Origin of the sequence: Amycolatopsis sacchari (genome assembly GCF_900114035.1) — a bacterium.
Classification (GTDB): domain Bacteria; phylum Actinomycetota; class Actinomycetes; order Mycobacteriales; family Pseudonocardiaceae; genus Amycolatopsis_E; species Amycolatopsis_E sacchari.
The window spans coordinates 1-84755 of the sequence record NZ_FORP01000028.1 but is presented as its reverse complement, the minus strand read 5'-3'; the positions used below and the strand labels follow the sequence as shown (position 1 = coordinate 84755).

General features: G+C 72.1%; 83 protein-coding genes, 1 rRNA gene and 2 pseudogenes. 43 read left to right on the top strand and 43 right to left on the bottom strand.

Annotation, left to right across the window (positions count from 1 at the left end):
• Window positions 1–88, top strand: a 5S ribosomal RNA gene (gene rrf / locus BMZ92_RS31580); the annotation flags it as partial.
• 122 nt (window positions 89–210) lie between these two features.
• On the opposite strand, the gene BMZ92_RS31575 is transcribed toward rrf, so the two are convergent.
• Genes BMZ92_RS31575 through BMZ92_RS31565 form a run of 3 tightly spaced genes read right to left on the bottom strand, consistent with a single transcriptional unit; the run spans window position 211 to window position 4373 of the window.
• The gene (locus BMZ92_RS31575) at window positions 211–1866 is read right to left on the bottom strand and encodes a phospho-sugar mutase (protein WP_245783371.1); all 1656 of its coding nucleotides are present in this window, start codon (window positions 1864–1866) and stop codon (window positions 211–213) included.
• Window positions 1867–1882: 16 nt separating this feature from the next.
• Window positions 1883–2674, bottom strand: coding sequence for a purine-nucleoside phosphorylase (locus BMZ92_RS31570; protein WP_091515144.1), 792 nt, complete (start codon window positions 2672–2674; stop codon window positions 1883–1885).
• A 16-nt stretch (window positions 2675–2690) separates the two neighbouring features.
• Window positions 2691–4373: a serine/threonine-protein kinase gene (locus tag BMZ92_RS31565; protein ID WP_245783373.1), complete on the bottom strand. Its 1683-nt coding sequence runs from the start codon at window positions 4371–4373 to the stop codon at window positions 2691–2693.
• A 148-nt stretch (window positions 4374–4521) separates the two neighbouring features.
• Here BMZ92_RS31565 and BMZ92_RS31560 point away from each other — a divergent pair, with 148 nt between their 5' ends.
• The 5 genes from BMZ92_RS31560 (at window position 4522) to BMZ92_RS31540 (ending at window position 11347) form a co-directional block, all read left to right on the top strand.
• Window positions 4522–6366: a methylmalonyl-CoA mutase family protein gene (locus BMZ92_RS31560; protein WP_091515141.1), complete on the top strand. Its 1845-nt coding sequence runs from the start codon at window positions 4522–4524 to the stop codon at window positions 6364–6366.
• Window positions 6366–8528, top strand: coding sequence for a methylmalonyl-CoA mutase (gene scpA / locus BMZ92_RS31555; RefSeq protein WP_091515138.1), 2163 nt, complete (start codon window positions 6366–6368; stop codon window positions 8526–8528). Before BMZ92_RS31560 ends, scpA begins: the two co-directional genes overlap by 1 nt.
• Window positions 8529–9512, top strand: coding sequence for a methylmalonyl Co-A mutase-associated GTPase MeaB (gene meaB / locus BMZ92_RS31550; RefSeq protein WP_091515136.1), 984 nt, complete (start codon window positions 8529–8531; stop codon window positions 9510–9512). It abuts the gene before it with no gap.
• Window positions 9513–9565: 53 nt separating this feature from the next.
• On the top strand, window positions 9566–9871 hold the full coding sequence (locus tag BMZ92_RS31545; RefSeq protein WP_091515133.1) for a hypothetical protein: 306 nt from the start codon (window positions 9566–9568) through the stop codon (window positions 9869–9871).
• A 180-nt stretch (window positions 9872–10051) separates the two neighbouring features.
• Complete coding sequence (locus BMZ92_RS31540) at window positions 10052–11347, top strand: amidohydrolase (protein ID WP_091515130.1); 1296 nt, start codon at window positions 10052–10054, stop codon at window positions 11345–11347.
• A gap of 60 nt (window positions 11348–11407) precedes the next feature.
• On the opposite strand, the gene BMZ92_RS31535 is transcribed toward BMZ92_RS31540, so the two are convergent.
• Window positions 11408–11860 carry a gamma-glutamylcyclotransferase gene (locus BMZ92_RS31535; protein WP_218153585.1) on the bottom strand — a complete coding sequence of 151 codons (453 nt, stop codon included), beginning with the start codon at window positions 11858–11860 and terminating at the stop codon, window positions 11408–11410.
• A 260-nt stretch (window positions 11861–12120) separates the two neighbouring features.
• On the opposite strand from BMZ92_RS31535, the gene BMZ92_RS31530 reads away from it, so the two are divergent.
• Together BMZ92_RS31530 and BMZ92_RS38405 are read left to right on the top strand one after the other, a co-directional pair.
• Window positions 12121–13524 (top strand): NAD(P)H-quinone dehydrogenase, encoded by a 1404-nt coding sequence (locus BMZ92_RS31530; RefSeq protein ID WP_091515126.1) that lies wholly within the window; start codon window positions 12121–12123, stop codon window positions 13522–13524.
• Between the two features lie 421 nt (window positions 13525–13945).
• On the top strand, window positions 13946–14236 hold the full coding sequence (locus BMZ92_RS38405) for a VOC family protein (RefSeq protein ID WP_245783370.1): 291 nt from the start codon (window positions 13946–13948) through the stop codon (window positions 14234–14236).
• Between the two features lie 91 nt (window positions 14237–14327).
• Here the strand turns inward: BMZ92_RS38405 and glpK are convergent, their stop codons facing one another.
• Window positions 14328–15833 carry a glycerol kinase GlpK gene (glpK, locus tag BMZ92_RS31520; RefSeq protein WP_091515123.1) on the bottom strand — a complete coding sequence of 502 codons (1506 nt, stop codon included), beginning with the start codon at window positions 15831–15833 and terminating at the stop codon, window positions 14328–14330.
• 12 nt (window positions 15834–15845) lie between these two features.
• Window positions 15846–16595 carry an MIP/aquaporin family protein gene (locus tag BMZ92_RS31515; protein WP_091515121.1) on the bottom strand — a complete coding sequence of 250 codons (750 nt, stop codon included), beginning with the start codon at window positions 16593–16595 and terminating at the stop codon, window positions 15846–15848.
• A gap of 236 nt (window positions 16596–16831) precedes the next feature.
• Here BMZ92_RS31515 and glpD point away from each other — a divergent pair, with 236 nt between their 5' ends.
• Window positions 16832–18541 carry a glycerol-3-phosphate dehydrogenase gene (gene glpD, locus BMZ92_RS31510; protein ID WP_091515118.1) on the top strand — a complete coding sequence of 570 codons (1710 nt, stop codon included), beginning with the start codon at window positions 16832–16834 and terminating at the stop codon, window positions 18539–18541.
• 567 nt (window positions 18542–19108) lie between these two features.
• On the opposite strand, the gene BMZ92_RS38400 is transcribed toward glpD, so the two are convergent.
• From BMZ92_RS38400 to BMZ92_RS31470, 8 genes are all read right to left on the bottom strand, one after another.
• Complete coding sequence (locus BMZ92_RS38400; RefSeq protein ID WP_143249988.1) at window positions 19109–19735, bottom strand: AMP-binding protein; 627 nt, start codon at window positions 19733–19735, stop codon at window positions 19109–19111.
• Between the two features lie 95 nt (window positions 19736–19830).
• Window positions 19831–20172 carry a hypothetical protein gene (locus BMZ92_RS31500; RefSeq protein WP_091515116.1) on the bottom strand — a complete coding sequence of 114 codons (342 nt, stop codon included), beginning with the start codon at window positions 20170–20172 and terminating at the stop codon, window positions 19831–19833.
• Window positions 20169–20915 carry a hypothetical protein gene (locus tag BMZ92_RS31495; protein ID WP_143249987.1) on the bottom strand — a complete coding sequence of 249 codons (747 nt, stop codon included), beginning with the start codon at window positions 20913–20915 and terminating at the stop codon, window positions 20169–20171. Before BMZ92_RS31495 ends, BMZ92_RS31500 begins: the two co-directional genes overlap by 4 nt.
• A 159-nt stretch (window positions 20916–21074) precedes the next feature.
• Window positions 21075–22322, bottom strand: coding sequence for a hypothetical protein (locus BMZ92_RS31490; RefSeq protein WP_091515111.1), 1248 nt, complete (start codon window positions 22320–22322; stop codon window positions 21075–21077).
• The gene (locus BMZ92_RS31485) at window positions 22292–22834 is read right to left on the bottom strand and encodes a GNAT family N-acetyltransferase (RefSeq protein ID WP_091515110.1); all 543 of its coding nucleotides are present in this window, start codon (window positions 22832–22834) and stop codon (window positions 22292–22294) included. Before BMZ92_RS31485 ends, BMZ92_RS31490 begins: the two co-directional genes overlap by 31 nt.
• Before the next feature lie 3 nt (window positions 22835–22837).
• On the bottom strand, window positions 22838–23197 hold the full coding sequence (locus tag BMZ92_RS31480) for a DUF1707 SHOCT-like domain-containing protein (protein ID WP_091515158.1): 360 nt from the start codon (window positions 23195–23197) through the stop codon (window positions 22838–22840).
• A 70-nt stretch (window positions 23198–23267) separates the two neighbouring features.
• Window positions 23268–23717 (bottom strand): DUF1707 SHOCT-like domain-containing protein, encoded by a 450-nt coding sequence (locus BMZ92_RS31475; protein WP_091515107.1) that lies wholly within the window; start codon window positions 23715–23717, stop codon window positions 23268–23270.
• A 29-nt stretch (window positions 23718–23746) separates the two neighbouring features.
• Window positions 23747–25540, bottom strand: a complete 1794-nt coding sequence (locus BMZ92_RS31470) for an acetyl/propionyl/methylcrotonyl-CoA carboxylase subunit alpha (protein WP_091515106.1) — start codon at window positions 25538–25540, stop codon at window positions 23747–23749.
• A 188-nt stretch (window positions 25541–25728) separates the two neighbouring features.
• Here BMZ92_RS31470 and BMZ92_RS31465 point away from each other — a divergent pair, with 188 nt between their 5' ends.
• Window positions 25729–26355: a hypothetical protein gene (locus BMZ92_RS31465; protein ID WP_245783369.1), complete on the top strand. Its 627-nt coding sequence runs from the start codon at window positions 25729–25731 to the stop codon at window positions 26353–26355.
• Window positions 26356–26357: 2 nt separating this feature from the next.
• Here the strand turns inward: BMZ92_RS31465 and BMZ92_RS31460 are convergent, their stop codons facing one another.
• The 5 genes from BMZ92_RS31460 to BMZ92_RS31440 all read right to left on the bottom strand — a co-directional run bounded on the left by BMZ92_RS31460 (window position 26358) and on the right by BMZ92_RS31440 (window position 32015).
• Window positions 26358–27818, bottom strand: a complete 1461-nt coding sequence (locus BMZ92_RS31460; protein WP_091515101.1) for a class I adenylate-forming enzyme family protein — start codon at window positions 27816–27818, stop codon at window positions 26358–26360.
• An 81-nt stretch (window positions 27819–27899) separates the two neighbouring features.
• Window positions 27900–29228: a dicarboxylate/amino acid:cation symporter gene (locus tag BMZ92_RS31455; RefSeq protein ID WP_091515099.1), complete on the bottom strand. Its 1329-nt coding sequence runs from the start codon at window positions 29226–29228 to the stop codon at window positions 27900–27902.
• 82 nt (window positions 29229–29310) lie between these two features.
• A complete protein-coding gene (locus BMZ92_RS31450; RefSeq protein WP_091515096.1) occupies window positions 29311–29928 on the bottom strand; it encodes a Maf family protein in 618 nt (205 codons plus the stop codon).
• A gap of 22 nt (window positions 29929–29950) precedes the next feature.
• The gene (locus BMZ92_RS31445) at window positions 29951–31396 is read right to left on the bottom strand and encodes a DHA2 family efflux MFS transporter permease subunit (protein WP_091515095.1); all 1446 of its coding nucleotides are present in this window, start codon (window positions 31394–31396) and stop codon (window positions 29951–29953) included.
• Window positions 31389–32015 (bottom strand): PadR family transcriptional regulator, encoded by a 627-nt coding sequence (locus tag BMZ92_RS31440; RefSeq protein ID WP_091515093.1) that lies wholly within the window; start codon window positions 32013–32015, stop codon window positions 31389–31391. The genes BMZ92_RS31445 and BMZ92_RS31440 overlap by 8 nt, the downstream gene beginning before the upstream one ends.
• Window positions 32016–33155: 1140 nt before the next feature.
• Between BMZ92_RS31440 and BMZ92_RS31435 the strand changes: the two genes are divergently transcribed.
• Both BMZ92_RS31435 and BMZ92_RS31430 read left to right on the top strand, forming a co-directional pair.
• Window positions 33156–34016 (top strand): hypothetical protein, encoded by an 861-nt coding sequence (locus BMZ92_RS31435; protein ID WP_245783368.1) that lies wholly within the window; start codon window positions 33156–33158, stop codon window positions 34014–34016.
• Window positions 34017–34105: 89 nt separating this feature from the next.
• Window positions 34106–37150, top strand: a complete 3045-nt coding sequence (locus tag BMZ92_RS31430; RefSeq protein ID WP_091515087.1) for an NACHT domain-containing protein — start codon at window positions 34106–34108, stop codon at window positions 37148–37150.
• Here the strand turns inward: BMZ92_RS31430 and BMZ92_RS31425 are convergent.
• Both BMZ92_RS31425 and BMZ92_RS31420 read right to left on the bottom strand, forming a co-directional pair.
• Window positions 37147–37320, bottom strand: coding sequence for a hypothetical protein (locus BMZ92_RS31425; RefSeq protein WP_177228954.1), 174 nt, complete (start codon window positions 37318–37320; stop codon window positions 37147–37149). The two genes, BMZ92_RS31430 and BMZ92_RS31425, sit on opposite strands and share 4 nt — an antisense overlap.
• Window positions 37321–37381: 61 nt before the next feature.
• The gene (locus BMZ92_RS31420) at window positions 37382–38032 is read right to left on the bottom strand and encodes a GntR family transcriptional regulator (protein ID WP_091515084.1); all 651 of its coding nucleotides are present in this window, start codon (window positions 38030–38032) and stop codon (window positions 37382–37384) included.
• Window positions 38033–38091: 59 nt separating this feature from the next.
• On the opposite strand from BMZ92_RS31420, the gene BMZ92_RS31415 reads away from it, so the two are divergent.
• Window positions 38092–39342, top strand: coding sequence for an MFS transporter (locus tag BMZ92_RS31415; protein WP_245783367.1), 1251 nt, complete (start codon window positions 38092–38094; stop codon window positions 39340–39342).
• Between the two features lie 3 nt (window positions 39343–39345).
• Here BMZ92_RS31415 and BMZ92_RS31410 read toward each other — a convergent pair whose 3' ends face one another.
• From BMZ92_RS31410 to BMZ92_RS38885, 4 genes and pseudogenes are all read right to left on the bottom strand, one after another.
• Window positions 39346–39564 (bottom strand): acyl-CoA carboxylase subunit epsilon, encoded by a 219-nt coding sequence (locus tag BMZ92_RS31410; protein ID WP_091515080.1) that lies wholly within the window; start codon window positions 39562–39564, stop codon window positions 39346–39348.
• A 7-nt stretch (window positions 39565–39571) separates the two neighbouring features.
• The gene (locus tag BMZ92_RS31405) at window positions 39572–41212 is read right to left on the bottom strand and encodes an acyl-CoA carboxylase subunit beta (RefSeq protein WP_091515077.1); all 1641 of its coding nucleotides are present in this window, start codon (window positions 41210–41212) and stop codon (window positions 39572–39574) included.
• Between the two features lie 48 nt (window positions 41213–41260).
• A complete protein-coding gene (locus BMZ92_RS38395; protein WP_245783366.1) occupies window positions 41261–41740 on the bottom strand; it encodes a helix-turn-helix transcriptional regulator in 480 nt (159 codons plus the stop codon).
• Between the two features lie 62 nt (window positions 41741–41802).
• Window positions 41803–42009: pseudogene (locus BMZ92_RS38885) on the bottom strand (AraC family ligand binding domain-containing protein); the annotation flags it as partial.
• Between the two features lie 105 nt (window positions 42010–42114).
• Here BMZ92_RS38885 and BMZ92_RS31395 point away from each other — a divergent pair.
• A complete protein-coding gene (locus tag BMZ92_RS31395) occupies window positions 42115–42528 on the top strand; it encodes a DUF2000 domain-containing protein (RefSeq protein WP_091515074.1) in 414 nt (137 codons plus the stop codon).
• Here the strand turns inward: BMZ92_RS31395 and BMZ92_RS31390 are convergent.
• A complete protein-coding gene (locus BMZ92_RS31390; RefSeq protein ID WP_091515072.1) occupies window positions 42503–43120 on the bottom strand; it encodes a TetR/AcrR family transcriptional regulator C-terminal domain-containing protein in 618 nt (205 codons plus the stop codon). The two genes, BMZ92_RS31395 and BMZ92_RS31390, sit on opposite strands and share 26 nt — an antisense overlap.
• A 72-nt stretch (window positions 43121–43192) precedes the next feature.
• On the opposite strand from BMZ92_RS31390, the gene BMZ92_RS31385 reads away from it, so the two are divergent.
• Window positions 43193–43714, top strand: coding sequence for a peroxiredoxin-like family protein (locus BMZ92_RS31385; RefSeq protein ID WP_091515069.1), 522 nt, complete (start codon window positions 43193–43195; stop codon window positions 43712–43714).
• 204 nt (window positions 43715–43918) lie between these two features.
• On the opposite strand, the gene BMZ92_RS31380 is transcribed toward BMZ92_RS31385, so the two are convergent.
• Window positions 43919–44494 carry a helix-turn-helix domain-containing protein gene (locus tag BMZ92_RS31380; RefSeq protein ID WP_091515067.1) on the bottom strand — a complete coding sequence of 192 codons (576 nt, stop codon included), beginning with the start codon at window positions 44492–44494 and terminating at the stop codon, window positions 43919–43921.
• Window positions 44495–44703: 209 nt separating this feature from the next.
• Between BMZ92_RS31380 and BMZ92_RS31375 the strand changes: the two genes are divergently transcribed.
• On the top strand, window positions 44704–45081 hold the full coding sequence (locus BMZ92_RS31375) for a hypothetical protein (protein ID WP_091515064.1): 378 nt from the start codon (window positions 44704–44706) through the stop codon (window positions 45079–45081).
• A gap of 42 nt (window positions 45082–45123) precedes the next feature.
• Here BMZ92_RS31375 and BMZ92_RS31370 read toward each other — a convergent pair whose 3' ends face one another.
• Window positions 45124–46593 carry a class I adenylate-forming enzyme family protein gene (locus BMZ92_RS31370; protein ID WP_091515061.1) on the bottom strand — a complete coding sequence of 490 codons (1470 nt, stop codon included), beginning with the start codon at window positions 46591–46593 and terminating at the stop codon, window positions 45124–45126.
• 171 nt (window positions 46594–46764) lie between these two features.
• On the opposite strand from BMZ92_RS31370, the gene BMZ92_RS31365 reads away from it, so the two are divergent.
• From BMZ92_RS31365 to BMZ92_RS31350, 4 genes are read left to right on the top strand one after another with little or no spacing between them, the layout of a single operon-like run.
• Window positions 46765–48339, top strand: a complete 1575-nt coding sequence (locus tag BMZ92_RS31365; protein WP_091515058.1) for an NAD(P)-binding domain-containing protein — start codon at window positions 46765–46767, stop codon at window positions 48337–48339.
• Window positions 48336–49406, top strand: a complete 1071-nt coding sequence (locus BMZ92_RS31360; RefSeq protein WP_091515057.1) for an alpha-hydroxy acid oxidase — start codon at window positions 48336–48338, stop codon at window positions 49404–49406. Before BMZ92_RS31365 ends, BMZ92_RS31360 begins: the two co-directional genes overlap by 4 nt.
• On the top strand, window positions 49403–50701 hold the full coding sequence (locus BMZ92_RS31355) for a cytochrome P450 (RefSeq protein WP_245783364.1): 1299 nt from the start codon (window positions 49403–49405) through the stop codon (window positions 50699–50701). The genes BMZ92_RS31360 and BMZ92_RS31355 overlap by 4 nt, the downstream gene beginning before the upstream one ends.
• 10 nt (window positions 50702–50711) lie before the next feature.
• Window positions 50712–51962, top strand: a complete 1251-nt coding sequence (locus BMZ92_RS31350; protein ID WP_091515052.1) for a cation:proton antiporter — start codon at window positions 50712–50714, stop codon at window positions 51960–51962.
• Here BMZ92_RS31350 and BMZ92_RS31345 read toward each other — a convergent pair.
• Together BMZ92_RS31345 and BMZ92_RS31340 are read right to left on the bottom strand one after the other, a co-directional pair.
• Window positions 51925–52179 carry a hypothetical protein gene (locus BMZ92_RS31345; RefSeq protein WP_218153583.1) on the bottom strand — a complete coding sequence of 85 codons (255 nt, stop codon included), beginning with the start codon at window positions 52177–52179 and terminating at the stop codon, window positions 51925–51927. The two genes, BMZ92_RS31350 and BMZ92_RS31345, sit on opposite strands and share 38 nt — an antisense overlap.
• Before the next feature lie 2 nt (window positions 52180–52181).
• Window positions 52182–52613, bottom strand: coding sequence for a hypothetical protein (locus BMZ92_RS31340; protein WP_091515048.1), 432 nt, complete (start codon window positions 52611–52613; stop codon window positions 52182–52184).
• A 73-nt stretch (window positions 52614–52686) separates the two neighbouring features.
• Between BMZ92_RS31340 and BMZ92_RS31335 the strand changes: the two genes are divergently transcribed.
• Window positions 52687–53124 carry a MarR family winged helix-turn-helix transcriptional regulator gene (locus BMZ92_RS31335; protein WP_218153582.1) on the top strand — a complete coding sequence of 146 codons (438 nt, stop codon included), beginning with the start codon at window positions 52687–52689 and terminating at the stop codon, window positions 53122–53124.
• Between the two features lie 6 nt (window positions 53125–53130).
• Here BMZ92_RS31335 and BMZ92_RS31330 read toward each other — a convergent pair whose 3' ends face one another.
• Together BMZ92_RS31330 and BMZ92_RS31325 are read right to left on the bottom strand one after the other, a co-directional pair.
• Complete coding sequence (locus BMZ92_RS31330; protein ID WP_091515046.1) at window positions 53131–53973, bottom strand: enoyl-CoA hydratase-related protein; 843 nt, start codon at window positions 53971–53973, stop codon at window positions 53131–53133.
• A 17-nt stretch (window positions 53974–53990) separates the two neighbouring features.
• On the bottom strand, window positions 53991–54938 hold the full coding sequence (locus BMZ92_RS31325; protein WP_091515044.1) for an SDR family oxidoreductase: 948 nt from the start codon (window positions 54936–54938) through the stop codon (window positions 53991–53993).
• Window positions 54939–55051: 113 nt separating this feature from the next.
• On the opposite strand from BMZ92_RS31325, the gene BMZ92_RS31320 reads away from it, so the two are divergent.
• The gene (locus BMZ92_RS31320; protein ID WP_091515040.1) at window positions 55052–55621 is read left to right on the top strand and encodes a TetR family transcriptional regulator; all 570 of its coding nucleotides are present in this window, start codon (window positions 55052–55054) and stop codon (window positions 55619–55621) included.
• Here the strand turns inward: BMZ92_RS31320 and BMZ92_RS31315 are convergent.
• Window positions 55610–56557: a methyltransferase gene (locus BMZ92_RS31315; RefSeq protein WP_091515151.1), complete on the bottom strand. Its 948-nt coding sequence runs from the start codon at window positions 56555–56557 to the stop codon at window positions 55610–55612. The genes BMZ92_RS31320 and BMZ92_RS31315 overlap by 12 nt on opposite strands.
• A 214-nt stretch (window positions 56558–56771) precedes the next feature.
• Between BMZ92_RS31315 and BMZ92_RS31310 the strand changes: the two genes are divergently transcribed.
• Together BMZ92_RS31310 and BMZ92_RS31305 are read left to right on the top strand one after the other, a co-directional pair.
• Window positions 56772–57563 carry an SDR family NAD(P)-dependent oxidoreductase gene (locus BMZ92_RS31310; protein WP_091515037.1) on the top strand — a complete coding sequence of 264 codons (792 nt, stop codon included), beginning with the start codon at window positions 56772–56774 and terminating at the stop codon, window positions 57561–57563.
• The gene (locus tag BMZ92_RS31305) at window positions 57560–58600 is read left to right on the top strand and encodes an amidohydrolase family protein (protein ID WP_091515034.1); all 1041 of its coding nucleotides are present in this window, start codon (window positions 57560–57562) and stop codon (window positions 58598–58600) included. The genes BMZ92_RS31310 and BMZ92_RS31305 overlap by 4 nt, the downstream gene beginning before the upstream one ends.
• A 144-nt stretch (window positions 58601–58744) precedes the next feature.
• On the opposite strand, the gene BMZ92_RS31300 is transcribed toward BMZ92_RS31305, so the two are convergent.
• A complete protein-coding gene (locus tag BMZ92_RS31300) occupies window positions 58745–59875 on the bottom strand; it encodes a C40 family peptidase (protein ID WP_245783363.1) in 1131 nt (376 codons plus the stop codon).
• Between the two features lie 70 nt (window positions 59876–59945).
• Here BMZ92_RS31300 and BMZ92_RS31295 point away from each other — a divergent pair, with 70 nt between their 5' ends.
• From BMZ92_RS31295 to BMZ92_RS31255, 7 genes are all read left to right on the top strand, one after another.
• On the top strand, window positions 59946–60758 hold the full coding sequence (locus tag BMZ92_RS31295) for a biotin--[acetyl-CoA-carboxylase] ligase (RefSeq protein ID WP_091515029.1): 813 nt from the start codon (window positions 59946–59948) through the stop codon (window positions 60756–60758).
• A gap of 34 nt (window positions 60759–60792) precedes the next feature.
• On the top strand, window positions 60793–61326 hold the full coding sequence (locus BMZ92_RS31290) for a PH domain-containing protein (protein WP_091515027.1): 534 nt from the start codon (window positions 60793–60795) through the stop codon (window positions 61324–61326).
• A 1-nt stretch (window position 61327) separates the two neighbouring features.
• Window positions 61328–62269 carry a hydroxymethylglutaryl-CoA lyase gene (locus BMZ92_RS31285; protein WP_091515024.1) on the top strand — a complete coding sequence of 314 codons (942 nt, stop codon included), beginning with the start codon at window positions 61328–61330 and terminating at the stop codon, window positions 62267–62269.
• Window positions 62270–62341: 72 nt separating this feature from the next.
• Entirely contained in the window at window positions 62342–62761 is a 420-nt protein-coding gene (locus BMZ92_RS31280) for a YbaB/EbfC family nucleoid-associated protein (protein WP_091515021.1), read from the top strand.
• Entirely contained in the window at window positions 62758–63063 is a 306-nt protein-coding gene (locus BMZ92_RS31275) for a hypothetical protein (protein WP_091515019.1), read from the top strand. Before BMZ92_RS31280 ends, BMZ92_RS31275 begins: the two co-directional genes overlap by 4 nt.
• Window positions 63064–63067: 4 nt before the next feature.
• Window positions 63068–65905 (top strand): glycohydrolase toxin TNT-related protein, encoded by a 2838-nt coding sequence (locus tag BMZ92_RS38385; RefSeq protein ID WP_245783362.1) that lies wholly within the window; start codon window positions 63068–63070, stop codon window positions 65903–65905.
• Window positions 65902–66174, top strand: coding sequence for a hypothetical protein (locus tag BMZ92_RS31255; RefSeq protein WP_091515013.1), 273 nt, complete (start codon window positions 65902–65904; stop codon window positions 66172–66174). The genes BMZ92_RS38385 and BMZ92_RS31255 overlap by 4 nt, the downstream gene beginning before the upstream one ends.
• On the opposite strand, the gene BMZ92_RS31250 is transcribed toward BMZ92_RS31255, so the two are convergent.
• The gene (locus BMZ92_RS31250) at window positions 66171–66683 is read right to left on the bottom strand and encodes a DinB family protein (RefSeq protein ID WP_091515010.1); all 513 of its coding nucleotides are present in this window, start codon (window positions 66681–66683) and stop codon (window positions 66171–66173) included. The genes BMZ92_RS31255 and BMZ92_RS31250 overlap by 4 nt on opposite strands.
• Before the next feature lie 58 nt (window positions 66684–66741).
• A complete protein-coding gene (gene hisN, locus BMZ92_RS31245) occupies window positions 66742–67527 on the bottom strand; it encodes a histidinol-phosphatase (protein ID WP_091515009.1) in 786 nt (261 codons plus the stop codon).
• 47 nt (window positions 67528–67574) lie between these two features.
• Here hisN and BMZ92_RS31240 point away from each other — a divergent pair, with 47 nt between their 5' ends.
• The gene (locus tag BMZ92_RS31240) at window positions 67575–68267 is read left to right on the top strand and encodes a response regulator transcription factor (protein ID WP_091515007.1); all 693 of its coding nucleotides are present in this window, start codon (window positions 67575–67577) and stop codon (window positions 68265–68267) included.
• A gap of 2 nt (window positions 68268–68269) precedes the next feature.
• A complete protein-coding gene (locus BMZ92_RS31235) occupies window positions 68270–69559 on the top strand; it encodes an ATP-binding protein (RefSeq protein ID WP_091515005.1) in 1290 nt (429 codons plus the stop codon).
• Window positions 69560–69611: 52 nt separating this feature from the next.
• Here BMZ92_RS31235 and BMZ92_RS31230 read toward each other — a convergent pair whose 3' ends face one another.
• The 3 genes from BMZ92_RS31230 to BMZ92_RS31220 are packed head-to-tail and all read right to left on the bottom strand — an operon-like array spanning window position 69612 to window position 73020.
• On the bottom strand, window positions 69612–70157 hold the full coding sequence (locus tag BMZ92_RS31230; RefSeq protein ID WP_177228953.1) for a GtrA family protein: 546 nt from the start codon (window positions 70155–70157) through the stop codon (window positions 69612–69614).
• Window positions 70158–70195: 38 nt separating this feature from the next.
• Window positions 70196–70744, bottom strand: coding sequence for a GtrA family protein (locus BMZ92_RS31225; protein ID WP_091515000.1), 549 nt, complete (start codon window positions 70742–70744; stop codon window positions 70196–70198).
• Between the two features lie 23 nt (window positions 70745–70767).
• The gene (locus tag BMZ92_RS31220; RefSeq protein WP_091514997.1) at window positions 70768–73020 is read right to left on the bottom strand and encodes a sigma-70 family RNA polymerase sigma factor; all 2253 of its coding nucleotides are present in this window, start codon (window positions 73018–73020) and stop codon (window positions 70768–70770) included.
• 233 nt (window positions 73021–73253) lie between these two features.
• On the opposite strand from BMZ92_RS31220, the gene BMZ92_RS31215 reads away from it, so the two are divergent.
• The 5 genes from BMZ92_RS31215 (at window position 73254) to purE (ending at window position 78363) form a co-directional block, all read left to right on the top strand.
• Window positions 73254–74108, top strand: coding sequence for a GGDEF domain-containing protein (locus BMZ92_RS31215; protein ID WP_425425880.1), 855 nt, complete (start codon window positions 73254–73256; stop codon window positions 74106–74108).
• Window positions 74109–74184: 76 nt separating this feature from the next.
• Window positions 74185–75513 (top strand): glycosyltransferase 87 family protein, encoded by a 1329-nt coding sequence (locus BMZ92_RS31210; protein WP_245783361.1) that lies wholly within the window; start codon window positions 74185–74187, stop codon window positions 75511–75513.
• Window positions 75488–76660 carry a glycosyltransferase 87 family protein gene (locus BMZ92_RS31205; RefSeq protein WP_091515146.1) on the top strand — a complete coding sequence of 391 codons (1173 nt, stop codon included), beginning with the start codon at window positions 75488–75490 and terminating at the stop codon, window positions 76658–76660. Before BMZ92_RS31210 ends, BMZ92_RS31205 begins: the two co-directional genes overlap by 26 nt.
• A gap of 9 nt (window positions 76661–76669) precedes the next feature.
• Window positions 76670–77866 (top strand): 5-(carboxyamino)imidazole ribonucleotide synthase, encoded by a 1197-nt coding sequence (locus tag BMZ92_RS31200; RefSeq protein ID WP_091514990.1) that lies wholly within the window; start codon window positions 76670–76672, stop codon window positions 77864–77866.
• Window positions 77866–78363 carry a 5-(carboxyamino)imidazole ribonucleotide mutase gene (gene purE, locus BMZ92_RS31195; protein WP_091514988.1) on the top strand — a complete coding sequence of 166 codons (498 nt, stop codon included), beginning with the start codon at window positions 77866–77868 and terminating at the stop codon, window positions 78361–78363. The genes BMZ92_RS31200 and purE overlap by 1 nt, the downstream gene beginning before the upstream one ends.
• On the opposite strand, the gene BMZ92_RS31190 is transcribed toward purE, so the two are convergent.
• Window positions 78340–79968 (bottom strand): class I adenylate-forming enzyme family protein, encoded by a 1629-nt coding sequence (locus tag BMZ92_RS31190; RefSeq protein WP_091514985.1) that lies wholly within the window; start codon window positions 79966–79968, stop codon window positions 78340–78342. The genes purE and BMZ92_RS31190 overlap by 24 nt on opposite strands.
• A 112-nt stretch (window positions 79969–80080) precedes the next feature.
• Between BMZ92_RS31190 and BMZ92_RS31185 the strand changes: the two genes are divergently transcribed.
• Genes BMZ92_RS31185 through BMZ92_RS31175 form a run of 3 tightly spaced genes read left to right on the top strand, consistent with a single transcriptional unit; the run spans window position 80081 to window position 82419 of the window.
• Window positions 80081–81223, top strand: coding sequence for an acyl-CoA dehydrogenase family protein (locus BMZ92_RS31185; protein ID WP_218153586.1), 1143 nt, complete (start codon window positions 80081–80083; stop codon window positions 81221–81223).
• Window positions 81224–81228: 5 nt separating this feature from the next.
• Window positions 81229–81906 carry a YdcF family protein gene (locus tag BMZ92_RS31180; protein ID WP_091514978.1) on the top strand — a complete coding sequence of 226 codons (678 nt, stop codon included), beginning with the start codon at window positions 81229–81231 and terminating at the stop codon, window positions 81904–81906.
• An 18-nt stretch (window positions 81907–81924) separates the two neighbouring features.
• On the top strand, window positions 81925–82419 hold the full coding sequence (locus BMZ92_RS31175; protein WP_425425879.1) for a hypothetical protein: 495 nt from the start codon (window positions 81925–81927) through the stop codon (window positions 82417–82419).
• A gap of 3 nt (window positions 82420–82422) precedes the next feature.
• On the opposite strand, the gene BMZ92_RS31170 is transcribed toward BMZ92_RS31175, so the two are convergent.
• Entirely contained in the window at window positions 82423–83097 is a 675-nt protein-coding gene (locus BMZ92_RS31170; RefSeq protein ID WP_245783360.1) for a class I SAM-dependent methyltransferase, read from the bottom strand.
• Window positions 83098–83228: 131 nt separating this feature from the next.
• Between BMZ92_RS31170 and BMZ92_RS37640 the strand changes: the two genes are divergently transcribed.
• Window positions 83229–83372, top strand: coding sequence for a hypothetical protein (locus tag BMZ92_RS37640; RefSeq protein WP_177228952.1), 144 nt, complete (start codon window positions 83229–83231; stop codon window positions 83370–83372).
• A gap of 91 nt (window positions 83373–83463) precedes the next feature.
• On the top strand, window positions 83464–83892 hold the full coding sequence (locus BMZ92_RS31165; protein ID WP_091514972.1) for a DoxX family protein: 429 nt from the start codon (window positions 83464–83466) through the stop codon (window positions 83890–83892).
• 4 nt (window positions 83893–83896) lie between these two features.
• Here BMZ92_RS31165 and BMZ92_RS31160 read toward each other — a convergent pair whose 3' ends face one another.
• Together BMZ92_RS31160 and BMZ92_RS37070 are read right to left on the bottom strand one after the other, a co-directional pair.
• Window positions 83897–84580: a TIGR03089 family protein gene (locus BMZ92_RS31160; RefSeq protein ID WP_091514970.1), complete on the bottom strand. Its 684-nt coding sequence runs from the start codon at window positions 84578–84580 to the stop codon at window positions 83897–83899.
• 62 nt (window positions 84581–84642) lie between these two features.
• A pseudogene (locus BMZ92_RS37070) lies at window positions 84643–84755 on the bottom strand (IS481 family transposase); the annotation flags it as partial.

Genomic DNA, 84755 nt, shown 5'->3' with positions numbered 1-84755 from the left:
CGGTCCCATTCCGAACCCGGAAGCTAAGCCTGCCAGCGCCGATGGTACTGCACTCGTGAGGGTGTGGGAGAGTAGGACACCGCCGAACTCAAATTGGAAGCCCCGGGGCTTCGGTCGAGAAGAAATTCTCCCGAAGCCCCGGGGTTCTTTTTTTTTGCGCGTCCGGCAGCCCAACCGGGGCGACGCCCGCGGCTGGAGCTGGGCAGGAAATCAATCCCGGCGGGAGCTGAGCAGGGACTCGACGTCCTGCCGCAGGGCTGCCAGGCGGGAAGTCGCACGAGCCCGCGCCTCGGCTAGTGAACCGGTGACCGGCTCCACGACCTGCAGGTACGTCTTCAGCTTCGGCTCCGTGCCGGACGGGCGGATCACCACCCGCAGGCCCTCGCCGGTGATGCGGATGGCGTCCGCGCCCGGCGACAGGTCCTCCGCCGTGACCGGCGTGCCCGCCAGGACCGCCGGCGGGGCGGCACGGACCGAGTCCATCAGCTCCGTGCGCACGCCCAGATCCGTCACACGCAGGGAAACCTGGTCGGTGACGTGCACGCCGTGACGGGCGGCGAGATCATCCAGGACGTCGAGGAGCGTGCGGCCCTCCGCCTTCAGCCCGGCGGCGAAATCACACGCCATCACGGCTGCCGCGATACCGTCCTTGTCCCGCACGAAGTCCGGGTTCACGCACAGGCCCAGCGCCTCCTCGTACGCGAACACCAGGCCCTCGCCGGCTCTGGTCAGCCACTTGAAGCCCGTCAACGTCTCCGCGTACCGGGCACCGTGCTCGGCGGCGATCCGGCCCAGCATCGACGAAGACACGATGGTCGTGGCCACGAGCGGGTCCTGGGCCTTGGTCGTCGACAGGACGTGCTCACCCAGGAGAACACCCGTCTCGTCGCCCCGCAGCATGCGCCAGGCGCCGTCACGGTCGCGAACCCCCAGCGCACACCGATCGGCGTCCGGGTCCAGCGCTACCGCCAGGTCCGCGTCCACCTCGGCGGCCAGTGCCAGCAACAGGTCCGTGGCACCCGGCTCCTCCGGGTTGGGGAACGACACCGTCGGGAAATCCGGGTCCGGCTCCGACTGCTCCGCGACCAGGTGCACGTCCTCGAACCCCACCGCGGCCAAGGCACGCCGCAGGGTCTGGGCACCGACGCCGTGCAGCGCCGTCGCGGCGATCCGCAGCGCGCCGGAGCGGCCCGACGGGATGGCCACCACCTTCGCCAGGTACGCGTCCACGATCTCGTTGCCCAGCACCGGAACACCGGGCGTCCGCTCGACGCGGATGGCGCCCGGCGCCTCCGCGATCGCCGCTTCGATCTCCGCGTCGGAAGGCGGGACGATCTGCGAACCGCTTTCGTCGTAGAGCTTGTAGCCGTTGTCGGCAGGCGGGTTGTGGGACGCGGTGATCTGCACCCCCGCCGCCGCGCCCAGCTCCCGCACCGCGAACGCCAGCACCGGCGTCGGCAACGGGCCGGGCAGCAGGCGCGCGTCGAACCCCGCCGCGTACAGCACCTCCGCCGCGGCGGTCGCGAAGCGTTCCGAGCCGTGCCGGGCGTCCCGGCCCACGACGACGATCTGCCCCGTCTTCCCGCGTTGCGCCAGCCACGCCGCGACACCCGCGGTGGTACGGACCACCACGGCGGTGTTCATCCCGTTCGACCCGGCGCGCACCGGGCCCCGCAACCCCGCCGTGCCGAACCGCAACGGGCCCGCCATCCGGTCCGCCAGGTCGGCGACCGCACCCGGCTCACCGTGCATGGCTCGCGCCAGCACGGCTTCCAGCTCTTCCCGGGTGTCGGCGTCGACGTCTTGGGTGATCCAGGCGAAAGCCCTGTTGCGCAGCTCGCGCGGCAGCCGATCCGGTTCGCTCACCGGCTAAGCCTACGTTTCACGCCCGCGCCACGAGTTCCCGCAGCAGGGTGCCCATCCGATGAGCTGACGCGCGCCCGGCCTCCAGGACCTCCTCGTGGCTCAGCGGCTCACCGGTGATGCCCGCCGCCAGGTTCGTCACCAGCGACAGCCCGAACACCTCGAGCCCCGCCGCCCGCGCCGCGATCGCCTCCAGCACCGTCGACATACCGACCAGGTCCGCGCCCATCGTGCGCAGCATCCGGATCTCCGCCGGGGTTTCGAAGTGCGGACCCGGCAGGCCGGCGTACACGCCCTCCTCCAGCTCGGGGTCGATCTCCCGCGCCAGCTTGCGCAGCCGCGGCGTGTACAGGTCCACGAGGTCCACGAAGTTCGCGCCGACGATCGGGGAGGTCGCCGTCAGGTTGAGGTGGTCGGAGATCAGCACCGGCTGCCCGACCTGGAAGCCCTCGCGCAGCCCGCCCGCGGCGTTGGTCAGCACCACGGTCTTCACCCCGGCCGCCGCCGCAGTCCGCACGTTCTGCACGACGCGGCCGACACCCTTGCCCTCGTAGAGGTGCGTTCGCCCGAGCAGCACGAGCGTGCGCTTGCCCTCGACGTCCACCGACCGCACCGTGCCGCCGTGCCCGATCGCCTCGGGCTGCTCGAACCCCGGCAGCTCGGCGAGCGGGATCTCCGCGTCGCCCGCGCCGAGGACGTCCGCCGCGGGGCGCCAGCCCGAACCGAGGACCACCGCGATGTCGTGCTTGGCGTGTCCCGTGCGCTCGGCGATGGTGGCCGCCGCCGCGCCGGCCAGGTCCTGTTCACTCATGCGCTGAGCTTAAGGCTCAGCCGGTGATGGTGAACGTCGGCACGATGCGTTCGTACAGCTCGGTGCGCGCGGTGTTCTCCTGCTCGGTGGGCACCGTCACGCTCACCGCCCACAGGCTCGACTGGTGGCGGAAGACCTGCACGAACGTCGTCCGGCTGAGCTGCCCCGAGCTCCCGCTGCTGCCCCGGTCCAACGTGCGGTACGTCATCGCGACGCCGTCCTTGCCCGGCAGCGCGCTGCGGGACACCGGCTTGAAGTCGCCGGGACCCCGGCTCGTCGACAGGGCGTTGACGTACTGGTCGATCGTGTAGCTCGGGAAGTAGCCGGCGATGTGGTCCACCGCCAGCATCTGCGTACCGTCCGGCGAGACCCACTCGACGAGCGTCGACGGTGGCAGGTTGTCGCCGACCCCGGCGTTCGTGAACCGCGTCCAGTCGGCGGGCACCTCGACGGAGAACGTCGCCTCCTGGCCCCGCGTGTTCGACGCGTCCCCGGTGCGGCGTTCGAACTTGGTCGGCGGCGGCTGGGGCGTCGCGGACGTGCCGGCGCGGGTGGGCGGGACGAGCGGCTCGGCACCGATCACCCGTGCCGCGACGAACCCGCCCGCGGCCGAGACCACGAACAACAGGATCGCCACGGCCACGAGGACCGCCGTCGCGGTGGTGCTGCGGCGGGGCGCCCGTGACGGTCCCGAGGAGAAGGGCAGCGGCCCCGGATCGGAGGCCAGCGTCGGGGTGGGCTCGGCCGGCCCGTGTCCCGGCTCGGCGCTCGGGGTGGGCTCGAACGGCAGGGGACCGGGGTCCGCGGCCAGCTCCTGGCTCGCCTCGGCCGGCTCCTCCCCGGAAGCGCCGGGTTTGGGCGCGGGCTTCATCTCCCGCGTGTCCGTCGCCTCGGCCCTGGTGCCCGCCGCCTTCTGGAACATCTCCGGGCTGAACAGCACCCGGGGCGCCTTGGTGATCATCGGGTACAGCCGGCGGCGGACCTCGTGCAGCGGCATCCGGTCCTGTGGTTCCTTGGCCATCAACGCGGTGATCACCGGCGCGATCGGCCCGGGTGACGGCCGCGGCACCTCGCCTCGCACGACCTTGCCGATGGTCTCCAGCGGGTCGCCGTCGGCGTCGAAGGGCGGGTGGCCCTCCAGCGCGTTGAACAGGGTCGCGCCGAGCCCCCACAGGTCGGCGCCCGGCGTGACGGCCTTGCCGGAGGCGACCTCGGGCGCGATGTACGCCGGGGAGCCCAGCGTCATGCCCGTGCGGGTCATCGTGGCTTCGGAGACGTTGCGGGCGATGCCGAAGTCGGTGAGCTTGATGCGGCCGTCGTCGGCGACCAGGACGTTGCCCGGTTTGACGTCGCGGTGGGTGATGCCCGCCGCGTGCGCGGCCTCCAGCGCGGCGGCGACGGCGTCACCGACGGCGGCGGCCTGTTCCACCGTCAGCGGGCCGTGCTCGCGGATCAGGTCGGCGAGGCTGTGCGAGGGCAGCAGCTCCATCACGACGAACGGCTCGCCGTCCTGGCGGGCGACGTCGTGCAGCACGATGACGTTCGGGTGGGACAGCACGGCGATCGCGCGTGCCTCGCGCAGGGTGCGTTCGCGCAGCTCGTCGGCCTGCCCGGCGGTCACGCCGGGCGGCAGCCGGATCTCCTTGACCGCGACGGGGCGCTGGAGGAACTCGTCGTAGGCCGACCAGACGGTGCCCATCGAGCCCGAGCCCAGCACCGCGCGCAGCCGGTAGCGTCCGGCGACGACGCGGGGTTCCTCGCTGTCGGTGGCCACGGGGTCATTCTGGCTGATGACCGCGAGCAGGCTCACACTTGCCCGGCATGCCCGGCCCCTACCATCGACAGGTATGACTCAGGCTGGGACGACGGAGCCCGATGACCTGGCACTGGCCGCCGAGTTCCCCGCACCGGAGCGCGCCGCGTGGCAGCGGCTCGTCGCCGGGGTGCTGCGCAAGAGCGGTGCGCTGCCCGAGGAGTTCGACGGTCCTCCCGAGAGCCTGCTGACCACCCGGACCTACGACGGCATCGAGATCCAGCCGCTGTACACGGCGGACGATGGGGCCGCGCCCGCCGGGTTCCCCGGGCTGCCGCCGTTCGTGCGTGGCGCGCGACCCGAAGGTACCGGCTGGGACGTGCGCGTGCTGCACGCCAACGCCGATCCGGCCGCGGCGAACCGGGCCGTCCTCGCCGACCTCGAGAACGGCGCCACGTCGCTGTGGCTGCGCGTCGGCGGCGACTCGCTGGCGCCGGCCGCGCTGGGCGAGGCGCTGCACGGCGTGCACCTGGACCTCGCCCCGGTCGTCCTGGAACCGGGGGAGGAGTACGAGACGGCCGCGAACGCGCTGCTGGCGGAGTTCGCCGGGATCCCGGACAGTGAGGTCGTCGGCACCCTCGGGGCCGATCCCGTCACCCTGCGTGCCCGCACCGGGGAGGCGCACGACCTCGCGCCCGCCGCCCAGCTGACCGCGCGGCTCGCCGCGAAGCACCCGAAGCTGCGCACGCTCGTCGCGGATGGGCTGCCGTACCACGAGGCCGGCGGTTCGGACGCCCAGGAACTCGGCGCGGTCATCGCGGCGGGCGTGGCGTACCTGCGGGTGCTGACCGATGCCGGGCTCAGCGTGGACGACGCCGCCGCGCGGCTGGAGTTCCGCTTCGCCGCGACCGCCGACCAGTTCCTCACCATCGCCAAACTGCGGGCCGCCCGGCGTCTGTGGGCCCGCGTCACCGAGGTGTCCGGCGGGACCGCGCACGGGATGAAGCAGCACGCCGTGACGTCGACCGCGATGCTCACCCAGCGTGACCCGTGGGTGAACATGCTGCGCACCACCGTCGCGTGCTTCGCCGCGGGTGTCGGCGGTGCGGACGCCGTGACCGTGTTGCCGTTCGACGCGGCGATCGGCCAGCCCGACGCGTTCTCCCGCCGCATCGCCCGCAACACGCAGTCGATCCTGCTGGAGGAGTCGAAGCTGGCCGGGGTCATCGACCCGGCGGGCGGCTCCTGGTACGTGGAAAACCTCACCGACGCACTGGCGAACGCCGCGTGGCGGGAGTTCACCGAGATCGAGCGCCAGGGCGGGATCGAGGCCGCGCTCGCCTCGGGTTTCGTGCGGGACCGGCTCGCCGAGACGTGGGAGAAGCGCGCGAAGCGGCTGGCCACGCGGAAGGACCCGATCACGGGCGTCAGTGAGTTCCCGTTCCTGGCCGAGCAGCCGGTGGAACGCGCGCCGCTGCCCGCCGTCGTGCCCGGCGGCGGCCTGCCGAAGCACCGGTACGCCGAGCCGTTCGAGCGGCTGCGGGACCGCTCCGACGCGCACCTGGCGGAGCACGGCGAGCGGCCCAAGGTTTTCCTCGCCACGCTCGGCCCGCTCGCCTCGCACACCGCGCGCGCCATGTTCGCGTCGAACCTGTTCCAGGCAGGCGGGATCGAGCCGGTCAACCCGGGCGCGGTCGACGACCCGGTCGCCGCTTTCCGTGAGAGCGGTGCGGCGGTGGCTTGCCTGTGCGGCAGCGACAAGTCGTACGCCGCGCAGGCCAACGACGTCGCCGCGGGCCTGCGCGAGGCGGGGGCGATAGCCGTTCTCCTGGCCGGTAAGCCCAGCGAGTCCTACCGTGGGATCACGGGGTTCGCGTACACGGGCTGCGACGCGCTCGCCGTGCTGACCAGCACCCTCGAAACGCTGGGAGTGAAGTGATGGCCATCCCCGACTTCTCCGACGTCGAACTTGGTGTCCCCGGCCCGGGCGGCAAGCGGGACTGGGCCGAGGCGCTGCAGGCGAGCACCGGCAAGGGCCCCGACGCGCTGGCGTGGGAGACGCCGGAGGGCATCGGCGTCAAACCGCTGTACACGGCCGAGGATCTGTCCGATGTGGACTTCCTGGGCACGTACCCCGGGCTCGCGCCGTTCCTGCGCGGTCCGTACCCGACGATGTACACGACCCAGCCCTGGACGATCCGCCAGTACGCCGGGTTCTCCACGGCGGAGGAGTCGAACGCCTTCTACCGGCGCAACCTCGCGGCCGGTCAGAAGGGGCTTTCCGTCGCCTTCGACCTGGCCACGCACCGCGGCTACGACTCCGACCACCCGCGGGTGGCCGGCGACGTCGGCATGGCCGGCGTGGCGATCGACTCGATCTACGACATGCGGCAGCTCTTCGACGGCATCCCGCTGGACCGGATGAGCGTGTCGATGACCATGAACGGCGCGGTGCTGCCGGTGATGGCGCTCTACATCGTCGCCGCCGAGGAGCAGGGTGTCGCGCCGGAGCAGCTGGCGGGGACCATCCAGAACGACATCCTCAAGGAGTTCATGGTCCGCAACACCTACATCTACCCGCCGCAGCCGTCGATGCGGATCATCTCCGACATCTTCGCCTACACCTCGCGGCGGATGCCGCGGTTCAACTCGATCTCCATCTCCGGCTACCACATGCAGGAGGCCGGGGCGACCGCCGACCTGGAGCTGGCGTACACGCTCGCGGACGGCGTCGAGTACATCCGGGCGGGGCTGGACGGCGGCCTGGACATCGACTCCTTCGCGCCCCGGCTGTCGTTCTTCTGGGCCATCGGCATGAACTTCTTCATGGAAGTCGCCAAGATGCGCGCCGCCCGGCTGCTGTGGGCGAAGCTGGTGAAGCAGTTCGAGCCGGAGAACGAGAAATCGCTTTCCCTCCGCACGCACTGCCAGACGTCGGGCTGGTCGCTGACGGCGCAGGACGTGTTCAACAACGTCGTGCGCACGTGTGTGGAGGCGATGGCCGCGACGCAGGGACACACGCAGTCGTTGCACACCAACGCCCTCGACGAGGCGCTGGCGCTGCCGACCGACTTCTCGGCGCGCATCGCCCGCAACACGCAGTTGCTGCTGCAGCAGGAGTCCGGTACGACACGCGTCATCGACCCGTGGGGCGGCAGCGCGTTCGTCGAGCGGCTCACCTACGACCTCGCGCGCAAGGCGTGGGGCCACATCACCGAGGTCGAGTCGGCGGGCGGAATGGCGCGGGCGATCGACGCGGGTATCCCGAAGCTGCGCATCGAGGAGGCCGCGGCCCGCACGCAGGCCCGGATCGACTCCGGGCGGCAGCCGGTGATCGGGGTCAACAAGTACCGCGTGGTCGACGACCAGCAGATCGACGTGCTGAAGGTGGACAACGCGGGCGTACGTGCCCAGCAGCTGGAGAAGCTGCGGCGGCTGCGCGAGGAGCGCGACCCGGCCGCCGTCGAGGACGCCCTGCGGAGGCTCACCGCTGCCGCCGAGTCCGACGGCAACCTGCTCGAACTCGCCGTGGACGCGGCGCGGGCGAAGGCGACCGTCGGCGAAATCTCCGAGGCGCTGGAAAAGGTGTGGGGGCGGCACTCGGGCCAGATCCGTACGATCTCCGGCGTGTACCGGGACGAGGTCGGGAAGACCGAGAACGTGGACAAGGTACGCGCGCGTGTCGAGGAGTTCGCCGAGGCCGAAGGGCGCCGGCCGCGCATCCTCGTCGCGAAGATGGGGCAGGACGGGCACGACCGCGGGCAGAAGGTGATCGCGACCGCGTTCGCCGACCTCGGGTTCGACGTCGACGTGGGCCCGCTGTTCTCCACCCCGGCCGAGGTCGCGCGGCAGGCCGTCGAGGCCGACGTGCACATCGTCGGGGTGTCCTCGCTCGCCGCCGGGCACCTCGCGCTCGTGCCCGCGCTGCGCGAGGAGCTGGCGAAGCTCGGCCGCGAGGACGTGGTGGTCGTCGTCGGCGGCGTCATCCCGCCGCAGGACTACGACGAGCTGCGGGCGGCCGGGGCGGCGGCGATCTTCGGGCCGGGCACGGTCATCGCCGACGCGGCGCTCGACCTGCTCGACCAGCTGGAGCAGGACTGAGTGGCGCGCGCGATCGACGTCGGCGCCCTCGCCAAGGGCGTCCTCGCGGGTGACCGGGGCACGCTGTCCCGTGCCATCACGCTCGTCGAGTCCCAGCGCGCCGACCACCGCAGGCAGGCGCAGGAGCTGCTGGTGGAGCTGCTGCCGCACTCGGGTGGCGCGCGGCGGGTCGGCATCACGGGTGTCCCCGGAGTCGGCAAGTCGACATTCATCGACCAGCTGGGCATCGACCTGACCGCGGCCGGGCACCGGGTCGCCGTGCTCGCGGTCGACCCGTCGTCCACGCGCACCGGCGGCAGCATCCTCGGCGACAAGACGCGCATGGCGCGGCTGGCGGTCGACCCGGCCGCGTTCATCCGGCCGTCGCCGACCTCCGGCACGCTCGGCGGCGTCGCGCGCGCGACCCGCGAGACGATCGTGCTGATGGAGGCGGCGGGCTACGACGTCGTGCTCGTGGAGACCGTCGGGGTGGGACAGTCCGAAGTGACCGTCGCGAACATGGTCGACTGCTTCCTGTACCTGACGCTGGCCCGCACCGGTGACCAGCTGCAGGGCATCAAGAAGGGCGTCCTGGAGCTGGCCGACGTCATCGCCGTCAACAAGGCCGACGGCGACCACGAGCGCGACGCCAAGCGCGCGGCCCGCGAACTCGCCGGCGCGCTGCGGATGATCTACGGGCCCGACGCGCCGTGGACCCCGCCCGTGCTGACGTGCAGCGGCCTCAACGACGTCGGCCTCGACACGGTGTGGCAGCAGATCGAGCGGCACCGCGAGCAGCTGGTGGAATCGGGCGAGCTGACCGCCCGGCGGCAGCGGCAGCAGGTCGACTGGACCTGGTCGATGGTGCGTGAGCAGTTGCTGGGGCGTCTGGCCGAACACCCCGGCGTCAAGGCGATCGTGCCCGAGGTCGAGCAGGCCGTGCGCGACGGCGAGCTCACCGCGACCCTCGCGGCACAACGCATCCTGGACGCTTTCGGAGCGTGACAGGCGGGTACCTCTCCAGGCACACTGGGCTCGTCGAGGAGAGGGTGAGGACGATGACGAAGGTGCGGGCCGGGCTCGCCGCGCTCATGCTGGGGCTGCTGCTGTCGTTCACCGCCCCGGCCGTCGTCGCCGCACCCGCCGCGGTCGCCGCACCGGTCGTGCCGTTGCCCGCCGCCGCGGGACCGCTCGCCGCGCAGACCCCCGCGCCCGGCCCGGTCATCGACCCGGCCCAGAACGAGCGGGCCAACCAGCAGAAGACCAAGAACAAAATCATCGTCGGCGTGCTCGCGGCCGTCCTGCTGGTGATCGTGGTGTGGGGCCGCAGCATCCGGAAGAAGCGCCGGGAAAAGTCCTCCTAGCAGGCGAAAGGTCTGTGAACCGGTACCAGGGGGTACCGCCGGGCCGAAGTTCCCGCTGCCGTTCAACGCAGATCCACTACCGGCCGTCCCGGCCACCCGGACAGGATAGGTTTGTTGCCGCCTGCATCGTGCAATATTGCGTCAAATGGGTTACACGCTTTTTGCATTTGGAGGTTCGGTGTGACCGTGCTGGACTCACGGCGGGAGATCCCCGGCGACCGCGACGCGCGCGCGGCCTCTTTCGGGGCATCTGACGCGCTGCTCACCGCGGACGGCGTCAGCATGGCACCTGTGACCGACCTCGGCGCGGGCAGAGGGCCGTACTGGCTGGACGACTGGCTGAAGCGAGGTGGCGCGGACGTCGTCGCGTGGCGCCGCCACATCCACGCCAACCCGGAACTCTCCCGCCACGAGTACGCGACGACGGAACTCATCTGCGCGGTCCTGCGGTCGGCGGGGCTCGAGCCGCGGGTGCTGCCCGGCGGCACCGGCGTGCTCTGCGACGTCGGCAGCGGCCCCGCCTGCGTGGCACTGCGGGCGGACATCGACGCGCTGCCGCTCACCGAGGCGACCGGGTTGCCGTACGCGTCCACTGTGGAGGGAGCGGCGCACGCGTGCGGGCACGACGCCCACACGTCGATCCTGCTCGGCGCCGCGCTCGCGCTCGCCTCCGCGCCCGAGCTGCCCGGCCGGGTGCGGCTGATCTTCCAGCACGCGGAGGAGGTCATGCCGGGCGGCGCGCTCGACGTGATCGAGGCCGGCGGGCTGGAGGGCGTCGACCGCATCTTCGGGCTGCACTGCGACCCGCGCCTGCAGGTCGGCCAGGTCGGCTCGCGGGTCGGGGCGGTGACCTCGGCCGCGGACCTCATCGAGCTGCGGCTGACTTCGCCCGGCGGGCACACCTCGCGCCCGCACCTGACCGCCGACCTCGTGCACGCGCTCGGCGTGGTCATCACGTCGCTGCCGTCGCTGCTGTCCCGCCGGGTCGACCCGCGCTCCGGCACCGTGCTGGTGTGGGGCGCGGTGCACGCCGGGCAGGCGGCCAACGCCGTGCCGCAGGACGGCGCGCTGCGCGGCACGCTGCGCACGGCCGAATACGACGTGTGGAAGGCACTCGAACCGCTCGTCGCGTCGTCGGTCGAATCACTGCTCGCGCCCACCGGTGTCGGCTTCGAGCTGGACTACCGGCGGGGCGTTCCGCCGCTGGTCTGCGACCAGGACAGCACCGCGCTGCTGCGGGCCGGTGTCACGGCGGCGCTCGGTGAGCAGGCGCTGACGGGCACCGAACAGTCGTCCGGTGGCGAGGACTTCGCCTGGTACCTGCAGCACATCCCGGGCGCGTTCTTCCGCCTCGGCGTGTGGAGCGGCGAGGGCGAGATGCGTGACCTGCACCGCCCGACGTTCGAACTGGACGAGCGGGCGCTGGCCGTCGGCGTCCGCTGCATGGTCCACACGGCACTCGCCGCGCTGGCCTGAGGTTTCGACGGAAAAGGGCCCGCCGGAGGCTTCCGGCGGGCCCTTTTGCGTGTGTCGTCGTCAGGTCGCGATGCCGCGGCAGGGCCTGGTGCGCAGGTCGTCGACGTAGTCCGCGGGCGCTCCCGCCGCCTCGGCCGCGTCCGCGAGAACCCCCAGGTAGCGCGCGGAGGGCAGGCCGCCCTCGTAGGCGTCGAGCACGTACAGCCAGGCCAGCGCCGAGCCCTCCATCGTCTGCACGCGCAGGCGGATCTTGTTGTGCAGGCCCAGCTCCCCGCCTTCCCAGCGGTCGAGCCGGTCCTCGTCGAGCGGGGTGACGTCGTAGAGCACGACGAACACGCGGGAGGACGGGTCCTCGACGATCGTGGCGAGCGCGCCCTCCCAGCCGATGTCCTCGCCGCCGAAGGTGAGTCGCCAGCCCTCCAGCCAGCCGGTACCCGCCATCGGCGAATGCGGCGCACGCTCCATCATCTGGGCGGGTTCCATGTTGGACCCGTAAGCGGCATACAACGGCACGGCTAGAGAGTAACTGCAACGCGGAGCGTTTCGCTTGAGGGTGGCGGTGGGGAAGAGGCTGGCCGTAACTGCAACGCGGAGCGTTTCGCTTGAGGGTGGTGGTGGGGAAGAGGCTGGCCGTAACCGCAACGCGCAGCGTTTCGCTTGAGGGCGGTGGTGGGGAAGAGGCTGGCCGTAGCTGCTGGGTGCTCACCCGACCGGACGTACTCCGGGTCTGGCCTCCTAAGGTGGACACGAGCGTGCGACTAGGAGGAACTGACGTGACCAGGATCGTGATCATGGGCGGCGGCCCGGCCGGCTACGAGGCGGCGCTGGTGGCCGCCCAGCACGGCGCGAACGTCACGGTCGTCGAACGGGACGGGCTCGGCGGCGCGTGCGTGCTCTACGACTGCGTCCCGTCCAAGACGTTCATCGCCTCTTCGGGTGCCCGTGCCTCGCTGCACGGCCTCGGCGAGCTGGGGATCGCCACCGACCTCGCCGACACCCGCATCGACCTGCGCACCGTCCACGGTCGCGTCAAGGGCCTCGCGCTCGCCCAGTCCGCCGACATCCGCGCCCGCGTCCAGCGCGAGGGCGTGCGCGTGATCATCGGCGAGGCGCGGTTCGCCGACGAGGAGCCCGGCCTGGCGCAGCACAAGGTCGCGGTCACGCCACGATCCGGTGAACCGGAGGTGCTGGACGCCGACGTGGTGCTCATCGCCACCGGCGCGACCCCGCGCGTGCTCCCGGGCGCGGTGCCCGACGGCGAGCGCATCCTCGACTGGCGCCAGCTGTACGACCTGCGGGAGCTGCCCGAGCACCTCGCCGTCATCGGGTCCGGGGTCACCGGCGCCGAGTTCGCGTCCGCGTACACCGAGATGGGGGTCAAGGTCACGGTCGTGTCCAGCCGCGACCGCGTCCTGCCGCACGAGGACGCGGACGCCGCGGCCGTGCTGGAGGAGGTGTTCTCCCAGCGGGGCACCGCCGTCGCGAAGCACGCGCGGGCGGACCGGGTGGAGCGCACCGAAAAGGGCGTCGCCGTGCACCTGACCGACGGCCGCGTCATCGAGGCCAGCCACGCGCTGATGACGGTCGGCTCCGTGCCGAACACGAAGGACATCGGGCTGGAGCGGGTCGGCATCGAGCCGGGGCCCGGCGGGTACATCACCGTGGACCGGGTTTCGCGGACGAGCGTGCCCGGCGTGTACGCGGCCGGTGACTGCACCGGCGTGCTGATGCTCGCGTCGGTCGCCAGCATGCAGGGGCGCATCGCGATGTGGCACGCGCTCGGCGAGGGCGTGGCGCCGATCAAGCTGAAGACCGTGGCCGCCAACGTGTTCACACACCCCGAGATCGCGACGGTGGGCATCTCGCAGCAGGCGATCGACTCCGGCGAGGTGCCGGCGCGCACGATCATGCTGCCGCTCGCGACCAACGCGCGGGCGAAGATGGAGGGCCTGCGGCACGGTTTCGTGAAGCTGTTCTGCCGCCCCGCCACGGGTGTCGTCGTCGGCGGGGTGGTGGTCGCGCCGTCGGCGAGCGAGCTGATCCTGCCGATCGCGCTGGCGGTGCAGAACCAGCTGACGGTCGAACACCTCGCGCTGACGTTCTCGGTGTACCCGTCGCTGTCGGGCTCCATCACGGAGGCCGGCCGCCAGCTCATGCGCCACGACGACCTGGACTGAGCTTTTTTGTCGGTGGTCGGTGCCATGCTGTGGCGGCCGCCGTTCGAGACACCGCCTGGCCCGGGGGCACGCCCTGCTGGGTCGACGTGATGGTGTCCGATCCCCAGCGCGCCGCCGAGTTCTACGGGCCGCTGTTCGGGTGGGAGTTCGCCGACCAGGGCGCGGAGTACGGGGTTACCTGATCACGCTGCGCGAGGGCAGAGGTGCCGCCGCGGTCGGGCCGGGACCACCGGGCGTGGAAGCAGGTGCCGCCGGTGTGGACGACGTACCTCGCGGTCGAGAACGCCGACACGACGGCCGCGAAGATCACCGAGGCCGCCGTCACCTCGTGCTGGAGCCGGGTTACGTCGGCCCAGCCGGGCGGCTGGCGATGGCGGTCGATCCGACGGGCGCGGCACGTCAAGGCGCGAAAGCCTTCTAGGTGAAGGTTTTCGGTTACACGTACGATCCGCTGCGCAGCGGTTTCCCGTGCGCCACGCTCAAGGTGGGCGGGCGTGTCGTGGGCGGGATCGGGCAGCTTTCCGCCGATGTGCCGCAGGAGGTGCCCGCGTACTGGGGCACGTACTTCGGGGTCGCGGACACCGACGAGGCGGTGGCCGTCGAGCTGGGCGCAGCCGTGGTGCGCGCGGCTCAGAACCCGCCGTACGGTCGCTCGGCCCAGCTGACGGACCACCAGGGGATGCCGTTCACCGTCATCTCGGTACAGGGTTGAGATGATCTCGGCAACTTTCCGTCCACGGTGGACTGAGCCTCCACAGTGGACACCCGGCGGGGCGGACACCCCGCCCCGCCGGGGGAAAACGTCACTCCACCCAGTCGAAGGTCTTCGTCACGGCCTTCTTCCAGTTGTGGTACTGGGTTTCGCGCGTGGACTCGTCCATCGACGGCGTCCACTCCTTGTCCTGCGCCCAGTTGTTGCGGATGTCGTCCTCGCCCTCCCAGAACCCCACGGCCAGGCCCGCGGCGTACGCGGCCCCGAGCGCCGTGGTCTCGTTGACGACGGGGCGGATCACCGGCACGCCGAGGATGTCCGCCTGGAACTGCATCAGCAGCTCGTTCACGACCATCCCGCCGTCCACCTTCAGCGACTTCAGCGGCACGCCGGAATCGGCGTTCATCGCCTCGATCACCTCGCGCGACTGGAAAGCCGTGGCTTCCAGCACCGCCCGCGCGAGGTGCCCCTTGTTCACGTACCGCGTCAGGCCGACGATGGCGCCGCGGGCGTCGGACCGCCAGTAAGGCGCGAACAGGCCGGAGAACGCGGGCACGAAGTACGCGCCGCCGTTGTCGGGCACCGTGCGCGCGTGCTCCTCGATCTCGGCCGCCGTGGTGATCATGCCCAGGTTGTCCCGCAGCCACTGCACCAGCGAACCGGTGACGGCGATGGAACCCTCCAGCGCGTACACCGTGTCCTTCGAGCCGATCTTGTAGCAGACCGTCGTGAGCAGGCCGTTCTGCGACATGACCTTCTCGGTGCCGGTGTTGAGCAACACGAAGTTGCCCGTGCCGTAGGTGTTCTTGGCTTCACCGGGGGACAGGCACGCCTGCCCGAACGTCGCCGCCTGCTGGTCGCCCAGGATGCCCGCGATCGGCACCCCCGACAGCACGCCGCGTTCCCGCACCCGGCCGTACTCCTCCGACGAGGACCGGATCTCCGGCAGCATCGACAGCGGGATGCCCATGTCCGCGGCGTGGCTTTCGTCCCACGACAACGTGTCCAGGTCCATCAGCAGGGTGCGGGAGGCGTTCGTCGGGTCGGTGATGTGCACCCCGCCGTCCGGGCCGCCGGTCATGTTCCACACGACCCAGGTGTCCATGTTGCCGAACAGCAGGTCCCCCGCCTCGGCGCGGTCCCGCGCGCCTTCGACGTTGTCGAGGATCCACTTCACCTTCGGCCCGGAGAAGTACGTGGCCAGCGGCAACCCCGTCTTGTCGCGGTACCGCTCCTGCCCGCCGCCGAGCGCGCCCAGCTCGTCGACGATCTTGTCGGTCCGCGTGTCCTGCCACACGATCGCGTTGTAGACGGGTTTGCCGGTCCTGCGGTCCCACACCAGCGCCGTCTCGCGCTGGTTGGTGATGCCGACCGCGGCGATGTCGCCCGCACGCAGGTCGGCCTTCGCGAGCGCGCCCGCCGTGACGGCACGCGTGTTCTCCCAGATCTCCTCGGCGTTGTGCTCCACCCACCCGGCCTGCGGGAAGATCTGCTCGTGCTCCCGCTGGTCGGAGGCGACGACCCGGCCGGAGTGGTCGAAGATCATCGCTCGCGTCGAGGTCGTGCCCTGGTCGATGGCGGCGACGTAGGAGGTCATCAGCTCTTCCAATCAGGTGAGGTTGTGGACGGCCAGGTACAGCAGTGCGGCGAGAGCGCCGCCGGCGAGCGGCCCGACGACCGGGACCCACGAGTAGCCCCAGTCCCCGTCCCGCTTGCCGCGGATCGGCAGCACGAACGCGTAGGCGATGCGCGGCCCCAGGTCACGCGCCGGGTTGATGGCGTACCCGGTCGGGCCGCCGAGCGAGATGCCGATGACCAGCACGACGAACGACACGCCCGCGTAGCCGAGCGCCGAGTTGCCGAACTCGGGCGTGCCGCCCGCCGCGACCTTCGCGGTCGGGCTCAGCAGGATCCACGCGACGAGGACGAAGGTGCCGATGATCTCGGTGACCAGGTTCCACGGCTTGCGCCGGATCTGCGGGGCGGTGGAGAAGATCCCGAGCGTGTTCTCCGGCTCGGGGTGGTCGTCGAACTGCAGTTTGTAGGTGGCCCAGCACAGGACCGCGCCGAGGAACGCGCCGACCATCTGGCCCGCGACGTACACCGGCACGTCCGACCACGGCGTCTTGCCCGCGATGGCCAGCCCCAGCGTGACGGCCGGGTTGAGGTGCGCCCCGCTGGGCGAGGCGAGGCTGGCGCCCGTGAACACACCGAAGGCCCAGCCGAACGTGATGAACAGGGTGCCGGCCTGGTGCCCGTTGTTCTTGCGGAGCACGACGTTGGCCACCACACCGTTGCCGAGCAGGATCAGCACCGCGGTGCCGATCAGCTCCCAGACGAAGATTCCGAGCAGACTCATCCCGCCCCTTCCGGAGAACCGCTTCGCTGCGAATCGGCGGTGGTGAGCCCCGGCGCCGTTGCCGATTCGATCACCGCCACGCTACTTCGCGGTACCGGGCAATTCCAGGGACTTCCGGCACCGTGCGGCCGGCGGGGGACCGATCGGGTGTCGGGGAACACCCGTGCGTACCCGGTCCGCACGGCGTGTCCGTGACATCCTGGAACCGGCAGCACACCCGCGAGGAGGGAAGCCGAGTGACTGAGGCGCTGGGACCGGCCGCACGCGAGGATTCCTGGCGGCGGCTGTCGGAGGAGACGTTCGACCTCGTCGTGATCGGCGGGGGCGTCGTCGGTGCGGGCACCGCGCTCGACGCGGCGACGCGGGGGCTGCGGGTGGCGCTGGTGGAGGCGCGGGACCTGGCGTCGGGCACGTCGAGCCGGTCCAGCAAGCTGTTCCACGGCGGGCTGCGTTACCTCGAACAGCTGGAGTTCGGTCTGGTCAGGGAGGCGTTGCGCGAGCGCGAGCTGATGCTCACGACGATCGCGCCGCACCTGGTGAAGCCGGTGAGCTTCCTGTACCCGCTGACGCACCGCGTGTGGGAGCGCCCGTACACCGCGGCCGGCCTGTTCCTGTACGACACCATGGGCGGCGCCCGGTCCGTGCCGGGGCAGAAGCACCTGACGCGCGCGGGCGCGCTGCGCATGGTGCCCGCGCTCAAGCGCAACGCGCTGATCGGCGGCATCCGGTACTACGACGCGCAGGCCGACGACGCCCGCCACACGATGACCGTCGCCCGCACCGCCGCGCACTACGGCGCGGTGGTCCGGACCTCCACGCAGGTGGTGGGGTTCCTCCGCGAGGCCGACCGGGTGTCCGGCGTGCGGGTGCGTGACGTCGAGGACGGGCGCGAGACCGAGGTCCACGCCAACGTGGTGATCAACAGCACCGGCGTGTGGACCGACGAGCTGCAGCGGCTGTCCGGCAGCCGCGGCCGGTTCCGGGTGCGCGCGAGCAAGGGCGTGCACATCGTCGTGCCGCGTGACCGGATCGTGTCGGAGAGCGGGCTGATCCTGCGGACCGAGAAGTCGGTGCTGTTCGTGATCCCGTGGCGCAACCACTGGATCGTCGGCACGACGGACACCGACTGGAACCTCGACCTGGCGCACCCGGCGGCCACCAAGCACGACGTCGACTACATCCTCGAACACGTCAACGCGGTGCTCGCGACCCCGCTGACGCACGACGACATCGAGGGCGTGTACGCGGGGCTGCGGCCGCTGCTGGCGGGGGAGAGCGAGGAGACGTCGAAGCTCTCCCGCGAGCACGCGGTGGCGCGCGTGGCGCCCGGGCTGGTCGCGATCGCGGGCGGGAAGTACACGACGTACCGCGTGATGGCGGCCGACGCCGTGGACGCCGCGGCGGTCGACCTGCCGGGGCGGGCGCAGTCGTCCATCACCGACAAGGTGCCGCTGCTGGGGGCCGACGGGTACCACGCGCTGGTCAACCAGGCCGATCATCTGGCGGCGCAGCACGGGCTGCACCCGTACCGCGTGCGGCACCTGCTCGACCGGTACGGCTCGCTGGTGCACGAGGTGCTGGCGCAGGCCGAGGGCAAGCCGGAGCTGCTGCGGCCCATCGAGCACGCGCCGGACTACCTCGCGGTCGAGGCGGTGTACGCGGCCAGCCACGAGGGTGCCCTGCACCTGGAGGACGTGCTGGCCCGCCGCACCCGGATCTCGATCGAGTACCCGCACCGGGGCGTGGACTGCGCCGCGCAGGTCGCGATGCTGGTGGGGCAGGTGCTGGGCTGGTCGGACGAGACGGTGCGGCACGAGGTCGAGGTGTACACCGCGCGCGTCGCCGCGGAGCGGGACTCGCAGACCCAGCCGAGCGACGAGGCCGCGGACGCCCGCCGCGCCTCGGCGCCGGAGGCCCGGGCGCGGTTGTCGGAGCCGGTGGGGTAGGTCTCCCGGCCGGGGCCGGAGGCCGGGGCCGGGGCCGGAGCGGCGGGGGTGACGGAGGCGCCGGGGGTGGCGGGCGCGGCCGGAGCGGCCGAGGCGCCGGGGCGGTGCCCTCGCGGACGTCGGTCGGAGGCCGGAGGCGGCCTGAGGCTGGCGAAAGCCCGCTTGACCCGGGCCGGATGCGGCAGCAGCCGCGGACGCGGGCCGGAGTCGGCGGTGGCCGAGGCGGTTCCGACCTGGCCGGAGCCTTGGCGGAGTCGGCGGTGGCTGGGGCTGTCCCGGCCTGGCCTGAGGTGGGCCGGAGGCGCGCCCGGCCTCGGCTGCCGGGCTGCGACGGGCCGGCTCGGCTGTGGGTCGCGGAGGCTACTCACCGCGAACGCGGCGGAGGCCCAGGCCACCTGGGGTCGGGCCTTCGTGCTGTGCGGCGGCGGGCGCCCAGCCCACGAGCGCCGGGCGCCGCGCGCCTGGCCAGGTGCGACGGCCCGGCCCGGCTGTGGGTCGCGGCGGCCACTCACCCCGAACGCGAAAGAGGCCCAGGCCATCCCGGCCTGGGCCTCCGCGACATCCAGCTCAGCCCTGCGGGGTGCTCGCGGCGGTCGGCACCGTCTCCGGGGCGCGTTCGTGCAGGACGACGGTGTCGCCCGCCAGCAGGGCCTTCACCGTGATCCGGTTGCCGATCGGGTGCGACATGGGCGCGATGAGCAGCACGCGCTGCGGGCCGTCGGGGTGCGGCTCGACCGTGCGGGCCATCTCCTCGTACTCCTCGCTGCACGACACGAGCTTCCCGCCGTCCACCGGGAACAGCGTCTCCACCCGGCGCGGCATCACGATGTCCTCCTCGGCGGCCTTCGTGCCGCGGCCCGCGACCAGCAGCGGGCAGTCCGGGTCGGACGACAGGACGTGGTCGGCCTCGACGCCGTCCGCCTCGCAGGCGAGGTCCTCGCGGTGCAGCACCCTGGCGCCACGCAGTTGCGCCGCGATTTGCAGGAGAATTGTTTCCGGCATGTTTCCGCCGGTTATCGCCACTGTTTCCCCCGGGGCGATGCCCTCGTTCTTCAGCGTCGCATGCAACCGTCGCAATGTGTCAAAGGTCTCCCGGTAGCTCATCGACCGGCTGCGGTGGGCGAAGGCGATTTTCTCGCCGCCCTCGCAAAGCACGTCGAGGATGCGGGTCAGGAACAGACTGGAGTCGCCCACGTGTCCCCCGTTCGGCGCTGAAGCAAGGTTTCCGAATCCAGATCACCACAGGTGCCGAAAATGTGAAAGTAATTGTGTCAGCCAGCACAGCGTGATCAAAACGGCGCCGGCCTGCCCATCCGCGCGTACGCGGCCGCCACGTGGTCCAGTCCTTCCGCCGCGATCCGCGCGGCGAGTGCGAACTCCTGCGGCGAACGGGCCTCCGCCAGCGCGGCCCCGGTGGCGTGCCACCGTTCCCGGCCGCGGCGCAGCAGGGCTGCCGCCTCCGCGTCGTCGGTGGCGACCGGGTGCTCGACGTGGTGGCCGAGCTGCGAGTAGCGGGCACGGGCGGTGATCTCCTCGTCGGCGCTTCCGGTCCGCCGCGCCCGGCCCAGCAGCACCGGCACCAGCGCACCGAGGGCGAGCACGACGACCGCGGCGAGTACTACCCACGTCATCGGCCGCCAACCTCCTCCAGCCCGGTGATTTCGGCTTCCGCGGCGGCCAGCTCCTCCGCCGACTCCGCGTTCGTCAGCAGGTCCAGCGACAGCACGTACCGCCGGGCGGCCTCGGCCTGGCGCTCGGCCTCCGCCTGGTCCGCCGCGGGCGCGGGGTGCAGCACCGAGTCGGCCAGGCGCGACAACCGCGCGTCCAGCGCGAGCCGCCGCTGACGACGGGCCGCGACACCCGCGCGGCGGCGGCGCCACGCGAGCCCGGCCGCCCGCAGCAGGAAGAACAGCAGCACCGACCCGACGACGAGGCCCGCGCACGCGAGGACCAGCTGCCTGCCCGCGAGCCGGTCGGGCACCGCCGGCCGCGTCGGGATCTCGCCGTGCGCCTTCGACGTCGCCGCGTCGTAGGCGAGGACGAACTCCTCGAGCTCGGGCGTGCGGTCGGTGTCGGTCGCGCGGTACTGGGCGGACAGCTCGGCGCCGATGTTCAGCGTCAGGTCGAAGTCGTCCTTGGTGCCCGTCTTCGGGGCCGGGAACCCGTCGCCGACGCAGTTGTTGCCCTTGTACTCGCCGTCGTCGCCCTGCGCGTAGACCCAGATGTAGTCGTCCGGGATCTCCTCGGACAGCTGGTGGCACAGGTTCATCCGCGGGTCCTTCGAATCGCCCGAAGTGGACAGTGGACTGCGGTCGAGGAGGACGAGCAGGATCGCCCGGTCCCCGATCACCTGCCGGGCGCGCCGGGCGTCCACCACCCCCCGGCGCGCCGGGCTGCTCGTACACCGAGCTCGTCCGCAGAGCCTCCACAATGGACCGAACCTGGGCGCTGGGCTGCGCCCACGGACCGTAGAGCGCCGCGAACGCCGCGAGCCCGGCCGCGACACCGAGCACCAGCCAGCGGGGCACGCGCTTCACCGGGCACCCGCCAGCAGCTTCCGGCCCTGCGCGGCGATCTCCCGCACTTCCCGCATCGCCTCCGCGCTGCCCGCCCGCTCGAACAGCTCCCGCGCGGTGCTCTGCCGCTCCGCCGCGGCGGCCAGCCGCTCGGACGGCCCGTCCGGCGCGGCGAGGAGACCGGCGTCGAGCTCGGCGAGTTCCGCCGCGGTCAACGCGGTTTCCTTGCGCAGCGCGGCTTCCTCGGCCTGCCGGGCGAGCACCCGGCGGCGGGACCAGGCCAGCAGCGCGCCGCCGCCCAGCAGCACCGCGGACCCGAGCAGCACCCACGGCGCGACGTTCGCGATGCGGTGCCGGAGGTCGAAAGCGGGTGGCGCGGGGCGGGCGAAGGGGTTGCGGTGCACCAGGTCCGCCACGCGCGTGGCGACCGTGCCGATCCGGTCGGCGAGGTTCACCCCGCGGGCGAACGTCGCGTACTCGTAGCGGCCGTAGGCGTAGTCCCGCGCGGATTCCAGGATCTGCTGGTCGGGACCCGCGACGTCGAGCCACGCCCCGTAGCTGACGAACACGGTTTCGCCGGGGAACTCCTTCGCCAGCGCGGGCGCGTAGTCCACGAGTGGCTCGTCCGGCCCGAGCGCGGGGAAGGCCACGACCCTGGCGCGGATGCCGGTCTTCTCCGCGAGCAACCCCACGGGCACGTCGATCGGATCCGTGCGGCCCGGGGCGACGTAGACGGGGTTCTCCCGCAGCCTCGCCGTCAGCGCCGCCACCTGCTCGGCGGACGGCGGCACCACCGGGTCCGCGGGCGGGGAGGGCACCGACTTCGCCCCCGTCTTCGCGTAGTTGATCATGCCGAGCACGGCGCCGGTGACGTCGTAGTGCGACGTGAGCTGGCGCAGCTCCGGCAGGTCGCTCGGGCCGAAACCGCCGCCGCTGGTGGCGCTGACCGACAGGCCCTCGACCTCGATCAGGGTGGTGCCCGTCCGGTCCGCCCATTCGCGCAGCGGCCGGTCGACCTCGGTGTAGTGCTGGTCGGAGCCGGGGTAGTTACCGCCCTGGAACGGCGTGACCAGCACCTTCATGTCCGGCGCGAGCGCGGCGCTCACCGCCTGCTCGTCGAACCAGGCGACGGCGCCGGGCGCCCGGTGGATCCGCTCCACCTCCAGCCCGCGGATGGCGGCGGGCACGTCCAGCTTCGGGGGGTCGACCGGAGGAGCGTTCAGCAGCACGGTGATCAGACGGACGAGGGCGCCGGCTGGATCCACGTCACCAGCGGTTGCCCAGGCTGGTTCGGGTCCTCGCTGACCCCGACGCGCTCGAAACCGCACCGCTTGGCCACGGCCTCGGACGCGGTGTTGTCCGGGTGGTGCCGGTACCGCACCACGCGCAGGTCCAGCGCGCCGAACCCGAAGCGCACCGCGGCGTTGACCGCGGGCACGCTGATGCCCCGGCCACGCCGGTCCGGGTGGATCCACAGCGCGATCTCGGCCGTGCCGCCCGTCAGGTCGAGGTCCTTGAGGCCCACCTCGCCGAGCAGCGCACCCGTCGTCGGCTCCGCGATCGCCCACGAGCAGCGTTCCTCGCTGAACCACTCCGCGGCGCGCTGCGTCACGTACCGGTCGGCCTCCGCGAGGTTCCGCACCTGGTAGGTGACGATGTAACGCGAGTGCTCGGGATCGGCGAACGCCTCCACCAGGGCGGGGCGGTCGTCGAGCAGGTCGTCCGCGCGCAGGTGGCGCAGGTAGTACTCGCCCGCGTTGATCTCCACCGGTTCCATCGGCTACCGGGACCTCGCTCCGAAGATCAGCGCGACCACGAGGGGCAGCAGGAAGACGAACCACACCCCGCGGGCCACGGTGAGGAACAACAACACGGCGACCACCGCCGCGATCGGCACCGCACCCATCCCGAACCTGCGGGCGGGCGGCTGCGCGGGCCGCGGCGCGGGCGACGGCCGCTTCAGCGCGCTCGGGTGCGGCTCGGGCAGGTCGTCGAACAACGCGGCCAGCTCGCTGCGCGTGCGGGCCGCGGTGACCCGCGCCGAGCGGGTCCCGTACTCGTCGATGTCGAGCCTGCCCGTCCGGACGTGCTCGGACAGCGCCTCGATCGCTTCGTTGCGCTCAGCGTCGCTGAGCCGCATGTCGGCCACACATCAAATGTAGCGGCGCGAAGCGCCTCCGTTGAGGGTGGTGGTGGGGAAGTGGCCGGCCCTAGGACCGCGAGCCGCGGCGGCGGGTGCGGTCCTTGTCCCAGTCCTTGCCCCAGATGCCCTGCGCGACCGCGCCGAACACGAACGGCAGCGCGATGAACCACCAGATGTCCGTGGTGATCCCCACGACGATCGCCCCGACGAACAGCAGCGGCATGATCGCGCCCGCGACGCGCTGGCTCAGCGGACGATCGGTGTACGCGACCGGACCGGGCGGCTTCGCCTCGACGGCCTTGTGCGCGGGCGTGCCGAACACCGGGTGCGGCGCGGGCAGGTCGCTGAAGACGTCCGCGAGCTCGCCCCTGGTGCGGGCGGCGGTGATGTGCGCGGACCGCTCGCCGTACTCGTCGACGTCGAGCCTGCCCGCGCTCAGGTGCTCGCCGAGCGCGGACAGCGCGGACTCCCGTTCCGTGTCGCCGATGCGCAGTTCCGGCGAGGGGACCTCGTTCACGACACCGATGGTATGCCCGGGCGGCCCGCTCAGTCCTTGATTTCGAGCAGGACGGCGCCCTGCGTGACGGCTGAACCGACCTCGACGGACAACCCGGTCACGGTGCCCGCCTTGTGCGCGGTCACCGGGTTCTCCATCTTCATCGCCTCCAGCACCACGACCAGCTCACCGGCCTCGACCCGCTGGCCCTCCTCGACGGCGACCTTGACGATGGTGCCCTGCATGGGCGCCGTCACGGCGTCCCCGCTGACCGCGGTCTTCGCGCCGCCACCGCGCTTGCGCGGCTTGGCCGCCTTCGCCGCCGCACCACCGCCCGCGCCGCCTCCGCCGAGCGCCAGGTCGCCGGGCAGCGAGACCTCCAGCCGCTTGCCGCCGACCTCGACCACGACGGTCTGCCGCGGCTCGGCCTCCTCACCGGCCTCACCGGGCGCGGTGAACGGCTCGATCCGGTTGTCGAACTCGGTCTCGATCCAGCGGGTGTGCACGCTGAACGACTCGCCGTCGCCGACGAACGCCGGGTCGCGCACGACCGCGCGGTGGAACGGCACGACCGTCGCGAGGCCCTCGACGACCAGCTCGTCGAGCGCACGGCGGCTGCGCTCCAGCGCGTTCTCGCGGTCCGTACCCGTGACGATGAGCTTCGCGAGCATCGAGTCGAACTGGCCGCCCACGACGCTGCCGGTCGTGACACCCGAGTCGACGCGCACGCCGGGACCCTCGGGGAACACCAGCTTGGTCACCGTGCCGGGAGCGGGCAGGAAGTTGCGGCCCGCGTCCTCGCCGTTGATGCGGAACTCGATCGAGTGGCCGCGCGGCTCCGGGTCCTCCTTGATGCGCAGCTCCTCGCCGCGGGCGATGCGGAACATCTCCCGCACCAGGTCCAGACCGGCGGTCTCCTCCGACACCGGGTGCTCGACCTGCAGGCGGGTGTTGACCTCCAGGAACGAGATCGTGCCGTCGGTGCCGACGAGGTACTCGACGGTGCCCGCGCCCGAGTAGCCCGCCTCCTTGCAGATCGCCTTGGCGGAGCTGTGGATCGTGGCGCGCTGCTCGTCCGTGAGGAACGGCGCGGGCGCCTCCTCGACGAGCTTCTGGTGCCGTCGCTGCAGCGAGCAGTCACGGGTGCCGACGACGATCGCGTTGCCGTGCTTGTCGGCGAGCACCTGGGCCTCGACGTGGCGCGGCTTGTCCAGGTAGCGCTCGACGAAGCACTCGCCCCTGCCGAACGCCGCGACGGCCTCACGGGTCGCGGACTCGAACAGCTCGGGGATCTCCTCCAGCGTGCGCGCGACCTTCAGCCCGCGGCCGCCGCCGCCGAACGCCGCCTTGATCGCGACCGGCAGGCCGTGCTCCTCCGCGAACGCGACGATCTCGCTCGCGTCCTTGACCGGCTCCTTCGTGCCGGGCACCAGCGGCGCGCCCGCCTTCATCGCGATGTGGCGCGCGGTCACCTTGTCACCGAGGTCGCGGATCGCCTGCGGGCTCGGGCCGATCCAGGTCAGGCCCGCGTCGATGACCGCCTGCGCGAAGTCGGCGTTCTCGGACAGGAAGCCGTAGCCGGGGTGCACCGAGTCGGCGCCGGAGCGCTTCGCGACGTCGATGAGCTTGTCGATGACCAGGTAGCTTTCCGCCGCCGTCGTCCCGCCGAGCGCGAACGCCTCGTCGGCGAGCCGCACGTGCGGGGCGTCCCGGTCCGGATCCGCGTACACGGCGACGCTCGACAGGCCCGCGTCCCTGGCCGCTCTGATCACGCGAACCGCGATCTCCCCCCGGTTGGCGACAAGGATCTTGGTGACCGGTCCGCCGCTGGCCTGCTCGGGCACGCCCAACCTCCGATGAAGAGTTCCGCCTCCCGCCCCGGAAAACACCTTCTCAGCAGCGCTTCCGTGGGCCTTCCCGCAGTTTACGGGCCGGGTTCCGCCGTGCGGTGAGAGGCGGCTCACGCTTACCCTGGCAGGAACAGGCGGGGAGAAGGGGTGAGCACGTGGGCGCGAGGCGGGTTCCTCGGTCCGTGTTGTTCACCGCCGTGCTGGCCGCGCTCGTGACGCTGGGGGCACTGGGCGGGGTGGCGGTGCTGCGGGGCCAGGACGACGTGACGCGGGTGGACGCGGGGGCGCCGGCGACGCCGCAGGCCGCGGACCACGAGTGCGGGGACGCGCCGTGCCAGGTGGTCGCCACCGCTTCCGTCGGCGCCACGCAGGTGGAGCTGCTCGCCGACGCGCAGGGCGACAACGGCCGGCTGCAGGCCGGCGGCCAGGTGGTACAGACCAGCATCACGCAGCTGGGCGCGCGGCTGCGCGGGGACTCGCTGTCGTGCGCGGTGGCGTCGGTCTCGGCGTGCCTCGTCGAGGCGCCGCTGAACGGCGGCCGCGTCGGGGAACTGGTGGTCCAGCGCGACGGGGACTGGCACCCGGTGGCGAAGCCGTACTTCTCCGACGCGGGCGTGCTCCTGCTGAGCGACGTCACCGGCACGGACGCGCCGGAGGTCGTGGTGGTGCGGTCGTCCCCGGCGCTCGCGGAGGTCTACGCGCTCGACGGCGGCGTCGTCGGCTGCACGAAGCGGTACAGCTACCCGGCGCAGATCCGGGGCTGGCCCCAGGTCAGGGTCGTCGCCTCGGATCTGCGCACGTGCTCGTGACGTCAGACGAACTGGTTGCCCTCGGCGCGCAGGTGACGTCGCAGCACCTTGCCGTTCCCGTTGCGGGGCAGGGCGTCCAGCCACACGATGTCGTCGGGGACCTTGTACCAGGACAGGCGGGCCTTCGCGAGGTCGACCAGCTCCGTGCCGAGCGCGTCCGGCTCGACGTCGGGAGCGGGCACGACGTAGGCCCGCAGCGTGGTGTACCCGGTTTCGCGCCGGACGGCGCTGACCGCCGCTTCGAGGACACCCGGATGGCTTTCCAGCAGCCGTTCGACCTCGCCGGGCACCACGTTCTGCCCGCCGATCACCTCGACGTCGTCGAGCCTGCCGTGGACGTGCACGACGCCGTCCTCGTCGAGCGAGCCCAGGTCGCCGGTCGGCCACCACGTGTCGAAGACCTGATCGGGCCCGAGGCTGCCGCGGGCGACGCCGCGGGTGGCGAAGGGGACGCGGACGTGCAGCTCACCCCGTTCCCCGGTGGGCAGCACCTGCCCGTCGGCGTCGACGATCCGCACCGCACGGCCCTGGAACGGCGGCCCGACGGCCGAGGGGGTGTCGTAGTCGGCCGGCCTGCCGATGGCGACCCCGCCGATCTCCGTGGCGCCGTAGCCGTTGACCAGCCGCGCGCCGAGGATCGGCACCAGTTGTTCGCGCAGGCGTTGCGAAAGCGCCTCCCCGGCGCAGATCGCGACCCGCAGCGCGCCGAGCACCTCGGCGTGGTCCGGTTCGAGCAGCAACCGCGCGAAGAAGCTCGGCTGCCCGAAGAACCTCGTGACCCCGTGGGTGCGCATGAGTTCGATCGCCGCCGTCGGAGTCGCCCGCGGGCGGGACAGCACGGAGGTCAGCCCGGTTTCGAGCGTGGCGAGCGTCGAGGCGCTCAGGCCACCGAAGAAGTACATCCGGGACACCGAAAACCCGACCACGCCGACGCCTTCCGTGCCGCGCGGCTTGCCGATGTCGCGGTGCAGGAAGAAGCACAACTTCGGGGTGCCCGTGGTGCCCGAGGTGAACAGGGCCAGCGCCGGGGCGTCCCCGCCGGCGGCGAAGTCCGTGGCGGGTTCCGCCGCGGACAGGTGCTCGGCCCGAGTGGTCCGGACCAGTCCGGCGGTGTCGAGCCAGCCCGCGGTCTCCGGGTCGACCACGGCCAGCGCGGGCTCGGCGGTCGCCGCGTCCCGCTCCAGGTCCTCGCGGCTCATCTGGACGTTCACGGGTACCGCGACGACACCCGCCTGCCAGGCGCCCAGCAGGCACCAGACCAGTTCCACGCTGTCCGGCAGCGCGAGCAGCACCCGGTCACCGGGCCGCAGTCCCGCGGCCCGGTAACCGTTCGCGACCCGCGCCGCGCCGTCGAAGACCTCCGCGAACGTCCACTCGCGACGGTCGGCGACGAACGCGACGCGTTCGTGCCAACCGTTTTCGCGGGTGTGTTCCGCCAAGCGCTGTGCCACGTTGTCAAGCATGCCCGCCAGCTTGCCGCGAACCCGGCGGGCACCGGTGTGGAATTCACCTGAACTGCCCGGAAGTCGGCAGTTCTTTCACCGCTACGCCCGGACGGGCTCCCGCGCCGGCTCCGGCTCGAGCAGCGGGGGAGCGGTGTGCGAGTGGAGCACCTCGTCGTCGAGCAGGCCCTCGGTGCGCGCGATCCACGTCGGGATGGCGATCTGGCCAGCCACGTTCGTCGCGGTGCGCATCATGTCGAGGATCGGGTCGATGCCGTAGATCACGGCGATCCCGGTGGCGATCACCGCGGGCGGCAGGTCCAGCGTGCTCAGCGTCAGCGTGAGCATCGTGAACCAGCCGGTGACGCCGGCGGTGGCGATCGCCCCGAACACCGCGACGACCACGATCAGCACGTAGTCCCCGATGCCGAGGTGGATACCGAACAGGTTCGCGATGAAGATCGTCGCGACCGCGGGGTACACCGCCGCGCAGCCGTCCATCTTCGTCGTCGTGCCCAGCGGGACCGCGAAGCTCGCGTAGCCGGGGTCCACACCCAGGTTCACCGCGGTCTGGCGGCTCAGCGGCAGCGTCGCGCCGGAGGAGCGGGACACGAACGCGAACTGCAGCGCCGTCCACGCCTTGCGGAAGAACAGCACCGGGCTCACCCTGCCGACGAACCGCAGCAGCAGCGGGTACACGACGAACAGCACGAGCAGCGTGCCCACGTACACGGCGACGATGAGCGACAGCAGCGGCCGCACGAACTGGTTGCCGTAGGTGGCGAACGCGTGGCCGATCAGGCCCAGCACACCGAGCGGGGCGAGCCGGATGATCCAGCCCAGCACCTTCTGCACGAGGTCGAACACCACGCGGTTGAACCGCACGAACGGCTCGGCGCGGTCGCCCAGGGTGTACGCGGCCATGCCCACGGCCAGTGAGATCACCACGACCTGCAGGATCTTGCCGTCGGCGAAGGCGGAGAACAGGTTGCTGGGCACCAGGTTCTCGATGATGTCGAGCCACGAGCCGTGGTCGCGCGAGGCGAGCTTGTCGACGGTCGCCTTGTCGGGCTGCAGCGACACCCCCTTGCCGGGGTCGACGACTCGGCCGACGGCGATGCCGATGAGCACGGCGATGAGCGACGTCGTGGCGAACCACAGCACGGTCTTGCCGCCGAGGCGCGCCGCGGTGCGGGCGCCGCCGAGCCCGCGGAGGCTCGCGATGCCGAGCACGATCGCGGTGAACACCAGCGGCAGGACGGTGACCTGCAGGAGGTCCGCGAAGATCGAGCCGATGGTGTCGAGGGTGGTGCTCAGCCAGTCGAGGTCGGCCTGCCGGGCCAGTACACCCAGCAGGGCACCGGCGACGAGGGCGACGACCACGACCAGGCCGAAGACCTTGGGCTGTCGATAGGTCCGTAACAGGGACACGGGTTCACTCCGGGGACGGAAAGTTGCACGTTCGTACCGAGAAGGGTGAACGTCCGCTTCCGCCCGGAGCTTCCGCGTTCCACTATGTGAGAGACCACAGGTCGGCGACGGTGAGCCCGACCTGCGCGAGCAGCCGGCGCGTGAGCGGCAGGCTGATCCCGATCACGCTCGACGGGTCGCCCTCGATGCCCTCGACGAACCAGCCGCCGAGCCCGTCGAGGGTGAACGCGCCGGCGACGTTGAGCGGCTCGCCCGTCGCGACGTACGCCTCGATCTCCTCGGGCGACGGGTCGGCGAAGCGGACTCCGGTGGTCTGGCTGCCCGTGGCGCGAGCCGTGATCCCGCCGCCGGACAACCGGAGCACCGCGTGCCCGGTGAGCAGGTCGCCCCGGTTGCCCGCGAGCTGGGTCCACCGCTTCCGCGCGACCTCCGCCGTGCCGGGCTTGCCGAGCATCTCGCCGTCGAGCGACAGCATCGAGTCGCAGCCGACGACCACGGCGTCCTCGGGCCCGAGGGTGCGCGCGACGGCCTCCGCCTTCGCCACCGCGAGCGCGGTGACCAGCTCGGCGGGGCTCGGATCGGTCAGCCCGGCCGCGACGGCGTCCTCGTCGACGCCGGACACCACGACGCTCGGTTCGATCCCGGCCGCGCGGAGGACGGCGAGACGGGCGGGGGAGGCGGAGGCCAGCACGAAGCGCATGGGCCGAATGTAGCCAACGGCGTCAGCCGCGGTTGCCCACCGGTTCCGGCGACCGTGCCGGGGTGGCGTGCGAGACCCGGCGCATCACGAGTGCCGTGAGCGCGCCCAGCACGAGAACCGCGGCGGGCAGGAGCAGCGTTTCGCGGGCGGCGGTGGTCAGCGCCTCCGCCGGGTTGGCGGGGTGGGCCGCCATCGCCGTCGTGATGCGGGCCTGCAGCAGCACGCCGATCGCGGCGCTGCCGAGGACGCCGCCGACCTGCCGGGCGGTGTTGAAGATGCCCGAGGCGGCACCGGCGAGCCTGCGGTCCACCGAGCTCATCGTCACGTTGCTCATCGGCGCGAACACGCAGCCGGTGCCGACGCCGCACAGCAGCAGCACCGGGACCAGCGACCACGGGCCGGTGTCCGCCCTGGCCTGCAGCGTCACGCCGACCAGGCCCGCGGCGAGCGCGAGGAAACCGACCAGCACGAGGTACTTCGCGTTGACGCGGTCGGACAGCCTGCCGACGAACGGCGCGATGATCCCCGACAGCAACGACATCGGCGCGGTGAGCAGGCCGGCGCTGGTCGGCGACATGAGCAGCACGTCCTGCAGGTACACGACCAGCGGCACGAACATCCCGGTCATGGCGAAGCCGATCGCGACCGCGGTGAGGGTGCCGGTGGAGAAGTTCCAGTTGCGGAACACGGCCAGCGGCAGCAGCGGTTCGCGCGTGTTGAGCCGCTGCCAGATCACGAACGCGACGAGCAGCAGCACCCCGGCGGCGATGATCTCCGGGATGTTCACCGGGCCGAAGACGCGGCCCCACGAGTACTGCTGGCCGTTCTGGATGCCGAAGACCAGGCAGCACAGGCCGGCGGCGGAGAGCAGGATGCCCAGGACGTCGAACGAGTGCGAGTGCTTCGGCTGCCAGTCCGGCACCAGCACCGCGGTGAGCACGATGGCGACGACGCCGATCGGGACGTTGACGAAGAAGATCCACTCCCAGCCGAGGCTGTCGACGAGCAGGCCGCCGAGGAGCGGTCCCGCGATGGTCGCGAGGCCCGCGACGCCGCCCCAGAGCCCCATCGCGGGGCCGCGCTTGGCGGGCGGGAACAGGTGCGTGATGAACGCCAGGGTCTGCGGCGTCATCAGCGCGGCGCCGAGGCCCTGGACCGCGCGGGCGGCGATGAGCATCTCGACCGTACCGGACAGGCCGCACCACAGCGACGCGAGCGTGAACACGGCCAGGCCCGCGAGGAAGATCCGCTTGGGGCCGAAGCGGTCGCCGAGCCTGCTGGTGAACAGCATCGGCACGGCGTAGGTGAGCAGGTAGACGCTGAGCACCCAGACGACGGAGTTGAGCGAGGTGTGCAGTTCGCGCACCATCGCGGGGATCGCGATGGACACGATGGTGGTGTCCAGCAGGATCATGAAGAACCCGATGCACAGTGCGGACAGTGCCGCCCACGGGTTTGTTCTAGGCATTTCTTCTTTCCTTGTCGTCCACAATGGAGAGATGGGGGAGTTCGGACGGTTTGTCCTCGGTGGGCCACAGGATGCGGCCGGACTCGAGGTCGGCGATCAGCCGCTCGGTCCAGTCCAGTTCGGACTTGCGCTGGTGGTGGGCGTACGCGTGATCGATCCAGTACAGGCGCGGCAGGTTCTTCTCGAGCAGCTGCTCGACGACCGCCTCGTCGGAGGCGACGTGGCCCTTGAGGTGCATGACGCGCAGCTTGAGGTGGTCGATGGCGTCCTGCGGGTTGAGCTCGGACAGGGCCGACAGGGCGACCGGGTACTGGGGGTACTCCTCGGCGATCGTGGCGAGCATGTCGCGCGCCTGCTCGGCGAAGGTGTCCCGGCCGGTCTCGGTCATCGCGTAGACGGTGCGTTCGGGGCGGCGGCCCTGGCGCTGGGTGTCGACGACCTCGATGAAGCCTTGCTTCTCCAGGCGCTCGACGGTGTGGTACAGCGAGCCCGGGCGCAGCTTGACCCGCAGATCCACCCGGCGGCGCTTCATCAGCTGCGTCATCTCGTACGGGTGCATCGGCTGTTCGTGCAGCAGCTCGAGGATCGCCATGCCCAGGGGCGTCAGCGCCTGCTTCATCGAGGCCAAGTCTTGATCAGTCCTTCCCGATGAGTCCCTACCGTATATTCCACGTGGACTATACGGCGGGGAGTGTTGTGCTGTCGAGGGTGAGCGGGAGCACAGGAGTGCCGTGGACGCGGGGGTGGGGGTTTTAGCTGGTGGAGGGGGTGGTGGTGGTGTGTCTCCGCAGCGGCGCCCTTCGGTCAGCCGCCTCGGCGGGAGGCGTTCCCGGCCCTCGCGTCTGCGGTGCCGCGGCCGCCCCGGCCAGCCGCCTCGGTCGGAGCGACTCCCGCCCCTCGGGTCTGCGGTGCCGCGGCTGCCCGGCCAGTCGCCTCGGTCGGAGCGACTCCCGCCCTTCGGGTCTGCGGTGCCGCGGCTGCCCGGCCAGTCGCCTCGGTCGGAGCGACTCCCGCCCCTCGGGTCTGCAGCGCGGCAGCCACCCCGCCTGCCACCTTCGCCCTCCGCCCCCCGCAGCGCCATAGCCGCTTCCGCCGCAGCCACCCGCCAGCCGCCTCTGCCGGAGTCACTCCCGCCCCTCGCGTTCGCGGCGCCGCAGCCATCCGCCAGCCGTCTCCGCCCGTCCACAGCGCCATAGCCGCTTCCGCCGAAGCCACCCGGCCAGCCGCCTCTGCCGGAGCCACTCCCGCCCCTCGGGTCTGCGGCGCCGCAGCCACCCGCCAGCCATCTCCGCCCGTCCACAGCGCCATAGCCGCCTCCGCCGGAGCCACCCGCCAGCCGCCTCTGCCGGAGTCACTCCCGCCCCTCGCGTTCGCGGCGCCACAGCCACCCGCCAGCCATCTCCGCCCCCGCATCCCCATCGCCATAGCCCCTCCACCGAAGCCACTCCTGCCCCCGTCCCCGCGGCGCCACAGCCACCCGCCAAGCCGCCTCGGCCGAAGCCACCCCCCGCCCCCGCGTCGGCAGCACCACAGCCCTCCCGCCAGCCACCTCCCACGAAGCCCCCCGCACCCGCCCGCGACACGCCACGACCGCGTTTCCCCTGGCCAACCACGCGCCGCGGTGGTGGCGTGTCGGCAGCCGGGGGCGGTCGGGGGCCGGGAGCGACCCGAGCCCACCCACCTGCCCCCGTCATCCGCGCCGCGAACACCGGGGAAACTCCCGGATCCCCCTGGCGCCAGACAGCTCTACCGTCGAGCCGTGGTTCGACGGATGGTGCTCGTGTTCCTCGCCGCCGCGGCGGTCTGCCTCGTCCCCTGGACCGGCTACCTCGCGGGCACGCTGCCGCAGCGGTACGAAACTGCGCAGTGGCGCGCGGCCTGGGTCGGGTTCGACGTCGCCCTCGCGTGTTGCTTCGCGGCCGCCGCCTGGCTGGGACTGCGGCGCCGCCGCGCGGCCGTACCGTTGCTGGCCGCCACCGCGGCCCTGCTGTGCTGCGACGCGTGGTTCGACGTCCTGCTGGACTGGACCTCACCCGACCGCTGGACCAGCATCGCGCTCGCCGGGTTCGCCGAGCTGCCGATCGCCGTGTTCCTGCTCGTCGTCGCGCGGCGGCTGCTCACCGGCAGCCTGCGGCGGCGGTCGCTGACCATGCGGGACATCGAGCTGTTCGGCGACCCGCGGTACGGCGAGGTGCTCCGGCGGCTCCCGGCCACGGCGGACGAACTGCCCCCGGACCTCGCGGAACGGCTCGGCGCCCTCGCCGCCGCCGGTCACGTGCGCCGCCGCCGCGACGGTCGCTGGAGCGCGCTGCCGCAGTACCTCCGGGAGCCCGAGCCGGACGACTTCCCCGGCCCGCAACGGGCCCGTGTCGCGGAATTCCTCGACCGGAAGTACCGCCGCGAACTCGAACTGCTGTCCTGGGCGGCTGCCCACCGGGACGAGTTCGGGCCCTGGGGCAAGGCGGAGCGGGCCTCGGTCGTGCTCACCGAATCGGACCTGCGGAAGTTCGAGGCCGAGTACCTCGACCTGCTCCTCCGGTACTGCCGCCTGCGCCGCCCCGCCGACCCCGCGACGCGGGAGGTGGCGGTGCGCTTCTACGCGTTCCCGGCCCGGACCTAGCCCGTCCCGGACGAGCACGGGGACCGCCCGGTTTCGGCTACGGTGGGAAGAGTCGGGGGGCGTACGGCGGCATTCCTGGGGGTCTTTCGGTGGTGGATCCGCTCTCCTCGGCTCTGCTCGGCGCGCTCGGCGCCACTTTTTCCGCCCTGCACCAGTGGGCGGTCGAGCGTGGGGCCGACCGGCTCGTGCACCGCGCGCGGGAACTCGGCAGCCCCGAGCGCGTCCTCGCGCAGGCCGCCCGCGAGCTGGCCGACCTGCGGACCACCGAGTTCCGCCGCCTCGCCGACAACGAGTGGGCCGCGGTGCAGATCGCCGTCGCCGGGTCCTTGCGCGCCGCGCGGCTCGACGAAGCACCGCCCGCCGTGCTGGTCAGCGCGAACCGCCTGCGTGCCAGGGTCCGCGCGGCAGGCCGGGCCGAACTGCGGTCGGCGGGGCTGGACGACTCGGGCCGCGAGGCCTACCACCGCCTGCTTCGCCACACCTGCCGCCGGATGGCGCAGCGGGCGCGGGCCGTGGACGGCGTGATGCAGGCGCTGCACGCCGAGGTGGCGGGCAACGTCGAAGAACTCAAGCACCAGGTCGGTGAGCTGGCCGCGGAACCGGCACGACGCGGGGACGGCTTCGAACGCGCGTATGTCGGCTACGTCGCGGAGGAGTACGCCACCTTCGAGCTGTTCCAGGTCAGCATGGGCCGCGCCCCCGCGCTCCACTCGTTCGACCACTTCTACACCGCACCCTCCATCGCACGCCGCCAGCGGTCGGACGACGACGTCGAGCTCACCGGCGCCGGCACGGACAGCGCGAACGCGATCGGCTCGGCGCGCCGCGTGTTGCTGCTCGGCGGCGCCGGCGCGGGCAAGACGACGTTCCTGCGCTGGCTGCTGCACACCGCCGCGGTTTCCGTCCGCGACGGCCGCGAAGGCCCGTGGTACGACGCGATCCCGTTCTTCGTTTCGCTGCGCCAGTTCGGTGACCGCCCGCTGCCCGCACCCGAGGACCTGGTCGCCGTCACCGCGCCACCGCTCGCCGGGGAGAAGCCCGACCGCTGGGTCAGCACGGTGCTGCGCTCGGGCCGCGCGATGGTGCTCGTCGACGGCGTCGACGAACTGCTCTACGACCGGCGCGAGGAGGTCCGCCGCTGGCTGACCGGCCTGGTCCGCGCCTACCCCGACGCCCGCTACGTCGTGAGCACGCGCCCCTCCGCCGTACCCGACGACTGGCCCGGCGCCGACTTCGGCCGGTTCGAGCTGCTTCCGTTGAGCAGCAGGGGTTTGCAGAACCTCATCGGCCGCTGGTACGAGGCCGCGCGGGCGCTGGAGGCGGATCCGGTGCAGCGGGCGTGGCTCGCGGGCTGCGAGGAACGGCTGGTCCGGAGCCTGACCACGCGCCCGGACGTGCGGAGTCTCGTGTCGAGCCCGCTGCTGTGTTCGCTGCTCTGCGCGCTGTACCGGCAGGAGAACATGTACCTGCCGCAGAGCCGCAAGGAACTGCTGGACAAGGCGCTCGAACTGCTGCTGGGGCAGTGGGACGTGCAGCGCGACATCGCGGTCGAGGACGAACTGCGCATGTCCACCAAGGAAAAGGTCGTGCTGCTGGAACGGTTCGCGGCGCCGATGGTGCGCAACGCCGAGCTGATGGTCACCGAGGAGGTGGCGGCGCGGCGGTTCGGCAGGGCGATGTCGGGCCTGCGGTCGGAGGCCCGGGAGCTGCGGCCGGAGCAGGTGCTGCGGCACATGCTGGAACGCACCGGCCTGCTGCGGGAGCGTGACGGCCGGATCCAGTTCGTGCACCGCACTTTCCGGGATTTCCTGGCGGCGGGCGAGTTCGTCAAGGCGGGCGAACTGGGCTACCTGATCGACCACGCGCACGACGATTCGCTGTACGAGGTCGTGTTCATGGCGGCCGCGCAGGCGCGGGCCCGTGAGGCGGGGGAGTTGCTGGGACGGCTTCTGGAACGGGCCGGCAAGCGGGTGACGCGCAAGGACCGTGAGACCGCCGACCGGCTGGAGCTGCTCGCGGCCGCGTCGCTGGGATATGTGGACGTCATCGACCCGGAGCACGTCCGCGTCGACGTGCTCGCCGCGGTCCGCAGGCTCATCCCGCCCCGCACGTTCCAGGACGCGGAGCTGCTGGCGCGGGCGGGCGGGTTCGTGGCGGACCTGCTGCCGGGGCCGATCGAGGTCGGCAAGCACGCGGACGAGGCGGGCGCCGACCGGGCCGAGGTCGCGGCGCGGGTGATCCGGACGCTGGCGATGATCGGCGGCGAGGAGGCGTGGGAGAAGATCCAGGCCTTCACCGGCACCGACCGCGGCGTGGTGATCGACGAGTTGCTGCGGGCGTGGCGGCAGTTCGACCACTCCGAGGACTACGCGCGCACGCTGCTGTCCGATGTGGACTTCGGTGAGCTGGTGCTGGAGGTGCACCGCTGGGACGTGCTCGCGCGGCTGCGGCACCTCAAGAAGCTGACCGCCGTGCAGCTGATCGGCGACATCGCGCTCACCGACCGGGAGGGCAGGCGGCCGCTCGCGGACATCCCGAACCTGCGGCACCTGGAGATCCGGTCCAACGAGGTGGCCGACACGCTGTCCGGCCTCGCGGGTTGCGACGCGCTGCGCGTGCTGTGGATTTCGGGCTACAGCGCGCTGCGGGACCTGTCCGCGCTGGCCGGGCTCGGTGTCGAGGAGCTGCGCCTGCACACGACCGGCGGGTTCGGAGACCTGCGGGCGCCGCGACTGGCGACACTCGCGGGGTCACGGGTGCGGCGGTTGTCGATCCGGCATCCCGCGCTGGCGCGGGGGCTCGGGGTGCTGCCGGAGGACCTGCCGCTGGCGGAACTGGTGCTCGACGCCAGGGCGGAGTACCGGTCGCTGCGGGGGGTCGAGCGCTTTCCGGGGCTGCGCAAGGTTTCCGTGCACGGCATCCCGGACACCGACGAGGTGCGGGCGCTGGGCGCGTTGCCCGCGCTGGAGCACCTGGTCGTGCAGGGTGCCCACCCGGTGGCCGACCTCGTGCGGTTGCGCCCGCTGTCCGGGGTCAAGGTGGAGTTGTTCGACGTACCCGATCTTCGCGCCGCGCGGGACGCGCTGCCCGAGACCGAGCTGGTCCTGCACCCGCGGGAAAAGGCGGCGAGTTAGGTCCGCGCCAGCGACGCGAGGACGATCTCCCGCGCCGCGTGGACCGTCGCCGTGAAGGCCGCCGGATCGCGGCCGATGCGAGCGGCGCCCGCGCGCACGGCGCCGGACAGGTGCGCGTTCTCCTGGTACGTCGCCGCCGTCGGCCGGGGCCCGGTGTTCGGCGCGGACATGTGCGTGGATCTTCGCGGTGTCACCGTCGAGGTCGATGACGTGACCCGTGGTGGGTCGTGGTCAGCCCGGCCGGTAGCGGTTGCCGACGGCGAGGATGTGGTCGGCGATCAGGGTGTGCAGCCCCGCCTCGTCCCCGGCTTCGAGCAGCTCGCAGATGCGCGTGTGCTCTTCGAGGATGATGCGCGGGCGCTCGGCGTGGTCGTGCCTCAGCGCGCTGTGGACGATCCGCAGCTGCCGGTCCCGCAGGCCGGAGTAGAACTCGTCGAACAGCGCGTTGCCTCCCGCGTGCACGAGCGCGGCGTGGAAATCGCGGTCGGTGGTGGTGAAACGCGGGTCCGGCCACTCCAGTCGCTTCTGCTCGGCGAGTATCCGGCGCATCTCCTCGGCCGCCTCACGCTGGCGCCCGGCCTGGATGACCTTCGTCGCCGCGTGGCGCTCCAGGAAGATCCGCGCCTCGAGGATGTCCTCGGCCTCGCTCGCCGAGACGGGCACGACGAGTGCGCCCCGCTTCGGGTAGAGCCGCAGCAGGCCCTCCGCCGCCAATCGCAGGAACGCCTCACGCACCGGGGTCCGCGACAGCCCGATCCCTTCGGCGACCTCGCCCTCGCTGATCAGCCTGCCGCCCTCGTAGCGGCCGTCCAGGATCCGCTCCTTCGTCCACCCGTACGCGCGATCGCTCGCCGCGCCTTGTGAGCGGTCCCTCGTTGACATGGGCGCATCCTAGGACGAGCCTGATAGATACAAGATAGATGCAACAAGGGGAGTTGGTTGTGCGCAAGGCGTGGTTCATGTGGGGTCTCGGTGCCCTCTGCTACCTGACCGCGCTGTTCCACCGGATGAGCCTGTCCGTCGCGGGCCTCACCGCGCAGGAACGCTTTTCGGTCGACGCCACCGGGCTCGCGGCGTTCTCCGTGGTCCAGCTGGTGCTGTACGCGCTGCTGCAGGTCCCGGTGGGTGCCGCCGCCGACCGGTTCGGCCCGCGGCGGCTGCTGCTCGCCGGGATGGCGTTGATGGCGGCGGGCTCGACCGTGTTCGCGCTCGCCACGGCGTACCCGCTCGCGATGACGGGCCGTGCGCTCATCGGCGCGGGGGACGCCTTCCTGTTCGTCAACGTGCTGCGGCTGGCGCACAACTGGTTCCCCGGCCGCCGCTACGCCCTCGTCGCCGCGCTGACCGGCATGATCGGCGGGCTGGGCCAGCTGATCGCCACGGCGCCGCTCGCCGCGCTGCTCACCGGTTTCGGCTGGACGGCGGCGTTCCTGTCCGCCGGGGTGGTCACCGCCGTGCTGCTGGCCGTCGTCGGGCTGTTGTTGCGGGAGAGCCCGCGGGGCAGGGTCGCGCCGGTCGTGAGCGGGGAGCCGCTGCGGGAGAGCCTGCGGCACGCGTGGCGCAACCGCGGCACCCGGCACGCGATGTGGACGCACTACACGCTGATGGGCACGTTCGTGTCGTTCACCGCCGTGCTCGGGCAGCCGTACCTGGTCAGCGCGCAGGGCCGCAGCCCGGCCGCGGCCGGCGGGCTGCTGAGCGTCGTGGTGATCGGGTTCGTGCTGGTCAGCACGGTCGCGGGGCAGCTGGCGTCCCGCCGCCCCGACCTGCGGGCGCGGCTGGTCGCGGCGGCGGCGTCGGTGAGCGCGCTGTGCTGGCTGGTGCTCGTCGCGGTGCCGGGCCCGCTGCCGCAGGCGGTGCTCGCGCCGGTGCTGTTCCTCATCGGCGCGGCGGGCGGTGTGAGCATGCTGGCGTTCGACCTCGCGCGCACCGCGAACCACGGTCACCGGGCCGGGATCGCCAGCGGCGTGGCCAACATGGGCGGTTTCTGCTTCGCCGTCGTGGCCGAACTGGGCGTGGGGATCCTGCTGGACGCCCTGGTCGCGCACGGCGTCGGCGCGGCGCTCGCGCACCGGCTGGCGTTCGGGGTCGTGCTGGTGATGGCGGTGGCGGGCACGGTGCGCCTGTTCACGCTGCACGGACACGCCGGGGCGAGCCCGGAACGGGCCGAGGTGCTGGAGCCGGTGGGCTGAGCGTCAGCGGGGGAAGCCCGACGCCCGCCAGGCGCCCTCACCCGGAGCTGGGGCGTGCCGCAGCAGCCGGGCGCGGTCGCCCCACCGGCTCCGCCGTTCGCGTCGCGGTGGCGCGGACGGGGCCGACGCCGCCGCGGCCAGGACCACCGTCAGCGCCGCCAGTTCCGCGTCGTCCGGGTTGCCGCGCACGACCCGCAGGAAGGGCGCCTTTTCGTCGCTCATCGATGCCTCACAGCGGGATGTTGCCGTGCTTCTTGGGCGGCAGCGTCTCGCGCTTGTCCCGCAGCATCGCGAGCGCGCGCGTGATGTGGCCGCGCGTGTGCGCCGGGACGATCACCGAGTCCACGTACCCGCGCTCCGCCGCCTCGTACGGGTTGAGCAGCGCGTCCTCGTACTCCTGGATCAGCTGGGCACGCAGCGCCTCGACGTCCTTGCCCTCCTCGGCCGCCTTCGCGAGCGTCCTGCGGTGCACGATGTTCGCCGCGCCCTGGGCCCCCATCACCGCGACCTGCGCCGTCGGCCACGCCAGGTTGATGTCCGCGCCGAGGTGCTTGGAGCCCATCACGTCGTACGCGCCACCGTACGCCTTCCGCGTGATCACCGTGACCAGCGGGACCGTCGCCTCGGCGTAGGCGTAGATCAGCTTCGCGCCGTGCCGGATGATGCCGTTCCACTCCTGGTCGGTGCCGGGCAGGAAGCCGGGCACGTCCACGAACGTCAGCACCGGGATGTTGAACGCGTCGCAAGTGCGCACGAACCGCGCCGCCTTCTCCGACGCGTCGATGTCTAGGCAGCCCGCGAACTGGGTGGGCTGGTTCGCCACGACGCCGACCGCGTGCCCGTCCACCCGGCCGTAGCCGACGAGCACGTTGGGCGCGAACAGCTCCTGGACCTCCAGGAACTCGCCGTCGTCGAGCACGCGGGTGATCACCTCGTGCATGTCGTACGGCTGGTTCGGCGAGTCCGGGATGAGCGTGTTCAGCTCGAGGTCGGTCTCGGTCACGCCCTCGGCGATGGAGATCCCGGCCGGCTCGGTGGAGTCGAACACCGGCGGGTCGGACAGGTTGTTCGACGGCAGGTACGACAGCAGGTCCTTGACGTAGGCGATCGCGTCCTCCTCGTCGGAGGCGAGGTAGTGCGCGTTGCCCGACTTGGTGTTGTGCGTGCGGGCGCCGCCCAGCTCCTCGAACGTGACCTCCTCGCCGGTCACCGTCTTCACCACCTCGGGACCGGTGATGAACATGTGCGAGGTCTTGTCCACCATGACGATGAAGTCCGTCAGCGCGGGGGAGTAGACGTGCCCGCCCGCGTTGGTGCCCATGATCAGCGAGATCTGCGGGACCACGCCCGAGGCGTGCGTGTTGCGCCGGAAGATCTCCGCGTACAGCCCGAGCGAGACCACGCCCTCCTGGATGCGCGCGCCGCCGCCCTCGTTGATGCCGATGATCGGACGGCCCGTCTTCAGCGCCAGGTCCATCACCTTGACGATCTTCTCGCCGTACACCTCGCCGAGCGAACCGCCGAACACGGTCACGTCCTGGCTGAACACGCACACCGGGCGGCCGTCGACCGTGCCGTAACCGGTGACGACACCGTCCCCGTACGGGCGGTTGCGGTCCTGCCCGAAGTTCGTCGAGCGGTGCCGGGCCAGTTCGTCCAGCTCCACGAACGAACCCGGGTCGAGCAGCATGTCGATCCGCTCGCGGGCGGTCTTCTTGCCCTTCGAGTGCTGGCGCTCGACGGCGCGCTCGGACCCGGCGTGCACCGCCTCGTCGTAGCGGCGGTACAGGTCGGCGAGCTTGCCGGCCGTCGTGTGGATGTCCGGTTCCTCCGCTGGGGGCGTCCCGATCGGCTCCGTCGCGCTGCTCATGCCCCGGAGCTTAATCACCGCCCGGAGCTCCCGCGTGTGGTGTGAACCTCACCGTGCCGCGTGGACGAAGCGGCCGGGGGTGAGGCCGTAGTACCGCTTGAACCACCGCGTCAGGTGGCTCTGGTCGGCGAAACCGCTGCGTGTGGCGGCCTCGGCGGGCGGGTGGCCCTCCGCGAGCAGGCGGCGTGCGGCGCGGAGGCGGAGCTGGCGCTGGTAGTCGCTCGGCGCGACGCCGTACGCGGCGACGAAGGCGCGGTGGAGTGCGAAGCGGCTGCAGCCCGCGGCCTCGGCGAGGTCGTCGGCGCGGAGGTCTTCGGCGTACGCGGCTTCGAGCAGCTCTCTGGCCTGGCGCACCTCGGCGGACGGCCCGTGGCTCCGCAGCGGACGCGTCGAGGCGCGGCGGACGAGGGCGCGGACGGTGGCGTGCAGCGCTTCGTCCTGGGCGAGGCGGCCCTCGGCGAGGGAGGCGTGCAGACTGCGGAGCGCGTCGGCGAGCGTGCGGTCCTCCAGCACCGGCTGTACGAACAACGGCAGCCCGACGCGCGGTCCGCCGTGTCCCGCAGGACGTCCTCGACGAGCTCCCGTCCGATGTGGACGATCCGGTAGGTGAACCCGTCCGCTCGGACGGCCTGGCCGTCGTGCGGGTCTTCGGGGTTGAAGGCCATCACCATGCCGGCGGCGCTCGTGCGTGCCTCGCCGCGGCACGTGAAGGCCTGCGCGCCCGCCTCGGTGACGCCGAAGGAGTACGTCTCGTGGCTGTGCCGGTGGTAGACGTGCTGCTCGAAGTGGGCGTGCATGGCTTCGAGCGGACGGTCGGGTGCCCGCCAGTAGCTCGCCCAGTCCGCCATGCCGCCAGTATCCCGCACGAACGTTCAAGACGACGTCGTCCCGCGCTCGCCACGATGACGGGCATGAAGACGAAGATCGCGGTCGTTGTGCGGGACGACCTGGCCACGTGGCAACGGCTGAACGTCACCGCGTTCCTGGTGAGCGGGATCGCGGCGCGGTTCCCGGAGACCGTCGGCGAGCCCTACGAGGACGCGTCCGGGCAGGAGTACCTGCCGATGTTCGGCCAGCCGGTGCTGGTGTACCAGGCCGACGCGGAGGCCTTGCGCGACACGCACCGGAAGGCGCTGGCGCGGGAACTGGCCGTCGCCGTCTACACCGAGGAGTTGTTCACCACCGACAACGACGTGGACAACCGGGCCGCGGTGCGCGCTGTGCCGACGGAGAAGCTGGGGCTCGTCGGCATCGCCGTGCACGGCGGGCGGAACGCGGTCGACAAGGCGCTCAAGGGGCTTTCCCTGCACCCGTGAGCCCGCGGAGGAGGAGCGCCAAGCCCTCGCGGAACTCCTCCTCCGCCCGGATTTTCCCGGCGGCGCGGGCGGTTTCGGCGAGCACGGGGAACTCGTCCTGCTCGCTCAGCGCCTCGGTGCCGGGGCCGGAAAGCGGGCTGTAGTACTCGGTCTGGAGCGCGCCGAGCACGAGGCTGAGGTAGGCGCGGAAGGCGATCACGCGCCGGCGGCCGGTGAACCCGGCTTCGGCCAGCGCGGTCAGCACGGCCTCGCCCCAGCGCTGCGAGGCGGCCGACGTGTGGCGGTGGACGAGCAGCAGGGGGACGACGGCCGAGTGCTCGCCGACGGCCTGCCGGACGCGCTCGGCCAGCACGGTCAGCCGTTCGGTGAGGGAGCCCGCGGGCAGCGCCGGGTCGACGAGGCCGAGCACGAGGTCGACGACGAGGGCTTCGAGCTGCGCGCGGTCGGCCACGTAGCGGTAGAGCGCCATCGTGGCCGTGCCGAGCTCCTTGCCGACCGCCCGCATCGACAGTCCTTCGAGCCCGTCGCGATCGAGCACGGCGAGCGCGGCGGCGGCGATCTGGGCGGAGGTGAACGAGCGTGGGCGGGGCATGGTGGTTGACAGCGTACAACGTACGCGCATAGCGTTCGTAGGCGTACGACGTATACCTACGAAGGGGGAGCTGTGCGGACCTACGAGAGCGTGACCGGGGAGCTCGTCCGGGTGCCGGATCCGGAGCGGCTGGTGCACCTGCAGTTCCGGCGGTTCGCGGGCTGTCCCGTGTGCAACCTCCACCTGAGGTCGTTCGTCCAGCGGCACGACGAGATCGTCGCGGCGGGTGTGCGCGAGGTGGTCTTCTTCCACTCGCCCGCGGAGGAGCTGCGCGAGCACGTGGCGGGGCTGCCGTTCGCGGTGGTCGCCGATCCGGGCAAGGAGGTCTACGTCGAGTACGGCGTGGAGTCGGCGCCGCGCGCGTTGCTGCACCCGAAGGCGTGGGGGCCGGTCCTGCGAGGGATCGCGGTCGCCCTGGCGACCCGGGCGCCGTTGCCGAAGGCGCGCCCGCACGGTGGCCGCCTGGGCCTGCCCGCGGACTTCCTGATCGCGCCCGGCGGCGAAGTGGTCGCGAGCAAACACGGCGAGCACGTGTACGACCAGTGGTCGGTCGACGAGCTGCTCGCTCGCGCCGCGATGCGCCCGGTGGGCTGACGAGGCTGAGGAACTCCACCGGCCGCGGGTGCGGGCGGCTTCTCGACGTGTCGCGCGGTCCTGCTCCACCCGCGCCGCGCGAGAGTGGGGCCCTGAAAACCGCTCAGCGGCTTTCGTGCGCTTGGATGTGCGCGCCCTGCGGACCGAAGAGGCTGCATCTCATCCGCCCGCGCCGCCGCCGCGAGAGCGCTGCGTGAAAACCGCTCAGCGGGGCTTCGTGCGGATGTGGATGCGTTCGCCCTGGGGGCCGAACAGGCTGAGGAACTCCACCGGCCGCGCGTCGCCGTTGCCGAACCAGTGCGGGACGCGCGTGTCGAACTCCGCGGCTTCCCCGGCGCGCAGCACGGTGTCCTGCTTGCCCAGCACGATCCGCAGTTTGCCGCTGAGCACGTACAGCCACTCGTAACCCTCGTGCGTCGCCGGTTCGGGGTCCGTCCGCGCGCCGGCCGGCACGATGTGCTTGAACGCCTGCACGCCGCCCGGGTTGTGGCTGAGCGGGAGGATCGTCATCCCGTGTGCCACCACCGGTTTGCCGTGCACGCGGGGATCCCCGGTCTCCGGCGCGCCGACGAGCTCGTCGAGCGGGACGCGGTGGGCGCGCGCCAGCGGCAGCAGCAGCTCCAGGCTCGGCCTGCGGCTGCCGGATTCCAGGCGCGAGAGCGTGCTGACCGAGATCCCCGTGGCCTCGGACAGCGCGGTCAGCGTGGCGCCGCGTTGTTTTCGCAGCGCCCGCAGCCGCGGCCCGATGGTCGTCAGCACCTCGTCGAACTCCTCCGCCATGCTTCTATTGCACGTTCGGCAAACGGGTTTGTCAAAACCGGGCGTGATCCACGAGACAGCGCCCACCGGGAAGAGCCGCCGGATGTCCGCTGTTGACCAAGACAGCTTCCGGAAGCGGAAGCCGAGCCGCCCAGGCCGCTGTCCGACCTGCCCGACTCTTTCCCGTTGGAGGAGTTGCCGCCGTCCGTGGCGGCGCGGAGGTGTTGGCTATGTCGCTGAACGCGCGTTTCGGCGTTGATGTGCTCGGGATCCTTGCTGGTGCGTTCCTCGCGGTGACCGCCGTGGCGTTCACCGCGCCCGTCGCCGGCTGGATCGGTTTCGGTGTGTTCACGGGCCTGACCGTGATCGGGGCGCTCGGGGCGATCCTGTCGCACCGGCTCTCGGCCAGGATCGGGCACGGGGTGCTCGCGCTGGTGGGCCTGTGGTCGCTGATCGCGGCGCTGGTGTTCACCACGCCGGCGCTCGTGTTCGCCGACGCGCTGGCCGTGGTGCTGGTCGCGCTGGTGGACCTGACCGCGCACGAGCTGTCGACCGAGCGGGTGGTGCACCAGCTCGAGGTGCGCACCCCGGAGCAGGCGATCGCCTGACGTCCGAAGTGGACCGAGCCCGGTGGCGACACCGGGCTCTTTTCACGTCCGCAGCGTGGCGAGCAGCGCGGCCTTGTCCGGTTTCCCGCTCGGGGCGACCGGCACGGAGTCCACGACGGTGATGGTCGCGGGCACCGCGCTCTCGCCGAGTTCTTCCCGCACCGCAAGGCGAAGCGCTTCCAGGTCCGGCTCACGCCCCGGCGCGGCGACGACGAACGCGTGCGCCGCCTCGCCCGTGCGCTCGTCCGGGGCGCCGACCACGTACGCCTCGTCCACGTCGGGATGTGCGGCGAGCGCGCTTTCGATCGGGCCCGCGTAGTGCAGGATCGCGTTGATGATGATCACGTCCCGCGCCCGGCCCGTCAGGTACACGTAGCCGCGTTCGTCGAGCCTGCCGAGATCCCGCGTGCGCACCCAGCCGTCACGCAGGACCTCGCCCGCGTCCTCCCCGCGGTACCCGCGGCACGCGTTCGCGGTGCGGACCCAGATCTCCCCGGTTTCCCCGGCAGGCACGGGTTTCCCGTCCTCGTCGCGGATTTCCAGCTCCACCCCGGTCCACGGCCGTCCCACGGACGCCACCGCTTCCGGGTACGCGGCGGCCTCCTCCGCCGTCAGCAGGCACAGCATGCCCGTCTCGGTCTGCCCGTAGCCGTGGTGCACCGCATCGCCGATGAGGTCGTACGCCGCGACCAGCTGGTGCGGTGGCAGCGGTGAGCCGGCGACGAGCACCGAGCGCAGCGAGCTGAGGTCGGCCTCCCGCTCCCGCAGCACCTCCAGGATCGAGTTCAGCCGCGGCACGGTCAGCAGCACCGCGGTGATCCGCAGCTGTTCGAGCACCTGCGGGAAGATCGGCACGGCGTCCGGGATCACCGCGGTGCCGCCGCCGAGCAGGCACAACCCGAGGTGCTCCTGCATGACCGCGCTGGCGAGCGTGCCGAACAGCAGGAACCGCCGGTACCGCCCGGCGAGCCGCCGCGTGTCGTCCGTCCAGCCGTCGGTCCGCCAGGCCCAGCGCGCGGTCATCGCGGCGTAGGTGAACTCCACGCCCTTGGGCAGTCCCGTGCTGCCGCTGGTATAGACCACTGTGGCGAGGTCGTCCGGGCGCCCGCGGGGCGCGAGCGGGACCGGTTCGGCGGCCAGGGTGCCCAGCGGCAGCACCTTGCGTGCCGCGGCCAGGACCTCGGGCTGGGTGGTCGCGTCCGTCACGACCACGTCGGCGCCGCCCACGACGTGCGCCGCTTCCGCCACGGTGAGCCCGGGTTTGACGGCGACCACGCAGTGCCCGAGCGCGTGTGCGGCGGTCTGGACCGCGAAGCCCTCTGGCGTGACGCCGGTCGCCACGGCGACCTCCGCCGGCTGGTCCAGACCAGCGGCGAGGAGGCCGCCGGCGTACCGCGAAACCAGGTCCAGCAGCTCGCCGCGGGAAACGGTGCGGCCGCCGTGCTCGAAGGCGGGGGTGGCGGAATCGGCGGCGAGCGCGTCGAGCAGTGTTCGCGGGAACACGTCTGTCATGTCGTCGTTGTACCAGAAGATCCACTCCCTGGACTAAATCGTCAGATTTGCGTGAAGAACCTCCGTTCGGCCTACGACGAATTGACTGTGATCTGAATCACGTACCCAATTCGTGATCATTGGTTCAAGCTTCAACTAGCTGGGGCTGCGCGCACTGGGAGGAGATTTTCGTTGTCTGCAGAGGAAACTCTCGACTACCTCGTGATCGGGGCCGGTCCCGCGGGCCTCCAGATGGGCTATTTCCTCGGCCGTTCGGGCCACCGGTACCTCATCGTGGAATCGGGCGAATCGCCCGGAACTTTCTTCACCGCTTTTCCGCGGCACCGCCAGCTGATCTCCAGCAACAAGGTGCACACCGGGTGGACCGATCCGGAGCTGAACCTGCGGGTCGACTGGAATTCCCTCCTCACCGAGGAAAACGATCCGCTGTTCACCCGGTACACGCCGCGGTACTTCCCGCCGGCCGAGGACATGGTGCGTTACCTCGGCGACTTCGCCGTCCGGCACGGCCTCGTGATCCGCTTCGGCACCCGCATCGTCGAGATCACCAAGCCGGACGACTTCGTGGCCACGGACCAGGACGGCGGCACTTACCGGGCGAAACGGGTGATCGTCGCGACCGGGGTGACCAAGCCGTACATCCCGGACATCGAGGGCGCGGAACTGGCCGAGCGGTACGTCGACATGCCGGTCGATCCCGCCGGGTACACGAACCAGAAGGTGCTGATCATCGGGCGTGGCAACTCCGCGTTCGAGACCGCCGACAACCTGATCGAGACGGCGGCCGTCATCCACGTCGCCGGGTCCGGCTCGCTGCGCCTGGCGTGGCAGACGCACTTCGTCGGCCACCTGCGGGCGGTCAACAACAACTTCCTCGACACCTACCAGCTCAAGTCACAGAACGCGCTGCTGGACGGGCGGGTGCTGAGCATCCGGCGCGACGGCGACGGCTACCTCGTGCGGGTCGCGTTCGAGCGGGTGAACGAGGTGATCAAGGAAATCCGCTACGACCGCGTCATCCTCGCCACCGGCTTCCGGTTCGACGCCTCGATCTTCGCCCCGGAGTGCCGCCCGGAGCTGGCGATCAAGGACCGGTTCCCGGCGCAGACCGCGGCGTGGGAGTCGGTGAACGTGCCCAGCCTCTACTTCGCCGGGACGATCACGCAGGTCCGCGACTTCAAGAAGTCCACCAGCGGGTTCATCCACGGCTTCCGGTACGCGGTGCGGGCGCTGCACCGGATCCTCGAACACCGCCACCACGGCGTGCCGTGGCCCGCCCGCGAGCTGGACGGCACGCCGGAAGCGGTCACCGGCGCGATCATCGAACGCGTCAACCGCACCTCGGCGCTGTGGCAGATGTTCGGTTTCCTCGGTGACGCCGTGTTCTTCGCCGCCGATGGCTCCGTGCGCTACGCCGAGGAGATGCCGGTCGACTACCTGCACGACGCCGTCACACGCGGCGAATTCGGCGACGTCGACACCTACCTCACGGTCACCCTCGAATACGGCGCCGACCACGACAAGGTCAACCCGTTCGACGTCTCCGCGGGCCGCGTGTCGCAGGAGGACACCAGCGGTCTCGACGGGCGGTACCTGCACCCGGTGGTCCGCCGGTACCGGGCGGGGCAGCTGCTCGACGAGCACCACGTCACCGAGAACCTCGAAAACGAGTGGGACAGCGAGCGGGTGCACCGCGCTCCGCTGCGGGAGTACCTGCGTGCCCAGCAGCCGGTGAGCCTGGCGTGACGAGCCTCGCCGAGCTGCACGACGTGGCACGGCAACGCCTCGCGCCCGAGCACTACGACTACTTCGCGGGTGGCGCGGGCGACGAGGTCGCGCTCGCCGACAACGAGCGGTCGTTCCGGCGCCTGGCGCTGCTGCCGCGGATCCTGCCGGGCAGTGCGACGCGGGACCTCGCGGTGCGGCTGCCGGGCGCCGAGGCGTCGATGCCGGTTTTCGTGTCTCCTACGGCATTTCACCGGCTTGCCCACCCGGACGGCGAGCTGGCGACGGCACGCGCGGTCGCCGCGGCGGGCACTGTGTTGATCGCGAGCATGGCCGCCACGGTGGCGATCGGGGACATGGCCGCCGCGGCCCGCGAGGTCGATCCCGGCGCGACGCTGTGGTTCCAGCTCTACCTGCAGACCGACCGCGAGGTGACCGACCTCCTCGTGCGCCGGGCGGCGGACGCGGGCTGCTCGGCGCTGGTCGTCACGGTCGACTCGCCCGTGTTCGGGCGGCACGAACGCGACCGGCGGCACGGGTTCACCGACCTGCCCGACGGGCTGTTCGCGGAGAACATGCGTGACCTGCCCGGCGGTCCGCGGAACATCGAGATGTCGCCGGCCCTGTCGTGGGCGGACCTCGACCGGCTGCGGGAGTCGACGTCGTTGCCGGTGCTGCTCAAGGGCGTGCTGCACCCCGAGGACGCGCACCTCGCCGTCGAGCACGGGATGGACGGGATCCTCGTGTCCAACCACGGCGGCCGCCAGCTCGACGCCGCACCCGCGCCGGTCGACGTGCTGCCCCGGATCGTCGAAGTCGTCGGCGGGCGGGTGCCCGTGTTGCTCGACGGCGGCGTCCGGCGGGGCACCGACGTCGCGATCGCGCTCGCGCTCGGCGCGACCGCGGTGGGCATCGGGAGACCCGTGTTGTGGGGGCTGGCCGCGGCGGGGGAGTCCGGGGTGCGGCAGGTGCTGGAGCTGCTGCGGGAGGAGTTCGACGACGCGCTGGCGTTGTGCGGCGGACGCCGGCTCGCGGACCTGACGCGTGATCTGGTCACCGTGCGCGGACCGGAAGGGGGCAAGTGGTGACGCTCGCCGAACGCGTGGTTTCCCTGCGTGGCAAGGTTTTCGAACTCGTCAACGGGGACAACGCGATCACCTTCCCCAACGAGCGGTTCGGGCCCGAACGGTTCCGGGAGATCTACTCCCACCCGGCGGCCCGCGGCCGCAGCGAGGGCGCCGGGTTGTCGGACCTGTTCTGGTACTGGCTTTCCCCGGGCCCCGAGGTGCACCAGGAACACCTGGAGGACGGGCCGCGCTACGACGAGGTGGCCAGGACGACCCTGCGCATCCTGTCCGGCCCGAGCGACCGGATCACGGAGGCGGTCACGCGGTGCACGGCCGCGGTGCTGGACGGCTTCCCCGGCGGGCTCGTGCGGCTGCGCGACCTGATGATGCCGGTGTGGGCGGAGTTCTGCTACGAGCTGGTGTTCGGCGAGCCCTGCCCGCGCGAGGCGCGCGAGCTGATCGTGGGGCACGCGAACGACGTCGTGACGGCCCTGAAGTGCACCGGCCTGCGGCACATGAAGCGTCGCGAGCGCCTGACTCGGTACCTGGCACGACGGCTGGGGGATGTGCCGCACGAGCTGCCCGCGTCACTCAGCCCGCGGGAACAGGTGCACTACCTGCAGGGCACCTTCTTCAACACCGCCGTCGTGCAACTGTCCGAGGGCATGGCACACGTGCTGCTCGCCCTTGCCCAGCACCGGGAAATACAGGAGCGAGCGTCCACTGCGGACGATCGTTACCTGGGGCACGTGCTCGACGAGACCATGCGGCTGTACCCGCTGTTCGGCATCGCGCACCGGATCACCAAGGACGAGATCACCCTCGACGAGGACACGACGCTCCCCGCGGGGTCGGTGCTGTGCTTCAGTTATCCCGCCTACCACGCCACCGGTTACGAAGATCCCGGGCGGTTCGACCCGGACCGGTGGGAAGCGCTTTCCGCCAAGGAAGCCCACCACATCCCGTACGGCATCGCCGCCAACCGCCCGTGCCCCGCGTGGCGGCTGGCTCCGCTCGCGATGCGTGCTGCGGTGCGGGAAGTGTTGCGGCGCTTCACCCTCGACTCCACCGTCACCCACACCCGCTCACTGCCCAGCCGCGGCCCGTGCCTGCTGGTCCCACGCGGAGAAAGCGTTTCCCCGGCGCGGCTGCGGGCGATCCGGACCTTCCTGCGCGTGCGGGACCGGTGGGAGGACGTGGGTCGCAGCTTCCTGCAGCTCGGCCTCGGCACCTTCATGGTGCTCGACGCGCGGCACCGGCGGCTCGCCGGCCGCTACTTCGCAGACCCAGCCCCGTCCAGATGTCCGGTGCACTGAGGGGAAAACCATGTCCGCCACCGAACTCGCCCCCACGTTCTTCCTCGCGCTGATCGTGATCCTCCTCGTGTGCCGGCTCGTCGGCTGGGTGCTGCGGGCCGCGGGCCAGCCACCGGTGGTGGGCGAGATGGTCGCCGGGGTCGTGCTCGGCCCGTCCGTGCTGGGCCTGCTGGCACCCGGGGTCGAGAACTTCGTGTTCCCGCAACAACTCCGGCCCGTGCTGTACGTCGTCGGCCAGATCGGGCTCGTCGTGTTCATGTTCAAGTCGGGCTACGAGTTCCGCACCGAGCAGGTGCGCCGCGTCGCGGGACCGGCGAGCCTGATCTCCACGGCGGGGATGGTCGCGCCGCTGGTCCTGGGCGGGCTGCTGACGTGGCTGGCCGTCGGCAGGGTGAACATCTTCCCGCCCGGGGTGCCGCTGTTCGTGTCGATCGCGTTCGTCGGCGTGACGCTCGCGATCACGGCTTTTCCCATGCTGGCACGGATCATCCTCGAACGCGGGCTCACCGGCACCCGCTTCGGCTCGATCGCGCTGGCGTGCGGCGCGCTCGACGACGCGGTCGCGTGGCTCCTCCTGGCCGCCGTGCTGAGCATCGCCGCGGGCAGCGCGGGCCCGGTTTCGCTCGCCGTGGGCGGCACGTTCGTGCTGCTGGCGCTGTTGGCCGTCGTGGCGAGGGTGCGGGGACGCGTCGTGCCGGTGACCGGCAGGCTCGCGCCCGAGCACCTGCTGCTCGCGGTCGTCGTCGTGTTGTTCCTCGCCGCCTGGTACACCGACAAGATCGGGCTGTACGCGGTGTTCGGGGCGTTCAGCCTCGGCGTGGTGTTCCCGCGGTCGGAGGCCGTGGACCGGGCCGTCGACAAGCTCACGCCCGTCGCCACCGTGTTCCTGCCGTTGTTCTTCACGTACTCGGGCCTCAACACCGACTTCGGCCTGCTGGTCCAGCCGTCCGTGCTCGTGTTCGCGGTGGCGGCGATCGTGGTCGCGATCGCGGGCAAGTTCGGCGCCTGCTGGGCGGCCGCGCGCGTCGCGGGGGAGCCGAACGCGATCGCGCTGCGGGTCGGCACGCTGATGAACGCCCGTGGTCTGATGCAGCTCATCGCGATCAACGTCGGGCTGGCGGCGGGGATCGTCACGCGTGAGCTGTTCAGCGTGCTCGTGCTGGTGGCGATCGTGACCACCGTGATGGCGACGCCGATGCTGAGCCTGTGGGACCGCCGCGAGCTCAGGCGCGCGCCCGCTGCTCTCGCTCGGCAGTCGTGATCGCACGCGAGGCGAGGAACGCGCCGACGGCGGGGATCAGGCTGAGCAGCCGCGTCCGGACGTCGTGCGAACGCGCGCAGGCGAGTGCGATCCCGGCGAGGTAGGCGGTGCCGTGCAGGGGGCCGACGATGGCGGCGACCTGCGGCACGTGGACGGTGGCGAGGTTGCCGAGGAGGACGAGCAGGCTCAGCGCTTCGACGAGGGCGACGGTTCGCACGCTCACACCCCCGTCGTGGAGCCGGGCCGCACGATCATCAGCACCACCACGACCGCCCACAGCAGGCCGAAGATGCCGGTGATCATCCCGAGGTTGGGTCCGCCGGGCTGCTCGTCCCGTTCCACCGCGGCGAGCGTCCGCCGTTGCGCGGGCACGATCACGAGGGCGAGCAGCAGGGCGGCGATCGCGGTCAGCGCCATCGAGATCACGAGCCACGCGTCGCCGAGGACGCCCATCTGCGCGCCCAGCGCGATCCCGAACACCGGCACCGCGAGGCCCGCGACCGCGTACCCGCTGCTGATCCGGTGCAACGCCCGCAGCACGCCGGGTTCCTTCGCCCGCACGTAACGCGGGAACAGGCTCGCGGCGACGGTGACCGGGCCGATCAACACGATCGCCGCGAGGACGTGGATGGAGAGCAGGACCTTGTTCACGGGCTCCTCCTTCGAGTTTCAGCCTGACTGTAACCGAAGTTTGAGGGAGCCTGAAACCGGGTCCTCTGCGAGGATGCGGGACGTGACCGCGCCGCAACCACCCGCGTCGAGCCCCGCGATGCTGCTCGTCCTGCTCGGACGGCGGCTGCGGGACCGCATCGACGCCGACCTCAAGCGCAGCGGGCTGTCGCTGCGGCACCTCTCGGCGCTCGGGCACCTGGCCGGGCAACCGGGCCTGTCCTACAGCGACCTCGCCCGCCGCGCCGGCGTCACGGTCCAGAGCATGCAGTCGACGCTCGCGCAGCTGGAGGCACTGGGCGCGATCGAACGACGCAGCGAGCCGGGCCGCGGCCGGACGGCGGAGCTGCACGTGACGGCCACCGGGGCCGAACTGCTGGAAAAGGCCCGCGAGACGATCCGCGCGGCGGACGAGGCCCTGCTGGGGGCGGTGGAGGAGGACGAGCGTGCGCTGACGATGTTGCTGTTGCGCGCGCTCAAGGGGTTGGAGTGAGGCGGGTTACCAGTGCGCCGGTTCGGCGAACCGCGGTTGCCGTCGCTCGACCTGAGCGGTGAGCGCCTCGGCGAGGTCCGGCCCGAAGAAGCTCAAGGCCTCGAAGGCGAGCGACGCCTCGAAGGCCGGGACGGCGGTGCGCAGCCAGTGGTTGAGCGAGCGTTTGGTCCACCGCAGTGCGTGCTGCGGCCCCGCCGCCATCCGGTCCGCGATGCCCAGTGCGGTGCCGAGCACCTCGCCGGGCGGGACCGCGAGACTCACGAGGCCGATGCGCTCGGCCACCTCGCCGGTGAGGTCCGCCGAGGCGAGCAGGTACAGCTTGGCCTTGGCGAGCCCGCACAGCAGCGGCCAGCTCAGCACCGAATGGTCCCCCGCGACGATGCCCTGCAAGAGGTGCCCGTCGATCAGGCGCGCCTCCGTCGACGCGACGCTGATGTCCGCCAGCAGTGCCGTCGCGAGCCCCGAACCCATCGCCTCGCCGTTGATGGCGGAGACGATCGGCTTGTCGCAGTCGACGATGCCGCGCACGTTCGTCAGGCCCTCGCGGATGAGGTTGACGGTATTGCCGTAGTGGCCGGGGTTTTCGCGCATCTCGTCGATGCCTTCGTCGCCCTCCACCGTCCAGAAGTGATCCCCGGTGCCGGTGATGACCGCGACCCGCAGTGCGGGGTCGTCGGCGAAATCCCGCCAGAGGCAGCTGATCTCGGTGTGGCGGCGCGTGAGCGTGGGGGCGGGATGTCCCTCGGGCGCGGCGATCGTGACGAGCAGGACCCCGTTGTCGCGCCGCTCCAGCGTGAGCGTCCGGTACTTGTCCCAGTCGACGGTGGGACGCAGGTCTTCGATGGGCATGGCTTTCCTCTCGTGCGTCAGTTGCTGTGGGCGAGCCAGATCTCCTCGGCGCGGCGGCTGGCTTCCGGTGTGAAGTAGTCGCCGGTTTCCAGGTCCTCCAGCAACCCCTTGTGCTCCGGCGTCCAGCCCAGCAACGCCCGGGTGTGCTCGCTCGAAACGGGCACGTCGAGGGAGAAGAACCTGGCGAGGAAAGGGTTTCCGAGGTGTTTGGCGGCCTCATCGAGGGTCAGTGAAACGGTGGGGACGCCGAGCACTCGCCCGATCCGCTCGGCAATGCTCCTGACCGTGACAGCGCTTTCCGCGACCCCGTGCAACACGCTCCCGGCGGGCGCTTTCTCCAGTGCCAGGCGGAAAAGACGCGCCGCGTCGAAGCGGTGGACCGCGGGCCAGCGGTTGGTGCCGTCCCCGAGGTAGGCCGAGACGCCCGCTCGCCGCGCCGCCGCGATCAGGGCCGGGACGAACCCGTGGTCGCTCGGGCCGTGCACGGTGGGCGCGAGCCGCACGACGCTCGCCCGGACGCCCCGCTCGGCGAAGTCCAGGCACGCCCGCTCACCCGCGATGCGGAAGGCGGCGACCGAACCGGGATCCGGCGCGTCCTGCTCGGTGGCGACCCGTCCCGGCCGCATGACCAACGTGCCCGAGGTGCTCACGAGTGGCTTGCCGGTCCCGGCCAGAGCCTGCCCGAGCGCCTCGATCGCCGCGCGGTCGCGACGGATGAGGTCGTCCGGATCGGCGAAATCGCCGCCGTAGGCCATGTGCAGGACGCCGTCGGCGTTTTCCGCGCCGGCCCGCAGGCTGTCGAGGTCTTCCAAGGAGCCGCGGTGTGCTTTCGCGCCGAGTGACTCCAGCCGCGCGGCGGCGGCGGTCGAGCGGGCCAGGCCGGTGACGGTGTGCCCGGCCGCGACGAGTTCCGCGACGACGGCCGGCCCGGTCTGGCCGGTCCCGCCGGTGACGAAGAGGTGCATGGGTGAGCCTTTCCTGTAACGCCAGTGACTGGCACTAACGGACTCTACGCGTAGCGCCAGTGACTGGCGCAACGTGAGGCCAGTCACTGGCGCAACGCGGGTAAGCTGCGGAGGTGCCCAGAAGCGGAGCAGAAGCACGGCAGCGGCTGCGGCAGGCCGCGCTGGAGCTGTACCGGGAACGCGGGTTCGACGGCACCACCACGGCGGAGATCGCCGCGAGGGCGGGCGTCAACGAGCGCACCTTCTTCCGGCACTTCCCCGACAAGCGCGAGGTGCTCTTCGACGGCGAGGCCGACCTGCGAGCCGAGCTGACGCAGTCGGTGGCCGAAGCGCCCGGCGGCCTGCCGCCGTTCGACGTGCTGTTCTACGCCTTCCGGAAGGCCGCGCGGATCCTCGAAGCCAGCCGCCCGTACACCGAACCGCGGCTGGAGATCATCGCCGCGACGCCCGCGCTGCGGGAACGCGAGCTGGCCAAGAACGCCTCGCTCACCGAGGCCTGCGCGGAGGCGTTGCGGCAGCGCGGCGTCGCCGACCGGTTGGCCGACCTGGCCGCGCAGACCGGCTGGGCCGCCTTCCACCACGCGCTGCAGGCGTGGATCGACGACCCCTCGCAGAGCGTGTACGAGCACCTGTCGCAGGCCTTCGACGACCTGCGGGCGCTGTCCGCCGCCTCATCCGGCTGAGGCGAATTCGAGGAGGCAGCGCTGGCCGGTCAAGTCGGTCACGGTGTCGAGGACCAGACCGTGGGGTGCGGCGAGTTCGCGGAACTCGTCGACCCGGCGTTCGCGGCCGCCGTGGATCACGAGCATGGCCAGGTCCATGTCGGTGCCGGCCCGCCCTCCGACGGGTTCGATGACGAGGACGCGGCCTGCCGGGCGGGCCGCCTCCGCGCACCGGGCGAGGATCCGGTGGGCGTGCTCGTCGTCCCAGTTGTGGAGGATGTCGGACAGCAGGTAGGCGTCCGCGCCCGCGGGGAGCGGGTCGAAGAAGCTGCGCACGGTCACCTCGGCCCGGTCGTCGAGGTGCCTCAGGGTGCGCCGGGCGTCGGCCGTCACGTCGACCAGGTGGCCGCGCAGCCGGGGGTGGGCGGTCAGGATCGCGGCGAGCAGGGTGCCCGGGCCGCCGCCGACGTCGACGATCGTGGTGAACCGGGACCAGTCGAAACCGGCGACGATCTGCGGAATCTGCTCGTGGAACCGCAGGGTCATCTGCCGGTCGAACGTCTCGCGCAGGTGCGGTTGTTCGGCGAGGTCGGCCCAGAAGTCCCGGCCGTAGCGGCGCGGGTAGGCGGCTTGCCCGGTGGCGATGCTGTGGGCCAGTTCGACGAACGCCAGCTCGGCCCTGCCCGCGGCGGAATCCAGGCGCAGCAGGAGGTTCGTGAAGCCACCGTCCGCGCCGGCGCAGAGGTGCGCGCCGAACTCGGTGGTCCGGTAACCGGCGGATGTCCGCTCGACGACGCCGAGGGTCGCGAGGTGGCCCAGCAACAGGTCGAGCGCGACGGGTGACACGTCGAGCTCTTCCGCGAGCCGGTCGGCGGTGGCCGCGTCGTCGAGGAGCCGGTCCGGCAGGCCAAGGGTCACCGCGACGCGCAGGGCCATCGGGGTCGCCAGCCCGGCCATGCGGCGGAGTGTGTTCGCGTCACTGGGGTCCACCACGCCTCCTGCCACCACGGTGCCACGCGCGAGCGCACTGACGCGAGCCGTCGGTCAACGGGCGGTGCCTGGTCCTGACGGCCCTAGGAGCAACGAGACCTTCTTCCTCCTGCGGTCCCGTCCCTAGCGTCTCAAGTGGATCTACGAACGTCGACGGACGATGCGAACACAGGAGACAACCATGGCGGAAACCGGTTCGTCGACGGATCGCGGCGACGCGGCGCGGCGAGTGGCGATCGTGACCGGCGGCAGCCGCGGTATCGGCCGCTCGGCGGTGCTGAACCTGGCCGCCCGCGGGCTCGATGTCATCTTCACCTACAACTCCGACGCCGGCGCCGCGGACGAGGTGACTGCCGAGGCGCGTAAGCACGGTGGGCTCGTCAGCGCACTGCGAGTGGACGTGAGCGAAGTCGGCACCCTGGACTCCTTCGCCGCGCAAGTGCGCGCCGAACTCGCCGCGATGGGCGTCGACCGGTTCGACTACCTGGTCAACAACGCGGGGATCTGGCACACCGCCTCGTTCGCGGAGACCACGGTGGAGGATCTCGACCGGCTGTACGCCGTCAACGTGCGCGGTGTCTTCTTCGTCACGCAGCAGCTCGTCCCGCTGATCCGGGACGGCGGGCGGATAGTGAACCTCTCTTCGGGGCTCGTGCGCTTCGTCTTCCCCGGCAAAGCCGCGTACGCGGTGAGCAAGGGCGCGATCGAGCCGCTGACCAGGTATCTCGCCACGGAGCTCGCCCCACGCGGCATCAGGGTCAACACGCTGGCGCCCGGCGCGACGGCGACCGACTTCAGCGGGGGAGTCATCCGCGACGACCCGGAGTACCGCAAGCGCGTCGGCGCCATCACCGCCCTCGGCCGCCCGGCCGAGCCCGAGGAGATCGGCCGGGTCGTCGCCGCGCTGCTGTCCGACGACACCGGCTGGATCAACGGCGAACGCATCGAGGCGTCCGGCGGGATGAAGCTGTGACCGGCACGGGCGCGCACCGGCTGATCGCGGTCAAGGAACATTTCGCGACCGGGCGCTTCTGGGACGAGATCGAGAACCTCGCGGTGGCTCCGGGGGAGGAGCCCGAGCAGGCGTTCGTGGTGAACTTCCCGCGTGACCCGGTGATGCGTCCCCGGCTCAGTGACGTTCCCACGCGGCTGGCCGAGATGGACGCGGCGGGCGTCGACCTGTCGGTGCTGAGCCTCAACCCGCCCGGCGTGCAGCTGTACGCCGATGCCGCCCGCGCGACGTCGCTCGCACGGGAGATGAACGACACGCTCGCCGACCTGATCCGCCGGCACCCCGGGCGCTTCGCGGGACTCGGTGCGGTGGCGCCGCAGGATCCCGAGGCTGCGGCGGCCGAGGTGCGCCGGGTGATGGGCATGCCGGGGTTCGGCGGGATCCTCATCGGATCCCACACGGGCGGCCACTACCTGGACGAGCCGGAGATGGAGCCGGTGCTCGCGGCACTGACCGAGCAGGACGCCACGCTGTACCTGCACCCGCGCTCGCCCAGCCCGCAGATGATGGCGCCGTTCCGGGACTACGGCATGGTGGCGGCGCTGTGGGGGTTCCAGGCCGAGGCGGGCACCCACGCGGTCCGGCTCATCCTGAGCGGCGCGCTCGATCGCCACCCCGGCCTGAAGATCGTCCTCGGGCATCTGGGGGAAGGGCTGCCGTTCTGGCTCTGGCGGCTGGACAACATCTACGAGAAGACCTACCGCTGGGCGGGCGACCTGCTCGGCATGGTGAAGCTGGAGCTCAAGCCCAGCGAGTACGTCCTGCGCAACTTCACTCTCACGACCAGCGGGATGTACGACCAGGACGTGTTCGAGTACGCCCTGCGGAAGGTCGGCGCGGAACGGCTCATGTTCGCGATCGACTACCCGTACGAAGACAGCGAAGTCGCGACGGGCTTCCTGGCCGCGGCCGACCTCACCGACGAGCAACGCGCGCTGATCAGCCACGCCAACGCCGAACGGCTGTTCCGCATCCCGCCCCGGCGGGACCCCCGATAGCCGGCCACCTTGGCGATCCGCGCGTCGTGGTCGTTGACCGAGGCGACGATGCGCGGAGCCGAGAGGTCGTCGAAGGTGGCCAGTGCAGGTCCGGATGCGACGCCGGACCGGGCTGGCGCCACCGCCCACCGCCGCCGCTGTGTCCTAAATAGACGGACGTCCGGCGCCGGCGTAGTCGTCCCCGGCGACGTGGTACGTCGCGATCTGCACGGCCATGCCCTCGGTCGGCGCGTTGATCATCAAGCCGTTGCCCAGGTACAACCCCACGTGGTGGATGCGCGTCGACGGGCTGCCGTAGAACACCAGGTCACCCATCCTCGGTTCCCCCGCCACCGGCGGTTCCGCGCGGAACTGCGAATCCGCCGTGCGCGGCAGCGCCACGCCCGCCGAGTCGTAGGCCGCCTTCGTCAGCCCCGAGCAGTCGAACCCCGCCGCACCCGCGTCCGGCCCGTTGCCGCCCCACACGTAGGGCAGGCCGAGCTGGTCGAGCGCGAACCGCACGGCACGCACCGACGGCGCCGAAGCCGTCTGCGGCGCCAGCGACAGCGTCGCGTACAGCTGCGCGTTGCCCAGCACCTGCTGCCGGAACAGCGCCGAATCGCGGTAGTTCTCGATCGCCTTCCACCAGCCGAGCCCGGCCTGGAGGTCACGTCCGCCCGCACACAGCACGCGCCCGGCCGCCACCGCCGCGTCGTCGATGTCCTGGATGTTCCCGCCGGCGCCCGCGCGCTGCCACTCCTGCCGCGTCAGCTGCATCGGCCCGCTGCGCTGCTCGCTCGCCGCCTCCCCGGCCGCGCCCTGCAGCGGCACGGCGCCGAGCGCTCGCGTCTGCGCCCCGGCGGCGTCGAGCCCGTTGCCCCCGTACCGTCCGTGATCGGAACTGGCCTTGCCTATCCCCGCCAGTGTGACCCAGGACAGGTGGCACGCCGGCTGTTCCCTGCGGAGCGTGAGCTCACCGTTGGCGTAGCCGAGCAACGCGCGCTCCGGGATGTCCAGTGCCCCGCTCAACCCCGCCGCCCACTTCTCCAGCTCGCTGGGCCCCTGCTGCTGGGGGGCCTGCGCCTGCACGGGCGCGCTCACCTCCAGCACGGAAGGACCAGCCGCCGTCGCCGCGTTGCCCTCCGGCTGGGCCGCGGCCGCGGGCAGCGGCACCGGCGGCCGCTCGGGCGCCCGCGCGAGCAACCAGCCACCGGCCACCAGCCCGCCGACGAGGACCAGCGCGATCAGAGCCCGGCCCGCCGCCGCGCGGGCCCACTTGGGGGAACGAATGGTCACCTACCCGAGGTTAGGGAACTTTCGCCCTCCCCAACGAGTGAATCGCCGTGACGTTATTAGTCTCCCGCACATGACCCTGATCAACGCGGCGCGCCTGCGTGCCGGGCTCGTCGGCCCCTACGCGGCGGTGGACGTCGTGAGCAGCACCGGTTCGACCAACGCCGACCTGCGGGCGGCCGCCGTCGACGGGGCACCCGACCGCACCGTGCTCATCGCCGAGGAGCAGACCGCGGGGGTCGGCCGCCGCGGCCGGGAGTGGATTTCCCCGAAGGACAGCGCCCTGTGCCTGAGCGTGCTGCTGCGCCCGCAGGGTGTCGCGTTCGCCGACCTGGGCTCGCTGGCGATCGTCGCCGGGCTCGCCGTGCTGGACCTGGCCAGGGAACTCGGCGTCGACGCGGCGCTCAAGTGGCCCAACGACGTCCTCGCCGGACCCGACCGCGGCAAGTGCGCCGGGATCCTCGCCGAGGCCGTCGCGGCCGAGGAGGTCGCCGTCGTGCTGGGCATCGGGCTCAACGTCCGGCCGCTCGGCCCCGGCGTGCGGCCCGGCGCCGGTGGGCTGCGCCCGACGTCCCTCGCCGAGAACGGCGCCCGCACCACCGACCGCACCGAGGTCGCCGAACTGCTGCTGACCGCCTTCGCCGCGCGCGAGGGGCGCTGGCGCGAAGCGGGCGGTGATCTCGGCCACGCCGGGATGCTCGACGAGTACCGCAAGGCCTGCGACACGCTCGGGCAGCAGGTCAGGGTGATGCTGCCCGGTGACGCCGGACTGCTGGGCACCGCCACCGACGTCGATCCGGCCGGGCAGCTGATCGTCGAGGACGAACAGGGCAAGCGGCACCTGGTGTTCGCCGGGGACGTCGTGCACCTGCGAGCGGTACCGTGACCCCACCAGCAGCCGAGGATCGGAGGGTGCCGAAGTGGCGTACCCGGAGGACCTGCTCAGCGAGCACGAACAGGTCGTTGTGCACAGCCATCCGCACTTCAAGATGCTCATCTGGCCGGTGTTCTGGCTGGTCGTCACCGTCGCCGCCGGCGTCTGGCTGCTGACGCTCACCGGCGGGCTCGCCGCGCCGTGGCACGACGTGTCCCGCATCGCGATCGGCGTCGTGGGCGTCGTGCTGATCTGCTGGCTGTTCCTCGCTCCGCTGATCCGCTGGCGCACCACGCACTTCATCGTCACCACGGACCGGCTCATCACGCGGGAGGGCGTGCTCAAGCGCGTCGGCATCGACATCCCGATGAGCCGCATCAACAGCGTGCAGTTCGAGCACGGGCTCGTCGACCGCATCTTCGGCTGCGGCACGCTGGTGATCGAGTCCGCGTCGCACGAGCCGTTGCGCTTCGAGGACATCCCGTCCGTCGAGCACGTGCACACGGTGATCTACCGGGAAGTCAACGACAACCCGTACGACGACTTCCCCGGCGAAACCCAGGCAAGGGGGAGGCGCTGAGATGGGCACGAGGGAACTGGGCCTGCCGCAGCGGGCAGCGGCGGACGGACTGCCTTCGCGCGTGACGATCTGGGAGGTCGGGCCGCGTGACGGGTTGCAGAACGAGAGCACGATCGTGCCGGTCGAGGTCAAGCTGGAGTTCCTGGACCGGCTCGCCGACGCGGGGCTGACCACGCTGGAGGCGACGAGCTTCGTCTCGCCGAAGTGGGTGCCGCAGCTGGCCGACGCCGAGCAGCTCCTCGACGGGTTGCAGCGCCGCGAAGGCGTGCGGTACCCGGTGCTGGTGCCCAACGAGCGCGGGCTGAAGCGGGCGCTGGACGCCGGCTGCCGGGACATCGCGATCTTCGGCAGCGCCACGGAAACCTTCGCGCAGCGCAACCTGAACTCGACCGTCGAGAAGCAGTTCGACATGTTCGAGCCGGTGGTCTCGGGCGCGCGCGACGCCGGGATGGACGTGCGGGCGTACCTGTCGATGTGCTTCGGGGACCCGTGGGAGGGGCCCGTCCCGTACGAGCAGGTGGTGACCGCCGGAAAGCGCTTGCTGGACCTGGGGTGCTCGCAGCTGTCCCTCGGCGACACGATCGGTGTGGCCACCGCCGGGCAGGTCGAGGGCCTGCTCGCCGCGTTCGCGGAGGCGGGCGTCGGCGTCGAACGGCTCGCGGTGCACTTCCACGACACCTACGGGCAGGCGCTGGCCAACACGGTCACCGCGCTGCGGTGCGGGGTCACCACGGTGGACTCGTCGGCGGGCGGGCTCGGCGGGTGCCCGTACGCGGAGTCGGCCACTGGGAACCTCGCCACCGAGGACCTGCTGTGGACGCTCGAAGGGCTCGGCGTGGAGACCGGTGTGGACCTGGACAAGCTCGTCGCCACCAGCAAGTGGATGGCGGAGCGGCTCGGCAGGCCCAGCCCCTCACGGGTGGTCAACGCGCTCGCCGGGTGAATCCCGGGAACCGGGGCGGCGCGGGGCGCGTCGGAACTCCAAGCCGACCGCTGTACTACCGAGGAGGGTGCCGTGACCGAGCACCGCGCGCAGGTGGAGGAGCTGCTGGCCGGGTACCGGCGCAGCAGGGAGCAGCTCGCCTCGGTGCAGCGCGAGCTCACGTCGGTCACGGCGTCGGCGAGTGACCCGGACGGCCTGGTGACGGCCACCGTGGGCGCGCGCGGGACGTTGACGGGGCTGGTGATCGCCGAGGAGGCGTACCGGCGGTACCGGCCCGCCGAGCTGGCCGACCGGATCGTGCGCGTGACGGGTGAGGCGACGCGGCGCGCGTACGGCGCGGCTGGGGACGTGCTGGCGCCGGTCCTGCCGGCGGGCACCGATCCGCAGGCGCTGCTGCTGGGCACGGCCGATCTCGCCGCGCCGGAGGTCTCGCGGCCGAAGCACGCGCTGGACGAGGACAGCTACGAGGACCGGAACTGGATAGCCCGGTGACCGGGTTCGAATCCGACGTCGAGCGGCTTTCCGCGCGGGCAGGGGAGTTCGACGGGCTGGTCGAGCGGGCGGCACGCGTGTCGGCGGAGCTGGAGCGGGCGCTGGCGGGCGCGTCGGCGGCGTGGGGGTCGGACGCCGTGGGACGGAGCTTCGCGGCGGCGCACGTCGGTGCGGCCGACGAGGCGGCGGAGCGGGTGCGGGGCCTGGCGGAGCGGCTGGCGCAGGCGGGCGGTTCGTTCGCGGAGGCGGCGCGCCGGTACCGGGCGGGCGACGAGGCGGCGGCGGACGCGGTGCGGGACTGACGTCATGGGGATCGAGCTGCCGAAGGACCTCGCGGACCTCGCCGCCGCGACGGGTTTGGCGTGGCCGCAGGCGGACGAGGACAAGCTGCGCGAGCAGGCCACGGCGTGGCGGGACGCGCAGAACGAGCTGACGGCGCTGGCCGCGGAGGCGGACGGCACGGCGAGCGCCGCGGCGGCAGCGCTGACGGGCCCGTCGGCGGATGCGGCGCGGGGGATGTGGGCGGAGTTCGTCCACCCGGACCGCGGGCACCTGACGCTGGCGGCGCAGGGGGCGGGGGAGGCCGCGGACCGCCTGGAGCACGCGGCGGAGCAGGTCGCGGCGGCGAAGGTCGAGATGGTGCGCCACCTGGTCGACGCGGCGAAGAACCGTGATGCGGCGGAGGTCGCGGCGGCCGCGGGACACCCGGCGGCGCTGCTGGGGCTGGACACGGTGCTCAAGGGCACGGCGGCGAACCTGGGTGCGCTGAGCAGTGACCTGGCGGCGGCGGTCGGTGGGGGCGGTGTGGGCGGGGTGGAGCTGCTGCACGTGAACCCGGGCGCCCGCATGGGGGACGGCGGGGGGTTGCTGAGCGCGGTGACCGGTTTGCCCGGTGGGGTTTTGTCCACTGTGGATGACGGGTTGTCCGGGGGTGGGTTGCTGCAGCCTGCTCATGGGGGTGGGCTGCCGGTGCACGGCGTGGCGGGGCTGGCGGATGGTGCGGTGCGCGGGGTTGCGGGGCTGACGGATGGTGCGGTGCATGGGGTGGCGGGTGCCGCGGGGGAGGCCGTTCACGGTGTGGCGGGGCTGACCGACGGTGCCGTGCGCGGTGTGGCGGGGGCCGCCGGAGAGACGGTGCGCGGGGTTGCGGGGCTCGCGGATGGTGCGGTGCACGGCGTGGCGGGGGCCGCTGGCGAGACGGTGCACGGTGTGGCGGGGCTGACCGACGGTGCCGTGCGGGGTGTGGCGGGGGCCGCCGGAGAGACGGTGCATGGGGTTGCGGGGCTCGCGGATGGTGCGGTGCACGGGGTGGCAGGCGCCGCCGGAGGGACGGTGCATGGTGTTGCCGGACTTGCGGAGGGCGTCGTTCCCGGTGTGGCTGGTGCCGCGGGGGAAGCGGTGCATGGTGTGGCGGGGCTGGCCGACGGTGCGGTGCATGGGGTTGCGGGCCTGGCGGATGGTGCCGTTCCCGGGGTGGCTGGTGCCGCGGGGGAAGCGGTGCATGGCGCGGCAAGGGATGCCGCGGTAGGCCTTTCCGGGCTGGCGCGGGATGCGGCGGTTCCGGCTGCGCCTCCCGGACCAGCGGCGGATGCGGCGCGACTCCCCGGGTTTGGTCCGGCGGCGGGTCTCCCCGGATCGGTCGGGGAGGTGGCTTCCGGGCTCGCAGGAGCTCCCGATGCCGCCGCCCTCCCGGGGGACTCAGCATTCGCCGGTGGTTCGCCCGACCTGGGCACGGGCCCGATCCGCACGGGGCAGTACGGAGGCTTCCTCGCCCCGGGCGGTTTCGACGACGTCCCCACCCCTCCGGCCGGGATCCCCGGGGGAACGGTCGCTTCTGGCTTCGCCGAGGGGGCGCCCGCTCCGTACCCCAGTCCGTCGCTGCCGGCGGGCTACCCGCCGCCCGTCGATGCCGCCCCTTCCGGGCAAGGATCGGCCTCGCCCGCGTTCCGCCCGCCTTCCGCGATGCCGCCTCTCGCTGACGGAGGTGGCCTGTCCCGACCCCCAGCAGGGCTTCCGAATGTGGCGCCTGGTGGGTTCGCGCCGCCGGTCACTCGTGATGGAGTCGCGGGTTCGTCCCGGCCTCCTGCCTCGGCGGGCGCACCGTCAGGCCAGCCCGGCACTACCGGCAGGAGGCCCAGTACTTCGGCTTCCCCAGGCACTCCGGCCCCGTTTAGCGGCAACCCTGCCACCCCCGGCGGCGCAGGCCTTCGCGAAAGCACGCCGGCCCCCGGCTCCTCGGCCGGGCCCGGTAACCGGGCCACCCCCGCCACCCCCGGCAGCACCCCGGCCCCGCCTGGTGGCGCAGCCTCACCCGCCAACCCCGCCAACCCCGCCCCCCCCGACACCACCCCCACCCCTCGCCCCGCCGGGCCCGAACCCCACCGCGCCGCCACTCCCGGCTGGGAGCAGCGCCCCCTCCCCGCCCAACCGCCGCCCGCCCCCGGGCCGTACCCGCCGCTGGGCGCGCCCCGCCAGGAGCGGGAGAGCATCGTCGCCTTGTTCCTTGTTGCCATGTTTCCCATCGGGCACCTGCCGGTCGCCACCGTGCGGCCGCACCGCCAGCTGCCCCCGCCCCCCGAGGAAGTCGACTACGCCGCCGGCCTCCGCTTCCCGCCCTACGACCACCCGCGCTCCGACCTCATCGTCCCCGGCGAAGCCATCCAGAACGTGCGCAACGGCCTCCGCCGCCAAAGCGACCCGTCGCACCAAGCACCCGCCGGGCTCTTCGACACACACGACCCCCTCGGCGGACTGTCCGAACGCGACTGGGACCGCCGCTTCCTCGCGGGCCACCGCGACGGGATCCCCGAGTACGCCTGGCCGCCCGGCGAGCTGTACCCGGAAGGCGGCGCCGACGCGGGGGAGCCCGAGGTCCTGCCCGAGGGCACGCTCCTCGACCGCTTCGGCCCCGTCGAAGGGCGCGTTTTCGCCCCCGCCGGCACCCTGTTCGTCAAGCGGTCGCTGCCGCCGTCCGCCGCCGGGGCCGAGTACCGCCGCTACCGCGTGCTCCGGCCCGTTCCGATGTGGCAGACGGCCTCCGCGCCGTGGTTCGGCCAGCCCGGCGGCGGCCTGCGCTACCGCGCGGTCCACTCCGCCGACGAGCTGGTCACCCTGGGATACCTGGCCCTCGAGGAGGGGGAGTGAACGTCGATTCCATCCTGCGCTGGCTGGAGGTCATCGGGGTGCCGCACGAGGTCGTCTCGGTCGGCGCCGAGGCCGACAACGCCTGGTGCGTCCTGCGCACCGACGAGTCCGAAGAGGACGTTCCCGTGTGGGAGGTCTTCTGGCGCGAGCAGGGAAACCGCTACGACTGGGCGCGCTTCACCAACGAACAGGTCGCCTGCCACTACCTCTTCGGCCGCCTCGCCTGGGCGCAGGTCGCCCGCGGCGCGGTGGGGCCGCTGCCCGCCTAGCTGACGTCGTGCAGGTGGTGCACCGGGTCGTGCAGGAAGTAGCGCGCGAAGGTCTCCACCGTGAACCGGGCACCGTCGCTGCGCCGGCCCGTGCGCTGCCACGCCGAGCCGGACACCGAGTCGAAGGCCGTTGCCAAGCGTGCGGCCGCCTCGGTCAGCTCCGCCGCCACCCGCGCCGGGTCCTGCGACGCGTAGTCCGCCTCCACCGCCGTGCGGTCCTGGTCCCAGTTCGGGAACTCCGGGTCCGTCGTGGACAGCATCGACTCCAGCCGCCCGAGGAAGATCCGGCACGCGTCACGCACGTGGCACGCGTACTCCAGCGGCGACCACACGTCCGCGGCCGGGCGCTCCCGCACGTCCTCCCGCGCCAGCACCCGCTGCCACTCCGCCGCGTTCTCCCGCAGCAGCCTGCCCACGTCCTCGCGGTCGAAGCTCGCCGTGTCGAGCCCGCACTCCGGGCACGGCCGCTCGAGCACCCACGTCCAGTCCTTGGTGTCCGGCGCAATCATGGGTCCAGCATCGGTGCCGAGCCCGCCGGGGACCAGCGCGGATTTCTGCACGGACCGTTCAGCGCCGCTGCAGGATCGCCAGCGCCGCGTCGTGCAGCCGCCCGTTGGACGACAATGCCGACCCGCCGTCGAACCGGACCTCGCCGCCGAGGTCGCTGAACCGGCCGCCCGCCTCGGTCACCAGCACCTGCATCGGCGCGACGTCCCACGGGTTCACGACCGCCTCCGCCGCCAGGTCGATCGCGCCCTCCGCGACCAGGCAGTGCGACCAGAAATCGCCGAACGCGCGCGTCTCCCAGCACGCGTCGTTGAGCGCCAGGTACGCCTCGCGCGAGTGGTACTCGCTCCACGAGTTCAGGTGCGTCGTGGACAGGTACGCGTCGTCCAGTGAGGACACCCCGGACACCGAGATCCGCCGTTCGCCCGCCGAATCCCGCAGCCACGCGCCTTCGCCGAGGCTCGCCCACCACCGGCGGCCCAGCAGCGGCGCGCTCACCATCCCGACCACGGGTGTGCCGTCCTCGACCAGCGCGATCAGCGTGGCCCACACCGGCGCGCCCCGCAGGAAGTTCTTGGTGCCGTCGATCGGGTCGAGGATCCACGTGCGGCCCGCTGACCAGCCGGAACCGCCCCGCTCCTCACCCGCGACGGCGTCGTCCGGCCGCTCGGCGGCGAGCAGTTCGCGCACGGCGTCCTCGACGGCGGTGTCGGCGTCGGTCACCGGCGTGCGGTCCGGTTTGCTGTTCACTTCGAGGTCGCGGGCGCGGAACCGGGCGGTGGTGATCGCGTCGGCGGCGTCGGCGAGGCGTCCTGCGAGAGTGAGATCGTCCGAGTAGCTGGCCACGCGACGATGTTTTCACGCCGACCGGTCGTAGAGTTGGCCAGGTGAGCATGGTGTTACTCGCCGAGGACGATCCGGCGATCGCGGAACCGTTGTCGCGCGCCCTGCAGCGCGAGGGCTATGAGGTCCAGGTCGTCGGCGACGGGCCCACCGTGCTGGAGACGACCGGGGAGCAGCGCGTCGACCTGCTGGTACTCGACCTGGGCCTGCCGGGGATGGACGGCCTGGAGGTGTGCCGCCGCCTGCGTGCGAGCGGCACCGAGCTGCCGGTGCTGATGCTCACCGCCCGCACCGACGAGGTGGACTTCGTCGTGGGCCTCGACGCGGGCGCGGACGACTACGTGGCCAAGCCGTTCCGGCTCGCCGAGCTGCTCGCCCGCATCCGGGCGCTGCTGCGCCGCCGGGCGCCCGAGGTGCTCGAGGCCGGTGGCGTCCGGATGGACCTGGGCGCCCGGCTGGTCACCGTCGAGGGCAAGGAGATCCAGCTCGCGAACAAGGAGTTCGAGCTGCTGCGGGTGCTGATGAGCCGCGCCGGGCAGGTCGTCAGCCGCGACGAGATCCTCGCCGAGGTGTGGAACGACCTGGAGTCCAAGACGTCGAAGACGCTCGACATGCACATGTCGTGGCTGCGGCGGAAGCTGTCGGTGACCAGCGACGGCAAGGGCGCGGTCGTGCACTCCGGTGACGGCGAGCGCCGCATCGCGACGGTGCGGGGCGTCGGCTTCCGCTTCAACACGGAGTAGGCGTGCGGCGCCGCATCCTGCTGGCCATCCTGCTCGCCGTCGCGGTGACCGCCGCCGCGCTCGGGATCCCGCTGGGCGTGACGGCGTGGAAGCTCGTCGACAGCATCACCACCGAGGACCTGGGCGCCCGCGCTTCGCAGATCGCCGCGACGCTGGACACCGATCTCGCGGACGGGCAGCTCAGCGACGCCGACCTCGCGGCCGTGGCGGTCGCGATCCCGGCAGGCGGCAAGCTGACGGTGCGGTTGCCGGGGCAGCCCGCGCAGACCGAGGGTTCCGAGCCCGGCACGGACCCGGTGACGGCGCGCGTGCAGCTGGCGCGGGACGGCACGCTGGAGCTGGCGATCCCGTCCGGTCCGCTGCGCTCGCGGCAGACCACGGTGACGCTCGCCGTGCTGCTGCTGGTCGTGTTGTCGGTGAGCATCGGCACCGTCGTCGCGACCGTGACGGCGCGGCGGCTGGCCAAACCGCTGCGGCACGTCGCGGAGCGCGCGGCGAAGCTCGGCGGCGGGGACTTCCGGCCCGATCCCAGCCGGTACGGGGTGGGGGAGCTGGACATGGTCGCCGAGGCGCTCGACACGTCCGGCACCGCGCTGGCGCAGCTCGTGCAGCGGGAGCGGCAGCTGGTCGGGGACGTTTCGCACCAGCTCCGCAGCAGGCTCACCGCGCTGCAGCTGCGCCTGGAGCCGCTCACGATCGTCGACGACCACGACGTCGCCGAGGAGGCGCGCGCCGCGCAGGAGCAGGCGGACCGGTTGTCCGAGGCGCTGGAGGAGCTGCTGGCGGCGGCTCGCGCGGCGAGCGAGGTGGACGCCGAGCCGGTGGAGCTGGCCACCGCGTTGCCCGAGGTCGCGCAGGAGTGGCGGCAGTTGCTGCGGGCGGAGGGGCGGAACCTGCGGCTGCGGATCGGGGACGGCCTGATCGCGCGGGCGACGCCCGGCCGTCTCCGGGAGGTGGTGGGGGTGCTGCTGGACAACGCGCTCCGCCACGGCGCCGGCACGGTCACGCTGGCCGCGCGGCGCGGCGACGCCGAGGGGACGGTGGTCGTCGAGGTGACCGACACGGGTTCGGGCATTCCGGACGAACTGGCGCCGCACGTGTTCGAGCGCGGGTTCTCCGGTGGCGGTTCGACGGGTGTCGGGCTGGCACTGGCGCGCGCCCTGGCCGAGGCTGACGGCGGGCGGCTGGAGCTGTCGAGCAGGCGGCCCGCGGTGTTCAGCCTGTTCCTGCGGGTGCCGAGTCCGGGAGACGTCCGCGAAGTGCGCTGGCCCTCGGAACGTGTGCCTCGCTAAGCCCACCCGTCGCCCGACCGCCACCCCTCAAGGAGGCGCTGCGCGCCCGGCGTCAGATCTTGGGCCGCAATTCGCGAATATCCGCGCTTTTCACCGCGTCGCGGCGGCGCTGGCCGAGATCGTCGGGGAAAACCCACTTCTTGAAACCCCAGAAGCGGAACACCATCGCCAGCAGCATGCCGATGATCGAACCGCTGATGAAGTCCGCCGTTTCCTGCACGAACCGGGTCACGTGCGGGACTTCGAGGTGGAACGCGTACCGCGAGAGGTACAGCGGGATCAGGTTCACGACCACGGCGAGCCCGCTGATCACGAAGAACAACGCGGCCTCGTGGTGCCGTTCGCGGCCGCCGCGCGTGCGGAACGACCACTCGCGGTTGAGGATGTAGGACACGATCGTCGCTACGATGATCGCGATCGCCTTCGCCGTGGTCGGCTTGTCTTCCAGCACGCTCAGTTTGAGCAGGTACCACACACCGTTGTCGACGATGAACGTCGTGCCACCGACGATGCCGAACTTCAGCAGCTCCCGGTGTTTGATCAGCACCGAGCGCAGCGGCTCGGGAGTGTGCGAAAGCACGCTTTCCACAACGGTCACGTCCCGCAGTGTACGGAGCTGCGGGAGGGCGCAGGAGTTCAGGCGGCCCGGACGTCCGGTTCGTCCTCTTCCGCGGGAGCCGCCCGCACCACCCTCGGCCGCGCGCCCGCCTGCGGGAACACCCATTTCTTGAACGCCCACCAGCGGAACAGCATCGCCACGAGCGTGCCGAGGACCATCCCGCTGAAATAGTCGGCGACCTCCTGCGTGAACAGTCCGACGTGCGGGGTGCGCAGTTCGAGCACGTAACGGGAGATCGCCAGCGGCAGCGAGTTCAGGCCCACCGCGATCCCGCTGATCACGAAGAACAACGCCGCCTCGTGCTGCCGTTCCCGGCCGCCGCGCGTGCGGAACGACCATTCCCGTGACAGCACGTAGGACACGACGGTCGCCACGAGCACCGCGAGGATCAACGCCGTCACCGGGTTGCCGCGCAGCACGGTCAGTTTGAGCGCGTAGTTCACGACGTTGGTCAGCACGAAGCACGCGCCGCCGACCAGGGCGAACTTCAGCAGTTCACGGTGCTTGATCAGCAGCGCCCGCGCGGGGCGCGGGAGGAGCCCCAGCACGGTTTCGACGATGGCCACGGGGGGTGACCCTACGCCTGCCCTCACCAGGGCCAGCAGAACAGCCAGCACCAAGGCGGTTTCGGCTTCGTCGAGCTGCTCGAAGGCGTGCTGGTGGTCGAGGGCGTGCTGCTGCTGCTCGGCGGCGGGGTGCTGCTGGACGTCGCCGAGGACGACGAGGAGGCCGGACTGCTCGTGGCCGGGCCGGAGCCCGACGTGGACGTCGTCGCATGGGTGCTCGACGAGGACGAGGACGACGACGTCGACGTGGTGCTGCTGGTGCTGGTGCCCGTGGGCGTCGTCGGGTCCGGCGAAGGCACGCCGCACGGCAGGTCCGGCCAGCACAGGAACGGCACCTTGGCGGTCTCGGTGGCCGTGCCCAGCGTCGCCGTGACGGTGATGAAGCCGGGGTCGAACGGGTGCCACCTCGTGTCGAACCTCAGTCGCAGCTGCTCGTGCGGCGCAAGCGCTTGCGTGCTGGTGCAGCTGATCGCGTGGTCACCGGTGGTGCAGGTGGCCGGGCCGTCCGTCAGGTCCGCCTTCCGGTCCACGTCGACCGTGACCGGCTTGGTGTTCGGGCCGTCGTTGGTGACGGTCACGGTGAACGCGCGCTCGTGGAACCACGGCCACGGGAAGTCGTCGTCGCCGCTCACGGCCAGGGTCAGCGCGTCGGGCCGCGGCTTGACCGCGACCGGCACGTCGACCGCGAGCCGGATCGTCGTGCCCGCGGTGACCGAGCCCGTCACCTGGCCGGGCCGCGCGTCGTCGTCGGCCATCAGCCGGAACGTCAGCACCGCCGTTTCGCCGGGTTGCAGGCCCCGGTCGGTGGAGCACGTGACGGTGCCGGTGCCCGCGGGGCAGTCCACGGTGAGCGGTCCCTGGCTCGCCTGCACGGCGAACCCGCGTGCGGCCGCCGCACCACCGCCGCCGCCCGGCGGGACGGCGCGGATGCCCGGCGGCAGGTTCAGGGTCGCCACGACGGGCTCGGAGACGGAACCGCCGGTGTTGCGGACCGTGATCGGCAGGGCGACCGCGCCCTGCCCCGGGTCCAGCTCGATGCCCTGCGCGGGCGAGTCCGCGGTGAGGTTCGCGGGAGCCGGGGCCGGCGGAGCCGCCGGCGGTGGCGGGGGTGCGGGCAGCGTCGGCGGGACCGACGGCGCCGGCTGCACGGGCGGGGGAGCGGGCACCACTGGCGGGGCCGGCGGGGCGGGAGGCGCGGGGGGAGCGGGCACCTGGGGCGCCGGCGCGGGTGCGGGTGCGGGCTGGACGACCGGGGGCGGCGTCGGTGTCGAGGCCGCGGTCGGGATCTCCTGGGGGCCACCGCCGGCGGCCAGCGCCGTCGCGACCGCGGCCGCGATCGCGACCCCGGACGCCGCGACGCCGAGGAACTGCCGTGGCCCGGCCGCGGCGGCACCCGCGGCCCCGCCCGCCGAACCGGCCGACGCCGCGGCGACCGTTGCCGTCGCGGCACTCGCCTTGGCGCCGGTCGCCGCGAGGTAGCCGACCACCGCACCGCCCAGCACGATCGGGGCGACGACGGCCCGCAGCGCGCCGTTGACGTCCGCCAGCTCGGCGGCCAGCGCGCGGCACCGCTCGCACTCGTCGAGGTGCGCCTCGACCTGGGCGCGTTCGCGTTTGGACAGTCCGTCGCGGGTCCAGGCGCCCAGCCGGTCGGCCGTCGCGCGGCAGCGTTCGGCGGAGGTCTCGGCGAGGTGGACCTGCAGGTACGCCTGCCGCAGCCCCTCACGCGCGCGGTAGGCGAGCGCGGACACGCCGTTGGGGGTCAGGCCCAGCAGCGGCGCGACCTCGGCGGGGCTCTGCTGCTCGATCTCGGTGTGCCACAGCACGGCCTGCCACCGCTCCGGCAGCCGCGCGAACGCCTTCGCGGCCATGGTCCGTTCGAGCCCGGCGACCGCGGTGTCGGAGAACGGGACGGTCAGCGCGTCGGTGGCGGCTCCGCCCGCGCCGCTCAACGTGGTCATGTCCTCGCTGAGGTCGAGCCGCTTCTCCTTGCGCGTGCGGTCGTAGGCGGTGTGCCGCAGCGCGGTGAGCAGGTACGCGCGGAAGGCGCTGTCGGGGCCCTTGCCGGCCCGGAGCGTGTCGAGGACCTTGGCGAACGCGTCGGACACCAGGTCGTCGGACTCGGCCTTCGACCGCGCGAGCTGGCGCGCCAGGTTGTAGGCGGCGCCGACGTGGCGCTCGTAGAGCGCGCCGTACGCCGTGAGGTCCCCGTTGCGCACCGCGGTGATCAGCTCGGCGTCGCTCTTCTCGTCGAAACCCGCGGGAACGGTGGACACTGCTCTCCTTCTGTCCAGGCTGGGACGAACGGTGATCGCGGCACCGTTCGTCGAACCAGACGTCGCGCAGCGATCAGTGTGACGGAACTCGGCGAACACGTCACCCTCCGGGGTCGTCGAAGCCCCCAGGAGTGCAACAAGATCACCCGGGGAAACCGGCGACGGCCGGTGCGTCATACCAGAGACCTCCGGACGTCACGAGATCGGCAGTGTGGACGAAAGGACGGTCGCGAGTGGATGTACCAGCCGGCGACGGGGGCGGTCCCCGGCAGCGGAGCTGGAGACCGCGCGGTGCGTTCACCGACCCGGTAACCGGCCGCTCCCTGCGGGAGTTGCGTGCGAAGTGGCGGACGGCGAGCCTCGCCGCGGGCTGGCGCTTCCCGAGCGACTGGGCGCTTCCCGAGGTCGACGCCGTGTGCGCGGAGGCGCTGGAGGGCGATCCCGAGGACGCGCTGGCGGGCCTGGCCAGGGCGAGGGCGCACGCGGGCGCCGGGCTGGCCGAGGTCCTCGCCGACGTCGCGGCCCTGCACGCCGTGCTCACCGGGGACGACGACGGGCTGGTCGCCCCGGATGTCGACGCCCTGCCCGCCCGGCTGCTCCGGGTGACGGCGCTGGCGTGGGCGGACGTGGCGATGGACCAGCTCGCGCGCATCGAGGTCGTCGACTCCCTGACCGGCCTGCCCACGGCCGCCTACCTGCGCACCCGGCTCGGCGAGATCTACCGGCAGGCCGAGGTCATCGGCCGCGCGGCCGCGGAGGACCACACGCTGCTGGTGGTGACCCTCGACCTGTCCGAGGTGGCCGGCTGGCACCGGGTGACCGGCATGATCCTGCTCGCCGAGGCGCTGCGGAGCGTGCTCGACGGCGGTGAGAGCATCGCGACCGCGGGCCCGTCGACGCTGGTCGCCGTGTTGCCGAGGGACGGCGGGATCGCGTCGAAGGCGGTGCTGCTGCGGCGGGCACTGCACGAGCGGCTGTCCGTCGACCCGCACCTGGCCGAGCTGACCAACCCCCGCATCCGGCTGGTCCGGTTGCCCCCGACCCACGACGGGGCGTGCGCCCTGTTGCGGCGGCTCGCCCGGTCCTGACCCCGTCGTCCCGTTCGGGCCCGCGATGGCCGGGGCTTGTGCGCAGGCCGATGCTCATCCGTGCTTTCCTGGAAGGGTGACCCAGTCAGTGCCCGCTGCCGGCAGTGAGCCGTTCACGCGCGCGACGCCGCCGCGCCTGGCGCTGCGGACCTCGCTCACCCGGTTGTCGATGCGGCCGAGGTCCATGCTGCTGCTGTCCGTCGTGCCGGTGCTGGCGATCGCGCTCGGCGTGGTCGGCTGGCTGCTGGACTGGCGGCTCGGCGTGGACAACGCCGTGTACCGCGCCGGTGCGCTGACCCTGCTGCACGGGGACCCGCTGTACGACTCCAGCACGCTCGCGCCCGAGCCGTGGTGGGCGCTGCTGCCGTTCACGTACCCGCCGACGGCGGCGCTGCTGTTCGTGCCGATGGCGGTCGTGCCGACGCAGGTCGCGTGGGGGGTGCTGACGGCGATCTCGGTGCTGGCGATGGCACTGGTGATCCGGGTCGCGATCGGCTCGCTGCCCAAGCCCGCGGCCGGGGTGCCGCGCTGGTGGTCCTCCCCCGCGCGGGCGACCCTGGTGTTCTCGGTGCTGATGCTCGGGCTCGAACCGGTCTGGCGCACGATGTTCCTCGGCCAGATCAACCTGATCCTGATGGCGCTGGTCGTGGTGGACGTCCTCGTCGTGACGGCTCGCGGGGGGCGTGGCGGAGGCGTCATGGTCGGCATCGCCGCGGCCGTGAAGCTGACGCCGCTGATCTTCGTGGTGCACCTGTTCCTCACCGGCAAGCGCGCGGACGCGGCGCGGGCGCTGGCCACGTTCCTCGGGCTCCAGCTGCTCATGCTGCTGCTGATCCCCGGCGACACCATCCGGTACTGGACCAAGACGATCTCCGACACCGGCCGCATCGGCCCGGTGCACTGGGCGGGCAACCAGTCCCTCAACGGCCTGATGAACCGCGTCACCGACCTCGCGCCGTGGGCGTCGAAGGCGGCGATCGGGATCAGCGCGCTGCTCGCGATCCCGGCGATCTGGCTGATGCTGCGCTTCCACCGCCGCGGGCAGGCGCTGGCCGCGTTGCTGGTCAGCGCGTTCTTCGCGTTGCTGGCCTCGCCGATCTCGTGGTCGCACCACTGGGTGTGGGCGGTGCCGCTGATCGTGCTGCTCATCTCGCGGCTGCCGCAGACCAGCCCGGGCACGGCGTGGCGCCGGTGGTTCGGCACGGGCGCGGTGATCGCGGTGTTCATCAGCTGCGTGCTGCTGTTCCTGCCGAACGGGCGCAACATCGAGCTGCACTGGAAGTTCTGGCAGAGCGTGCTCGGCAACGCCTACATCCTGATGCCCCTCGTCCTCGCGGCCGTCCTCGTGACGCGGTGGGCCCGGCAGCGCAAGCGTGGCGATGTCGACTCCCCGGCTGTCCGCTGATCCCGGGCGGCTCCTGGCCTGCCTGCTCGCCGTCGCGGCGTTCGCGGCCGGGGTGTGCGCCTGGCTCGCGGGGTGGCGGCTGGGCGCGGACAGCGCGGTGTACCGGGCGGGCGCGCTGACCCTGTTGCACGGCGAGCCGCTGTACACGCTGGACCGGCTGGCGGCGCTGCCGTCGTGGGTCGCGCTGCCGTTCACGTACCCGCCCGCGGCGGCGCTGCTGTTCGTGCCGCTCGCCGCGCTGCCGCCGGGGCTCGCGTGGGGGATCGTCACGACGGTGTCGGTGGTCTCGCTCGCCGTCGTGGTGTGGGTGTGCGCGCGGCGGGCGCTGGTGCTCGCGGTGCCGGCGCTGGCGCTGGAGCCGGTGTGGAAGACGTTGTTCCTGGGGCAGGTCAACCTGGTCCTGCTGGCACTGGTCGTCGTCGATGTGCTGGGGCGGCGGCACCGGTTTTCGGGGGTGCTGACCGGTATCGCGGCGGCGGTGAAGCTGACCCCGTTGATCTTCGTGGCGCACCTGTTCGTGACCGGCCGGTGGCGGGACGGGCTGCGTGCGCTGGGCACGTTCGCCGGGCTGCAGGCGCTGATGTTCGCGCTGGTCCCGCGGGACGCGCTGGAGTACTGGACGCACGCCGCGTTCGACCCGGACCGGATCGGCGGCGTGCACTGGATCTTCAACCAGTCGCTGAACGGGCTCGTGCACCGCGCCTCGCACGACGCGGTGTGGTCGGGCAAGGTCGCGTTGCTGATCGCGGCCGTGCTGGCCGTGCCTTCGGTGTGGCTCGTGCGGCGGCTGCACGCCCGCGGCGAGGCGCTGGCGGCGTTGCTGGTGACGGCGTTCCTGGGGCTGCTGGCGTCGCCGGTGTCGTGGACGCACCACTGGGTGTGGGCGGTGCCGCTGCTGGCGTTGCTGGGAACGAAGCGCCGGTGGGTCTGGGCGGCGGCGGTCGCGGTGTTGTTCGGCAGCTGCGTGGTGATGCTGGTGCCCAACGGCGGGACGACGGAGTTCACGTGGGGGCTCGGCTGGTCCCTGCTCGGCAACGCGTATGTGCTGGCCGCAGCGCTGGGAATCCTCGGGCTCGCAGTCCGTGAGCTGCGTCTCCCTCTATGCCCGACCGCCGCCCCTCAAGGAGGCGCTCCGCGCCGCAGTTAAGCTCCAGCCGTGGACAAACGCACGGGTCTCCCGGTAGTCGGCATGGTGGGCGGCGGCCAGCTCGCCCGGATGACGCACCAGGCCGCGATCGCGCTCGGCCAGTCGCTGCGGGTGCTCGCCGCGAACGAGAACGACGCCGCGGCCATGGTCGCCGCAGACGTCACGATCGGCCACCACACCGATCTCGAAGCGCTCGAAGCCTTCGCGAAGACCGTCGACGTGCTCACGTTCGACCACGAGCACGTGCCCGGCGAGCACCTGCTCGTGCTCGCGATGAACGAGGACGTGCCCATCCGGCCGGGGCCGGACGCGCTCGCCTTCGCGCAGAACAAGCTGATCATGCGCGAACGCCTGTCGGCGGAGGACTACCCGTGCCCGCCGTTCGCCGAAGTGTCCGAAGTGGACGATGTGCTGAAGTTCGGCGCCGAGCACTCGTGGCCCGTCGTGCTGAAGGCCGCCACCGGCGGCTACGACGGCAAGGGCGTGTGGATGCTGGACTCCGACGGCCAGGCCCGCACGCTGGTGCCCGAGCTGCTCGCCGCGGGCACGCAGCTGATGGTCGAGCGCCGCGTCGAGATGCGCCGCGAACTGTGTGCGCTGGTCGCCCGCTCGCCGTTCGGGCAGGGCGCCGCCTGGCCGGTCGTGGAGACCGTGCAGAAGGACGGCATCAACACCGAGGTGCTCGCGCCCGCGCCGGGGCTGACCGCCCGCAAGGTCGACGAGGCGCAGGACCTCGCGCTGCGCATCGCCGACGCGCTCAACGTGGTCGGCGTGCTGGCGGTCGAGCTGTTCGACACCGACGGCGGCCTGGTGATCAACGAGCTGGCGATGCGCCCGCACAACTCCGGGCACTGGACCATGGACGGCTCCCGCACCTCGCAGTTCGAGCAGCACCTGCGTGCGGTGCTGGACTACCCGCTGGGCTCGACGGAACTGCTCGCGCCCACGGTGATGGCGAACGTGCTGGGTGCGCCCGCCACCCCGAAGATGGGCCCGGACGAGCGGCTGCACCACCTGTTCGCGCGGTTCCCCGAGGCCCGGGTGCACCTCTACGGCAAGGGCGAGCGCCCCGGCCGCAAGCTGGGGCACGTGAACTTCGTCGGCCAGGACATGGCGGAGCTGCGCACGAGGGCGACCCTGTCCGCGCACTGGCTGTCGCACGCGGAATGGCTCGACGGCTACGACATCCACGGCAAGGAGCGATGATGAGCCCGCAGGTCGGCGTGATCATGGGCAGCGACTCGGACTGGCCCGTGCTGGAGGCCGCCGGGCAGGCGCTCGACGAGTTCGGCGTGCCCTACGAGGTCGGCGTGTACTCGGCGCACCGGACGCCGCAGCGCATGCTGGACTACGCGAAGACCGCCGCCGACCGGGGCCTCAAGGTGATCATCGCCGGGGCCGGCGGCGCCGCGCACCTGCCCGGCATGGTCGCGTCGGCCACGGTGCTGCCGGTGATCGGCGTGCCGGTGCCGCTGAAGTACCTCGACGGGCTGGACTCGCTGCTGTCGATCGTGCAGATGCCGGCGGGTGTGCCGGTGGCGACGGTTTCCGTCGGCGGGGCCCGCAACGCCGGGCTGCTCGCCGTGCGGATGCTGGCGGCGCACGACCCGGCGCTGCGGGAGCGCATGGCGCGGTTCCAGGCGGACCTGGAAAAGCTGGTGCTGGACAAGGACGAGGCGCTACGCGCCAAGCTGGGCTCGTAACTCCCGCTTGAGCACCTTCCCCGCGGCGGACACCGGGATCTCGTCCACGAAGATCAGCTCCCGGATCCGCTTGTAGGGCAACACGTTGTCGTTCACCGCCGCCAGGAGCGCCTCCTCGCTGACGGACTCCCCGGCCCGCACGACGAACGCGACCGGCAGCTCGCCGACGTCCGCGCGCCTGCGGCCCACGACCGCCGCGGCGCGCACGCCCGGCTGCGCCATCAGCAGCTCCTCCAGCTCACGCGGGTAGACGTTGTACCCCTTGTACAGCAGCATGTCCTTCTTGCGGTCCACAATGGACAGGTAGCCCTCCTTGTCCAGCACGCCGACGTCACCGGTGTGCAGCCAGCCGTCGACGAGCACGGCCGCCGTCTCCTCGGGCCGGTTGTGGTAGCCGCGCATCACCTGCGGGCCGCGGATGCACACCTCGCCCGGTTCCCCGGCGGGCAGCGGGTCCTCGCCGCCCTCGGCGGGCACGATCTTGACCTCCGTGTCGAACACCGGCACCCCCACCGTGCCCTGTTTCCGCGTGCCCGAGCGGAAAGCGGGCCCGCTCGTGGCGCCCATCGTGACCTCGGTGAGCCCGTAGCCCTCGTTGATCACCGCGTCCGGGAAGCGGCGCGCGAGCGCGCGGAGCATCTCGTGCGGCAGGGGAGCGGCGCCCGACGTCAGCGAGCGCACCGACGACAGGTCGCGCGTGGCGAAGTCGGGGCAGTTCAGCAGCGCGGCGAACAACGCGGGTGCCCCGCCGATCTGCGTGACGCGCAGCCGTTCGGCGTCGGCGAGGTAGCGCACCGGGTCGAAGCCGTCCTGCAGGACGATCGTGGTGCCGCTGAGCATGGGCACGTTGAGGCCACCGATCGTGCCCATCGCGTGGAACCACGGGGTGAGGTTGATCGCGACGCCGGTGCCGAGCCTGCCGCGGTACTCCTCCTCGCTGCCGCGCTGGTCGAGCGTCAGGTTGCCGTCCGCGTCGAGCACCGGGACCGATCCGCTGCCCCAGCACGCGTACTGCAGCGAGTTGACCACCACGTTCCGGTGCGGCAGCTCGACGCCCTTGGAGCGGCCGGTGGTACCGCCGGTGTAGGCGAGGTGCGCGAGACGGTCGTAGATGTCGATCTCCACGTCGGGCGCGGTTTCCGGCTGCCCCACGGAGAACTCGTCGACCTCGGACGCCTCGACGACCAGCCGCACGCTCGTCCGGTCCCGCACCGCGGCCAGCGCCTGCGCGGCCTTGCCGAAGGTGACGGCGGCGACGGCCCCCGAGTCGGCCAGCTGAGCGGCGAGGTCCGCGGGCGGCAGCAGCGGGTTGGCGGGGGTGAAGGTGGCGCCTGCCAGCAGGATCCCGTAGTACGCGACGGGGTAGGCGAGGCAGTTGGGGGCGTGGATGGCGACGGTGTCGCCGGGCTGGACGCCGTGTGCGCGCAGGGCGTGGGCGAACCGGCACGCCGCCCGGTGCACCTGCGTGAACGTGAGGGTGCGGTCGTGGTGGCGGTACGCGACGCGGTCGCCGTAGCGGGCGGCGGCACCGGCGAGGATCGATCCGACGGGGACTTCAGGGTAGTCGAGCGAGCCAGGCACTCCGGCGGGCATGGTGATCGGCATCACTACACGATAAGGCGAAAGATGCGGCCTACGACACAGAAAGCGGGGCGTGAACGAGCGCTAACATCGATGGGACAGTTTCGCCGTGAGGAGGGTGACGCCGGTGTCGGGCTTGTACCAGTTGGCCGAGGAGCACGAGGAGCTGCGTGCCGCCGTGCGCGCGCTGGCGGAGAAGGAGATCGCCCCGTACGCGGCGGAGGTGGACGAGCAGGAGCGGTACCCGTCCGAGGCGAGGGACGCCCTGGTCAAGGCCGGTTTTTCGGCGGTGCACATCCCGGAGGAGTACGAGGGGCAGGGCGCGGACGCGGTCGCGGCGTGCATCGTGATCGAGGAGGTCGCGCGGGTCGACGCGTCGGCGTCGCTCATCCCGGCGGTGAACAAGCTGGGGACGCAGCCGATCATCCTGTCGGCGTCGGAGGACCTGAAGAAGCTGGTGCTGCCGGAGATCGCGGCGGGCGCGTCGGCCTCGTACGGGCTGTCGGAGCGCGAGGCGGGTTCGGACACCGCGTCGATGCGCACGCGTGCGGTGCTGGACGGGGACCACTGGGTGCTCAACGGCGCGAAGGCGTGGATCACCAACGCCGGCGAGTCGACCTGGTACACCGTGATGGCGGTGACCGACCCGAAGGCGGAGAAGAAGGCGCACGGCATCTCGGCGTTCGTGGTGCACAAGGACGACCCCGGGTTCTCGGTGGGGCCGAAGGAGCGCAAGCTCGGCATCAAGGGCTCGCCGACGCGTGAGCTGTACTTCGAGAACTGCACCATCCCGGCGGACCGCATCATCGGTGAGCCGGGCACGGGCCTGAAGACGGCGCTGGCGACGCTGGACCACACGCGCCCGACGATCGGGGCGCAGGCGCTGGGCATCGCGCAGGGCGCGCTGGACGCGGCGGTCGCGTACGTGAAGGAGCGCAAGCAGTTCGGCAAGGCGATCGCCGAGTTCCAGGGCGTGCAGTTCATGCTGGCGGACATGGGCATGAAGATCGAGGCCGCCCGCCACCTGGTGTACGCCTCCGCGGCGGCCTCCGAGCGGGGCGACGCGCGTTCGGGCTTCCTCGCCTCGGCCGCGAAGACCTACGCGTCCGACATCGCGATGGAGGTGACCACGGACGCCGTGCAGCTCTTCGGCGGCGCCGGTTACACCCGTGACTTCCCGGTCGAGCGCATGATGCGGGACGCGAAGATCACGCAGATCTACGAGGGCACGAACCAGATCCAGCGCATGGTGATGGCCCGGCAGCTGCTGAAGGGCTGAGTCCGGTGGGCGGGGTCTCGGATCAGGCCCCGCCCCGCATCCCGGCGGAGCTGCGCGCCGACGTCGAAACGCTGTGGGACTACCACGACCTGCACCACGAGCTGCGGCCCACCGACGTCGGTATCGGGCTGGGCAGCCATGATCTCGGCGTCGCGACCTGCGCCGGGGAGCTGTACCACCAGGGCATGTTCCCGCTCATCGTCTTCACCGGTGCGAACGCTCCCACCACTGTCGAACGCTTCCCGCGCGGCGAAGCCGTGCACTACCGGGAAGAAGCCCTCCGCCTCGGCGTACCCGACCGGGTTGTCCTCGTCGAGGCCGAAGCCCGCAACACCGGCGAGAACATCACGCTTACCCGCCGGTTGCTCGAAGAGCGGGAGATCGAGGTGCGGTCCGTGACGCTGATCAGCCGCCCGTACCAGCAGCGCCGCGCGTACGCGACGTGCAAGAAGCTTTGGCCGGAGGTGGACGTCGTCTGCGCATCCCGGCGGCAGCCGCTGGACGAGTACGTCGAGTCCATCGGCGACGTGGACCGGGTGATCAACATGCTGGTGGGGGACACGCAGCGGATCACGCTGTACGCCGAGCGCGGATACGCGATTCGTCAGGAAGTGCCTGCCGCGGTTTCTGGCGCCTACCGGAGGCTTTCGGAAGCGGGGTTCACGAACCGGCTGATTCCCTGAGGAGGTCCGTGCCAGAGTGTGCCGATCCGCTGGAGCTCGCCCTGCGGGCTGTGGCTCGGGCCCGCTGTCCGCGGCGCTGCGCGATCGAGGGGCGACCGTGACCGGGATCGACGCGAGCGCCGGGATCTGGAGCTCGCCCGGCAGCGGCTCGGCGCCGACGTGGACCTGCGAGTCGCCGACCTGGCCAACCCGCTGCCCGGCGGCCGGCTGCTCGTCTCGGTCGACCACCCCTTCGTGGCCTACGGCATCCAGCGCCTCGCCGGGCAGGAGGCCGACTACTTCGCGACCTACCGCTGGTCCTTCGTCTGGACGATGGGCGGCCAGAGCATGCCGATGAGCTTCTGGACCCGGCCCCTGCACGCGATGACCGACGCCTTCACCTCGGCCGGTTTCCGCATCGACGTCGTCCGCGAACCGCAGCCCGCGCCCGCCGCACGAGACCTGTTCCCCGAGGAGTACCGCGCCCTCACCACCGGCCTGTGTTTCCTGTTCTTCGCCCTGCGGGCCGAGTAGGCGTCAAGTTCCGGCCGTGATCAACCGGAATCCGACGTCGAGTTCCTCCCGTTCCAGGAGGTCCGCGTGCCGCTCCTGCCACCGGCCGGAGGCGAGGTCCGCGCGCAGCCGCGCCAAGCCGCGGGCCACCGCCGCCTCGTCGGCCTGCGCCAGCGCGGAGCAGTTGCGCCGTACCTGCTCGTCCAGGTACGCCTCCGGGCGGCGCCAGTGCGCCGGGAACACGCCATCGTGGAAGTCCCACGGCACCGGCAGGACCGTGACCTCCCGCGCGCCGAGCTCGATCGCGATGTCGTCGGCCGACGGGCGGGCCAGTTCGAGCTCCGCGATCTCGGGGATGTACTCCCGGACGAGCCAGAACTCCGCGTGGAGCCGGGTGTCGTACGCCAGCACCACCTGGCACCGGGCGATGCGCCGGAGCTCGGCCAGCCCTCGCCGCCAGTCGTTCCAGTGGTGCACCGTCAGAACGGCCATCGCCACGTCGGCCGCATCGTCACGCACCGGCAGGTGCTCGGCGACGCCCGCCACCGCCGGAGCCAGACCCGGCTCGCGCTGCCGGAGCATCTCCCCGGAGGGCTCGACAGCCAGTACGGTGCGGCCGGGCGGTTCGTACGACCCCGTGCCCGCACCCACGTCGATGACCGAGTCGGCGTCCGCGAGCGCCGCCTCGATGGCGGCCATCCACCGGGGCTCCGTCCGGCGTCCCCGCGAATAGCCTTGCCCGATCCGGTCGTACACCTGTGGCGACATCTCCCGATGATGCCACCCGATTTCACACGTCCGGCCTATGCGAGATAGGGCAGGCTGGAGGCATGGCGAAGGATGCCACTCCCGTCCTCGCGTTCGCGGCCGTCGTCCTCGGGATCGTCGCCGCGGCGGCCAACGCTGACGCCTGGTGGTTCCTCGCCGGCGTGGTCGCGTGCGTGCTGCTGATCGAGAAGCCGGCCAACACCTGAAAGCCGCATCCGGTGGGAAATTAACCCCGCTTTCACCTACCGCCGGTATGGTCGGATCACGTAGTTGAAACTTGAACGGGATGGGGAACCGATGTACGCACGGGTTCAGGACGTGACGGCCCTCCTCGGCCGCATCGGGGTCGGCGTGGTCTTCCTCGCGCACGGCCTCCAGAAGTGGGACATGGGCCTCGACGGCGTCACCCAGATGACCACCGGCATGGGCATCCCGCTGCCGACGCTCTCCGCGCTGTTCCTGATCGTCGTGGAAACGGTCGGCGCCATCGCGTTCATGCTCGGGCTCGCGCTGCCCGTGCTCGGCGTCGCGCTCGCCGTGGACATGGTCGGCGCGATCTTCTTCGTCCACCTCGACCACGGGCTCACCGGCCAGGGCGGCTACGAACTCGTCCTGGCGCTCGCCGCCGGCGCGCTCGCGCTCGGCTTCAACGGCGGCCGCCTTTCGCTGGACCACGTCCTGTTCTGGCGCAGGCGCGCCCAGCGGCAGGAGCTCCAGACCGCGTAGAAACTCAGTCCAGCAGGTCGGCCGTCGTGCGCTCCGCGCGCCGGCGGTCGGCCAGCTTGGCGGGGTCGGGGTTCGACACCTGCACCAGGTGCGCGCCCGCCGCCAGCGGCCCGAGGAACCCGCGCAGCACCCCTCCGGGCACCGACCACTCCACAGTGGACAGCAGGCGGGCGCCCTCCGGGACGCCCTGCGCCCGCGCGGCGGACAGCACTTCGTCCACAGTGGACCCCGCGAGCGCGGGCGTGTCACCGGCGATCGGCAGCATCGGGCTGAACGCGTCACCGGCCAGCCGGGCCTCGGCGAGGTAGTCGAGCGCGCCGTCCGGCGGCGGGGACGTCAGCCCGCGCCCCATCGGGTCGAGCGCGACCACCGCGGTGGTGCCCGTGACGGGCGCGCCCGGCGCGACGAACGACACCCGCGCGCTCGCCGACTCCGGCACCACGTCGGCGCCGCACCACCACGCGCCCAGCAGCACCCCGGCCGTCTGCCAGTGCGCGGGCAGCCGCACGGCCACCTCGTCGCCCGGCTCCACGTCGAACTCCTCGACCAGCCAGTTCGCCGTCTTCGCCGCCCAGTTCGCCACCGTCGCGACGGACAGCTCGACCCTCGTCCCGGCCGCGTCGTCGTAGTGCGTGATCAGCGGGCGCGCCGGGGACAGGCCCCGCAGCAGGTGGTCAGTCAGGCTCACCCGGAAAGCCTACTGTCACGCGCAGCGTGTCGGCGGAGGGTGGTGGTGGGGAAGCGGCTGACCTAGGTGTGGTGTCCAGGGAGGTTGGTCAGGCGGGTGATCGGGGGTTTGCCGCTGGTTGCGCTGTGGGGTCGGTGGTGATTGTAGAAGTGCAGCCAGGGCGGTAGTGCTGCCC

Coding starts and splice junctions, on each gene's coding strand:
- BMZ92_RS31570 (WP_091515144.1), bottom strand. CDS start 2,674: ATGAGTGAACAGGACCTGGCCGGCGCGGCGGCGGCCACCATCGCCGAG.
- BMZ92_RS31565 (WP_245783373.1), bottom strand. CDS start 4,373: ATGGGCACCGTCTGGTCGGCCTACGACGAGTTCCTCCAGCGCCCCGTC.
- BMZ92_RS31560 (WP_091515141.1), top strand. CDS start 4,522: ATGACTCAGGCTGGGACGACGGAGCCCGATGACCTGGCACTGGCCGCC.
- scpA (WP_091515138.1), top strand. CDS start 6,366: ATGGCCATCCCCGACTTCTCCGACGTCGAACTTGGTGTCCCCGGCCCG.
- BMZ92_RS31545 (WP_091515133.1), top strand. CDS start 9,566: ATGACGAAGGTGCGGGCCGGGCTCGCCGCGCTCATGCTGGGGCTGCTG.
- glpK (WP_091515123.1), bottom strand. CDS start 15,833: ATGACCTCCTACGTCGCCGCCATCGACCAGGGCACGACCTCGACGCGA.
- BMZ92_RS31515 (WP_091515121.1), bottom strand. CDS start 16,595: ATGAGTCTGCTCGGAATCTTCGTCTGGGAGCTGATCGGCACCGCGGTG.
- BMZ92_RS31500 (WP_091515116.1), bottom strand. CDS start 20,172: ATGACGTGGGTAGTACTCGCCGCGGTCGTCGTGCTCGCCCTCGGTGCG.
- BMZ92_RS31485 (WP_091515110.1), bottom strand. CDS start 22,834: ATGGAACCGGTGGAGATCAACGCGGGCGAGTACTACCTGCGCCACCTG.
- BMZ92_RS31480 (WP_091515158.1), bottom strand. CDS start 23,197: ATGCGGCTCAGCGACGCTGAGCGCAACGAAGCGATCGAGGCGCTGTCC.
- BMZ92_RS31460 (WP_091515101.1), bottom strand. CDS start 27,818: ATGCTTGACAACGTGGCACAGCGCTTGGCGGAACACACCCGCGAAAAC.
- BMZ92_RS31450 (WP_091515096.1), bottom strand. CDS start 29,928: ATGCGCTTCGTGCTGGCCTCCGCCTCCCCCGCCCGTCTCGCCGTCCTC.
- BMZ92_RS31445 (WP_091515095.1), bottom strand. CDS start 31,396: ATGCCTAGAACAAACCCGTGGGCGGCACTGTCCGCACTGTGCATCGGG.
- BMZ92_RS31440 (WP_091515093.1), bottom strand. CDS start 32,015: ATGAAGCAGGCGCTGACGCCCCTGGGCATGGCGATCCTCGAGCTGCTG.
- BMZ92_RS31425 (WP_177228954.1), bottom strand. CDS start 37,320: ATGTCCGCGCCGAACACCGGGCCCCGGCCGACGGCGGCGACGTACCAG.
- BMZ92_RS31420 (WP_091515084.1), bottom strand. CDS start 38,032: ATGTCAACGAGGGACCGCTCACAAGGCGCGGCGAGCGATCGCGCGTAC.
- BMZ92_RS31410 (WP_091515080.1), bottom strand. CDS start 39,564: ATGAGCGACGAAAAGGCGCCCTTCCTGCGGGTCGTGCGCGGCAACCCG.
- BMZ92_RS31405 (WP_091515077.1), bottom strand. CDS start 41,212: ATGAGCAGCGCGACGGAGCCGATCGGGACGCCCCCAGCGGAGGAACCG.
- BMZ92_RS31395 (WP_091515074.1), top strand. CDS start 42,115: ATGACGGGCATGAAGACGAAGATCGCGGTCGTTGTGCGGGACGACCTG.
- BMZ92_RS31390 (WP_091515072.1), bottom strand. CDS start 43,120: ATGCCCCGCCCACGCTCGTTCACCTCCGCCCAGATCGCCGCCGCCGCG.
- BMZ92_RS31380 (WP_091515067.1), bottom strand. CDS start 44,494: ATGGCGGAGGAGTTCGACGAGGTGCTGACGACCATCGGGCCGCGGCTG.
- BMZ92_RS31375 (WP_091515064.1), top strand. CDS start 44,704: ATGTCGCTGAACGCGCGTTTCGGCGTTGATGTGCTCGGGATCCTTGCT.
- BMZ92_RS31370 (WP_091515061.1), bottom strand. CDS start 46,593: ATGACAGACGTGTTCCCGCGAACACTGCTCGACGCGCTCGCCGCCGAT.
- BMZ92_RS31350 (WP_091515052.1), top strand. CDS start 50,712: ATGTCCGCCACCGAACTCGCCCCCACGTTCTTCCTCGCGCTGATCGTG.
- BMZ92_RS31335 (WP_218153582.1), top strand. CDS start 52,687: ATGCGGGACGTGACCGCGCCGCAACCACCCGCGTCGAGCCCCGCGATG.
- BMZ92_RS31330 (WP_091515046.1), bottom strand. CDS start 53,973: ATGCCCATCGAAGACCTGCGTCCCACCGTCGACTGGGACAAGTACCGG.
- BMZ92_RS31325 (WP_091515044.1), bottom strand. CDS start 54,938: ATGCACCTCTTCGTCACCGGCGGGACCGGCCAGACCGGGCCGGCCGTC.
- BMZ92_RS31315 (WP_091515151.1), bottom strand. CDS start 56,557: ATGGCCGGGCTGGCGACCCCGATGGCCCTGCGCGTCGCGGTGACCCTT.
- BMZ92_RS31310 (WP_091515037.1), top strand. CDS start 56,772: ATGGCGGAAACCGGTTCGTCGACGGATCGCGGCGACGCGGCGCGGCGA.
- BMZ92_RS31295 (WP_091515029.1), top strand. CDS start 59,946: ATGACCCTGATCAACGCGGCGCGCCTGCGTGCCGGGCTCGTCGGCCCC.
- BMZ92_RS31285 (WP_091515024.1), top strand. CDS start 61,328: ATGGGCACGAGGGAACTGGGCCTGCCGCAGCGGGCAGCGGCGGACGGA.
- BMZ92_RS38385 (WP_245783362.1), top strand. CDS start 63,068: ATGGGGATCGAGCTGCCGAAGGACCTCGCGGACCTCGCCGCCGCGACG.
- BMZ92_RS31250 (WP_091515010.1), bottom strand. CDS start 66,683: ATGATTGCGCCGGACACCAAGGACTGGACGTGGGTGCTCGAGCGGCCG.
- BMZ92_RS31240 (WP_091515007.1), top strand. CDS start 67,575: ATGGTGTTACTCGCCGAGGACGATCCGGCGATCGCGGAACCGTTGTCG.
- BMZ92_RS31205 (WP_091515146.1), top strand. CDS start 75,488: ATGTCGACTCCCCGGCTGTCCGCTGATCCCGGGCGGCTCCTGGCCTGC.
- purE (WP_091514988.1), top strand. CDS start 77,866: ATGAGCCCGCAGGTCGGCGTGATCATGGGCAGCGACTCGGACTGGCCC.
- BMZ92_RS31190 (WP_091514985.1), bottom strand. CDS start 79,968: ATGCCGATCACCATGCCCGCCGGAGTGCCTGGCTCGCTCGACTACCCT.
- BMZ92_RS31170 (WP_245783360.1), bottom strand. CDS start 83,097: ATGGCCGCCATCGAGGCGGCGCTCGCGGACGCCGACTCGGTCATCGAC.
- BMZ92_RS37640 (WP_177228952.1), top strand. CDS start 83,229: ATGGCGAAGGATGCCACTCCCGTCCTCGCGTTCGCGGCCGTCGTCCTC.
- BMZ92_RS31165 (WP_091514972.1), top strand. CDS start 83,464: ATGTACGCACGGGTTCAGGACGTGACGGCCCTCCTCGGCCGCATCGGG.